Origin of the sequence: Desulfobulbus sp., assembly GCF_031547805.1 — a bacterium.
In the GTDB taxonomy this organism is placed as follows: Bacteria; Desulfobacterota; Desulfobulbia; order Desulfobulbales; family Desulfobulbaceae; genus Desulfobulbus.
The window spans coordinates 1-115,343 of record NZ_JAVBRQ010000013.1 but is presented as its reverse complement, the minus strand read 5'-3'; the positions used below and the strand labels follow the sequence as shown (position 1 = coordinate 115,343).

The following is a 115,343-nucleotide window of genomic DNA, read 5'->3' as shown; positions in this document are numbered from 1 at the left end:
GCAACGGCCGGCCGTACCGGAGCGTCGGCGCCTTCATGGTCAGCAGCGGCCGGATGCAACTGGCCGACGTCACCATGGACAGCCTCCGCCGCTACATCGAGGAGCATCCCGCAGAGCGGGACCGGATCCTCCATCACAACGATTCGTTTATTTTTTTCGAGTGGAGCGAACCGGGGCCGGCCATCGGCAGCCTGGGCCAGCCCCTGACCCCCGGCCGTTCGCTTGCCGCCGATCACCGGTGGTATCCGGCCGGCAGCCTGGTCTTGATCGATAGCCGCCGGCCGGTGATGGACGATGACGGCCAACTCGAACGCTGGCTGCCCCTGCGGCGACTGACCACCGTCCAGGACACCGGCAGCGCCCTCGTCGGACCGAACCGGCTCGACCTCTTCTGGGGCACGGGCGATCGGGCCGGCAAGGAAGCGGGACAGATGAAGGAGCGGGGACGGGCCTGCTTGCTGCTGCTCAAGGAAAACATCGGTCAATAAGCCGCCAAGGTTTTGCCCTATCCATGGCCGCATTCGAGAAACGCCCGCTCTTTCGTGATGAACCAAAGCGAAGGGCAGGATATGGATATCTGTACCTATACAGCGGGGAAAACTTGTGGTACGATTGAAGTTGGTAATATTCGACAATACAACATCTTCACATCTTCAATATGTTCACGCATCATAGAAGTTGATGGATAGCTTTCAACAATGAGGAACTGAGGGTATCGCTGTGGCTTTTTTGCAACAAGGCATTTCCCCGGAGAGACTGAGCCAGGCATTGGCGCACATCACCAAGACTCCGGCGCTGACGGCCGGGATCCTGCGGGCCGCGACCGAGGTCATCGCCAGTGAGGGGTGTCTGGCCCTGAATACGACCCGGGTGGGTATCTGGCGGGTCAATTACGAGAAACAATGCCTGGAAAATATCACCAGTTACAGCCAGGACGACGATCTCCACACCGTGCAGGAGGATTTTCCTTTCCACGAGCGCCTCTACTATATCGATTTACTGACCTCCGAGCGCCTCATCGTCATCAATGATGCCAACACCGACACCGTGCTGCCCAATCTGCGCGAAACCTACGGACCGGACCTGACCTCGCTGCTGGACGCGCCCATTCGCATCGGTGGCGCCCTGGTGGGCGTGGTGTGCATCGAACAAAACCACCGTTTTCGCCGGTGGAGCAGTGAAGAGCAAAACTTCGCCAGCTCCCTGGCGGATTTCACCGCCCTGGCCATGGAGTCGGCCGAACGCTTCCAGGCCATGCAGGCCTTGGCCATCAGCAAGCGGCGCACCGAAACCCTGATGTCCAATCTGCCCGGCATGGTGTACCAGTGCTTGAACGATCCGCCGGACTTCACCTTCACTTTCGTCAGTGAGGGCTGTCTGCCGCTGACCGGTTATGCCCCGGAAGAGTTGATGCATAATAATGCCTTGAAATTCTTCGACATGATCCATCCGGACGATGTGGGTCCCCTGGAAGAGATGAACAAGGTCACGCTTTCCATCGGCCTGCCCCTGGAAACCACCTTCCGAATGATCATGAAGGACGGCACGGTCAAATGGGTGTGGGAGCGAAGCCGGGTGGTGGAATTCAACCAGAATGGTTCTCCCCGCCTGCTGGAAGGTTTTTACACCGATATCACCGAACAGCGGCGCCTGGAAACCGCCGAGCTCGCCAACCGGGCCAAAAGCGAATTCCTGGCCAACATGAGTCACGAGATCCGCACCCCCATGAACGCGATCATGGGTATGGCCGATCTGGCCATCCGCCAGAGCCCGCCGCAGAATATCCTGGAATATCTCAGCAACATAAAGACAGCGGCCACCTCGCTGCTCACCATCATCAACGATATCCTGGACTTTTCCAAGATCGAGGCCCGGGCGGTGACCATCGTGCCGGAACGGTACGAATTGCCCTCGTTCATCAACGATATCGTCACCATGATCGATATCCGCATCGGCGACCGGCCCCTCGATTTTATTGTCGAGGACAGCCCGAACATGCCCCGGGCCCTGATCGGCGACAGCATCCGGGTCAAGCAGATCATGATCAATCTGCTCACCAACGCGGTCAAGTTCACCGAGGCCGGGTACATCCGGCTGGCCATCGCCACCTCGCCCACCGGCGACCCCAATACGGTGCTGCTCAAGGTGACGGTGGAAGACACCGGCCGGGGGATCAAGGCGGAAGACCTGCCCCGCCTGTTCGAGACTTTTTCCCAACTCGACACCAAGAAAAACCGGAACATCGAGGGGACCGGGCTGGGGCTGGCCATCAGCAAGAACCTGCTGGAACTGATGGGCGGTTCCATCGCCGTGACCAGCACCTATGGCCAGGGCTCCTGCTTCTCCTTCGAGGTGGTGCAAAGGGTGGCCGATGCCACGCCCTACCTGCGGAGCAGCGATCTGGAACGGCTACGGGTCGGCATCTGGCTGAACAGCACCGTGAAAGCGAAAAGTCTGGCGGAAAAAGTGGGCAAGCTGGGGGTTGCGGCCGAGATTCTCGCCAACCCGGAACGCCTGGAGAGCTATTCCCATCTGTTCTTCGATTACGCCTTCTATCCCCGCATCGACGCGATGGAGACGCATGGGGCCAAATGTATTGCCCTGTCGCGCAATTACATCGAGGAACCCGCTCTGCCGGGTAACGTCAACACCGTCTACATGCCGCTCACCTCGGCCTTGGTGGCAACTCTTCTCGGTATGAGCGGGGTGGAAACAACGGGCGTGGCGCCCGAAGAAGACAGGCGGGCGCTGAAAATCAGCGACGCCCTCTTGCTGGTGGTCGACGACAACGAGTTCAACCTGACCATCGCGGAAAGCGTGCTGATGGAATACGGCGCCCAAGTGCATACCGCGACCTCGGGCCAGACGGCCCTGGAGATGGTGGCCGGCACCGACTACGATATCGTGTTCATGGATCACATGATGCCGGACATGGATGGGGTGGAAACCGTGGCTCACATCAGAAAAATGCCGGACGACAGGTACCGCTCCCTGCCGGTGGTGGCCCTGACCGCCAACGCGGTGGGCGACGTGCGCACCCTGTTCCTCGAATGCGGCATGAACGATTTTCTCTCCAAACCCATGGACATGCGCGAAATCGAGCGAGTGCTCAAGGAATGGCTGCCACGCCATAAGTGGGACTACGATGCAGTGCCGTGACGGCGACCGGATTCGGAGCTGAATTCCGCCGGTCTTCTCTCCGGGCCGGGCGGCGGCAAGCGCCATCCGGCCCCATTTTTTCGCCTACCTCAAGCATGCCTTGGGCATTCCCTCGCTACCGGCGGCGGCGATGCCGCCACCCATTGCCGCCCGCCCCGCTTTCCCTCACAGCCCGTATTTGCGGTCATACCCCCTGGGAGTGACCATCTTGCCGCGCCAGACAAAGGTCTGGGAGTTGCCGACGATCACCGTGGTCTGCATGCCGATGTCCTCGTCGAGCATCCGTGCCAGGGTGGTCAGGCGCACAGTTTCGTGCGCGCGGGTGGCGCCGGAGACGATGCCCACCGGCGTGTCGGGGGAGCGGTGAGTGAGCATGATCTCCCGGGACCGGACGATCTGGTCGGTGCGTTTCTTGGACTTGGGATTGTAGATCACCACCACGAAATCGGCCGGAGCCACGGCCTCGAGGCGGCGCTCGATCAAATCCCAGGGGGTCATCAGGTCCGACAGGCTGATGGCGGCGAAATCGTGCATCAGGGGCGCGCCCAGAACGGCGGCGCAGGAGTTGAGGGCCGCGATGCCGGGGATGACGTCGATCGGCACAGCGGCGTCCGTTGTCCGGGCCAGTTCGAACACCAGACCGGCCATGGCGTAGATGCCGGGATCGCCGCCGCAGACCAGGGCGACCCGCCTCCCCTGCCCGGCCATCTCCAAGGCGGCGCGGCAACGGTCGATTTCCTGCATCATCGAGGACGAGAGCACCTCGCTGGCCGGGTTGAGGCAATCGCGCACCAAATCGAGATAGGTACGGTAGCCGACCACCACTTCGGCCGCCTCCAGGGCGGCGCGGGCGCGGGGAGCCATGAGGTCGGCGGCGCCGGGCCCGAGCCCGACCACCGCCAGGGAGCCGTTGATGCCATCCTGTGCTGTTGTCATGGTGTGCGTGTTCCTTGGGTTGTCGTTGCGAACGGGTCGGCGATCTCGGCCACCGCGGTGGTGACGTCGGTCCATTTCATCTTGGCCGCCAGCAGCGCGGCCCCCGGTCCGGCCCCGAGCAGGGCCGCCGGTTCGGCCACGGCCCGGGCGCCGGTGGCGCGCTCGACGATTGCCGAGGCGGCGATCCCCTCGACCCGGTTCAATGCGTCCTTGTCGTAAAAATCGATGTCCAGTCCCTGGCTGCGGGCATAGGCCAGCAAGCCCGCTTCGTCCCGCTTGAGGTCGATCGAGGCCAGGCGGGCGATGGCCCGGGGCGCGAGCCCGTGCGTCGCGCAGGTGGATTCGACCGCCGCGGCAATGGCCCCGGCGGCTGTCCCCCGGTTGCAGCCGATGCCGACCACCAAGGACCGGGGATGCAGCACGGCGCCTCGTTCGCCCGGCACCAGGCGGCTGTCGACGACCAACTCGGCCGTTGCCCGGTCGAGGTGCGGGTGCAGATCCGGCGGCAGTTTCGGCAGCGGATAGCGGCTCCAGATTGTGAGCGCACCCTGGTCGACCAGGCGGCCCATGGCGCGGGTGAAGGCGGCCTTGTCGCCGGGGACCAGCCCGAGGTCACGGCACCAGAGATCGAGCGCGGTGCGGCCCAGCACATCGGAGGCGGTGGTGAGCACCGCCTGGCCGCCGGTCGCGACCGCCACCCGCCGGGCCAGTTGGTTGGCACCGCCGAGGTGACCGGAAAGCAGCGAGATGGCGAAAAGGCCCAGCTCGTCGCAGACCACCACCGCCGGGTCCAGGGTCTTGTCGCGTAGCAGCGGGGCCACGGTGCGCACGACGATGCCGGTGGCCATGATGCAGACCATCTCCCGGTAATTGGCCCAGACCTCGGCCATCGTTGGTGCCAACCGCCCCTTGGCGGCGAAAAAATCGCCGCCAAGCGCCTCGGCCAGGTGGCGGCCCAGGACGCAGCCCCCCCTGCTCACCGCCACCACCGCCAAACGGCGGCTGGAGCCGGCCTCAGCGGTATTCGTGGCTGAAGCCGGCATCGTAGAGCTTGGAGACGATCCGGCTGTCTTCGGCCAGGGCCGGCCCGACCACGATCATCGCCGTCTTCCTGATTTGCGAATCCCTGATCTTGCCGGCAATGTCGGCCAGACTGCCCCGAACGATCTGCTGGTCCGGCCAACTGGCCCGCTCGACCACCGCCACCGGGGTGACGGCCGGGTAGCCGCCGGCCAACAGGTCGTCGACCACGGCGGCAATCATCGACACGCTCAGGAAAATGCACATGGTGGCCTGGGCCGTGGCCAGGTGGCGCAGCGATTCGCGCTCCGGTACCGGGGTGCGGCCCGCCTGGCGGGTGAAAATCACCGTTTGGGTGACCTCGGGCACGGTCAGCTCTTTCTTCAGGGCGGCGGCCGCGGCAAAGGCCGAACTCACCCCCGGCACCACTTCGTAGGGGATGCCGACCCGGTCCAGCCACTGCATCTGCTCGCGGATCGCACCGTAAATGGCCGGATCGCCGGTGTGCAGCCGCACCACCCTCAGGCCCTGCCGGTGCCCTTCGGCCAGCAGGTGCATGATCGCCTCCAGGTCGAGCGGGGCGCTGTCGTGACAGACGGCCTCGATCCCGTCGAGCAGGGCGGCGTTGACCAGGCTGCCGGCATAAACCACCACATCCGCCGCATCGAGCAGGCGACGGCCCTTGAGGGTGATCAATTCCGGGTCACCGGGGCCCGCCCCGAGAAACACCACCGGATAAACGGCCGCTTCAGGCTGCATGCTGTTCGGTTCCATTGGACACCCGTACCTTTTTCTTGCGGATCACCATGGTGGAAAAATAATGCAGCTTCCGGCCCCTGGCCTCGCGGATGTCGGTGTAGACCCGCTCGTCCTCCATGCCCGAGCGCTCGGTCAGCACCGCGCAGCCGGTGAGCTCCAGCTCGTCGAGCAAGTCGATCAGGGCGTCGATCCGGCGATGCACTTTCATCAGCACCACCGCGTCGAGGGTGGTGAGGATGGAGCGCAACCGCTCATCCTCGAAAGCGGCGGGCACCACTGCCAGGACATCGTCGCCCAGGGCGAGTGGGCTGGACTGCGAGGCGGCGCAGGCCGCCATGGCGGTGATGCCGGGGATCACGGTCACCGGGGTGAGCGGCCGTTGTTCCTGGATCATGGCCAGGAGATAAAAGGCGGTGGAGTAGAGGGTGGCGTCGCCCAGGGTGGGAAAGGCCACATCCTCGCCGCGGTCGAGATGGCCAATGACCTCGTCGGCCGACCGGCGCCAGGCCGCCAGCAACTGGTCGTCGGCCTCCTGGCCGAGATAGACCTTCTTCATCGGGAAACACAGCGAAAGCACGGTGCGGCCGTTGGCCGGCACCAGCTGTTCGGCGATCTGCCGGGCGCTGCTCTGGCCGCCCTTCCTGGCCGTGGGCACCGCCCAAACCTTGGCCTCGCGCAGGATGCGCACCGCCTTGTAGGTCATCAGTTCCGGATCGCCGGGACCGACCCCGACCAGATAGAGATGGCCGGTCCGCGAGCTGGGATTGTCGCTCATCGTTTATCGCCTGTGATAAGGGTTATGGGGTTGAATGCCCGGATCTCGTCGCCGGGGAGCCGGCGGCTGACGGCCAGGGTGCTGGCCGAAACCCGCATCCCCAGCCGTTCGAGGCAGGTCAGGGCAGCGGTTTCGGTCCGTGCGAGCACGGCATTGATCACCATCCGTCCGTTGTCGGCCAGCCGCGCCGCCGCCGCCTCGATAATCGCCTCCAGCCGCTGGCCACTGCCGCCGATGAAGACGCGGTCGGGAGCGGGCAGCCCGGCCAGGGCCTCGGGCGCCTCGCCGCCGACCAGGCGGATCGAGTAGGCGCCGAAGCGACGGATATTGGCCCGGATGTTGGCCTGTTCCGCTTCTCTCTTCTCGACGATGCGGATGGCCAGATCCGGACAGAGCCGGGAGGCCTCCAGCGAAATCGAGCCGGAACCGCCGCCGATATCCCACAGCACGCCGGTGGCGGGTAGCCGCAGCCGATGCAGGGTGGCGGCCCGGACCTCGTCCTTGGTGATCAGGCCGCGGGAGTGGACGATTTCGTCCTCGCCCAGCCCGAAAGGCGGCGGGGACGGCCAGGACGGCTGCTCGATCAGCATCATGTTCAAGGGGCCGAAAGAGCGGGCGGCAATCTCGGCCAGACTGCCGCCGGTCAAATGCTCGTCCCCCAGCCCCAGATTCTCGGCCACCCGGATGCGGATGGCGGCGATCCGCCCGGTGTCCTCGCAGGCGGCCAGCGCGTCCAGCAATTCGGCCGCCACCCGGTTTGGGCTGTTGCGACCGTCGGTGAACAGCATCGACCGCGGATGGCGGAGAATGCGGCCGGACAGGTTGTCGGCCAGCCGGCCGTGGCAGCTCAACAGGGCCAGGTCGTCCCAGGGGATGCGGAAGCGGGCGCAGGCCAGTTGCAGGGCCGACAGCGCCGGCCTGACCGTCAGCCGTTCCGGACCGAACCGGCCGATCAGGTTGCGGCCGATGCCGTAGAACAGCGGGTCGCCACTGGCCAGGACTGCCACGTCGCCCTCGTCCAAGGCGGTTTCCACCCGGTTGAGCATGGCCTCGACCGGGGCGATATCGATCACCGGCTGGGGGAGATCGGCCACCAACAAGCGATGGCGGTGCGAAGCGACGATGGCGGCGCAGCGACGCAAAAGCGGCCATTGCTCGGCGGCCAGGGCGGTGCCGCTGACCCCGATCAGCTCAATCCTCGACATGGACCACTCCCTCCTCCGCGGTCACCAGATAGACCCGCACCGGCAGCCCCGACCATTGCCGGGCCTGTTCCTGCGCCCGGCGGCAGACCGCGCCGACCAGGTCGTCGCGGCGCATCGCCTTCAGCCGCTCGTATATTTCGCGGGCGGTGTTGGCGTTCCGCAGGCCGGCGGCACTCTCCCGGTCCAGGCCGAGCCGGGCCAGCAGGTCGGCGGCCTGCCGGACCTCCAGGGCGCCGTTGCGGACATGGGTCTGGGGCACGGCCAGGGCCGCCTTGACCAGCTTGGCCCACATCGCTGCCAGATGAAGGCGGGAAAAGCCGTGCCGCCTGGCCGCCTCCAGGGCATAGCGCAGGTAATCGCCCATCATCACCTGGGCCTCCTCAGGCAGACGCAGCAGCCCCTGGACCATGGCCTCGGAGGTTCGGCCGGTGGACAGAATCGCCTCGGTGAGCCCCACGGCCCGGGCCACCTGCATCGAAGCCTCGATAGTGTCGGTCCAGGCCTTGGCCGATACCGGCCGCACGATGCCGGTGGTGCCGAGGATCGACAGGCCGCCGATCACCCCCAGGCGCCGGTTGAGGGTCTTTTCCGCCAGAACCTCGCCGTCGCGCACGAAAATCCGGACCTCCAAGGCATCGGCTTCGCGGCCCGAACCCTCCAGGGCCTCGGCCACCGCGGCCCGGATCATCTGCCGGGGAACCGGGTTGATGGCCGCCTCGCCCATCGGCACCGGCAGGCCGGGCTTGGTGACCAGGCCGACGCCGGGACCGTTGGCGAGGACGATCCGCTCGCCCTGGCCGGCGGCAAGCCAGCGGACTTCGGCCCCGATCTCGGCGCCGTTGGTGACGTCGGGATCGTCGCCGGCATCCTTGACCACGGTGGCCATGGCCGGCTGCCCGCCTGTACGGCACAGGGCGAAGCCATGCCGGGAGCCGTCGGGAAAGGGAATCTCCACCCGCTCCGGACACGTCCTGCCCAGCAGGCACAGGGTGGCCGCCTTGGCCGCCGCCGCCGCGCAGGCCCCGGTGGTGTAGCCGTTGCGCAGCGGTTTTTTTCTGCCCGGTGCAACCATGGCCGGTGAGTCAGGCCGCCAACCTGAGCAGGGCGTTGACCACCGCCACCGCCACCGGGGTGCCGCCCTTGCGGCCCAGGGCGGTGATGTGGGGATACGGCTTTTCCGCCAACAATTCCTTGGATTCGGCCGCGTTGACAAAGCCCACCGGCACGCCGATGACCAGATCCGGGGCAAAGAGCCCCCGGTCGATCAGCTCCATGGTCTTGAGCAGGGCGGTCGGCGCGTTGCCCACGGCCACGATGCCGATGCAATCGTCCACGCTCCGGGCCACGGCGGCGTCGGAACGGGTGGTGCCGTCCGCCTGGGCCAGGGCCGCGGTTTCGGGTTCCGCCACCCGGCAGAGCACCCGGCCGCCGAATCGAGCCAGCAGGCCGCTGGAAATGCCGCTGGCCGCCATGGTGACATCCACCAGGATGTTCTTGCCCGCCCGGATGGCCGCCAGGCCCGCGGCAACGGCCTGGGGATGGAAACGGAAATTTTCGGCAAAGGAGAAATCGCCGGTGGCGTGGATGGCGCGCCGGACCACGGCGAATTCCTCGGTGGAAAACCGGGTGGGACCAAGTTCGCGCTCGATGATCCGGAAGCTCTCGGCCTCGATGTCCTGGGGAGCGATGGGTTGTAAGGTGACCATGATCGTTGCACTCTCCGTTTGCTCAAGCCGGGCCCGCATGAAGCGCGCGGCACCAACTCTCCTGAATAATTAGCTGATTTCTCTCAAAGAAAACTAAACCTTCCCGAGATTGCCGCCCCATGACCGGCACGCGGCCACCAACCGCGCCGCCACTTCCGGGGTGCGGCCCCAATGGAGATGGACATAGCCGGCCAGGGTTGCCGCTTGCGTTTGGAACCCCTCGGGCCGTCCCGCCTCCAATGCATAGGCCGCCGGCACCGGTTCGGCACCGGTTTCGATGGTCGAGTAATGGAATTCGTGGCCGTGGAGCACCGTGCCCGCCGGTCCCAGCAGGCAATCCCGCACGATCCTCGGCCGGCGGTAGCCGAGGCTGCGCAATCGGGTCTGCATCCGGGCGGCGAACGGGTACAGGCCTGCCATGGTAAACACCTCGCCGTCCAGGTCGGCGATCGAGCGGCACAGATACATGAAGCCACCGCACTCGCCGTAGACCGGCCGGCCGCTTTCGGCAAAGGCCCGCACCTGCTCCCGCATGGCGCGGTTGCCGCTCAACCGGCGGGCATGCAATTCCGGATAGCCGCCGCCCAGATAGAGCCCGTCCAGTCCGGGCGGCAGTTGATCGTCGTCCAAGGGGCTGAAAGGAATCAACTCCGCCCCGGCCGTCCGCAGCAGGTCGAGGTTGTCCTCGTAGTAGAAGCAGAAGGCCGCATCCCGGGCCAGGCCGATCCGCACCGGCGCACCGCAGGAAGCCTCGATCGGCGCCGGGGGCTCCGGCACCGCTTCCCCGCCTCGCGGGGCCGACGCGATGTGCAGCAGCCGCTCCAAATCGACATGGGTTTCGATCAGCGCGATCAAGCGTTCCAGCCCCGCGCCGGCCAACGGATGTTCCTCGCCCATGTGCAGGCCGAGATGGCGCGAGGGAATGGTCACCGCCTCGTTGCGGGGCAGGCAACCGAGCACCGGCACCGTGCAGTGCCGACCGACCGCCTCCTCCACCATGGCCCGGTGCTTGTCCGAACCGATGCCGTTGCAGATCACCCCGACCAGCCGGACCCCGGCATCGAGGGTGGCGAACCCGTGCACCACCGCGGCCACGCTTTCGGCCGCCGAACGGACATCGACCACCAGGAGCACCGGCAGGTCGAGGCTCTTGGCCAGGGTCGCGGCCGAGCCCTCGCCGCCGTCGAACAAGCCCATCACCCCCTCGACCACCGCGATCTCCGCCTCCCGGCCATGGCGGGCAAAGGTCCGCCGGACCCAATCGACCCCGCACATGCGGACATCGAGGTTGCGCGACACCTGGCCGGCCACCATCCGGTGCAGGCTGGGATCGATGAAGTCCGGCCCGCACTTGAAGGGTTGGACCGCAAGCCCGCGCTTGGCCAGGGCGGCCATCACCCCCAGGGTGACCGTGGTCTTGCCGCAGCCCGAATGGGTGCCGGCAACGAGCAGGGCTGGACGGCTCATAGCCGCGAAAGACCTTCCTGGCCGTAGTCGGGATAGAGCAGCGAGCGGACAAAGCCGATGCCGTCGAGCAGATTCATGGTCGGCCGCGACACCATTTCCTCGTCCACCAGGAAGACCTGGTTGTCGCGGACCGCCTTGATCACCCCGAATCCCGGCTCCTTGACGATATCGTCCACGCTCACCGGATTCATCCGGCCACTCTGGGCCAGGTACAGGTCGATCCGGTCGGCCTTGGCCAGAATCCGCTCCTTGCCGTAGGCGGCGATGTTGGTTTCGCGCACCTGTTCGGCATCGGTGGCAATGTTGATCCCTCCGGCCGATTCCAGGACGAACATGGCGATGGAGGAAGGCGCGAAGGTCTTCATCTGCCGGTGGATGGCCTCGAAATAGACCCGTTTGCGCTTTTCCTTGGGAATCTTCCGCAACGGTTCGGTGATCGCGGCCATTCTCTTGGTGAAGGTCTCGACCATGACCTTGGCCTGCTGCTCACGGCCGGTCAGCCGGCCCAGGGTCTCCCAGTAGGGAAACAGCTCCGAGGCGGCGGTCGGCTGCAGGGACACCACCCGCACGTTGTTCTTTTCCAGGATGCGCACCAGGTTGGGATAGCCACGGCTGATCATCGGCCGGATCAGGACCAGGTCCGGCTTGAGGGCCAAAAGCCGTTCCGGATCGTCCTGGAATTGAACCACCGGCCGGCCGGACAGCTGGCCGTCGCCGGGGCCGCAGGCAATGATTTCCCTGTTCAGGCCCAGTTCGAGCAGGTTGGTGGTATGGGCCGGATAGAGCGAGATGATCCGCTTGAACGGCTGGGAAAACACCAGGGTGCGCTGCTCGCTGTCGACGATTGAGGCGGCGGCGGCAAGGGTGGCCAACAGGACCACGAGGCAGGGGGCGAACAGGAAAACTTTGATGCGCATGGGACAAACGGATGGGTTGAGGGTTAATGGGAGGCAGGCAGCCTGAAGCTCACCTGCCGGCACTGGGTGAAGGCATTGGCGGTCACCTCCGCCTCGACGCCGTAGACCGCGTTGATGGTCGCGGGCGTCAGCACCTCGTCGGTCGGCCCCTGGCAGATCACCCGCCCTTCCTTGAGGAAGATCAGGTGGTCGCAGAAAAAAGCGGCCAGATTGAGGTCGTGCATCACGGCCACCACCTGCATGTCCTGGCGCTCGAACCGGTCGCGGATCAGATGCAGCAGTTCCAGGCTGTGGTGGATGTCGAGGTTGGAGGTGGCCTCGTCGAGCAGCAGCACCGTCGGCCGCTGCGCCAGGGCGCGGGCCACGGCCACCCGCTGTTTTTCACCGCCGGAGAGCCGGGTGACCGGCCGGTCGGCCAGGGTGGCGATGCCGGTGACGGCCAGGGCCTGGTCGATCAGCGCCCGGTCGGCCTCGCTGGGGGTGGCGAAGCGATGGAGGTGGGGGTGGAGCCCCATTTCGACCACCTCGCGGACCGAAAACCCGAAGCGGACCATGAAATCCTGGGGCACCAGGGCCAGCAGCCGGGCCAGATGCTTCTTCGGCCAGGCCGCCATCGGCCGTCCCTGGAATTCGATGGTGCCGGACTGCGGCGCCTGCAGGCCGGCCAGCAGATCGAGCAAAGTGGTCTTGCCGCTGCCGTTGGGGCCGAGGATGCCGGTGCAGCGGCCGGAGCGCAGCTCCAGGCCGATATCGCGCAGCACCGGCGTGTCGCCGTAGCTGAAATGCACCTCGCGCAAGGACCAGAGCTGGCCGGTGTTCCGTTCAGAAAGCGGTGGCGCCATTCCGTTGCCGTCGTTTGAAGAGGAAACAGAAAAAGGGGCCGCCCAACAGCGCGGTCAGCACCCCGATGGGCACCTCCACCGGCAGCACCGCCCGGGTGAGGGTGTCGGCCACCAGCAGCAGCAGTCCGCCGGTGAAAAAGGAGAGCGGGATCAGCAGGCGGTTGTCCGGGCCGATCAAATGGCGGAGCATGTGGGGCACGATCAGGCCGACAAAGCCGATGATGCCGGATACCGAAACCGCCAGGGCGGTCATCAAGGTGGACACTGCCAGCAGCACCAGCCGCAGGCGGACGGTGTTGACGCCCAGCGAGGTGGCGGCGCGGTCTCCGGTAGCCATGATATTGAGATCGCGGCTGTAATACACGGCCACCAGGGTGCCCAGCAGGGCCGTGGGCGCCAGCAGGAGGATATTGGCCCAGGAGGCGCCGGCCAGGCTGCCCATCAGCCAGAAGATGATCAGGCCCACCTGCTCGTCGGCGAGGAATTTGAGAAAGCCGATGGCGGCCGACAAGATGGCGGCCACGATCACTCCGGCGAGGATCAGGCTGGTGGAGGAAAGCCGCCGGTCGCCGGCGGCGAGAAACAGTACCACCGCCAAGGTGCCCGCGCCGCCGCCGAAAGCGAAGACCGGGATGGTGACGCCGGGCGGCAGGGCAAGGCCGAAAATCTGGAGGACGATCACCAGGGAGGCGCCGAAGGCGGCCCCGGTGGAGATGCCCAGGGTGTAGGAATCGGCCAGGGGATTGAGCAGGATCGCCTGGAAAACCGCGCCGCTGACCCCGAGCAAACCGCCGACCAGCACCGCCGCCAGGATGCGGGGCATGCGCACGTCGGCGACCACGGTGGCGGCCACCGGATCGATGCCCGGGGGCATGTCCAGACCGCGCAGCTTGGCGATGAGGATGGCGAACACATCCGGAATCGACACGTCGAGGTAGCCGAGGGTGGCCGACAGGGCCACCCCGAAGACCAGCACCGCCGCCAACGGCAGCATCCAGACGGCAGCGGCCCGGCGGTTCATCAGCGCAGCTCCACGCCCGCCTCGGCCGCCGCCTGGGCGGCATGGTCGACGAAAATGCGGGCCACGGCCGGATGCTCGCCCAAGCCGCTGGTCACCGGTACTGTCTCGATCCCTTCCCGGGCGAACATCGACTGCCAGGAATCCTCCTGCGGCCCGGCCAGGTCGCGGGTGGCATGCTCGCCGGCCACGATGAGCAGGGGCTTGACCACGACCCGCCGCACCCCGTGCAGCCGCAGGTCGGCCAGCACCTCGGCAAAAGCGGGAAAGCCCTCGACCGTGCCGATCAGGGTCAGGATGTCGGGATACAGTTGGCGCATGCGGGCCGCGAATTCGAGATACAGACCGCCGGAGGGAAAATAGCGGTTGCCGTGCCCCATATACACCAGGGCGGCGTTGTGGCGGTCGGCCAGGGCGGCGTCGTCGGCCAGGGCCTGGGCCAGGATGCGGATGTCGTCGGCGTACGGGCGGTCGGGAGAATAGGCGCCCAGGAGCGGCCGGCCAAGGGCGATGGCCGCAAACGGCCGCCAGCGCGGCTTCATGGTGCGGATCGACAGCAGGCCGCGGACATAGGCGGCGAGATCGTGGAATTCCTCGGCCGGGGCGACATGGGTGGGCTGGACGACCAGGGAGGTGTAGCCCCGGTCCTGGAGGGTGGCGATGGCCGCCAGGATGCCCTCGATTTCAAGGATTTCCCGCGGCAGGCCGGGATGCTCCGCCAGGTAGGCGCCATTGTCGGCGCGGCGGTGCCAGATGCGGCGGACCTGGTTGGAGGTAAAGGCCAGCTTGATCCGGGTGTGCGGAAAAGCGGCGGCCATGGTGTCCCGAATGGCCAGTATCCCGTTCAAGGCGCTTACCACCGTGGTTCCGAACGTGGCCAGCACAATCGCCGTGTTGTCGTGCACCGCTGTCCCCCGGTCGTTCGCGACAGATGCGGCGGGACCCCGCCTTGGTTGCGGCCCGGACAAAAAAAAATCCCGGACCAAAACTGATCCAGGATGTCCCTTTTTTACCGCTGGAGTCTGTCACCGCCCCGTTCGCCTGCGAGGCCGGTGTCCATGGTTCAGGCAGGTCTTCTGACTTCCGGCTCATCCTCCTTCCGCGCCTTCCCATCCCGTGTCGGCATAGTGGCGGTCCTGCGGAATTCGTCCCCGGTTACAGCGGCGGGCCCGTTCCGGCATCGCACCGGATTCCCTTTTCATCCGTTGATACGGACACCTGAACCTCAATGCCGCCCATCCTACATGGGGCATGCGGCGAAGTCAAGCCGCGATTGCGGTCCGCACGGGAAAACGCGTGAAAGCCGCGACAAGCCGGGCAGATGCGTCGTTTAGAAAACGTCCTCGCCGGTCATGGCGCCGGGGGCCGACGCCACCAGTCCCGGCAGCAGGGCCTGCACCTCCGGGACCGTCCACTCCGGATGGCCGGAGAGCGTGGCCACATTGATCTGGTTGAGCCCCCGGGCGATTTCGTCATAGCTTTTTCCCTTTCGCCGCAGCCGTTGGATCGAGGCCGAAAGCTGCTCCCGGCTGAACCGTTTCCGCATCCCGACCGGACCGGGTCGGGCCGGTTCGCCCTTGGCCGGCTCCGGCTGCGACGGTGCGGTCGCAACCGGTTCGGGCTCGGACCGCACCGGTTCCGGACGTGGCGGCACGGGCTCGACGGTCGGCAGCACCACGGCTTCGGCCTCGTAAATATCCGCCTCCGGCTCTTCCGCATGCCCATTCCGGGCCGGCTCCTCGGCCGGGACCGGCTCGGCCACGGCAGGCATGGGCTTGTACTCCAGCTGCAGGCCCACCATCAGTCGCATCAGGTCGTCGATCTGCCGGTCGCGGCGCGCCAGCTGCTCGCGCATGTCCTCCAGCTGTTCACGCAGCAGCTCGATCTGCTGCTTGTAGGCCAACAGCAGATCGTCGAGGAAATCGACCCCGGCGCCAATCGCCGCCGACGCCCCGCCCACGGTCCTGGCCTCGCCGGCTGCGGTTTCCTCACCGTCGCGGGCATAGGTGGCGAGCAGCTGCCGCCCCTCGTCCCATCGATCCAGGTCGGCATAGCGGAAGCGGACCTCCTGCTTGCCGGTCACCGGGTTGAGCACCAGTTTGTAGGGCAGCCCCCGCTTGCGGTATCGACTGATGGATTTGGTCGAGACCTTGAGGAAATCGGCCGCCTCTTTCTGAGTCACCGTATACTCGTTGTCACTCATGTCCGCCTCGCTTGTCGATCATGGCCGACCACTCCTCTCGGCCAGCAGCTCCCGCCCGGTTGCAATAACCGATTGGAAGAAGCGGTCGATCTCGGGTTTGCCGACGTTGATATTGGTGATCAGCAGCCGCAGAACCAACTGGCCGTTGACGTAGCCCGTGCCGACCAGGGCGCGGCCGGAGCGGTGCATCCGTTCCCGTAGCGCCTTGTTGAACGGCTCGGCCGGAATGCCCTCCGGCGGCCGGAACCGGAAACAGACGTTGAAGGATTCCCTGGGCACCACCATCTCCAGCTCGGGCAGGCGGCCCACCTGGTCCTCGGCGTATCGGCACAGCTCCAGGTAGTGTTCCACCCGTTCGGCCAAGCCCTCCCGGCCGTAGAATTTCCAGTCGAGAAACCACTTGAGGCTGTCGACCCGGCGGCCGCATTGCAGGGACAGGGTGCCGAGATCGCGGATCTCGCCGTCCTCGCCCTGGCGGAAGATATAGGACTCGTCGCCGGCGCTGCACACCTCCCGCAAAAACGAGGGTCGGCGGTTGAACAGCAGCACGTTGCACATCAGGGCCGTGCCCAGCATCTTGTGGAAATCGAGGGTAAAGGAATCGGCCTGCTCGAGCGCGGGCAAAAACTGCCGCCGCAGCCGGTCGCTGAAGATCACCGCTCCGCCCCAGGCACCGTCGACATGCAGCCAGAATCGGTAGCGCTCGCGCAGCGCGAGCAGCGGCTCCAGCAGATCGTAGCCCCCCCGCACCGTGGTGCCGGCGGTGGCCACCACGAAAAAGGGTTTACCACCTCCGGCCACCACCTCTGCCAGCCGTTCTTCCAGGGCGTCGATGCGCATGCGGCCATGGCCGTCCACCGGGATCTTGAGCAGGTGGCTCGTGCCCAGGCCGAGAATGTTGGCGGCCCGGTCCATGGAATAGTGGGCGTCGGCGTTGACCAGGGCGAACAGCTTCTGGCCGCCGAACAGTCCCTGTTGCTTGACCTCCGGCCGCAGGCCGTTGCGGGCGGCCATCATGGCGAGCATGTTGGCGTTGCTCGAGCCGGTGGTCATCTGGCCGCAGCCCCCCTGAAAGCCGACCAGGTCGAGCATGGCCTGCAGCAGGTATTTTTCCATCAGGGTCGAAACCGGCGCGGTCTCGAAGGTGCAGGCCGAGGTGTTGGTGACGGCGGCGATCACCTCGCCGACCACCGACGGCAGGTTGGCGCCGGCCCACATGCGGTTGAGATAGGCGGGATTGCTGGTGTTGACGGCATGCGCCAGATAGTGCTCCACCCAGGTGAAGAGCGCATCCCAATCGCCCCGGCCGCGCTCGTCTTCAAGACCGAGTCGCTGGCGAAGGGTTCCGGGATCGAGGTAGTCGACGAACTTTCCCTGGTCCCGGTCATGATAATAGCGGATGACGAGCTGCATCAGCCGCTCGAAGATTTTGTCCTGCTCCATAGATCCCGTGCCTGCTCCCAGATCGATCCAGGCGCCGTCAACCACGGATCAAGCGCGCCTCGCCCAGGGGTTGCGTCCGGCCGGCGCGCATGGTTGGCATGCCTGGCAAAGATATTCCACGGCGAAACGGGCCGGGGCTGTTTTCGCCCTCAAGCATCGTTCCGATCATAGTGGAAAAATGATAGCTCTATACTACAGCAGCGATGGATAATCGAATAGAAAGTAGCCCTGCGGGCACAAGAACGGAGAGGAAAATCGATTGCAACGGCAACGGGCCCGGAGCCGGCCGGGATCAGGCGACGCCGTCCTCCTCGGTCGAGGAGACGTGATCGATATGCACCATGCCTTCGATCAGCAGGCGATCGATCCGGCCATACATTTGAATCTCGTCCGGTGCGGGTTCCTGGCCGGCGTAGAACTTAAAAGAGCCCTCGTTCCAGGAAAGGGCCTCGAAAAAGGCCTCCTTGATCTGGTTCAGCAGCGATTTATCCAGTAGATATGGCTGGGCATAGCCCTTTTCCAGGAGAAACTTGCCAAACCGCTGCCGCGTTCCGGACTGCTTGTACGACTGCAAACATTCCTGCAACTGCTCCTCGGTGATCGCCTGGGCGTCGAGGAGAATCTGGCCGATCTTGCGTTGGTTGGCCTTGAGCAGGCCGTGGATGAGCATTCCCTTGCGGAAGTAGAAAATGCCGCTGTTGTCCTTGACTTGGATCTCGAGCTTGCCGGTCAGGGCGGCGAAATCGAGCAATTGGAAGATGTTCTCGACCGGGATGGCCCCGATGTCTCCCTGGAGCGAGGCGGCCGGACCGGAGGCGGCCGCCGCGCGGGGCTGGACGGTGGGGATGGTTTCCTGTCTGGATTGTGGCTTACGCCCCGTGCGAAAAAAAGGATGCATAACGTCTTGATCGATGGTGATTCACTCGTTGAAAACATGCAAACCGCTACGTTCTAGCGTCTCGCAAAATCGATCCGGAGTCAAGCATATTTCCCGCAAGAGGCGGATCGGCCGTGGCCGGGTCCCCGCTCCTGGCGGAAAGCGGATCGGTTCAAACCCGGATGATGGCCTCCGGGGCGTGGGTCAGCACCTGGGCGCCCTGCGCCCTGAGCACATAGGTGTTTTCGATGCCGATGGCCCCTTCGGCGAACACGAATTTCGGCTCCAGGGCAAAGGTCATGCCCTCGGCCAAGGGCATCTTCACTCCTTTGGCGAAAATCGGATATTCGTCGAGTTCCAGGCCGACCCCGTGGCCGATGAAACGGACCCGGTCGTTGCCGAGCCCCATGAAATGCTCCTGGAGACCCAGGGATTCGGCCAGTTCGACGGACTTGTTGTAGACATCCTCGCAGATCGTGCCCGGCTTGATCATGGCCACCAGTTCGGCCTGGATCTCCAGGGCCGCGGCGTGGGCCCGGCGCAGTTGCTCGGAGACCGAACCGAGCACGAACATCCGGGCTCCGTCGGCGGTGTAGCCGTTGATCACGCAGGTGTAGTCGATGTAGACGATCTCGTTGCGGCCGACGGTTTTCCAGCCCGCGCCGTGCGGATTGTTGGCCGGGGTCAGGCCGCAGCCGCCCACCGGGCCGTCGAAGTAAGTGGGCGCCGCGCCGCTGGCGCCGACGGTCACGTTGCCCAGGAAGAAATCCTGGTTGAAGGCGCGCATCTTGGAACAGCCGCCGTAACCGCGCCGCCGCATGCCGGCCTCGAACAGGCTGGCCAGCTCGATTTCCGTCATGTTCTCGCGGAGCATGGACGGCACCTCGGCGAAGACCTGGTCGAGCACCTGGCAGGCCCCCTGCAAAAGGCCGATCTCATACTCGGACTTGACGGTGCGGATGCGCTTGAGCGCCTCGGAAATATCACTGAAGGTGGTCTCCTTGAAGACCTTGCCGTAAAATTGCCAGGTATTGTAGGGGATGACATCCAGCTCCAGCCCGAGGGTATCGATCGCAAATCCCCGCTCCTTCAGGAGCTCCGGGATCATTTTCAGGCTCTTGACATCCAGGATGTTGTCCAGCGGCGCTTCCCGGCAGGCCCGCTCGAAGCTCTTGCGCACCATCAGCAACGGCGCGCCGGTTCGGGGGATGAAGAGGTGGCTCGACTGCGAGGTGCCGCTGAGGTAGAACAGGTTGGTGTGGTGGATGATCAGGGCACCGTCGAGCCCCATCTGGTCCAGGGTTTTCTGGAACAGCCGGATGCGGGCGTCGACTTCACTTTTGGGCGTATACAGCATGTCTTGCATGGATTCCTCTCTGTTGGCGAGTATGAAAACAACATCCTGTGTCGGCTACTTGTGCGGCGATGCGATGCTCGCCACCCTATTCAAGAAATCGCCATCTGTCAATGACCAGCCACGGGGGCGTTCGGGGCGCGGTTGCGGCCGCGCCCGGTCCGGCTCAGGACAGTCGGGTCTTGAAGTCTTCGTAGCCGAATCGGCGGACCGAAAAAAATCGGTCGTCCTCCGGCCGGTATCGGACGATGGAGGGCAGCTGCACGCCGTTGAAAGTGTTGGTCTTGACCATGGTGTAGATGGCCATGTCGGTGAACACCAGCCGATCGCCGGGGACCAGGGGCCGGTCGAAGGAGTATACACCCGCCACGTCGCCGGCCAGGCAGGAAAGCCCGCCGATCCGGCAGGTCCACGCCTTGTCGCCCGCCTCGCCCGAGCCGACGATGTGCGGCCGGTAGGGCATTTCCAGGACATCGGGCATGTGGGCCGGCACCGAGGCATCGACGATGGCCACCGGCATGTCGGCCCGGACCACGTCCAGGACCGTGGTGACCAGATAGCCGGCGTTGAGGGCCACGGCCTCGCCGGGTTCCAGGTAGACTTGGGTGCGCCAGCGCTCCCGGAAACGGTTGACGATGTCGACCAGCAGATCGAGCCGGTAGCCCGGCCGGGTGATGTGGTGGCCGCCGCCGAAGTTGACGTAGGCCATGCGGGGAAGGATATCGGCAAAGCCGCGCTCCACCGCGGCCACGGTCCGCTCCAGGCAGTCGGCGTCCTGCTCGCAGAGGTTGTGCCAGTGCAGGCCGCCGATGCCATCGAGCAGATCGGTGCGGAAATCGGCCCGCCGGATGCCCAGCCGCGAGCCCGGCGCGCAGGGATCGTAAATTGGGGCCGCCCCTTCCGAATGCTCGGGGTTGATGCGCAGGCCAAAGGCGATGGCGCGCCCGGCCGTCTTGGCCTTTTCCTCGGCCAGGGAGCGGAACCGCTGCCACTGGCCAAAGGAGTTGAACACCAGGTGGTCCGAGGTCGCGGCCAGTTGGGCGATGTCATCGGCCGAATAGGCGGCGGCGAAGCTGTGGACCTCACGGCCGAACTCATCTCGCCCCAGGCGCGCCTCGTGCGGCGAACTGCAGCAGACCCCGTCAAGCGTTTGCCGCAGGAGCGGAAAGACGCTGAACATGGCAAAGCACTTCAGGGCCAGCAGGATCTTGCAACCGGTCCGCTCCTTGACCCCGGCCAGGATGGCCAGGTTGTCGGCCAGCAGGCCCTCGTCGACCACGAAGGCCGGGGTGGCCACCCGCGCCGGATCGAATCGGCAGGCATGCCTGCCGTCATAGCGGGGCTCGCTCACAGCTCGACCACGGTCCAGGGCAGGCCATGGGCGTTGAGATCGGCCATGAACGGATCGGGATCGAATTCCTCCATGTTCCAGACGCCGGCCCGCTGCCACCGTCTCTGCAGCATCATCTTGGCGCCGATCATCGCCGGCACGCCGGTGGTATAGCTGATCGCCTGGGAGCCGACCTCGCGGTAGGCCTCCTCGTGGCTGCAGATGTTGTAGATGTACATCCGCTTGGCCTTGCCGTCCTTAACGCCCGTGAACACGCAGCCGATGCAGGTGCGGCCGCGGGTCAGCGGGCCCAGCGAGGCCGGTTCCGGCAGCACCGCCTTCAAAAACTGGATCGGCACGATCTCGCCGCCCTGGTACTTGACCGGGTCGATGCGGGTCATGCCCACGTTTTCCAGCACCCGCAGGTGGGTGAGGTAGTTCTCGGAAAAGGTCATCCAGAAGCGGGCCCGCTTCAATCCCTTGAGGTTCTGCACCAGGGATTCCAGCTCTTCATGGTACATGAGGTAGCATTTTTTCGGGCCGATGCCCTCGGGGAAGTCGTAGGTCATGGACCAGGAAAGCGGGTCGGTTTCCACCCATTCGCCGTGCTCCCAGTAGCGGCCGCGCTGGGTAATCTCGCGGATGTTGATCTCCGGGTTGAAGTTGGTGGCGAAGTGCTGGCCGTGGTCGCCGGCGTTGCAGTCGATGATGTCCAGCTGGTGGATCTCGTCGAAGTGGTGCTTCTGAGCCCAGGCGCAGTAGACATTGGTGACGCCGGGATCGAAGCCGCTGCCCAACAGGGCCATGATGTTCGCCTTCTCAAACCGCTCCTTGTAGGCCCACTGCCACTTGTACTCGAACTTGGCCACGTCCGGCGGCTCGTAGTTGGCGGTGTCGAGGTAGTCGACCCCGGTTTCCAGGCAGGCGTCCATCAAGGCAAGATCCTGGTAGGGCAAGGCCACATTGAGCAACAGGTCCGGCTTAACGCGCCTGATCAGGGCCACGGTCTCGGCGACCTGGTCGGCATCGAGCTGCTCGACCGCCACCTGCACGCCGGTGCGTCCCTTGACCGAGGCGGCAATGGCCTCGCACTTGGAGACGGTTCGGCTGGCCAGGGTGATTTTCGAGAACACTTCGGGAATCTGGGCGCATTTATGGACGACGACACTGCCGACGCCGCCGGCACCGATGATGAGCACGTGGGACATGGGGGACCTCTTGTGGTGGTAAATGGATGAAGAAATAGTTCAGATGCCTCTATGACATGAAAGAGAGAGATGAATCCGCACCGCAGGATCTTGACATGTTAAGGTGCTGCAATCATCCACCTGCGAATATCCCGGATTGGTTGGGTTTTGCTCTGCCTTGCCAAATGATAACGCGGACAAAATATTCATCATACCATCCTGGCGGGACAAGTGAAATCTTGTAACACAGCATCCCTTGCCAGGGGGAAACGGGCTTTTTTTCAAGATTCACCGGATTCAGAGAGACATTTCACCAAAACTATGTTGAACAACGTATTAAAAAAATTTCTACTCCCGAGAACAGCCTCATGACGCATCTGATTATTCTGGTTGCCATTATTCTTGCAGCCTTGGTTCTATTTATCGGCGGCTGGATTGCCGTTGACGTGACCGGCCTGCTTGTGCTCTCCGCCCTGGCGCTGACGGGGCTGGTGTCATCCACGGAAGCATTGGCCGGCTTCAGCAGTTCGGCGGTCATCACGGTAATGGGCATGTTCATTCTCACCGCCGGACTCACCCGCACCGGCGTGGCGTATCGTTTAGGACAGCCCATTCAGCGTCTTGCCCAAAACAGCGAAGCGGTCATCATTGTTGCCCTGATGGCCGCAGCCGCTATTCTTTCGGCCCTGATCAATACCACAACCGTTGCCTCCATCATGCTACCGACCACCATGGAACTGGCACGGCGTAGCGGCCGGTCCCCGTCCCGATTGCTCTTGCCCATGGCCCTGGGTTGTCTCCTCGGCGGACCTTTTACCGGCATCTCCACCCCCTCGAATATCCTGGCCACCGATGCGCTTGCGGCCGCAGGGTTCCCGCCCTTCAAATTGCTTGATTTCACGCCAATTACCGCGGCTCTCGTGGTTGCCGGCATTCTTTTTGTCATTCTTATAGGCAGACGGATACTTCCCGGCTCCAGCAAGAAAAAAGATGTTGCCTACCAAGGCCCTCTGGAATCCTCCTATCAACTGACCACCCACTTGTTCACTCTCAGGATCCGGCACGGCTCCAAACTTGCCGGCCGCACGTTGATTGAAAGCCGCCTGGGATCAGCCCTTTTCTTGACCGTCTTGGGTCTTAAACGCCGGGGCGAACTGATTCTTGCCCCCCGGCCGCAAGAGAAACTCCAGGAAGGCGACACGATTATTGTTCACGGCCATCCCAATCATCTGCAATATTTCAACGGCCATCAGCATCTTTGCGTCGAAGCGAATCACGAAATGAACGAACAGATGCTCCAAGGTTTGACCATGGCGGAAACCGTCATCATTAAGGATTCCCCCTTCATCGGCACCACGGTGGCTGAAAGCCGGCTGCGGCAAAAATATCGGGTCCATGTGCTTTCGCTGCACACAGCCCAGGGAGAGGCGGTCCAGAATGTGCGGCGGCGCCCTTTTGCCCTTGGCGACCGCCTGCTCCTTCAGGGAGAGCAGCAGGCCCTGGAAAAACTGGTTGCCGACGGTCTTGTTGCCCCGCTCTGTTGTACCCCGGTAAACTCAATCAACCAACTGGTCACAGAGCAAACCTCACTCCTGCCCATGCGCGTCCCTGACGGGTCGATTATGGTGGGGCGAAATCTTGTGGAAAGCCGGTTGGGCAATGCCTTTGGCCTGACCGTCATCGGCATCTTCCGGGAAAAGGCGCTATTATTCATGCCATCCTCCGAGGAAATTATCCAAAAGGATGATTTGCTTATCCTGCAGGGCACGAAATATGACCTTGAAGCGCTTGTAGGCTTGCAGGCCCTGCTCATTGAAAGGCCCTCTTCCGGTCTGATTGCCGAGTTGGAATCCCAGCAGGTCACAGTGACGGAAGTCCTGTTGTCGCCGCGGACAACGCTGGCCGGCCAGACTCTGGCGAACCTGCTCTTCCGCGATCACTACGGGCTCAGTGTGCTGGCTATCTGGAGAAAAGGCCAGGCCCATCGGCTCCATCTCCAAGATATGCCGCTGCAATTCGGCGACGCCCTCCTGGTTTATGGACAACGCCAGAGCCTGGAGGCCGTGGCCCGTGACCCCAACTTCCTTGTGCTTGACAAGGAGGCGACCCAGGCGCCGCTGATGAACAAGGCGCCCTACGCAATAGCCATCATGATCGCAGTCCTGCTCAGCGCCATCCTCGGCTATGTTCACATCTCCATCGCCGCCCTCACAGGCGCCGCCCTGATGGTGCTGTTCGGCTGCCTGACCATCGACGAGGCCTATCGCGCCATCGAGTGGAAGGTCATTTTCCTGGTTGCCACCATGCTGCCGCTGGGCGTAGCGGTCCAAAACACCGGCGCTGCCGAACTGGTGACCAGCCACCTGATCCCCATGGTCGGTGGTCTCGGTCCGCGCTGGGTGGTGGCTGCTCTTTTTCTGGTAACAGTGATTGGCACCCAGGTTATTCCCACCGCCCCCCTGGTGGTTCTCATGTCGCCTATTGCCCTGAGCACCGCGGCATCGCTCAATATTTCACCGCAGCTCCTGATGATGACCATTGCCATCGCCGCCTCGTCAAGCTATGCCAGCCCCCTCTCCCATCCTGCCCATCTGTTGATTATGAGCCCGGGCGGGTATCGCTTTATCGACTACATCAAGATAGGAATTCCCCTGACCCTGGTGATCATGGCCGTTGCGATCTGGCTTCTTCCCATACTGTGGCCGGCCTGAAACGCTTTGCAACCAGGGCGCTGCCTCATTTTTTCCGGTTGCGGACGAACCCGGATGCGGCCGCCTCGCGCCGATCCGCTCCGGGCAAGGTATCACCTCTCAAAATACGTATACCCTCTTAACCCCGCCTCATAGGCATCGACGATCTCGCGTCGTTCCTGGGCGCTGATCCTGCCGGTCCGCACCGCCTGCTCGGCGGTCTCGCGGAAGCGGACGAAGAGCCGCTTGGGGTCGTACTGCACATAGGAGAGCACCTCGGCCACGGTATCGCCTTCCTGCTCGCTGACGAATTCGAACTCGCCCTTGTCCTGGATGCGGATGGTGACCACGTTGGTGTCGCCCAGCAGGTTGTGGAGGTCGCCCAGGGTCTCCTGGTAGGCGCCGACCAGAAAGACGCCGAGGATATATTCCTCGTAGGGCCGCAGTTCGTGCAGGGGCAGGTAGCGCTTGACGCCGCGCTTGTCGATGAACTGGTCGATCTTGCCGTCGCAGTCGCAGGTGATGTCGGCCAGGATGCCCTTGCGGGTCGGCTCCTCGTCGAGCCGGTGGATGGGCGTGATCGGGAAGAGCTGGCCAATGGCCCAGGAGTCGGGCAGCGACTGGAACACGCTGAAATTGCAGTAATAAAAATCCGACAACACCCGGTCGAGGTCGATCAGTTCGGCGCTGGGGTTCTTCAGCTCCTTGGCCAGGCGGTTGATCTCGTTGATCGTGGTCCAGAACAGCTGTTCGGCCAGCGAGCGCTCGCGCAGGCTGATCTGGCCGGTCTGGAACAGCCGCCGGGTCTCATCGCGGTAGAAGATGGCGTCGTTCAGCACCTCCTGGATATTGCGAATGGTCAGGCCCTTGAGCGCCTGGTGCATGTATTCCAGCTGCGACGGGCAGTTTTCCGTCAGCTTGTCCGGCAAGGGATCGGCATGGAACCGGGTGACGTCCAGGATGTTGAACAGCAGGATCGAATAGTAGGCCACCAGGGCTCGGCCCGATTCGGTGACGATGGTCGGGTGGGGGATGCCGTCGTCGGAAAGCGAGGTCATCACCGCCTCGATGATGTCGGTGCAGTATTCCTTGAGGGTGTAGTTGCGGCTGGAAAGGAAGTTGGATTGCGAGCCGTCGTAGTCGACCGCCAGGCCGCCGCCGAGATCGAGGTATTCGACCTGGGCGCCCTCCCTGATCAGGCCGGCGTAGACCCGGCAAGCCTCGTTGACCGCGGTGCGGATCTCGCGGATATTGGAGATCTGCGAACCCAGGTGGTAGTGGACCAGCTTGAGGCAGTCGAGCATGCCGGCGCTGGCCAGCAGGTCCACCGCCTGGATGATCTGGCTGGTGTTGAGTCCGAAGATGGAGCGTTCGCCGCCGGACTCCGACCAGTGGCCGCCGGCCTGGGCCGACAGCTTGATGCGGATACCGAGGATGGGCTTGGCGTTCAGCGCCTTGGACCGCGCGATGATCAGCGGCAGCTCGTCCGGCATCTCCACCACCAGGATGCAGGTATAGCCGATCTTGGTGGCGTAGAGGCCCAGGTCGATGAATTCCTCGTCCTTGTAGCCGTTGCAGATCAGCACCGCCTTCTTGTCGTTCATCATGCCCATGGCGGCGATCAGCTCGGCCTTGGACCCGGCTTCCAGGCCGTGGTGGTAGCGGGAGCCGAACTGGGCGATCTTTTCCACCACCTGCTGCTGCTGGTTGACCTTGATCGGATAGGCGCCCATGAAGGCGCCGGTGTAGCCCAGCTCCTCCATGGCCGAGCGGAAGGTTTCGTTGAGGCTGGTGATCTGGGCGTCGAGGATGTTCTCGATGCGCAGGAGCACCGGCATGTCGAAACCGCGCTCGCGGATGCCCTTGGCAATCTCGGCGATGCTCACCGCCCGTTCCACCGCGCCGGGTGCGGGCATGACCATCATGTCGCCGTTCTCGGCCACGAAAAAATAGCCGCCGCCCCATTCGCTGACGCCGTACAGATCCGCCGACTTATTGATATTCCAACGTTCCATGGTGTAGTTCACCGATCTTGCTCCTCCACAGGCTTCGGGTCTTTTCTGTATACTCAACGGCATGGCGATGCGTCAAGCAAGGCGCGCCATCCTCATTCATCGCCCGCGTGGCGCGCGGTGGCGCCGCAGGCCCGGCGCTTAAGTCAGCAACAAGGGGTCTTCCTGCTCGCCGTCCGTCATGGGCCGCCGCAGGACGATCTTGCGGCCCGCGGCCACCGCCTCCTGGTAGGCGGCCCGGTCCATGCTGCCGCCCTGCTTCCGCATCCGCCGCAGCCGGGGAAAACGGAAGGCCACGAAGGCCTCCAGCCGCTCCTGTTGGCGCAGGGTCGGCAGCTCCCGGTCCTGCCGGCCCTGCTGGCAAATCGGCTGGGGCTCGGCCGGCTCGGTAGCCGGACGCCGGGACCGCTCTAGGGTTTCCCGGAACCCGGCCAACAGGCCGAGGAAATAGCTCTTCCTGGCGATACGGCCGTGGTCGGCAAATTCCCGGCGGTGGCGCTGCCACAAGGTGTGCAGCCGGTTCTCGAGGAAATGGTAGCAGTGTTCGGCAACGGCCACCTCCTCCTCGCGGCCCAGCAGCTCGATGGTCTTGAAGGAGCAATCGGCCTGCGGGTCGTAGAGCGAGGCGCAGATCACCCGCACCCCGAAGCACCCCTCGAGGATGGCGCAGATCGCCTTGCGGTACATGGCCAGGGTCCGGCCGCCGGTGTTGATCGTCCGATGCACCAATTCCTGGTCCTCGGCCAGGCCGTCGAAATCGAGCCGGTGCCGGGCAAGCAGCTCCTCGGCCCGCTGCACGGCCAGGGCCGCCTCGTGCTCGTTGTCGGAGGTGCCCAGGGCCAGCAGCTTGCGTACCTTGGCGATAATCTGCCGCCCCTTTTCGGTGGAGGCCGAGCCTGCGTCCAGGGCGGCGATGCCCTCGGCCAGGTCGCCGCTGGCCCGGTGAAAGGGGGCGTCGAGCCCGAGTTGCAGGCAGCATTCGCGAAACAGCGCGCCATGGCCGGCATCCTCCCGGTCGTGGAGTTCGCTGCACATTTGATGGGCCATCTCGTGCTTGAGCACCTGGAGGGTGACATTCCAGGGGTGGCGGCCGATCAGGACCGGGCTGAGGGCCAGGCGCCGGTCAACGGCCGACCAGCTGCCCAGCTGCCGTTCGCCGCCGCCGATGGCGAGCACCGGCAGGCGTAGGGCGATGCCGTACTGGTAGCAGATGTCGCGGTGTTCCCGCGCCAGCTGGCTCAGCCAGGCGGTATGGAGGCGGCTGTCCACCAGAGCCACGTCAGCGGTCCGGCTGGGCGGCGGTCCGCCGCAAGGCTTCGATCCTGGCCAGGATCGGGGGATGGCTGTAATTGAGCGCCACGTGCAGGGGGTGCGGGGTCAGGTTGCTCAGATTGCTGACGCTCAGCCGCTTGAGCCCGCCGATCAGGTGCTCGCCGCCAACGCCGGCGCCGCCGGTCCGGGCGGCGAACCGGTCGGCCTGGTATTCGTTGCGGCGGGAAAAGGCGTTGAAGCCGATGGCCAGGATGGTCGAGATCGGGGAATAGAGAAAGCCGAAAAAGACCAGGGAGGCGTAAATCGAGACCTGCTCCATGCCAAAGGCGGCGAACAGCCCCGGATTTTCGAGGAAGCGGGAGAGGATGAAGAACATGATCCCCATCTGAGCGACGGAGAGCGCCATCATCGTCGGGATATGCTTGAGTTTGTAGTGCCCCATTTCGTGGGCGAGCACGGCCACGATCTCGTTGGCGGCGAGTTGCTTCATGAGGGTGTCGAAAAAGACGATGCGCCGGAAGCGGCCGAAGCCGGTGAAAAAGGCGTTGGCCCTGGTGGAGCGCTTGGAGCCGTCCATGGTGTAGATGCCTTGGATGGCAAAGCGCTGGGCCGCCGCATAACGGGTGATCGCCTCCTTGAGCTCGCCCTCGGCCAGGGGGGTGAATTTATTGAACAGCGGCATGATCACCACCGGCGCCAGGAACTGGACCACCAGGATGAAGGCCACCGCCGCCACCCAGCAGTAGAGCCAGGCTTGCGGCCCGCTGGTCTCGAAAAACCAGAGGATGGCGGCCAGCAGCGGCCCGCCGAGCAATACGCCGAGCAGCACCCCCTTGACCGTATCCAAAAGAAAGGTGGCCACGGTGGTGGTGTTGAAACCGAACCGCTGCTCGATGACAAAGGTCGAATAGGCGGAAAAGGGCAGGTTGAGCAGGCCGGCGAGCACGGCCAGCATCCCGGTGAACGCAAGGCCGGTGGGAATCGACGAAAAGCCGAAGCTCCGGGCCGCCACATCGACCAGATTGAACCCGCCGGCAAGGATGAAGGTCAGAGTGGCCAGCAGACCCACCGTCGACTGGACCAGGGAGAACCGGGTGTTGACCCGGGTGTATTCCTGGGAGCGGGCGTACTTGTCGCGGTCGTACACCCCGGCGAATTCGTCCGGCAGCACCGGGTTGAGCGAACGGAGGTTGAGCAGGGCCACGGTCAGTTCGAGCAGGTAGCCGAGCAGGAGAATCGCCAGAATAAAAATGAGATAACCGTTCATCGCCGTCAAAAGCCCATGGGAGTGTCGGGGAGCGCTGTTGCTGGAAGTGCGAAGCACATACAGGAGATTGGCCGGCCGTGCAAGGCAATAATTGCCCCCTGTCCGTATCGATTTGTTTTTTTGTCGGTTCCGGGGAAAAATCATCGCCATAAAGGCGGCGTTTGACAGCGGCCCGGAGGTACCGTATAGAGGAGAGGAAACAGAAAAAAATACGTGCCCGGAGGCGACATGGAAAACGATCCCCCGAAAAAAACGTCCGGCCTGTCCGGAGCCAAGGTGGCCGGCATTGTGATCCTGGCCATGCTGGTTACCATGGTGGGCACGGTATTCATTGTCAAGAGCTGGCTCTTTCCCAGCCCATTCGAACCGGTGGTGCTCAGCAAGGCCGAAGAGCAGCAACTGGAACGCAAGCTGGAGCGCTTCGAGCGGCTCGGCGACCGCCAGGTGCGGCACGGCGGGGAGCAACGGCCGCGGGAAATGCCGACGGCCGAGGACCTGACCCCCGAACCCTACAGCGAAAAAGGCGCTTCCCGCGAGATCCGGCTGAGCGAGCGGGAGATCAACGGCATGATCGCCCAAAATACCGATCTGGCCACCCGGCTGGTGGTCGATTTCGCCAACGACCTGGTCAGCGCCAAGCTGCTCATCCCGCTCGATCCGGATTTTCCCGTCATGGGCGGCAGGATTCTTAAGGTCAGGGCCGGAGCCGAACTGGCCTTCCGCAACAGCCGGCCGGTGGTCATCCTCCGCGGCCTGTCGGTGATGGGCGTTCCCCTGCCCAACGCCTGGCTCGGCGGCCTGAAAAACATCGACCTGATCCAGGAATTCGGCACCGACCCCGGTTTCTGGAAGAGTTTTGCCGACGGGGTCGAAACCATCGAAATCCGCGACGGCAGCCTGCGGGTCGTGCTGAAGGAGTAGCGCCCGCCCTTTTTGCGCCGGGGAAACGGGGAATGACGCCCGTTTCGCCCGCCCGGCGTGCCCGGCATCCACTGCCCTCACCCCCACCAGGAGGTCCCTTGATGCTTTCAGCTCCATCCAGCGAAGTGAATGTGGTTCTCGGCGGCGAGGCCGGCCACGGCCTGCAGACCGTCGGCCTGGTCCTGGCACGCGCCGCGGTCGCCGGCGGACTCCACCTCATGGTGGTCAACGAATTCATGTCGCGCATCCGCGGCGGCAGCAATTCGACCTACCTGCGGCTCTCGCCCCAACCGGTGCGCGCCTTTTCCGACCGGGTGGACTGCTGCGTCCTGTTCGACCGGGACGCCCTCGACCGCCTGAGCGGGCGCTGCACCGCCACCACCCTGCTAGTCGGCGACCCGGAGGTGTTCGGCCAACGGCCCGACATCCTCCCCCTGCCCCTGCGCGAACTCGGGGTCCGGGCCGGAGGCGCCCTGTTGGCCAACAGTGTGGTCTGCGGCTTTCTGGTCCGCCTGCTCGGTTGGGAGATGGCACCGCTGCAAACGGCCCTGCGCCGGACCTTCGCCGAGGACGATATCCTGGCCCAAAACCTGGAGGCGGCCCGGAGCGGCTGGGAAGCCGGAGCGGCCGAGCACGGCCGTTTCGCCCTGCCCACCCGGTCCGCGCCCACCGGCCGGCGGCTGCTGCTCGACGGCTCCCAATCCGTGGCCTTGGGGACCCTGGCCGGGGGCTGCACCTTTGTCTCGTCCTACCCGATGTCGCCGGCCACCGGGGTGCTGGTCCATCTGGCCAAACAGGCCGGGGTCCATGGCCTGGTGGTCGAACAGGCGGAAGACGAGATCAGCGCGATCAACATGGGGCTCGGTGCCTGGTATGCCGGCGCCCAGGCCCTGGTCACCACCTCCGGCGGCGGCTTTGACCTGATGGCCGAGGGCATGAGCCTGTGCGGCGCGATCGAGTCGCCCCTGGTCGTCCACCTGGCCCAGCGGCCCGGCCCCGGCACCGGCCTGCCGACCCGCACCGAACAGGGCGACCTGGAAATCGCCCGCTATTCGGGCCACGGCGAATTTCCCCGCGCCATCCTCGCCCCCGGCTCTCCGGAGGAGGCCTTTGCCTGCGCCGCCCACGCCTTTGCCATGGCCGATGCCAGCCAATCGCCGGTCATCGTGCTGACCGACCAATACCTGCTCGATTCGCTCTGCGACCTCGATCCCCCGCCGCTGCCGGCAACGCCGCCAACGGCCCGCATTGTCGCCACCGCTCCGGATTACCGGCGTTACGCCCCCGGCCCGGACGGTATCTCGCCGCGCGGCATTCCGGGCCATGGCGCCGGGCTGGTCTGCGTCGATAGCGACGAGCACGACGAAGAAGGCCGGATCACCGAGGAGTTCGCGGTGCGGACCGCCATGGTCGACAAGCGCCTGGCCAAATTCCGGCCCTTGCGGCACGAGCTGGCCCTGCCGCCTAGCCTGCACGGTCCGGCCGATTACCGACGACTGTTGATCGCCTGGGGCTCCACCGGGCCGGCGATCGTTGAGGCCCTGGCACGCGTTCCGCTAGCACGGACCGCCTTGCTCCACTGTGTGCAGATCTACCCGCTGCCTGCGGTACTGGACCGATATCTGCGACGGGCCGAGCGGATCATCGTCATCGAGAACAACGCCACCGGCCAGTTCGCCCGGCTACTGCGGGGCGAAACCGGCTGCGGTATCGCGGATCAATGGCTCAAGTACAACGGCCTGCCCTTCAGCGTCGAGGAAATCACAGCCCTGCTGCGCAAGGAGGAACAACGATGAGCGCCCATTCCTGGATTCGCCGGGGTTGCGATGTCGCCTGGTGCCCCGGCTGCGGTAACCACGGCATCCTGAAGCTGGTCGGTGAAACCCTGGCCGAACTGGCCCTCGACCCGCAACGGACCGTGCTGGTTTCCGGCATCGGCCAGGCGGCCAAACTGCCGCAATATTGCAATGTCCACTACTTCAACGGACTGCACGGCCGCGCCCTGCCGCCGGCCACCGCCATCAAGACCAGCAATCCCGGCCTGACGGTGATCGCCGAAAGCGGGGACGGCGACATGTACGGCGAAGGCGGCAACCATTTTCTTCACTGCATCCGCCGTAATCCCGACCTGACCAACATTGTCCACAACAACATGGTCTACGGCCTGACCAAAGGCCAGGCCTCGCCAACCAGCCAACGCGGTTTCGTCACCCCGCTGCAGGTCGGCGGGGTGATCCTGGAGCCGTTCAATCCCCTGGCGGTGGCCATCGCCCTGGGCGCCTCGTTCGTCGCCCGCGTCTATGTCGGCCAAGCGGAGCACGCCCGTACCGTCCTGCGGGCGGCGATCCGCCACCACGGCTATGCCCTGGTCGATGTGCTCCAGCCCTGCGTCACCTTCAACAAACACAACACCTACCCATGGTTCGCGGCCCACACCGCTCCTTTGCCGGAGGATCACGATCCCGCCGACCGGATCCAGGCCTTTGCCCGCGCCTGCGAGGAAGAACCGCTGCGCCTCGGCATTTTTTATCGGCAGGAAAAACCGGTCTTCGAAGAACAGCTCGCGGCCTATGCCGGCGATACGCGGCCGCTGTACGAACGCCGGGTCGATCTCGCCAAGCTGGCCGAAACCATGGATGCGATGGGATAAGCCCGCTGGTTCGACACAAAAAAGCCGCGACCGATATTCGGCCGCGGCTTTTTTGTGCGTTGGTTTTCCCGCCGAGGCAGCATCGGCCAAGGCCGGTGCTCTTGCCCTTGGCGATGGGTCAGCAGCAGGCTTCCACCGGCCTCATGCTCCGATACCTGGCATACAGGTCGTGGACGCGCCGACGCAGGTTACTGATCCTCCGGGAATCCTCGTTGGTGAGCCAGCGGGGTTCGCTGATCGAATAGATCATCTTGGTCAATTCGTCGAGGTTGTGTTCGGTGGCCAAGCACCATTCATCGGTGCAGAGGCTTTCCATTTCAACGGTTTCGTCGATGTCGCCCTCCAGCAAACCGATCGAGTGCTCCAAATTGCTCATGAATTCGCGATGGGCCATGGCAAACGACGCCATCATCTCGTTCTGACGCTTCATGATTTCCTCCCACGGCGCGGCCCGGCGCCGTCAACCGATTCATCTCATTATTACAATCGCCGTTGCGGCGAAGAACATCTGGCTTCAAGCCGAAAAGCACGCGAACGCCGTCTGGTTCGCGCCATGCAAATTGGCGGCTTCCCGACACTTCAACTATAGGAACGAAGCGATTGCTTTCAAGTGAGAGCTTTTCTCAAAAAAGGTAAATATAAGCAGAACAACAAGCCGGTCGTGACACCGTCCCGGCTCGGAGAGCTGAGGTGGCGACCGTTTTCGGTCGGCGTTTGCCCGGCTGTTGTGCATCAGGCCAAAAGGTTTCCGACGGCCTCGGCCACCGCGCGCCCCAGTTTGCGATGCTCTTCCTTCTCAAGATGGATTCCGTCCAGCGGGCTGGAGACCACCACCTGGGCGGTGTCCAGAAAGGCGCAGCCCAATTCCTGGGCCAGAAGGCCAAAGTGCGCGGAAAACTTGCGCGATTTTTCCGCCGCGCCCGCAAACATTTCCGCATAGGCGGCCAGCGGTGCCAACGGCGGCGGCGCCAGCAGCAGCACCCGGGGCGGCCGTCCCTGCCGGCCGGTCTGGCTGCCCTGCACCACCCGCACCAACACCCCCGCGCCCTGGGCAACATCGTAGGCCGAAAGGCTGAACCGCTGCTTGAGGTCGTTGGTCCCCAGCAGCAGCACGACCGCATCCAGCGGCCGATGCGATTCCAGGCAGGGAATCAGGTAGTCGCGCCCGTTCTTGTAGCCTTCGATGGGATCGTCCCAGACCGTGGTCCGGCCGCCCAGGCCCTCCTCGATCACCTCCCAGCCCTGCCCCAGCGCCCGTTCCAGCACCCTTGGCCAGCGGGTTGTTTCGTCGAAGCGGTCCATGGTCACCGGATCGTAGCCCCAGGTGTTCGAATCGCCATAGCACAGGATGCGCCGGATCATGTTGTCCTCCTTTTGCGGAATCGAGCCGGGACGCTCCATGGCGGCCGGCCGCCCTGCCCCGTTTCCGGTTCTTCCGGCCACATAAACAGAGCCGGGCCGCAAAAGCAATGCCCTGTTCCTCCTCATCTTTCCCGAAAATTGGCCCTCCCGCCATCGCGGGGCGGAATACCGTTGACGTTGCCAAGCACTTTTGCATAGATTAACCCGATTATCCGGAGCGCATCGCAGCGCCGTGCCGTGCCCCGGCCGGACGGCCTTGCCGATTTGCCGATTGCCGCTGTCCGTTGCTTTCCCTCATGTTCCCCAGGACTGCATGTCGAAAATACTGATCATTGACACCCAGGAATCGTTTGTTGCCGTCCTGGCCAAGGAAATCGTCCACGCCGGCCATCAGGCGGTGACCGCGCGGACCCTGCTTCAGGGCCTGGAACTGGCGACCGCCAGTCCTTTTGACGTCATCTTTCTCAATGCCGAGATGCCGGACGGCAACAGCATGGCCGTCCTGCCCGAGCTGATCGACACCCCTTCCCTGCCCGAGGTGATCATTCTCGCCGATGCGGGCGATGCCGACCAGGCCGAAAATGCCATCAAGATGGGTGCCTGGGATTACGTGGAACGCCCCGGAACCGCCCGGGCCATGACCCTGCCCCTGGTCAGGGCCATGCAATACCGGGCCAAGAAAATCCTCAAGCAGCCCCATACCACCCTCAACGAGGAAACACTCAAGGACATCGTCGGCAACAGCCTCCAGATGAAACGCTGTCTGGACCGGCTCGCCCTGTCCGCGGGCAGCGACGCCAATGTGCTCATCACCGGCGAAACCGGGACCGGCAAGGAACTGTTCGCCTGGGCGATCCACAACAACAGCCGCCGCGCGGGCCAGCGATTCGTGGTGGTCGACTGTGCCGCCCTGCCCGAAACCCTGGTCGAGAGCATCCTGTTCGGATACGAACGGGGGGCCTTCACCGGTGCCGACAAGAGCCAGAGCGGCCTGGTCAAACGGGCCGACGGCGGCACCCTTTTTCTCGACGAAGTGGGGGAATTGCCCCTTTCCGTGCAGAAATCCTTCTTGCGGGTCCTGCAGGAGCACAAATTCCGCCAGGTGGGTGGGGGCACGGTGCTGCGCAGCGATTTCCGCCTGATCGCCGCCACCAACCGCAACCTCGACACCATGGTCCAGCGGCACCGCTTCCGCAAGGATTTGCTGTTTCGTCTGCGGTCCTTTACCATGGAGCTGCCCTCCCTGCGCCATCGCATCGAGGACGTCCCCCTCATCGCCGCCCATCACGTCGACAAGCTCTGCCAGAGCTACGGCTTGAACGGCAAATCGTTCTCCCCCGATTTCTTCGAGGTGCTTGGCCGCTACGAGTGGCCGGGCAATGTACGCGAGCTGGTCAATGCCCTGGAGCGGGCCGTTTCCGCTGCCCGGCACGAACCGGTCCTTTTTCCCAAGCACCTGCCGATCTATATCCGGGTGCATCTGGCCCGGGCTTCGGTCGAGCAGGGCCAGGCCGTCGCCGAACTGCCCCTGGTCCGCGGCGACGGCGTCAACGCCCCGGCCCTGCCCCGGCTGGTCGAAGCGCGGGAGGTCACTATCGCCCAATTCGAGCAACGCTATTTGCGGGAATTGCTGACCCTGGCCGACAACATGGAGGAGGCCTGCGCCATTTCCGGATTATCCCGTTCCCGCCTGTACGCCCTGCTAAAAAAACACAATCTGCCCCCCTCCTTTCGCCTGCCGGCCTGAACCGGCACCGATTCCCCCCAGACAGGACAATTCCTGCCCAAGAAGACAAAGTATTGCAAAACAGGACAACCTCAACCGGCCTCCTGCCCGGTGGCCGGAGAGCTCCCGCATGCGGCACCTTTGTCGCCACGCGCAGCCATTCCCGGCGCCACCGCTCAAAACTAATTGAAATAACGTACCATTATCCCTTGAAGATTTACCGCCCTGCCCCCTGTCGCGGGGAACGGACGCCCGCACAATCCTGACAGCCGCCACCGGGCAAGGACCTGGAACGATTGTTGGAAACATATCTTTCACGGCCGCCAAGGTAACACCGCCGCCTTCCCCTGCGGAAGGGGATGCGTGGGTTGTGCTGGCGGCGGCCGATCTACGCCAGGGACCGTGGCCAAACCATGCCGCCCCTCCCTCTCCAGTCGCGTCAACTCACGATTTTCGTGCATCGTCAACAAGGGACACTCCATGATCAACAGACCGTTTTCCATTTTTTCTACCGGCTTCTTTCTCTCCGCGCTGCTTGTCTGCGGCATCACCTCGGCCGAGGCGAAAAGCATTGCCAAGGACCAGGTCAACATCCGCGAAAAGCCCGACCTGAACAGCGCGATTCTGTATACGGCACCTCTGGGCTATCCGATCGAAATCAAAAAAGAAGAGAAAGGCTGGGTGTATTTCCACGATTGGCTGGACAACAGCGGCTGGGTGCACAAGCCGCTGGTTTCGGATATCGACACTGCGGTGATTCTCGTGGAAAAGGCCAATATCCGCGGGTCGGCCTCGGCGAACGCCAACGTGGTGGCCCGCGCCGAGCAGGGCGAAATCTACACCATCCTCGCCAAGGAAGGCGACTGGGTTAAGCTGGGGTACTACCAGAGCGGCACCGCCGTCGGCTGGATCCGCAACGACCTGGTCTTTGGCGACTGAGCGTCGACCGGTGCCATCGCGAGCGGCACCGTCCGTCTTTTTCCAACCTCCGGAGGCCCACATGGAACTGCCGTTTCTGATCAAGGATTGCACCCTCATCGCCGTCGCCACCGGTGAAGAGGCGCACAATCTGCGCGAATTCAGCGACCGGCTGAAAACCATCCACTCCGGTTGCATCTATTATCATTTCTGGGGCGGCATGCTCCGCCCCCATTTCGACGAACCTGAATATCCCAATGATTTCGCCGCCTGGGCCTGGAGGGGCCTCCATGACAAACGGCTGGCCGAACGGCTGGCGATCGTCGATCCCAGCCAGTACCGCGCAATCGAGGAGTTGCGCCAGGAGCTGGTCGAGGTCATCGAGGAACGGCTGGCGGAAAGCGAATGGATCCCCTGGGCGCGCTCCAACCAGCGTTTCAAGTTCATCCGCTCGCAGATCGTGGTCTTCGACACCGGCAAGCGGATCGTTCACCCACAGGAGATGCCCTCCCAGATCGCCGGCCTCTCGCCGGGCTCGGTGTTCTATCATTTCATCGACGCCCGGCGGCGAACCGCAAGCGGACGCAGCGACTTCGCCGAATGGCTGCACGCAATCGACGCGGAGGAATATGCCGAACTGATCCGCCAACTCAATGCCATCGACCCCTACTTCACCACCCTGCCCGATCTCAGGCGGGAGGTGGCATTGGTCTTTCAGCCCCTGCATGCGGAAGGAGCACCACCATGACGGCCATTCTCGACGGATACACGCCCATTGTCGGCGACGCGGTCATTGACCATCTCCGGCAACTCGCCGCGCCGTTGAAAGGATTGCGGGTTGTGCACGTCAACTCGACCCGGGAGGGTGGCGGCGTGGCCGAGATCCTCAACTGGCTGGTACCCTTCAAACAAGAGCTGGGGCTTGAGGTCAGTTGGGAGGTCATCACCGGGGATGCGGGTTTCTATCAATGTACCAAGGGTTTCCACAACGGCCTGCAGGGCAGTTCCGTGACCATTCCCCCCATGCTGCTGCGGGCCTACGAACAGACCAACGCCGACAACGCCGAACGGTTGAGACCGATGCTGGAGGAGGCGGATTTTGTCTTCATCCACGACCCTCAGCCCGCACCGCTGCTCCGGCTCTGTCCCAACCGCAAGGGAAAATGGATATGGCGTTGCCATATCGACCTCAGCAGGCCGTACCGGGTGGTGTGGAAATATCTGCGGGAATTTGTCGCCGGCTACGATGCCTCCATCTGGTCGCTGGCGGATTTTGTCCAGCCCCTGCCGCATCCGCTCTACCTGATCGCCCCTAGCATCGATCCCCTCAGCCAGAAAAACCGGGAGTTGTATCCCGGCGAGGTCGAGGCCGTCTTCGACCGGTACGGGCTTGATCCCGAACTGCCGCTGATCACCCAGGTTTCCCGGTTCGACCGGTTCAAGGATCCGCTGGGGGTCATCGAGGCCTATCGGCTGGTCAAGAAGTTCACGCCGGTGCAACTGGTGCTGGCCGGCGGCGGAGCGGCCGACGATCCGGAGGGCGAGGAGGTACTGCGCGAAGTGCGGCACGCGGCCGGCGACGACCCGAACATCCACATTCTGCTGCTGCCGGCCGATGCCCATCGGGAAATCAACGCCCTGCAGCGGGCTTCGACCATCTGCCTGCAAAAATCCGTCAAGGAGGGTTTCGGCCTCACCGTGACCGAGGCCCTCTGGAAAGGCAAGCCGGTGATCGGCGGCGACACGGGCGGCATCCGCCTGCAGGTGGTCAACCATCACACCGGTTTTCTGGTCAGCACCCCGGAAGGAGCGGCCCTGCGCATCCGCTACCTGCTCAAGCACCGGGATCAACTGGAAATCATGGGCCGCAAGGCCAGATCGCTGGTGCTCGACAATTTCCTGGTTACCCGGCACCTGCGGGAATACCTCACCCTGATGTTCGCAACCATGCATCCGGGAACGGATCGGATCGAACTATGATCAAAAGCCATGGCAACGACGACTTCGCGTTTGCTGACATTCCGAATTTCTGGCGGCAGGTCCGCAATGCCACCTCTCGATTCCTCGGCCTGGACTACGATGGTACTTTGGCGCCGTTTGCAATCGAGCCCATACACGCACATCCCCTCCCCGGTGTTGCGGACCTGCTCCGGAATCTAGCCGCCTCGGGCACGACCGAAATCGCCATTATTTCCGGCCGGCCGGCGCATGAAGTGGCTGCCTTGCTCGGCGACCCGCCCCTGACCATCGTCGGCAGCCACGGCTTCGAGTGGTGGCCGCCCAATGGCGACAAGCAAACCCACCGCCCCACCCAAATTCAGGAACGCGGTCTCGACACTATCCGCGATGCCTTGATGCGATGCCGCTACGGCCAGAAAGTGGAAACCAAGGTTGCCTCCATCGCCATGCACACCAGGGGAATGGCTCCGAAGTCCGCCTCGGTCCTGGAGCGAGAAACCGTGGCCAAATGGGGATTTTGGGCCATGCAGCACGAACTGGAATGGCGCATGTTCAACGGGGGAGTCGAGGTGCGCTGCCTGGGGTGGAACAAGGGCGATGCGTTCGTCAAACTGCTTGGTTCCCAACCTAAGGATACGCTGGCGGTTTATCTCGGCGACGACGATACCGACGAAGATGCCTTTGCCGTCCTGCGCGACCGCGGCATCGGCATCAAAGTGGGGGATTCCGGCAAGCCGACCGCTGCCCGGGCACATCTTACGGACTGCTCGGCCGTGGTCGATTTTCTGCAAACGTGGCTCAGGGCCACGGCATCCACCTGACACGGATATTTCCATGAAAGCAACGCGCCTGACCGTGGTGTCCAACCGTCTGGCCATTGCGGTCGACCAGCAGCAAAAGGGACAGTGGACCATCAGGCCCGGTTCCGGTGGGCTGGTGACCGCCCTGGGTCCGGTCCTTCGCGACCGTGGCGGCCAATGGATCGGCTGGACGGGCGCCGGCGGGCAAGCCCCGATCGACGCGGCATTCCTGGACGAATTGCTGGCCAACGGATCGCGCGAAACCGGCTACACGTTGCGCCCCGTGCACCTCACCGCCGATGAAGTCCAGAAGTATTACCACGGCTTCTCCAACGAAATCCTCTGGCCCCTGTTTCACGATCTCCCCAGCCGCTGCAATTTCGACCCCACGTACTGGCAGGTCTATGACCGCGTCAACGTCAAGTTCGCCCAGGCGGTCGCGGCCCACACCAATGGCGAGGATTACGTCTGGGTGCACGACTATCACCTGATTCTGGTCGCGCACTACCTGAAAACCATCGGCGTCGAACGGCGGACAGGCTTCTTCCTGCACATTCCGTTTCCGCCCCTTGACGGATTCATCAAGCTGCCGTGGCGTTTCCAGATCCTCCATGCCCTGCTCCGCTATGACTTGGTGGGTTTCCAGACCATGCGCGACCGCCGCAATTTCATGGATTGCGTCCGCATGCTGATGCCACAGGCGCGGATAACCGGCCACCGGCATATTGCCCACTGCCTGACCCCGGAGCAAGAGGTGCTGATAGGCGCTTTCCCTATTTCCATCGATTTCAAGCAGTTCGCGGAAGCCGCCGCATCAGAGGAGGTGCAGGAACATGCCTGGATCATCCATGCCAATCTGCCGGAACGACAATTGGTTCTGGGGGTCGACCGTCTCGACTACACCAAGGGGATCCCGCTTCGATTGCAGGCGTTTGCCAATGCTTTGGAACGGTATCCCGAACTGCGGGGCAAGGTCACCTTGGTCCAGGTGGTGGTGCCCAGCCGCGAGGAGGTACCGGAATATGAGGCGCTCAAACGGGAAATCGAGCGCCTGGTGGGAGAGATCAACGGCCGCTTCAATCAAGTGGAATGGACCCCCATCCACTACATTTACCGATCGCTGAGCCAAAAGGAACTGCTGGCCTACTATCGTACCTGCGAAATAGCCTTGATCACGCCGCTCAAGGACGGCATGAATCTGGTGGCAAAGGAATTTTGCGCCTGCTCCATCGACAACAACGGGGTGCTCATTCTCAGCGAATTCGCCGGGGCGGCGGCCCAACTCCACAGCGGCGCCTTACTGGTCAACCCCTTCGATATCGTTGGGACCGGCGATGCCATTCGGCGCGCCTGCTTCATGGATGAGGGCAGTCGGCGCAACCGGATGGCCAAAATGCGCCGATCCATCCAGCGTCACGATATTTTCCAGTGGGTCAACGCCTTTCTCCGCACCGGCATTCACAAGGATCTCGATCAATTTCCCAGGGCTGAGCTCTTCCTGCCCACGGCCGAGCAGTGCGGATCCCACGGCAAGCTTGAAGATCCGCTGAGCGGTGGTCGGCCGCAGCAGCCGGGCTCTTCCCTGGCCCCCCCCCTCTCCTGACGCCTCATCATTTTTTCGCAAGATCAGAGCCAAATCCGTGTCTCCGCGCTCTGAACACATTGGAGCACAGACAACAGAGCGGAGGCGGGCATCTGTGCCCGCCTCCGACCAGAGAGAAAATATCTTTCCGCATGCCGATCGTTCGAAACTGTCAGGGAAAAGCCGAACTGAAGACTGCGATTCGGGCAAGCGGCAAATGGCCGAGACGACCTTGCTCGCTCGGCCGCGAGAGCGGACGCGCCCCTATTGCTTGATCAGCCGTTTTACATCTATCTCCACGCTGTTCCAATCCTTGTCCACTTCGCCGTCGATCTTGACCGTATCCGCCGGGCCGACGATTTGCCCGTTCCAGATGTCATGATCGATATCCACACGAATGGTTCCGCTGTCATCCTTAAACAGATAGGTGTCGCCGCCAATGTGCTGGATAATATTCCCGCGCAAACTGACAGGCACGTCATCGCGCAAATTCTGCACCTGGTCAACCGTGCTGAGCGCCGGTCCAGGACCGGAGAAACCGCCCGCAACCTGCTTGTTGTTGTCGCTAAAACCACCCTGTTGTCCTGATTGGGCGGCAGATAAAGAATTACTCCCCATCAATAAACCAAAAGCCAATACCACCGAAACAAAGGGCAGCAGTGTTCCCACTCTCGATTCGATTGCTGGCGATTGCGTCTTCATCATAGTTTTTCCTCCAATGGTTGCAGATATGTTTTTGGCCTCTTCTCACCAAGCAACAATCGGACCACTTATCCCGACCGCCCAGCGAACTCCGACAGCATACGACGGCTTGCCGCATGCAAACCGTGCTACGGACCCAAATTGCCATTCCCCGCAGCAGCTCTTGGGCGACACAAGCCATCGGGGCGTAAAAACCTAAACCAGTCGACAGGGGACAAGCATTCAAGGGTAACCGCTCAGATACCATGATCGCCGGCTAAACCCAGAACGCCAGTTTGAGCCCTTGCCTTCCCAGCGCCAGGATTTCCCCGGCAAGCCTGGGAAACAAAAAAACCCGTAATCCTGGCAGGATTACGGGTTTCCTATATGTCGCCGGACAACTCCGGACTTAGAAATGGTGGCGATGCAGGGACTTGAACCCCGGACACTACGGATATGAGCCGTATGCTCTAACCGACTGAGCTACATCGCCAGTATCTAAAAAAGCCGGGTGGCTTGAACGCGGCAATATTCTAGATTTCCCCTTGTTTGTCAACAAGAAAACTCCCTGGCGACAGGCCCGGGTTTCCACGGGACATTCACCAAAAAACAATGCCCTTTCCCGCGAAAAATCCGCGAGAAAGGGCATTCGCACACAACAGGTTTGTTGAGCCGGTGCGGACGGGATCGGCTTACATCATGCCGCCCATGCCGCCCATGCCACCCATACCGCCCGGAGGCATACCGGCGGCGGCGCCCTTGTCTTCGTCGGGCAGCTCGGCGATCATGCACTCGGTGGTCAACAGCAGGCCGGACACGGAAGCCGCGTTCTGCAGGGCGGAACGGGTCACCTTGGCCGGATCGATGACACCAGCTTCAATCAGATCCTCGTATTTCTCGCTGGCGGCGTTGAAGCCCATGGGGCCTTCCAGATTCTTGACATGCTCGACAATCACCGAGCCTTCGCAACCGGCATTGGTGGCAATCTGGCGCACCGGTTCCTCAAGGGCGCGGCGGATGATGTTCCGGCCCAGGGCCTGCTCGCCTTCGAGCTTGATGGCATCCAGGACCTTGAGGCAACGCAGGTAGGCCACGCCGCCGCCGGGAACCACGCCTTCTTCCACTGCGGCGCGGGTGGCGTTCAACGCATCCTCGACCCGGGCCTTCTTCTCCTTCATCTCGACCTCGGTGGCCGCACCGACATTGATCACCGCCACGCCGCCGATCAGCTTGGCCAAACGCTCCTGCAGCTTTTCACGGTCGTAGTCGGAGGTGGTGTCCTCGATCTGGGCGCGGATCTGCTTGACCCGGGCGGCCAGCTTCTCCTTGTCGCCGGCGCCGTCGATGATGGTGGTGTTATCCTTGTCGATCACCACGCGCTTGGCGGTGCCAAGGTCGTTGATGGTGACGTTCTCGAGCTTGATGCCGAGGTCTTCCGTGATCACCTGGCCGCCGGTCAGAATGGCGATGTCTTCGAGCATGGCCTTGCGGCGGTCACCGAAACCCGGCGCCTTGACCGCGGCGACGTTCAGGGTGCCGCGCAGCTTGTTGACCACCAGGGTGGCCAGGGCCTCGCCGTCCACGTCCTCGGCGATGATGCACAGCGGCTTGCCCATCTTGGCTACGGATTCGAGGATCGGCAGCAGATCCTTCATGCTGGAGATCTTCTTCTCGTTGATCAGGATCAGCGGCTCTTCCATGCTGACTTCCATCCGCTCCGGATCGGTGACGAAATAGGGGGAGAGATAGCCGCGATCGAACTGCATGCCTTCGACGACATCAAGGGAGGTCTCCATGGATTTGGCTTCCTCCACGGTGATGACGCCTTCCTTGCCCACCTTGTCCATGGCCTCGGCAATGATGTTGCCGATGGTCTCGTCGTTGTTGGCGGAAATGGTGCCGACCTGAGCGATTTCCTTCTGCTCCTTGGTCGGGCTGGCAATCTTGCCGAGCTCGGCAACCACGGCGGCGACCGAGGCATCGATGCCTCGCTTGATTTCCATCGGGTTGGAACCGGCGGCCACCAGCTTGGCGCCTTCGGTGTAGATGGCCTGGGCCAGAACGGTGGCGGTAGTGGTGCCGTCACCGGCGACGTCCGAGGTCTTGGAAGCGACTTCCTTCACCATCTGGGCGCCCATGTTCTCGAACTTATCCTTCAACTCGATTTCCTTGGCCACGGTGACGCCGTCCTTGGTGATGACGGGTGCGCCAAAGGATTTCTCGATCAACACGTTGCGTCCCTTGGGCCCGAGGGTCACTTTGACAGCGTTTGCCAGGGTGTTGACACCGGTCAACATCTTCTCCCGAGCCTTGGCACCATATTTCAAATCTTTTGCAGCCATTATTTTATCTCCTCAACAATTCGTTTGGATTGATCCTTTCTTACGCCTGCACCACACCAAGGATATCATCCTCGCGCATTATCAGAAAATCCTCTCCGTCCAGCTTCACCTCGGTGCCTCCGTATTTGGAGAACAAGACCCGATCACCGACCGCCAAGTCGATGGCAACGCGCTCGCCGGCATCGTTCCGCTTGCCGGGACCTATGGCGACGATTTCGCCCTCGGCCGGTTTTTCCTTGGCCGAATCGGGGATGATGATGCCGCCGGCGGTTTTCTCTTCTCCTTCCAATCTCTTGACCAGGATACGGTCATTCAATGGACGAATCTTCATGAACATTCCTCCTTCTTCTTTTTTAGATGTAAACACAGAAACGAAACGCTTGAACCGAGAGGGATGGTTTGATGTCCGACGGTCGGTTCAAACCGCGTTGATGGACGAAAACGAAGCTTCGGTCTTCAAACTGCGCAAAATAATAGGTTCGGTTAATGAAAAATCAAGGGAGGGTTGGACGAAAAAAATATATCGTCCAACCCTGTAAAATGACAGGATTTAGCAGAGGGGAAAACAACCGGGAAAGCGCTTCAACCAACCCGAACTCTCCACTTGTGCGGATCTTCGCGCTCTCCGAATTGAATGGCCTGCAACTCGTCGTATAGCCGTTTCGACAGGGAACCGGCAACGCCGCCGTTGATCTGAACCAGCTCTTCCCGATAGCAAAATTCGCCCACCGGACTGATCACCGCCGCGGTGCCGGTGCCGAAACTCTCCTGCAGGCTGCCGTTCTTGCCGGCGGCAATGACCTCGTCGATGGCGATGCGGCGCTCCCTGACCGGGTAGCCCCAGTCGTGCGCCAGCTGCAGGACCGAATCCCTGGTGATGCCGGGCAGAATGGACCCTTCCAGCGGCGGCGTGATCACTTCGCCGTCGATCAAGAAAAAGATATTGGAGGTGCCCACTTCCTCGACATACTTGTGCTCGACCGCATCCAGCCACAGAACCTGGGTGTAGCCCTTGTCATGGGCAAGGTCCTGGGCCTTGAGGCTGGCCGCATAGTTGCCGGCGGTCTTGGCGTTGCCGACTCCGCCGGGAACGGAGCGGGCAAAACTGTCCTCGACGTAGATTTTGGTGGGACTGAAGCCTCCGGAATAGTAGGCGCCGACCGGGCAGCAGATGATGTACAGCAGATATTCCTCGGCCGGCCGCAAGCCCAAGGCCGGTTCGGTGGCTATCATGGTGGGCCGGATGTAGAGGGTCGCGCCCGGGGTTTTGGGCACCCATTCCTGGTCGAGATAGACCATGGCGCGCAGGGCCTGAAGCACCCGATCCTGCGGGAAACGGGGCATGCACATCCGCAGCGCCGATTGATTCATGCGGTCGAAGTTGTCCTGGGGCCGGAAAAGAAAAATCTGGTCGTCCTTGCCGCGGTAGGCCTTCATGCCCTCGAAAATGGCCTGGCCGTAATGAAACACCATGGCGGCCGGATCCATGGCAAAGGTCCGGTAGGGCTCGATGGTGGCTTCGTGCCAGCCTTGCCGCCGATTCCAGCGCATGGTGAACATATGGTCGGTGAAGAACTGGCCGAATCCCAAATTGTTCTGATCCGGTTTCGGTTTCAGCTGATCGGCCGTGGCTTTTTGCAGTGTTACTTCAAGTTCCTGATTGAACATCTTTCCACCCTGCGTACACCGGTTCTGTATCACCGGTCTCCGATTTTCGAGATGATGGGTCGAGACCCGTGCCGGGATGGCCGATGGAATGCGGCCGTCCCAAGCAGAGGCGGCTCCACCCGCAACGGTTCCGGGAGCATAATCGATTGACCTGCGGGAAACAAGCAGTAGTCCGGCCTTGGCAATGAATTTTCTTCGCAGCCGGTCGAGTTGCCACGCAACCGGTCAGGCGGCAAGGGTGCGCAGCAGCCGCAGGTTTTCGACATCCTCGGCCAGGTCGTCCCCCTTGTCGGTCTCCAGGACCATGGGCAGATGAGCCAAGCGGGGATCGGTGAGCAACAAGCGGAAACCTTCCCGGCCGATGCAGCCCTCGCCGATGTGCTCATGCCGGTCGACCCGGCTGCCGCACTCCTTTTGGGAGTCGTTGAGGTGCAGCAGAAGAATGCGGTCCAGGCCGACATGGCGCTCAAGCTGCGCCATGGTGCGGGCGTAGCCCTCGGCGGTACGGAAATCGTAGCCGGCGGCAAAGATATGGCAGGTATCGACGCAGATGCCGAGATGTTCGGGAAAACGGCTTGCGGCCAGCAGCCACCCCAACTCTTCGAAGCTACTGCCCAGCGAGGTGCCTTGGCCGGCGGTGGTTTCCAGCAACACCTTCAGGCCGGTATCGAGCGCCCCCGAGCGCTCCAGGGCCAGATCGAGACGATGCGCCGCCCGTTCCACCCCGGCCTCGACGCCGCCGCCGCCGTAGCTGCCCGGGTGGATCACCACCAGATCGATGCCCAGTTGCAGACAGCGCCGCAACTCCTCGGTAAAGCCGGCCACCGATTGTTCGGCCTTGTCCGCTCCACCGGCCAGATTGATCAGGTAGGAGGCATGAGCGGCCACCGGCATACCCTTGCTTTGGGCCCATCGTTCCCTGAACCGGTCAACAGCTTCCGGCTGGAGCGGGGGCGTTCGCCATTGGCGCTGGTTGGCGGTGAAAATCTGCAGGGCCTCGCCGCCCACTCGCTCGATCCGGTCAAAAGCCAGGTGCAAGCCACCGGCAATGGATTGATGGGCGCCCAGCAAAGGCATCAGCGCACCTCCTGTCGCGGCGCGCACGCGATCACATCTTCCACTGCCGAGCCAGGTACGACAGCCCCTCGTGGTTGGTCAGGTCGAGCTGGATCGGGGTGACCGAGATGTAGCCGTTGCGCACCGCCTCCTCGTCGGTATCGTCGCCGCCGGACCATTGGACGGTGCCGCCGCCGATCCAATAATGCTTGCGGCCCCAGGGGTCGAAGGTTTCCTGGATGGAGTCCTGATACAATCGGCGGCCCTGGCGGGTGAAACGGATGCCCCGGATCGCGCCGGCGGGCAGGGGCGGAAGGTTGATATTGAGCAGGGATCTGGGCGGCAGGTGCATGGTCAGGGCCATGGAAGCCAGCTTCCAGGCCACCGCCGCGGTCACCTCGAAATCGTAGGGTGGATTGCCGCCCAGCGAAAACGCCAGCGAAGGGATGCCGTACATGGTGCCCTCGATGGCCGCCGACACCGTGCCCGAATAGCTGATGTCGTCGCCCAGGTTGGCCCCGGGATTGATTCCCGAGACCAGCAGATCGGGCTTTCTGCGCAAAATCTTGTTGATGGCGATGGTGACGCAGTCGGTGGGCGTGCCGTCGATGGTATGGATGTGGTCCTCCAGTTGCACCACCCGCAGGGGCCGGTTCATAGTCAGGGAATGGCTGACCGCCGAATTGTCCCGCTCGGGCGCGACGATGACCGCCTCGCCCAGCGAACTGACCGCCTCATGCAAGGCGCGGATGCCCGGCGCGTAGACGCCGTCGTCGTTGGTGACCAGAATGAGCGGCTGGGACATGATGGTGCTCCGAAGTTATGGATTGCGGAAGGCAGCGGCAAAGGAGCGAATCCGCTTGGCATTGGCGCCCAAATCGCTGACCCCGGCCCGCGAGGCGGACCGGAGATCGACGCGGCTGCCGTCGCCGGAAACGGCGATGCGGATGGCGATGTCGTCGGTGAAGCCGAACACCGGCGTCCGGTCGACTGCTTCGATCAGCCCCTGGTCGCGGTTCTGTCCCACGATTGTCCAGCCGAGCCGTTCGGCCACGGCCAGGCACCTGGCAAAGGCATCGCCTGGGGCAAGCGCCACCTTGATCGGCACCAGATCGGGATAGGCCTGCCGTTGCAAACCGGCCACCGTCTCGCCGGGGTAGGCAACGGGATTGTCGCCCGGACCGCGAAGCTGCGCTGCGGCGACAAACAGGGGCGGATTGCCGGGGTCGGTGGTGATGTCGTGGATGGGCGGCGCCTGGGCACCGCGCAAACCGGCCAGCAGCAGGCCGACCAAGGCGACCAGACCGATCCCGGCGGCAGGCAGGCAGGCGGCTGGACCGCCCTGACGGCCGGATCGCAGCAGCCAAAACAGCGCCACCAGGCCGATGAAGCCGGTCAGCACCAGGCCGCCAAGCCCCACTGCCACCAGCATGAGCGCCGGCCGCCAGCCCAACAGCGATGCTCGGAACCCGAGCACGCCCGCCAAGGCCAGAACCAGCCAGACCACCTGGCCCAGCAGCAGCCAAGGCCTCCTTCGAATCATTTTCCCCCCTCGCCGGCAGCAAGATCCCGTCGCCTTCCCGGGACCGAATGCCGCCTCATCTCAAAATCCTGAAAATAACGGTCATGTCTTGAACCGGAAAACGCTTCCCCGTATAATTTCTTTTATTGGCAACTGCCACGATCAGCCCTGTTCCATCGACAACGATCAAGATGCTTCCGGCTCATTTCCCACAGACGGCACCCATGCAGACCAGCAAAGGCTTTCTCATCCTGACGGCACTTTCCCCGACCGCCGATGAGCCACAGCTCATCGCCTATCTCGAAAAACGGGCCAAAAGCATCCCGCGCGGCAGAATTCCGGCCCTCTTGCATAATTTGCCGGTGGTACTGAGCCGCAACGTCGCCGAAGGGACCAGCATGCTCGTCATCGACAAACTGAACGAACTGGGGGCCGAGGCCAGGTTCGTTCCCTTGCCCGGCGACGACGAGGCCCCCGACGCGCCTTTGCCGGAGCCGAACGAGCCCGCCGCCCCTGCCGAACGCGGCCGAATCAAGCTGCCCTTTGCCCTGCCCTCGAAGCTGGCCGCCAGGCTCCCCGCGCTGCCTTGGCGCACCGGCTCCCTGACAGATTATTCCCTGAAACAGATCGGCAAAAACCTGCTGATCGTTGTCGCCATGCTGGGGATCGCCTGGACGCTCAACTACGCCATTGCCCCGCAACCCGCGCTTCTAAGCGTTTACACCTTGCCGGCCGTGGCCGCCGCCTATTTCTTCGGCCGGAACTGGGCGCTGTTCGCCGCTTGCGCCGGCATCCTCCTGATCGGGCTCGGGGACGACGGCCCGTGGTTCCATCTCCTTTCCTGGGGATGCGTTCTGTTGGCAACCGCCTTTGCCATGGGCACCCTGTTCGAAAGCAACCAGAGCAAAGCGAGGGAACTCAGGCAAACCTACCAAGGTTTGCTGCTGATCCTGCGCCACGTCACCACCCATGACGTGGAACGGGAAAATCACTGTTTTCGCGTCTCGATCTATGCCACGCGCATTGCCGACTACCTGGGACTCGACAAGAACAGCATCGAGGATATCCGCACGGCCGCCTTGTTGCACCACCTCGGACGGATGCAGCTCAGCCGCTCGATCCTGAGCAAGGCCTCGGCTCACTGGCTCGCTCAGGACGAAGCGTCCGGCAAAAGGACTGCTATCGACGGCGACGCCATCGACGAACGTCTTCTCAGCGGGCCGGTAGGCCGCATCCTGCCGCTCCTGCTCGGCTCCCAGGTCCAAAAAACCGCACAGACGGAGCAAGGGGCGGAACCGGGGGAAACCGTTCCCCTGGGAACCCGCATCCTGGCGGTGGCCGATGCCTACGACAGCCTGACCTTCGGCGATAACGAGCAACAGGCGGTGTCGCCCGCGGTGGCCCGTGACGCCATCGTCGCCAAGGCGGGCACCGAATTCGATCCCGAGGTGGTCAAGGCCTTTGCCACGGCCTTCGAGCGCATGGAAATGGAACTGCCCACCTTCATCCTTTAAGACGAGGCGGGCAAGGATCGCCCGCCTTTCGGCTATTCATCCCACTTCTGCAGCCTGAATCTTTCAATCTGCCCCTGGTAGTAGGCCCTGTTGTCCGGATCGAGGCGAAGGGCCTTGAGCTCGGTGGTCACCGCCTCCTCGACCAAGCCGTTGGCCCAGTACGCCATGGCCAGGGTGTCGAGCACATAGCCGTGTTCTTTCAAAAGCGCGGCGGTGTGGGCTAGGGTCAGGGCCTGCCCCGGGTCGCGCACGCTTTTGTCCTGAGCGGTGATCAGCAGCCAGGCCAGGTTGTTGTTGAGCTCCGCGTTCAACGGCGCCAGCGCCAGCGCCTTTTCATACGCTTCGATCGCCCGCCGCTCCAGCTTGCGGCTTTGCAAAAAGTCCCCCAGATACATCAGCCACAGACTGTTGCCCGGCTCGAGGCGGGCTTTCTGGAGCAACACCGCCTCGGCGTATTTTGTTTCGTAGCCCTCGGACAGTTTGCCGACATCGATCCGTTGCAGGAAGAAGACGCCCAGGGCGATACAAAGGCAGTAGGCGATCAGATGGAGCCGCAGCCTGCGGCTGTGCCGGTCGATCAGGCTGCGGTCGTGCTCGCAGCGCTGGAGAAAGTCGATCCGCTCGCCGATGCCGAAATGGTGCCAGTTTTTTTCCTCCCGGCTGCCGCCGCCGAACAGGACGATTTTCTCAAAGGCATGGATCAGGGGGGCTCCCGTTCCCAGGGCACGAAAAACGTACACATCGGCCTGGCGCTCGAAATTGCGCACAAAATAGCCGAAAATGAAACGAAAATAGACCAGGAGCAGAACCAGCAGCGGCAGGCTCGCCATCACCCCCAGCAGGTTGCCGGGGGTGATCGACAGATGCGAAAGCAGGCGGTAGAAGAAATCGCTGGACAGGATGAAATGGGGCAGGGGTTTGGCCACCGCTCCGGCCAGCAGGCTGAATCCGAGGAACAGCAGGACATACAGCAACAAATGCCGGTGCTTGACATGGCCGATCTCATGGGCCAGGACGCTGTCCAGTTCCTCCTCGTTCAAAGTCTCCAGCAGCGCGGGGGTGACCAACAGATAGCGCAGTTGGGGCACGATACCCATGATGCCCGCGGTCAGCACCTGCCCCTCGAACAGCGGCCAGAGATACATTTTGATGTCGAACTGCTGGGATCGGCAAAAGGCCTGGAGCCGATCCCGCCGCGGCCCCGGCGGCAAGGGGGTGCATCCCCAGAGGGTGCGGACCAGGGGAGGGAAGACCAGGATAAGGAAAAAGAGGAACAGGACAAACAAGACGAGATCGCCCCAGGACGAACGCAGCACGCCCGCCAGTCCGGGAATGGGCAAAAGCAGCAGGCAGTCGAAAACCAGGGACAGGGTCAACCAGGGCAGGACGATAGGCAGATTGGCCTTGATGTTGGTGCGGACAAAGGCGCCGCGGGAATACGAACACTGAAAAAGCCGCTGGTAACTCGGCCTGGCGGCCAGCCACATCATGATCAGGAAAAGAAAAAAGCAAGCCAGCCCGGCGGCATCGGTCAGCACCGGCAGCGTGCCGCCCAAGGACAGCGGTTTCAGATAATATTTGAGGTCAAGCAGATAGATACAGGCAGCAAACACCAACACCGCCAGCAGCGACAGTTTTTTTTCCGCCGAAAAATAGTCGCTCGCCCCGGCTGCCGGCCGGTTGAACAACCGGGCCGCCAAACGGGAAAAGCCCCAATAGACCGCGGCCAGGGCGGCCAGAGTCCACAGGGGCGGCAGAACCGGCCGGGTCGCAGGGGTGTTGGTGGAGAAGACGAAAATCGCCACCAGAAAATAGAGCAGGTTGGTATACAGCATCAAAACACCTCTTGTTGTTTCCCGCCGCACCGCGATACAGCACGGTTCGGTGCGGTCCGGAATGGAACACGGCTTGCGGTCTACCCTACGCACACCGGGCGCAATATGCCAGGAATCGTTTTCCCTGCCCCTGTTTTTCTCCGGCCGCGCCCGGTTTTTTTAGAAAAAAATCAAAAAGGGACTTGACCTTTTTTTTACGATTAGTATTATATCATGTTTACTGTAATACTTGGGCCTATAGCTCAGTTGGCTAGAGCCACCGGCTCATAACCGGTCGGTCCCTGGTTCGAGTCCAGGTGGGCCCACCATCATTTCCGAAGAGCGGAGCGAATGTTCCCGGCCCTCGCCCCTTTAACCCTGACATTGAAGACATTGACCAGTTCCTGGCTGCCAGTGTTGCAACAACGCAGGGCATTACCGCCAATGCCTATGAAGAGGTACATCCCCACAAGGATGTACCTCTTTTTCTTTACAGAGTAACACGTGCCTACCATTCGAGACATCCTGACAATTCTCCAACAGATCGTCCCGGCCGGCCTGGCCGAGGAGTGGGATAACGTCGGCTTGCTGGTCGGCGACCCGAATCAACCGGTTCAACGCGTCCTCCTGGCGCTCGATCCGACGGTCGCTTTGATCGAACAAGCCGCGGCCGAACGCTACGACCTGGTCGTCACCCACCACCCCGCCATCTTCCGCCCCCTGAAAGCCCTGCGAACCGACACCCCCACCGGCCGGTTCGTCGCCTTGGCCGCCCGCAACCAAATCGGCGTTATCGCCTGCCATACCAATCTCGATTCGATCCAGAGCGGGGTCAGCGATCATCTGGCCCAAGCCCTCGGTTTGGTGGACACCCGGCCGCTGGTGCCGGCGCGCGGGGAATGCGCGCTGGGCTGCGGCCTGGGCCGCATCGGCATCTTGCCCACCCCGGTGGACGCCCGCGCCTTTCTCGACCGGCTCCGGCAGGCGTGCTCGCCACCCTGGATCTTGGAGGCCGGAATACGGCCCGAGCGAGTGACGACGGTCGCCGTGTGCGGCGGCTCCTGCTCGGACCTGACGGAAGCGGCCTTCAATATGGGCGCCGAGGTCTTTGTGACCGCCGAGGTCAAGCATTCGGTGGCCCGCTGGGCGGCGGACGCGGGTATCTGGCTGCTCGACGCCGGCCACTTCGCCACCGAGCAGCCCGCCATGCCGATTTTTCGCGACATGCTGCGGCAGCATATCGAGGCGCGCTCCTGGGACATCGCCGTCGACCTCGCGGCCCAGCAACCGCCGTTGCATCTGGCATGAACGTCCACAGCCACCCCATCGCCGTTCGGACCGCCATGCAATGTACCCGGCTTCACCCCACTGGTTTCGTTTCCTTTGCTAACTTCAGACCCACCGACCGAGGAGTTCATCATTGAAAGAGGAAATACTCAAACTCATCAAACTGCAGGCAATCGACAGCGAAATTGCCGGGTTCGACCATGCCATCGCCAAGCATCGGACAGCGGTCGCCAACCGCGAGCAGGCCATCGCCGAGAAACAGGAGGCGATTACCCATTTCCGCAACAAGATTGAATTGCTCAACCAAAAGCAGGCGGAAACCAAGGCCGAGCACGACGACGCGGGAGCACGGGTAAAAGATCGGCAGAACAAAATGATGCAGGTCCAGACCAGCCGGGAGCACCAGGCCCTGCTCAAGGAAATCGAAGAGAACAAGCGACTGGTCAAGGAAACCGAAGACCGCATCCTCCAGTTCATCGAGCAGATCGAACAACTGGAGAACGAGGCCTCCACCTTGGAAAATCTGTGCTCCGGCGAGCAGCAGCTGCTGGCCGAAGAGGTCGAAAAGGTCGACCAGGAAATCCAGCGCATCGAGGAAGCCAAAAAGTCGGTGCTCGGCAAGCGGGAAGCCGAGACTGCGGCCCTGCAGGGGCCCTACCTCAAACGATACACCATGCTGCTGGCCAAACGCGACGGCCTGGCGGTGGTGGCCGTCAACGGCAGCGTTTGCCAGGGCTGCCACATGGCCCTGCCGCCGCAACAGGTGATCGAGGTGCGCAAGGCGGAAAAATTCAACCTCTGTCCGACCTGCCAGCGCATCCTCTATTACCAGGAAGCCGAGGAAACCGAGAGTGGACAGTGAGTTGCCGGCCAGGGAGCACATCCTGCGGCAACTGGCGGACCACCTCGACGACGACACCTTCCGGCGGATTTTTCCGGACCAGCATCCGGATGCCATTCGCGGCCTGCTTCTTGGTCGGCAACCGACGGCAGCGGTAAACCGCGCGACGGCCGCACCGACCGTCCGGAGCACGCCGGCCGGCAAGGCAACGACCGCATGCCGCCTGTTCACCGACGGTGCCTCCCGCGGCAACCCCGGACAGGCCGGGGCCGGTGCGGTTCTCCTGGGCGAGCGAGGCGAGGAATTGGCGGCCTGCTCGGTGTATCTCGGCACATGCACCAACAATGTCGCCGAGTACAAGGCTCTGCTCGTCGGCCTGGAGGAAGCGCAGCGCAAAGGATGCGGCCAGCTGGCCATCTTCTTGGATTCGGAGCTGATCGTTCGCCAGGTCCAGGGACGCTACAAAGTCAAGAATGAAACGCTTCTGCCTCTTTTTCGCCAGGTGCGGGAACGGCTGGACCGGTTCGAGACCTGGTCGATCGCCCATGTGCCCCGCGCCCAGAACGCCCGGGCCGACCAGTTGGCCAATCAAGGCATCGACCGGCGGCACGGCTGACCCAGTCCTTGGCCCCGAGGCTGGCAAGCAGGATTTGGGGGGGTGAATGCATGATCGCTCCGGCGCAGGCCGGGGAGGAAAGTCCGAACACCGAAGGGCGCGGTGGTTCGTAACGCGAACACCGGGAAACCGGGGGAAAGTGCCACAGAAAAAACACCGCCGATGGAACGTGCAAGCGTTTACAGGCAAGGTTGAAATGGCGAGGTAAGAGCTCACCGCCCCCATGGCGACATGGGGGGCAGGGCAAACCCCACCGGGTGCAAGACCAAATAGGGAGGCGTTTGAGGGCGGCCCGTCCAAAGCCTCCGGGTAGGTTGCATGAGATGCCGGGCAACCGGCATCCCAGAGAAATGATCATGGTCCGTCCTCGGACGGGAACAGAATTCGGCTTATAATTCACCCCCCTTTTTTCTTCCGTGAACGGCAATACGTTCCCAATGCCGCCCGCCGGCATCGTCATTCCGGCCGGCGGCTCCGGCTCCCGCTTCGGCCATGCCCAACCCAAGCAGTTTCTGGAGTTGGCCGGCCTTCCCATTCTGGTCCGAACCTGTCAGGCCTTTTTCGCCGTGGAGGCCGTCCAGGCCGTGGTGGTGGCGGCCCCAGCCGATTATCTCCATCACACCGCCGACCTGCTGCACACCCATCTGCCGGCCCGCCATCTCGGCAAACTGCACATCACCGCCGGCGGCACTACCCGCCAGGATTCGGTGCACGCCGGCCTGCTGCGACTGCCCCCCGCAATCGAATTGGTGCTGGTCCACGACGCGGCCCGGCCGTTGGTGGATCCGGCAACCATCCTCCGCTGCCTGGAAGGAGCGGCCCGCCTCGGCGCGGTCATCGCCGCAGTGCCGGTCAAGGATACCTTAAAACGGGTCGAACGCGATGGCACGATCATGGCCACGGTCGACCGCAGCCATCTCTGGCAGGCGCAAACGCCCCAGGCGGCCCGACGACACTTGCTGGAACAGGCCTTTGCCGCCGCGCAGCGCACCGGTTTTGTCGGCACCGACGAGGCCTCGTTGCTGGAGGCGGCCGAGATTCCCGTGCGGGTGGTCGCGGGCAGCGAATGCAATGGCAAGATCACCCATCCGGAAGATCTGCGCGTGGCGGCGGCCCTGGCCGCCGGGGAGGAGAGCATGAAGATTGGCCACGGGTTCGACGCCCATCGGCTGGTGAGCGGCCGCCCCCTGATTCTTGGCGGGGTGAGCATCGAATACGAACTGGGCCTGGAGGGGCATTCCGATGCCGACGTCGTGGCCCACGCCCTGGCCGACGCGCTGCTCGGTGCCTTGGGCGCCGGCGATATCGGCCGCCATTTCCCCGATTCCGATCCGCAATACAAGGGTATCGACAGCCTGCTCTTACTGGGCAGGGTCTACGAATTGGCGACGCAGCGGGGTTTTCGTCTGGGCAACGCGGACATCACCATTGTCTGCCAGAGACCCAGGCTGGCACCCCACCTCGCCACCATGGCGGGCAACCTGGCCCGATGCTGCGCATCGGACCCCGCCGCTGTCAACATCAAGGCAACCACCACGGAAAACATGGGATACACCGGACGAGGCGAGGGCATTGCCGCCCATGCCGTCGTCCTGCTGAGGTCGAATCATGGATGTGCATAGAGAACGGCTGGCCGCCACTTTCACCGAACTGTGCGAAATCGACAGTCCTTCCCGCCGGGAAGGCCGGATCTCGCAACGCCTGCAGCAGATCTTCCGCGAACTGGGAGCCGCGGAAATCGTCGAGGACGATTCCGCCGCCCGCACCGGCTCGGAATGCGGCAACCTGATCGTCCGCTTCCCCGGCACCCTTGAGCTCGCGCCGATCTTCTTCAGCTGCCACATGGACACGGTCCAGCCAGCCGAGGGCGTGCGGGTCAAGCGGAGCGGCGATCTGTTCACCAGCGCCGGCGACACCATCCTGGGCAGCGACGACAAATCCGGCATCGCCGCCTGCGTCGAGGCGATGCGAGTGCTGCGCGAGGGCGGACGGCCGCACCGGCCGGTGGAACTGGTGATCACCACCTGCGAGGAGATCGGACTGGTGGGGGCCAAGGCCCTGGATCCGGCCCTGGTACGCGCCCGCGAGGGCTATGCCCTGGATTCCAGCGGTTTTGCCCGGGTGGTGACCCATGCCCCGGCGGCCAACCGGCTGACCGTGACCGTCAGCGGCGTGGCCGCGCATGCCGGCCTGCACCCGGAATGGGGGGTCAACGCCCTCATCCTTGCCGCCAAGGCCCTGGCTCAGGTGCCCAACGGCCGCATCGACGAGGAAACCACCACCAACTTCGGCACCATCAAGGGCGGGACCGCCGCCAACATCGTACCGGAAAAGGTGGTGATCGAGGGAGAAGTGCGCAGCCACTCCATGGCAAAACTGGAACGAGTGACCGGGGAGATCCGCGAGATATTCACCGCGGCGGTGGCGGACTGGACCGATCCCACCGGCTCGGCCAAGGGAATGCCGGCGGTCGAGATCGAAGTTGAGCAGGATTTTCCGGCAATGCAGTTGCGGCGGGAGGATCCGGTGCTGAGACGGGTGGAAGCGGCGGCCCGGTCCATTGGCATGGAACTGACTTACGAAAGGGCGGGTGGCGGTTCGGATGCCAATATTTTCAACGGCTACGGCCTGGCCACGGCGATCGTCGCCACCGGCATGACCAACGTCCATTCCACCACCGAGCAGGTGGAATTGCAGGACATGGTCGACCTGACCCGGCTGCTCATCGCCCTGATGACCGAATCGTCCTGCTGAGCGGGTCAGGCCAGGTGGATCAGGCCGGGTTCGCCGGGCAACACCTCGCCGATGATCCGGCACTCGGGCAGATAGCCCCGCCGAGCCAATTCGTCCAGCAGCCGCATGGCGGCATCGCGTCCCATGGCCAGCAGCAGACCGCCCGAAGTCTGGGGATCGTAGCCGAGCATTTCCAGGGAGTCCAGCTCGGGCAGATCGGAACGGACCCACTGCCGGTAGTAACTGCGGTTGCGATAGGCACCTTCGGGAAGAATGCCCATGTCGGCAAACCCGAGGACCTCCGGCAAAATGGGCAGTGCTTTCCGGTCGAGACGGATGGAGGCGCCCGAGGCCGCGGCCAGCTCGTGCGCATGGCCGAACAGCCCGAACCCCGTGATGTCGGTACAGCCATGCACCTCGGACCGCAGCCCCTCGTCCGCATCGACGATCTCCATGGGCAGGCGGTTGAGGGTGGCCAGCAGGTCCACCAGTTGCCGCTCCGTTGCCGCCGAAGCCAAGCCGCCCTTGATCGCGGTGGACAGGATACCGGTTCCCAGGGGCTTGGTGAGCACGAGCACATCTCCCGGCCGGCCGCCGCCATTGCGCAGGACCCGTTGCGGGTGGACCAGACCGGTGACCGACAGCCCGTATTTCAGCTCCGCATCCTCGATGGAATGGCCGCCCACCAGCAGTGCCCCGGCCTCCCGGATGACGGCCAACCCGCCTTCGAGCACCCGCCGGAATACCGACGAGTCCATGGATTTGGCCGGGCAGGCCAGGATGTTCATGCACAACAGCGGCCTGCCGCCCATGGCATAGACATCGGACAGGGAATTGGCGGCGGCGATCCGGCCGAAATCATAGGGATCGTCGACGATCGGGGTGAAAAAATCGACGGTCTGGATCAGGGCGGTGTCGTCGTTGAGACGGTACACCCCGGCGTCGTCGCTGGTTTCGGTCCCCACGAGCAGATTGGGATCGGTCGGCAGCTCAAGCCCGCACAATAACCGGCCCAGGTCCCCCGGGCCCAATTTGGCGGCTCAGCCCGCGGCCTTGACGGTGGCGGTCAGTTTGACGGGTACGGTGGTCATGGGTTTTACGCCTCTGGGCATGCTGAAATCGTGGTGTGATTTTATTCACTCAAGCTACCCGATATTTTATTGAAAAAAAACGTGCAATCTGGTTGTAAATAAACTTCTTTGCACAAACCGGATCATCCCGAAACAGGCACAAGGAATCGTTCTTTGTGCCTTTCGATTTTTGGCGCATCCGACATTTTATTACCGGCACATGTTATGAATACCATCGAAACGGACCAGCAATTTTCGGGCAAACCCCGGCATGAGTGCGGAATTTGCGGAGTTTTCGGCCACCAGGATGCGGCCAAACTCGTCTACTTCGGCCTGTACGCCCTCCAACATCGCGGCCAGGAAAGCGCCGGCATCGTCGCCGGCGACGGCAAGAAAGTTTTGATTCACAAGGACATGGGCCTGGTGGCCGATGTCTTCAGCGAACGGACCCTGCAACGGCTCACCGGCCATCTGGCCATCGGCCACGTCCGCTATTCCACCACCGGCCAATCGAATATCATCAATACCCAGCCGTTCATGGCCACCCACAAGGGAATGCCGCTCTGCGTCGCCCACAACGGCAACATGGTCAACTCCATTGCCCTGCGGCAACATTTGGAGCAGCAGGGGTCGATTTTCCAGACCGCCATGGACAGCGAAATCGTCATCCACCTGATGGTCCGCCACCTGGACCGAGGCCTGCAGGAGGCGATCAAGACCACCTTTTCCTGCATCCAGGGCGCCTATTCCCTGCTGCTCATGACCCAAGACACCATGATCGCGGTCCGCGACCCCAACGGTTTCCGGCCGCTCTGTCTCGGGATGCTCGACAACGGCGCCCACGTGGTCGCCTCCGAGACCTGCGCGCTTGACCTGATCGAGGCCGAATACATCCGCGACATCGAGCCGGGCGAGGTGCTGATCATCAACGAGCAGGGGTTGACCTCGCTCTTTCCCTGGCCGCAGGCCCGCAAGAGCTACTGCATTTTCGAACACGTCTATTTTGCCCGGCCGGACAGCAATGTTTTCGGCTTCAACGTCTATGCCGCCCGCAAGCGGATGGGGGAAATCCTGGCCAAGGAAGCCAAAATCGAGGCCGATTTCGTCATGCCCTTTCCGGATTCGGGCAACTACGCGGCCATCGGCTATTCGAACGCCTCGGGCATTCCCTTGGAAATGGGGATGATCCGCAACCACTACGTCGGCCGCACCTTCATCCAGCCGACTCAATCGATGCGCGATTTCTCGGTGCGGGTCAAACTCAATCCGGTTCGGTCGCTGTTACAGGGAAAGCGGGTCATCATCGTCGAGGATTCGATCGTCCGCGGCACCACCGGCCGCAGCCGAGTCAAGTCGCTGCGCAACGCCGGCGCCGCCGAGGTCCACATGGTGGTCAGCTGTCCGCCGACCCGCCACGCCTGCTATTACGGCATCGATTTTCCTTCCAGCGACCAGTTGATTGCCGCCGGCAACACGGTGGAAACCATCCGCGACTATCTCGGCCTCGATTCGCTGCACTATCTGAGCGAGGCGGGATTGGTCGAGGCAACCGGCTTGCCGCACGATCATTTTTGCCTGGCCTGCTTCACCGGCGAATACTCGATCGAACCGGACAAGAATTTCACCAAGGAGGCTTTTTCCGGCTGCGGCTGTTGATTGCCCGTAACGCTGCTGCCGGGGTGCCGCCCGATTGCCTGGATCGGGCGGCGGTGCTTTCAAACAAACCAAGCGACGCGCGACGCGCGAAACTCCTTTTCAGTCCATCCTCCTGCCGGTAGAATGCTTTCCGTGCCCGCCATCCCCTCTTGACGGCCGGCACGAGGCCGTTCGTTCGCTTGCCTCTCGATACGGAGGCACCCGCCATCCAGGAGGCCGCCATGGACCCCGCTGCCCTCATTCCCACCCCGGACGCCATCCCCGTCCACTGGGGGTGGCTGCAGTTATTGCTCCAAACCACCCTGTTTTGCCATATCCTGCTGATGAACATAACGGTGGGGACCGCCTGCATTGCCCTGGTCGGGTACATACGCGACAGGGGCGCGCCCAGCCCCTGCACCGAACTCGTTGTTCGCGCCATGCCCTTCACCATTGCCTTTACCGTCAATTTCGGCGTGGCACCGCTGCTGTTCGGCCAGGTGCTTTACGGCCAATTCCTCTATACCAGCTCCATCCTGATGGCCGTCTTTTGGCTGGCAATCGTCGGCCTGTTGATCGTTGCCTATGCCCTGGCGTATTTCGCCAAGCATCTTCCTGCCGGTTCGGGCAGCGGCCGGCCGGCCGTCGCTGTGCTGACAGCCTTGCTGCTGCTTGCAACCGCCTTTTTCTTTGTCAACAATTTCAGCTTGATGCAAGCCCCCGCCAGCTGGAGCCGCTATTTTGCGCATCCCCGAGGTCTCCTGCTGAATCTGGGCGATCCCACGTTCATCCCCAGATTTCTCCATTTCATCGTGGGTGCGGTGGCGATCGGCGGCCTGGCCATTGCCCTCTGGTTCCGCTGGCGCCGGTCGCAGGGCGAGGATAGCGCCGACCGCTGGATCGGGCACGGCTGCCGCTGGTTCAGCTTTGCCACCCTTGCCAATGCGGGAATCGGCCTCTGGTTTCTCGCCTCCCTGCCGCACGGCCTGATTCCCCCTGCCACATCGACCGGCCGTTTGTTTCTTCTTTGCCTGGCGGGCGGGAGCGTGTTTGCCCTGGCCGCGCTTTTCTTCGGGTTGAGCAACCGGGCCGTACCTGCCCTAGCCTGCATCCTGGTCACCCTGGCCCTGATGCTCGGGGCCCGCAGCCTGCTGCGCGCCACCCTGCTCGCCCCCTGGTTTTCCTTGGAACAATTGCCGCTCGCCCCGGCGACAACGCCGTTTATGCTCTTTGTGCTCATCCTGGCCGCAGGCTTGGCGTTGATTGCATGGATGATGCGCTTCACTCTCCGTGCCATGGATGGCGGAGGGCAGCAGCCATGAATTATCCGGTCTGGCAGCTTGATTTTGCCGGTGGCGGCCTCTTGGTGGCGTTGATCGCCGTCTTCCACGTCTATATTGCCCATTTCGCAGTGGGCGGCGGCCTTTTCCTGGCCCTGGCCGAACGTAAGGCCTGCCGAGAAAACAGCCCGGCGATGCTCGCCTACGTCCGCGCTCACGCCCATTTTTTCCTCATGCTCACCATGGTCGCCGGTGCGATCAGCGGCGTGGGCATCTGGTTTGTTATTTCCCTCCTCAATCCTACCGCCACCTCGATCCTCATCCACACCTTCGTCTTTGTCTGGGCCGCGGAATGGGTCTGCTTTCTGGTCGAAATCGTCTCCCTCTTTCTCTACGTCTACAGCTTCGACCGGCTGCCACCGGGCCGTCACCGGCTACTTGCCTGGATATACGGTGCCGCCGCTTGGCTCTCGCTGTTCCTGATCAACGGCATCATCAGTTTCATGCTCACCCCCGGCGACTGGACCGAAACCAAAAATATCTGGGACGGGTTCTTCAATCCCGGTTTCTGGCCGTCGCTTGCGTTCCGGACTTTTTTCGCCCTGATCATCGCCGGGCTCTTCGGCCTGGTTACCGCCACCTGGATCAAGGATCGTTCTCTGAGGACCATCTGGACCAGGTTCTGCTCCCGTTGGCTTATCCTGCCTTTCCTGTTCTTTTTTGCCGCCGCCATCTGGTACCGCACCGCTCTGCCGCCGGAATTGCAAGAGATCATCTGGACGCGCATGCCTTCGGTGCGCCCGTTCATTGACGGTTTTCTCTTCTGTGCACCTGTGCCCGTCCTGGGCGGCCTGCTGTTGATGATGCGCCTGCCGGCTGGTTTGAGCAGGCTCCTGGCCATCTTGCTCCTGCTGGTCGGACAAATCGTCATGGGCTGTTTCGAATTCGTCCGGGAAGGAGCTCGCCGCCCCTACATTCTTCGCGATTATCTTTACACTACCTCGGTTGCGCGCGGCGATACCGGCCGTCTTCAGTCGGAGGGCATCCTGGCCGTCGCCAAATGGGTCCGGAACCGGCAGATTACCGACGACAATAGGCTGGAGGCAGGGCGAGAGCTGTACAATCTGCTCTGTCTTTCCTGCCATGCCATTGGCGGGCCGATGCGCGATATCAAGAGACTGGCTGCTTCGTACACGCCCAGCGGGCTTGATGCCATGATCAGCGGCATGCACACGTTCCATCCCGTCATGCCGCCCTTCACCGGAACGGCCGAGGAGCGCCGAGCACTCGCTTGGTTCATTGCCCATGGCCTTAATAATCGCAGCGATCCTCCCCCGGCACGGCTTGCCGGAAAACTGGTGGAAATCCCGCCTTTTGATCCGGCCGCCAATCGCTTTGTCCTTGTCGCCTGGAGCACTTTGGGTATGCGGTATGTTGCCGAGGTCGAGGGACTGCTGTCGGTGTTTCCCCCGGGAAACAGCCTGAGGGCGCAATTAATCGAACGCGGGGAAACGCCGACGATCGTCAACCAAAACGTTACCCTTCGCTATCGGGTGGAGCACGGCTTCACCGATTCCGACCGTCATAGCACCCCAACCGGCGACATGCTCCCCGAGGAGGATCTGTTTACTGCAGACGGCATCTTGCTGTTGCCCACTTCCAGGCATGGGTTCGATCCCTATCCGGTGGTCGCCATCGAAGCGAGAGATAACAACGAAAACCTGCTGGCCGCGACCAAGGTGGTGGCTCCGGTTTCCACCGAGATGGGCTGCGCAACCTGCCACGGCGGCCCTGCAGGACCCGAAGAATACACCGGATTGAACCGGGCGACCGCCCTGAACATCCTGGAAGCCCATGACCGCTTGAGCGGCACCACCCTCCTGGCCTCGGCGCAATCGGGTGCGATGATTCGCTGCCAATCGTGCCATGCAGATCTCATGGTCCGAGCCAGGGGCGAGGCGGACCGGCTCAACCTGTCAACGGCCATCCATGGATTTCACGCCCACTATCTCAGGGGTCGCGAGGCCGATGCATGCGCTTTTTGCCACCCGGCCTCGCCCACTGGCGCAACTCGCAGTCTGCGCGATATCCACGCTTCTCTGGGCCTCACCTGCACCAACTGCCACGGTACCATGGAAAATCATGCCTTGGGTTTGTTGCAGCAAGAGCGGACGGCTGGCAAGCAGCAGGCCGCTCGCTTGATGGCACCTTTGATGCCCAGAGCTGTGGTCGACGACAATGCGATCGTACCGCGCAATCCCTGGATCAACCAGCCCGATTGCCTGCACTGTCATGTCGATTATCAACCGCCGGCGACCGACACCACCAGCAATACCTGGACAGCGGGAGAGCAAGAGCTTTACCGCAACCGGACCGACGAAAGCGGTCGCCTGTTCTGCGCCGCCTGTCACTCCAGCCCCCATGCGCTCTATCCGGCCGACAACCCTCACGGCGAACGGCTCGATGTGCTGCAACCTTTGCAATACCAGGGAAATCGACTTCCCTTGGGCGCTAATCGCAGCTGCTCGGTGTGCCATACCCTGGACATGAATGACGAACTGCACCATGACAACAGCTTGCGGACATTTCGCAACGAATGACGAAGGAACAGCAAGGAAATCGTTTTTGCAAGCTCACTGAAAACAATGGCGTAGGATGGTTGCCGTGGACAAGGAGAGACGATGCGGCTCTGGCTGATCATCTTGTGGCTGGCGTGGTGCACGGCACACAGCCTGCTGATCTGCCGCGCTGCTTATGAGTGGCTCGAGCGGAAGGGCGGTGCCTGGCACGCACTACATCGGATCGGCTATGTCTGCTTTGCAGTGGCCAGCCTGCTGCCGCTGCTTTGGCTGACGGAGGTGGCGCCGCACCGCCCCCTGACCTTGCCCACATGGCTTGTTCCCGTCCAGGTGGCAGCTGGTCTCTATGCTGTGGTCATGTTTGTTGGTGGATTACGCGCTTACGACCTGAAAAGCTTTCTCGGCCTGCGCCAGTGGTACGATTATAGGCAGGGGCAGGCGGCTCCCGCACCCTTTTTGCAGCAAACAGGCATCCTGCAGGTGGTGCGGCATCCTTGGTACAGCGGCGGCATTGCCCTGCTCTGGTCTCTGCCGGAACTCACCGATGTCAGCCTGCTTGTCAGAATACTGCTGACGTTCTATTTGGTCGTTGGCACGTGGCTCGAAGAGCGTAAACTACACCGTATTTTTGGCTCCCGATACCGGTCCTACTGCCAAGAGGTCCCGATGTTGATTCCGTGGAAATTGTTTCGGCAATAATAGGACATGGCTGCACCGACCAACGGGTCAAAACGACATGATGACCCCAAAAGTTAGTGCGTGGGCGCCTCCGTCGGTGAAGCGGCCATCTATTCCCGATAGATTGGCATCGGCGGCGTCCACAGATCGGCTGCGTGTCCGGTAATACATGTACGAAAGGCCGAATTCCGTGCTCGGCGAATAGCGATAACGTGCCCCCGCGCAATACACCATAGCGTCCGCATCCGGCAATTCATATCCAAGAGTGTGGGCGGGCACCGGGGTTCGGTCATAGGTGAAGCCTAGGGTTGTGGTCCAGCGGTCGTTCCAATCGTAGGTAAGCCCGATGCGATAGGCATCGGAATCATCCCAATTTTTCACACTCACCGCATCGAAAGGCGCAAACGGCGAATTAAGGAAATTCATGGGGTACGAAAAATCCAATTCACGAAATGACGACCAGTAGGTCCGGTCCCAGGCGAGTTCCACGGTCAGTCGATCAAATGAAAGCGCCGTGGCCAGACTCAACACAGCGGGTAGGTTGAGAGACACCGATCCATCCCCGGAATAAGTCGCCACGGAGTAAGGACCTGCCATGGCCTGCATATCGGTGTGCCCATCCAAGTCGAGCTTGACCTCCGAGCGGTAGGTGGCGGCCATGGTCCAGCGCTCGTTGGGACGAATCGACACCGCCAGATTGTAGCCCAGCTGTGTGTCGGTTCCATCCGAGGCTCGCGACAAAGTAGCCATGGGTGATAGAGGTGCACCGATTTCATTGTCAACTTCACCTTTGGCGTAAATTAGACGAACACCTCCGCCGATGCTCAGCCAATCGGTGATGGAACAGGCAACCGTTGGGTTTGCTTCCACTGTGAGCAAGGAAAATTTTTCAGCAAAAGCCTTGGGATAGGGCTGATCCCACTGCTTAGCCAGGCCAAAAGGATAGGTCAGCGAAAATCCGTAGCGCATGCGCCCGTATTGCGGGGAAGTCACATGCAGCAATGGCATCCAGAAAAGTTCCTCATCAGACGAGCCATTGAACATCGGTGATCGGTGATCGGTGTATTCTACTGTTGGCAACTGTAAAATCGTCAGCGAGGTCTCCATAAGCCAATGGTCAGGCAAAAAACTCATGTTGGCCGGATTGTAGTAACTTGCATCGGGGCCGGGTGTATAGGCAGTACGCGCCCCCGACAGTCCTATGGCACCGAGAGATTGATTGGCAATGCGAAAACCGGATGCATCTGCCTGCTGGGTTAAAACGATCGGAGCAAGAAGCAAACCCACTACAAAAAAAAATACTTTTCGGCCGTCGAGTTTCATATCATCACAATAAATGCTATTTTAAATATAGGAGGGGAGCGTATTCTCACCCTTCACACAGAAGCCAAAGCAAGAAATATTGCTTGGAATTATTATGCAATACATTTCAATTCCAGTGAATGCCCCCGTCATCTTCCTGCCAGCTACATGACTGCATCAAGGAGTCACAAAAAAGTTAAAAAAATAGGCAAGACTGCGTGTGCAGTCTTGCCTATTTGCGAGGCTAATACGAGGATCAACGCTTAGCCCTAGTTACCGGTGCCGGTGGCGGAACATTGTAAACCACCTGTGCAAAATTATCAATTAAAGTTCCAATGGCTTTTTCCGTAGCCTTTTCAAAAAGAGCATCATACTGGTAATCGGCCAAGACGGATTCAGGTGAAACCTGGACATTGACGCGATTGGTCCACACCACATTGCCGGTGGAGGCGTCCTGTACCCAAATGCGGAGTTGCACAACAGCTTGCGGAATCTTACCTGAGTGATGGGCCATGTTTCCTAAAAACGCTCCGGCTGCCCCCCAGGCTATGGCATGATTCAAATCACCATCCGTAACACCTGAAATGAAGGCAGCATCGGCTCCACCAGCAACAGTAGTGTTCAATTCATCGTATAGTTCTGATTCAGCATGACCAAAAGCTATCTTGCTGGTTACCCCACTGACAAACGTCAACAATCCTTTCTTAGCGGGATTCCACGAAGGATCTTGTCTTTCTTTGTACTGTATGATCCGCCCGCGAACGATATAATCCGATGAAAAATGCCGGCCAATCTTAACAATCTCTTGCTGTGTCAAACCACGTGAAGCCGACGCCTCATCACTCAAACCTTGTTGCTGTGCTTTGTTAGCCAGATCGATATAACGTTGCAGCTCGCTCTTCATTGACGGCGACCATTCGTCTTTCAGTTCCTGCTCCAGGGTATCTGTCTTTGCTCTGGCGTAGGACTGAGCCTTAATTATCCTCTGGTCAGCCAGATAAGTGAAAACATCATCTTGAACCGGGACATTAAACCCGTAATTGACAAATTGGTCCGTTATGTTTTCACTCACAAAAAGTTGACGGCGATACGCACGTTCCAAATTATCAGCCTCAGAATAATCAGCAAACGGCAAAATGACGACCGTCCTGCCCGAACCTATTGAGACCTTGCTCCCTTGCTGGACCTTCAGTGATTCATGAACGGTTGTACCGCAACCACCAAGAAAAAGTATTGACAAGCCTGCAAGAAGAAGGCGACTGTATTTCATATGGATCTCCTATGCGTACAAATTCGTCAATAATCTTAAATAATTTTTGGCGAGAGAAGAATAACGAGCTCCCGCTTCACCAATCTTTTTTCTTCTACCCCAAACAAATATTTAACTACAGGTATACTGCCTAAACCAGGAATGAAATCTGCGTTCTTAACTTCGACGCTATCAATCAGTCCTCCAATAACGAGCATCTCTCCATTTTGAACCTCAACCATGGTTGACATTTCACGGACCTTGACCTGGGGCAAACCTAGCTCTATTGCACCCTCCGCCAATGTTGTCATGGCAATACTGCCATCAGGCATCAAATTTTCAATGTCCGTTGTAATGGGAGTTAAATGCAAAACAACTTTATTGTTATCGACTATTGATGCCATAACGCCAAGTGCTATTCCCTGTACAACATTTCCGACTTCAGCTGTAAAAGTAACTCTGGGACTGCCTCCAGTACTTTCCGTCTCATCGCGCGTTATAGACTTGACGTAAGCAACATCTTTACCAACACTGATGAGCGCAGGCTGCCCATTTAATACGGTGAGTTTCGGATTAGCCAAGACATGAGAATCGCCTTGTTCGTTTAAAGCATTAAGCAAAACTGTGAAATTAAAGGAACTCAAAGTAATACGACTGACAAAACCTCCAGGGGTATCAGGATAGACCTGGCCAGCAGTACCGAAGTGAACAGTACCCGAAAGGGGGCTATCTTTAAAAACCGAACTCCAGTCAATACCAATCTTTGAATTGTCCTGCAGGAAAACCTCAACAATCTTGGCTTCAATATTTATCTGTCTAAACAAGTGATTTTTCAAATTATCGAGGTATTTTTCGACAGTATCCAATAATGCGGGCTTAGCGGTTACTGTTATCAAGCCAACGCTTCTATCGATCACGAATGAAGGTTCATCTTTTGCAGAATAGCGGGCAGCAGGGCGCTCCACAGTAAATTCGGTATCTGACACCACAGCAGCGGGCTCTTTCGCCGGTGCATTCTTACTCGATTCAGCATTTTTCTTACCATCGGGTGAAGCAGAAGATCCAGTCACATCTTTCCGTTCAACAGAAGAAGTTTGCAGAATACTTCTCAAATTGGTTTCAATGTTTTCCCACACATTGAATTTGTTATCAGCACTAGCAATCTTGACTGACCCTTCAGTACCCGATGCAGCATCCTTATTTGCAAGGAAATTACCACCAACCGACGAAGTGTATCCACCTTGCATGAATGGAACTGCCATCTTGAAAACTTTTGTCGTTTTGTTGCGGATGACAATGTTTTTCTCATTTACTTCGTGGAAATAATCCGCTTGTCGCAGCAAATTGGTAATTGCATCGAAGAAATTGTCAGTTGCAGAAATGTCAACATCAACCAAAGCATTTTGATCGACATCGCTTGCCCAGCTTACCGTCATGCCTTTCAGGTTAGCTAAACGTTTCATAACGTCCCAAAGAGGAAGAGGTCCGTTTGTCGAACGAATTGTCGCCCCCACCTTGATCTGAAATTCACCTGAAGTATCGCTAACAGTCAAGGATGTATCCAGCTTATCTTTGGGCAAAACATACCCGGCAGACTGATAACGGATGGGGAGCTGCGCCGGCGTAGTTGGTGAAGGAGTTGCAAAAGAACCAGCCTTATCAAAGGTATCTTGTGTTTTGGATTGCTCTCTCGATTTGTTGTTCTGGGCACACCCGACCATGCCGCAAATCAAACAAACCGATACAGCGAAACATACAAATAATTTAGTAAATTTCATCATGAACGCCTCGGTAAGTACAATCTATTAAAGGCTCATCAGTTAATAGCCACACGACTTTTTATATATCTCTCTAAATCTGGAGGCACTTGGAATCCGGAAGAAAGTAATTGATTGTATTTTTCTACAGCCTTTTGCCCTTGACCCATTTTGTCATAAATTCTTGCGGCACTAATCATCGAGTCCAAATCTTCTCCGTAAAGTGAATTATATCGCGTTAGATTCTCTAAAGCGCAATTATAATCCTGACCGCCTTCACAAAACGAAGAATAACTCATCAGTGCTTCTTTAATAGGCTTTTTTACACTTGTACATTTCGCAAAATAATGCGCAGCTTTATCCTTGTCTTGCATATTAGCAGCTGAAATAGCTGCCAATAGCATAGCCTCATTATTATCCCTATCATGCTTCAATGTCATGCTTGAATAATAAAGAGATTTAGCATATTGTCGTAAATATACCAAATAAATTGAAGCGAGCTTATTGGTCAACTGGGTATTGGATGGCCATTTTTCGTACGCTCGTTCATAATGAGTAACTGCCAGATCATAGTTTTCATTTTTTTCAGCTTCACTTCCAAGGTTAATTTGCTGTCTAGCTTCCGGATTTTCAATTGTTTGCCGGCTCTGCTGCCGGATCGTCAGAGATTCTCGAGCGACCACTTTTGAATCCGCCTGAAAGCTGAGATTATTTTGACTTTTATCCGGCCATTTAAATTCCTTTTTCTTAGGGTAAATGACCAAGGTGTTATAGCGCTCTTCCTTTTCCAAGTCTTTGAGATTCAAAATGATATCAAGAGCAAAATCCCATGGTACGTCATCGAGCACCAAGGTAAGTGCACCCTGCACCGATTCATCAACAACAATGTTTACCCCGCTCACCTGCCTGAGAAAATTAAACACGTTGTGAAGATCCATTTTCTGGAATTCAACAGTTATTCTTTCTTTATTGTATCCAGAGAAATTAAAGGAATCTTCCATTTGTTGAGCTTTGGCCTTGGACGAATGTTTGGCTTCAAGCGGATTAATGTCAGGAAGTTGGCTATCAATGCTTTTAGTAGTCCCGATCACAGAGCCAATTTTATCGCCTGGACGTTGACTTTTCAGTGCAGATGCTTCTTTTGTACCTTCTATTACCGGATTGGCAACATTATTTTGCGACGCAACGCTCACATCGTTGGCGGTAGCACCAGCCAGCTTAAGAGTTAACTTGAGCTCGTTATCATTTTTTTGTGTCTGAAAATCTGCTTTCCCAGGCAAGGTGAATTCGAGCCGAAGAACTGCCGGCTTGCTATCTGTTAAATGCTTGGTCTGCAGTGATATACCAGTAACGTCGATTTTGCTTACAAAATTGCTTGCTAAAACAGCATCGGCGAGATCAACGACAATCCTGTCAGGATTAGGCAACTCATATACGGTCGACGCAACAGTATTTGCACCAGAAATCTTAACCTCAATGGATTCGCCTACGCGAATAACATCAACCGTTTTTACCTGAACCGTATCATCTGCTAAAAGATAATTCGCAGAAACAATTAGCGAGTATCCAATAAAAATCGATAAAAATGAAATGATATATTTCTTTTGATCTGAGATAATTTGCAACATCATCATTTATCTCCCTCTCGCTTTATCTTCATCGTCACCGTTTCTTTCATTTCCTGTCCACCACGTGTACGGGCAGTTTCCGTTATTATAACTTCGTGTTCGTTGATCAAGGAAACCACACCTCTTTTCCCTATGAGATCTCCGGTTTTTAGCATATAGCCCTTTTTGGTTTGGTCCTCAACCATCGCTATAAAACCACGTGAAGTTGCCATGATACCAACAAGATTAAGTTGACCTGGCTCGAATAATTGCATACCCGAGTATTCAATATTTTCATCAACAATTTCATTGGGATCTGGTGAAGCCGATGAAGTTTTCGGCGAAATAAAGGGCTTGAAAGGATCGGAACGTCCTTCTGATTTATATGCATATTGATCTTCGCTCAAAGCCTGCGTAGATAAACTATCTACGGATGGGCTTTCATCACCAGCAAAGCAGCTCAGGGACGAAAAGCATAAAATTATCAAGCATAATGTTATTTTTCTTCCTGCTTTATTCATTCTCTATCTGCACGATAATAATTAATTTAAGAAGACATTACGGTTTATTTTTTCTTCTGCTCGAGCTTAACGTTTGTAAATCGATACGTTATCAGCCTACAACTTGAGCTTAATAAAATCTCGTTTTTATCCAAATCAACCTTTTCTGTCTTTATATTATTAACCGTAACAATTCTTTCCAGCTTGCTTACTTTATCAAGAAAAAGCCCAAGGTTATGGTAAGGCCCCCTGATTTTTATATCGATAGGAATTTCAGCATAAAAATCTTTGGGAATCTCTTGGCCAGGAGTAAAAGAAATAAAATCTAACCCTGAATTCCTTCCTAAGTCGGAAATATTTCTGAGCAAGTTCGGAATTTCCTGGCTTTTGGGAAGCAACGTCGATGTCGTCTCGAATTGCAACCGAACCTCTTCCAGTTCTTTTTTATGTCTTGGCAAATCCTGAGCAGCCTTTTTCACCTTGCGCAATTCTTCGCTCGCCGCCGATGCCTGCTGAGCCAGCCTGTCTATCTCCTCTTGATTGGGCTGATAGAAGACAAAAAAGAAAAGCCCTACCACCAAAACGGCGAATAAACCGATCCCCAGCAGTTTATTACGGTCGCTGACTTTAGCATACTGCTCATCAAGGAAAATATCGACTTTGCTCTTTTTTGGGCTATAGATCATACCGTTAATCCAACGCAGTAAATATCGGTTGCTTTCTCACTTTTTTGGCATGTCAACATTCGCTGTAATCGAAAAAGCTTTTAAACTCCTTTCCGCATATGTCTCCAGCGAGGAACCAGCCAGGCGGACATTTTGGATGTAAGCTGACGCCTCCAAGTCATCCATGTATCGCGCTATCGTTTGATCATCAAGCGCCATGCCCTTCAATTCAAGTTGAGCTCCGTTCTGAGACAAACTTTTGAGCCACATCCTATTTGCAGGCGTAAGATTGGCTATTTCGTCCAAAGCGTGTACAGTTAGGGAAGACGACTGTTTTAATTGCTTTATAACTTCAATTTTTGTCGTTAAAACCTTCTTCTCTTCTTCTATTTTTTTAATTTCAGTCAAAATTTTAGTATACTTTGCCTTCTCAGCGTCAATACTTGCTACTTCTTCCTTACTTTTATTAATAGAAGTCAACTGAAACACCTCTATGAGTATCAGTACACCTATAACGCATCCCGCACCAACCAAGATGGCAATTATCTGTCTTAAAAACTTCTGGCGGCGGACAATATCGCGAACTGGTAAAAGGTTAATTCGTATCATGATTAAAATGATGCAGATCTAATTGCAAGACCGGCCGCAATAGCCATCTCAGGGGCAATATTGGAAACATAGTGGCTGTCTATTTTTTTTCTATCATAGTTCATCGTATCAAAGGGGTTAAATGCCACAACTTCGAGCCCCGTTTCGTTGACCAAATACTCCTTAAATCCGTTCACTTTCGAACCGCCTCCGCTCAAGGCTATGGATTGCAAAGGCCTATCCGGATTGTTCGCCTGGTACAGATCGATGGCTTTCTTTATCTCAAGCACCCATTGGGTACACACTCTATTGAAAATGTTTTCAACAAGTTCCTGATTCTCTCCAGGTGGAAGGATACCCAGCTTAATATTTTCAGCGTCCGTATATTCGACCCCGATTGAACTCATAATTTTGTCGGTTAACTGCTCACTCCCAGCCGCAACATCTCGCGCCAGCACCGAGACACCGCCAGAAATAATATTGATGTTCATTTTCGAGGCCCCGACATCGACCAAAGCCACATTTTCAGATCGGTTTGAAACCGTTTCCCATATATTCTCCAAGGCGAAACCATCCACATCGACCAGCACCGTGTTCAGTTTCAAGCCATTGAGCATTTCCAAATAATCGTTGACGACTTCCTTTTTTGCGGCAACGAGCATCACATCGCACCGATCAACGTTATCCTTTTTGGGAGGCAATTTTTGGAAGTCGATGTAAACATCATCAATATCAAAAGGAATATATTGCTCTGCTTCCGATTTGATATACTCGGCCAGTTCATCGTCTGTCATCTGTTCAAGATTGATCTTTTTGACTATGACCGAGTGCCCCGATATGGATATCCCTATTTTGGTGTTTTTTATTTTGAGATTTTTGATCAGTCCCGAGAGAACCTTGCTTACTTCCAATGGTTCATGCAAGATTCCATCTTCAACCGCTCCAGCGGGCAAGGCCGCTGACCCAAGCGATTCGATCTTGTAATTGTCGCCTACTCGTTTGAGCTGGCATACTTTTACAGCGTATGAACCGATATCTATCCCGGTAATCAGCTTTTCTTGTTTGGCAATTTTATTCAATTTCATAATCAGCTATCAACTCAAATTCTCTTTGCCGGCGATCATCTGCAAAACCTAATCTATTAAATTAGAAAATGGCGCATTTTACCATCAAATTTCATATGGAAGCATCTTACATCGTGATGTTTCTACTTATTTTGGCCCAGGGGATGCGCCGACAAATCAACAGACCCGCTCTCCCACTCGGATTTTTCTTTCAGTTTTGTACCCGAGCTGGCTAGCCTCAAGATTTCAATGACTTTTTTTTATATGATATTAAGCACACAAAAAACTTTCTTTGTCAAGTTGAGAACTTATTTTTTTATTTTTTTCACCGCTGCTCAATTGGTTCAGTTTCCGACATTCCTTGTTTTCCCGTTTTGAATTTCTTTCTGCAGACATCAGATTATTTACCTAGTCACACTCTTGACACACAAGTGTTTCATGCCTGATTTTTTGTTCTTTTCCTTTATTGTTAAAGAGTTGCCTCACCTCGCTCCATTATCGAGGAACAGACGCCCTGCGCGCGCCGGCGGCTTTTCAATGACGTCGCGCTTGACATCCTTTTTTAGCTTCGATTACCTCTAGCCACATGCACCCATCGGCTGCTCGAGGCCGTGACGTAGCCGATCTCATCAACTTTATCAGTTCAGGTTATATTGCATGAAATTGCGATTCGTATTTTTGGTTTTACTCACGCTGCACCTTGCTTCTCCTCTGAGCTCGGCAATGACGCAGGACGACGGAGCTTCCCTCTACGCCCGCACCTTGCTTGAACAAATCAACCTGTACCGCCACAGCAATGGGTTGGGACCGCTTCGCTTTGACGCCAATCTCAACCGGCTTGCCAAGCACCACAGCTTTGAGATGTTCCGGCAAAAAATGATGAGTCATCGCAATTTCGATCAGCGTTTCGAACGCTCGGGTAGCCGGATGTGCGTTGAAAATGTCGGTTGGAACTTCACAACCCCCCTTAAGCAATTCGACTCCTGGCGTCAGTCGAGCGCCCACGACCAGAACATGCTCAAGGAAGGCTTGACCAAGGCGGGCATAGCAGAAATCGGCAGATATGTCACTTTTTTTGCCTGCAAGTAATCTCTGTCCCTTCGACCGGGCACGGCAACACGCCGGTCGTAACTTGCCTCTATCTTTTTTGATGCGGATTCGCTATAACAGCGTACGGTCGAATCGCTCCGCGAACTTTTTTCTGCGTAAACTCGGCATGTTACCCAAACCAATCCGGCGTATAGCAAAGCTTGGCCTTTATGCGCAAGCGACTGAGCCAAGCGATCTTCTTTCGAGTAAGGTGAAGGCATGGGCCGTATTCTTCTAGTCACCGGCGGCGCCAGGAGCGGCAAGAGTAGTTTTGCCGAGCGGCTCGTTGCCGGCCTCGGCCCTGATATCGCGTATATTGCCACCGCCCGAGCCCTTGACGAAGAAATGGTCGAGCGGATTGCACAACACCGGCTTCAGCGTCCTGCTGCCTGGCACACCCATGAAGCGCCCGATTTTCCTTCGCAAGTGATTGCCGGTCAAGGCCAGCGTTGCGACGGATTATTGCTCGATTGCCTCACCGTCCTGACCACCAACAAGATGCTTGCCCAAGCCGTTGATTGGGACCATCCTGCCATGGCCCGGCTCAAGGAGGTTGAAGCGGCGGTGATGGTTGAAATCGAGGCGATCGTGGCTGCCGCTGCAGCAAGCCGGGCGGACCTGGTGGCGGTGACCAACGAGGTCGGCTGCGGCATTGTGCCGGGGTCGAGCATGGCCCGCTTTTTTCGCGACTGCGCCGGCAGGGTCAACCAACGCATGGCCGCAGCCGCCGCCGAGGTCTACCTGGTGGTTTCCGGTATTCCGGTCCGCATCAAGGGATGAAAGGGGACGGCATGCGGGCGTTGATCCTCATGATCCAATTCATGACCCGTTATCCGGTCCCGATTGCCGTCGATTTCACGGCCGACCACTTTGTCCGGGGCATGAAATGGATGCCTCTGGTCGGGTTGCTGGTGGCGGTACCCGCCGCCGCCGGGATGATGCTGGCCGACGGCCTGCTTGGCCGCGACATGGCCGCACTGATCGCGGTGATCCTGCTGATCGGCATCACCGGCGGCCTGCATCTCGATGGGCTGGCCGATACCGCCGACGGGTTGTTCAGTTACCGCTCGCGCGAACGAATGCTGGAGATCATGCGCGATTCGACCCTGGGCGTCAACGGGGTGATTGCGGTGGTGCTGGCCATACTGGTAAAATACGCTCTTTTGCGTGCCATCGCGCCGGCCGGGGCTACCCCGGCCGTACTCGTTGCGCCGGTTTTGGGCCGAATGGCCCTGGTCTGGCATGCGGCCACGGCCCGCTACGCCCGGGAAGAACGCGGCATTGGCGATTTTGTCAATCAGACCGGGCGGACACAGGCCGCTCTGGCCACCTTGTCTTCCCTGGTTCTGGTCGGCGGCATCCTCGTTTTGTGGGGAATTCCGTTCAGCACGGTCCCCTGGCTGACCCTGGTCTTCCATCTGCCGCCCATCGCGCTGGCAGTTGGTTTTGCCGCCTATGCCAGAAAACGGCTGGGCGGCATCACCGGCGACACCATCGGGGCTTCCATCGAACTGTCCGAGCTGCTCTCCTTTTTTATCGCTCTTCTTGTCTGGAAATATTGGCTTGCATGAACACGACCAAACTCTATCTCATCCGTCACGGCGAAACCGAACAAAACAAAACCGGGGTGCTCATGGGCAGCACCGACACCCCGCTCAACGACCATGGCCGTCTGCAGGCCCTGGCCCTGCGCGAACGGATCAACGCCCTTGAAGTCGATTCCATCTTTGCCAGTCCCCTGACCAGAACGGTGGAAACAGCCACGCTGGTGTTCGGCGACCAGGCCCGAATCGTCACCGATTCCAGTCTGCAGGAATTCCATTTCGGCGAATGGGAAGGCATGCATTTCTCGGCGATCGCCCGACAATATCCGGAGATTTGGCAGACGTGGCTCACCGACTGGGAAAGAACCCACATCCCCGGCGCCGAGGCCTTTGCCGCCTTCAAGTACCGGGTGATCAGCGTGGTCGAGGAAATCGTCCGCAGCCATCCCGGCAAAAAGGTGGCGGTGGTGTCGCACGGCGGCTGCATCCGCTCGCTGCTCGCCCATTTTTTCTGCGAATCGGTGGCCAAGGGGTATTGGCAGTTCAAGGTCGACAACGCCACCTTGAGTGAAATCGAATTCATGGGCGAATTGCCCATTCTCATCCGTTTCAACTATCGATAGGATTCGCATGCAGCTGCTCAAACAAACCCTGGACGCCATCCAGCCCGCCGACCGGGTGGCCATGGCCGCGGCCCAGCGGGAGATCGATTACTGCCTCAAGCCGCCGGGCAGCCTTGGCAAGCTGGAAAGCATCGCCCGGCAGATCGCCGGTATCACCGGCCAGGTGCACAACGCGATCAAGCAAAAGGCCATCGTGGTGATGATGGCCGACAACGGCGTCTATGGCGAAGGGGTCGCCATGTATCCCCAGGACGTTACCCGTATCGGCGCCGATTTCGTCACCTCCGGCCGAATGGGAGTCAACTTCCTGGCCCGCGCCGCCAAGGCCGACATTCTGGCCGTGGATATCGGCATCCAGGTCGATGTCGACCTGCCCAAGGTGATCAAGCGCAAAATCCGCCACGGTACCGCCAATTTCCTCCGTGAACCCGCCATGAGCCGCGAGGAAGCAATCCGCGCGATCGAGGTGGGGATCGAGGTCACCCTTGCCGCCATCGACCAGGGCTACGACCTGATCGGCACCGGCGAGATCGGCATCGGCAACACCACCGCCAGCAGCGCGGTGCTCTACGCCTTCACCGGCGCTTCCATCGATCGGGTGGTCGGCCGGGGCGCCGGCCTGACCGACGAGGCCCTGGAACGAAAAAAAAACGTGATCAAACAAGCGGTGCAACTGCACCGGCCCGATCCGGACGATCCCATCGATGTGTTGAGCAAGGTGGGCGGCCTCGACATTGCCGGCCTCGCCGGCACCTATCTGGCCTGCGCCGCCCGGCGGGTGCCGGTGGTCACCGACGGCCTGATCTCCAACGTCGCCGCCCTGACAGCCATGCGCCTGAAGCCCACGGCCGTGGAATACATGATTCCCTCGCACCTCTCCTTCGAGCCGGGAGCCAAGCTGCTGCGGGAGATCACCGGCCTGGAGCCGATGCTCGACATGGACATGCGCCTGGGCGAAGGCACCGGTTGCGCCCTCATGTTTCCCATCATCGAGGCCGCGCTCCGCATGATCGAGGAAATGGGAACCTTTGCCATTCTTGGGAAATCGCGCGATGAAATTGGGGACCACGTCATGGCTTATCGGGGAAAATTTCCTCGATAACGCCCGTTTGGTGGAGGGGAAGGTCGATTTCGTCGAACTTCTGGTCTACACCTGGGATGCGTCGATGCGGGCCAAGGTGGCATCCTGGCTCGACGGCTTGGCCGCGCTGAACCTGGAATACACCCTCCACCTCCCCACCGACCGGACCGAAAACGCGCTGGCCGCCGCCGAGTTTTTCGCCACCTGCGGTTTGCCCCTGCTGAACATGACCCTCCACCCCCTGCCCGGATGGCGGGAGGTGGCCTGGCCCGATCTGATGGCCTTGGAAAACCTGATCGATCGGGCCGAATTCCATCACCGCTACACCTTCGACCTCACCCACAGCCTTCTGGGCGCCCCGCTGCCCGCCCATTATCACCCCCACATTGTCGAACTGCATCTCTCCGGCACGGACGGACGCATCGATCACCTCCCCCTGGACGACGCCACCCTGCAGGCGGCCATCCCTTTCCTGCGCCAGGAGATGCTGGTTTGTTTCGAGATCTTCGACCCGGACGACGCCTTGGCGGCAGTCGAACGGGCGCGAGCCCTGGCGGCCAAATCAGGAGGCAGCGGCCTCGGCTGACAGCTGCTCGCGAAGAAAAGCCGGTGCCAGCCGGTCGATCAGGCAGTCGGTCCGCCAGGGAAATCGCCCCTCGACAAACCCGACATGGCCGCCGTGCTCCTGAATGGCCAGGCGCACTCCCGGCCCGACCTGGTCGGCCCTGGGGACATTGTGCGGATACATGAACGGGTCGTCGACGCTATGAAGGACCAAGGTCGGGGTGGTGATGCCGGCAAGGTAGCCCATGGAACTGCATTGGGCATAATAATCCTCGGCGCCGGCAAAGCCGTTGAGCGGCGCGGTGATGTGCTCATCGTACTCCCACAAGGTGCGAATCCGGCCGAGATCGACCCGCAACGGCGAGGGAATTACGTGGAATTTGCGTCGATAGGATCGCTTCAGCCGGCCAAGCAGGTAGCGCTGATAGAGACGGGAGCCGCCCCGTTCCAGGCGCCGGCCGGCATCGGCCAGGACAAAGGGGACGGAGACGGCCACCGCCGCCCGCAAACGGGAGGCAGCGCCGGTCATCCCCAGATAGCGGAGCAGGAGATTGCCCCCCAGAGAAACCCCGATGGCCGCCGCCACCGGCCGGCCGCTGGCCCCCAGCAGAGCCAGCACTTCCGCCAGATCCTCGACCGCGCCGCTGTGGTAGGAGCGGACCAGTCGATTGGGCTCGCCGCTGCAACCGCGCAGATGCATGAACACCGGCCGCAGACCGGAGCGGAGCAGCGCCGCCATCAGCGGCAGGGCATAGTGCGAACGCAGATCCCCCTCCAGGCCGGGCAGCATCAGCACCACCGGCCCGCGTCCATTTGCCGCCCAGGCCAGATCGATAAAATCGGAATCCGCCAGTTCCAGGCGCTCCCGTTCCAGTGCCAGGGTGGGCCGCCGGCGGAACAATTTGGGCCACAGGGTCTGCAAATGGGGATTGCGCAGCCACGGGGGCGGCAGAAAGGTGAAGCCAGGCATGCAGCACTCCACAAAGCGAACGCGACAACAACCGGCGAAACCGCCGGCCGTCGGGCAAAGAACGCGCCGCTGCCGGTTATTCGCTGAACAGGTGGTAGAAAATATCGGACATGTAGATCACCCCGACCAGTTTTCCCCCGTCCACCACCGAAATCCGCCGGATGCGGTTTTTGATCATCCGGTCGAGCACGGCCATGACCGATTCGTCAGGCTGCACGTACAAGACGTTGTCGTTCATGATCTGCGCCACTTTCTTCTTCTTGACCTCGCGGACAAAACCGTCGATTTCCCCTTGCCAGTTCAGGTCGTTGCCGTTGATGCCGTAATTCAGGTAGGACGGACGGAGGTGGTAAAGGATGTAGTACATGCTGATGGTTCCCACCAGCGCGTGCGCATCGTCGACCACCATCAGGCTCACGGTCTTGTGGCCCGTGGGCCGGACCTTGGCGTTGAGAATTTTCGTGATCGCCTTTTCCACCGAGTCGTCCCGGTGGATGGTATCGAAATTTCTGGCCATGATGTCTCTGGCGAACAGCTGCATGCCTCCTCCTTGTCAGGCTTGATGGACAGGATCGCTCCCGGCGCGGAAGCGATCCACCATCTTTACTCTTGGGCCAATTCGTCGGGATAAGCAAGGAATTTGAATACGAAAACTCATCGCAATTCCGCAACACCCCCTCCGCCGCGGCCAGACACAACACACCCGCGGTTCCTGGAATCGACCCTTTTCGCAAAGAAAAAAATAGGCTTCCGCTGGAGGTTTCGACCGGCAAGGAATCCTCATTCTGCCAGCAACCATTTGACATGAGCGGAAATTAGTGTATGTAAACATGCATTCCTGGTCAGAAGTATCATTCGCCCGCCGCCCATCGGGTTTCAGAATAATATTGTCGCTGCAAGGAGGTCATATTGATTGGATTCGAAGCTATCACCCACCACAATGGCTGGGTTACCGCCGCCACCGGGGCCTGCATCGTTTTTTCAGGACTGGCCACCCTGTCCCTGATTATTTCCCAACTGCATAAATTCGTTGCCCTGCTGGACCGGCCGCCGAAAGCCCAGGTGGTCGTTGCCCTCGCCCCCCAGCCCCCACCCCGTCCGGAATGCCCCCTGGATCACGCTGTTGCCGTTGAGCGACTTCAACCCCTGATTGAGGAACTGGAGCTGGAATTCGACCTTGCCGAGCTTTACGCCCTGGCAAAGAAATACCATCTCCCCCATCCCCACCTGTCCATTCGCTGCCTCCTGAATGCCGGCACGCTCCAGCCCCTTGGCGACGGAGTCTTCCGGTTTGTGAAAGCAGCAAAAGACATCTGATCACAAGGGGGAACCAATGGATCTGTTTCTGCAATTTTTGAGCAATACCGGTTTCGGGCAGGCCGACTACCGCAACCTGATCATGATCGTCGTCGGTATCGGCTTTGTCTTTCTGGCCATCGGCAAAAATTACGAGCCGCTGTTGCTCCTGCCGATCGGCTTCGGCGTCATCCTGGGCAACATCCCCTTTTTCAAGGGGTTCGGCATCGGCATCTACGAGGCCAACAGCGTGCTCCACTATCTCTATTTCGGGGTCACCAGCGGTCTCTATCCCTCGATCGTCTTCCTCGGCCTGGGCGCGATGACCGATTTCTCCTTCCTGCTGGCCAACCCCAAGCTGATGCTCTTGGGCGCGGCCGCGCAGATGGGCATCTTCTGCACCTATCTCAGTGCCCTGGCGCTGGGATTTTCGCCGCAGGAGGCATCGTCCATCGGCATTATCGGCGGGGCCGACGGCCCCACATCGATCTTCCTCACCGCCAAACTGGCGCCGCACCTGGTCGGCCCGGTTGCCATCGCCGCCTACTCCTACATGGCCCTGATCCCGATTATCCAGCCACCGATCATGAAATTGTTGATCAGCAAAAAGGAAATGCTGATCAAAATGCCGGAGTTGCGCCAGGTCTCCCGGAAGGAACTGGTGATTTTCCCCGTGGTCGGGCTGATTCTCTGCACCTTCCTCGCCCCGGCCTCGATTCCGCTGCTCGGTCCCTTTTTCTTCGGCAACCTGATGAAGGAAAGCGGCGTGGTCGACCGGCTGGCCAATACGGCCCGCAACGCCATCATCGACACCGCCACCATTTTCCTCGGCCTGACCGTCGGTGCCTCGACCCAGGGTGACGTGTTCCTCAACGCCAAGTCCGTGGGCATCTTTTTCCTGGGCGCCATCGCCTTCAGCATCGCCACCGCATCCGGCCTGCTTTTCGCCAAATTCATGAACCTGTTTCTCAAGGAAAAGATCAACCCCCTTCTCGGGGCGGCCGGAGTCTCCGCCGTGCCCGGTTCGGCAAGGGAGGTACACGTGATGGGCCAGAAGGCCGACCCGACCAATTTCCTGCTCATGCATGCCATGGCCTGCAACTCCTCGGGCGTCATCGGCTCGGCGGTCTGCGCCGGTGTCCTGTGGAGCTTTCTCATGGGATAATCGTCCGGGCGGCGCAAGACGGTCCGACAACGGAAAAAGGCGGCCGGGACACCTTGTTCCCGACCGCCTTTTTCCGTTGTCAAATTAATGATGAAAATGAGTTTTTCTGATTTGTCAACACGGCGTCCCTCAAGTATTATTGCACCTTCCACCAAGACTCGTCCGGCCTGAACAGTGTGTCCCCCCTCCGGCACCGATCGACCGTCCATAAGCGTACGAGCCGACCGGCTGCAAGAGGACCATTTATCATCGTGAACCCGCGCCCGCCCTTGTCTGGGAACGCGCCGGTTCCACAATCAGGTAATGCCATGGATACCCAATACAACACAACCCTTGAAACCCTGGAACGATTACGGGCGGAATCCAGAGCCGCCGGTGGCGAGGAAAAAAAAGTCGACCAGCACCGCAAGGGTAAACTGACGGCGCGCGAACGGCTCGAACTGCTCTTGGACAGCGGCTCGTTCGAGGAATTCGACATCCTCAAGCTGGGCCGCGGCAGCAGCCTGGGCGAGGAAAAAAGCTACCTCGGCGACGGGGTCATCACCGGCCATGGGTCCATCGACGGCCGCGAAGTCTTCGTGTTCAGCCAAGACTTCACCGTGCTCGGCGGCTCGCTGGGCGAGGCCCATGCCCAGAAAATCTGCAAGGTCATGGACCTGGCGGTCAAGGTGGGCGCGCCGATCATCGGCCTCAACGATTCCGGCGGCGCGCGTATCCAGGAGGGCGTCGACGCCCTGGCGGCCTACGGCGAGATCTTCCATCGCAACGTCCGGGCCAGCGGGGTGGTCCCCCAGATCTCCTGCATCATGGGGCCCTGTGCCGGCGGCGCGGTCTATAGCCCCTCGATCACCGATTTCGTCTTCATGGTCGAGGATTCCTCCTACATGTTCGTCACCGGCCCCAGCGTGGTGAAGACCGTCACCCACCAGGACATCACCTCCGAGGCCCTGGGCGGCGCCAAGGTGCATGCCAGCAGGAGTGGCGTGGCCCATTTCACCGTGCACAACGATGTGCTCGCCCTGCGCGAGGTGCGGCGACTGATCAGCTACCTCCCCTCCAACAACCGCCTGCGGGCGCCGATCCTCGATCTCAGCGATGCCCCGGACCGGACCGATCCGGCCTTGGACTTTCTCATTCCGAGCAACTCCAACCAGACCTACGACATGAACGTGCTGATCCACTCGATCCTGGACGGCGCCGAGTTCATGGAGGTCCACGCCGGTTTCGCCCGCAACATCATCTGCGGTTTCGGCCGGCTGGGCGGCCAGACCGTGGGCCTGGTTGCCAACCAGCCGGCGGTACTGGCCGGCGTGCTCGACAACGACGCCTCGTTCAAGGCCGGCCGTTTTGTCCGCTTCTGCGACGCCTTCAATATCCCGCTGATCTCCCTGGTCGACGTGCCCGGCTTCATGCCCGGTCCGGATCAGGAGCACGGCGGCATCATCCGCCATGGCGCCAAGCTGCTCTATGCCTTCACCGAAGCCACGGTGCCGCGCATCTCGGTGATCATCCGCAAGGCCTACGGCGGCGCCTATCTGGTGATGAACTCCAAGCACATCCATTGCGATGTCAACTATGCCTGGCCGACCGCCGAAATCGCGGTCATGGGCCCCAAGGGCGCGGCCGAAGTCATCCACCGCAAGGAAATCTATTCAGCCGAGGACCCCGAGGCCGTGCTCAACGAAAAGATGGAGGAATACCGCCGCACCTTCGCCAACCCCTTTCTTGCCGCGCAGCGGGGCTACATCGACGACGTCATCTTCCCGCGCGATACCCGCTCGCACCTCATCCGCACCCTGCAGATGCTCGACAGCAAGAAGACCAAGGGCCCGGATCGCAAACACGGAAATATTCCCCTGTGAGGCACGCCATGTTCAATAAAATTCTCATTGCCAACCGCGGTGAAATTGCCATCCGCATCATTCGTACCTGCAACCGGCTGGGCATCGGCACCGTGGCCGTTTATTCCGACGCCGACAGCCGCAGCCTGCACCGACACCTGGCCGACGAAGCGGTGCACATCGGCGAGTCGCCGTCGCAGAAATCCTATCTCGACATCGCCAAGATCGTCGCGGCGGCCAAGGCCACCGGCGCCCAGGCCATCCACCCCGGCTACGGTTTCCTCTCCGAAAAGGCCGATTTTGCCAAGGCGATCCAGGAAGCCGGACTGGTACTCATCGGCCCGCCGGCCGAGGTCATCGACGTCATGGGCGACAAGATCACCTCCAAGGAACTGGCCAAGAATGCCGGCGTGCCGGTCATCCCCGGCACCATCGAGGCGATTAAGGACGAAAAGGAAGCCATTGCCATCGCGGCCGAGATCGGCTACCCGATACTGCTCAAACCGGCGGCGGGCGGCGGCGGCAAGGGCATGCGCATCGTCCGCAAACCCGAGGACATGAAGGACGCCCTGGCGGCCAGCCGCAAGGAAACCCTCAAGGCCTTCAACGACACCCGGGTCTTTGTCGAGCGCTACATCGAGCAGCCGCGCCACATCGAAATCCAGGTTCTGGCCGACAGCCAAGGGCATGTGGTGCACCTGGGCGAGCGCGAATGCTCCATCCAGCGGCGCTATCAAAAGGTGATCGAGGAATCGCCCTCGCCGGCGGTTTCACCCGAACTGCGCGAACGGATGGGCCGGGCGGCCTGCGACCTGGCCCGTCAGGCCAAGTACGTCAACGCCGGCACGGTCGAGTTCGTCATGGATGCCCAGCACAATTTCTATTTCCTGGAGATGAACACCCGCCTCCAGGTGGAGCATCCGGTCACCGAGATGGTCACCGGGCTCGACCTGGTCGAGCTGCAGCTCCGGATCGCCGCCGGTGAGCCGCTGCCCTTCGACCAGAGCGGCGTCACCTTCAACGGCTGGGCCATCGAGGCCCGGATCTGCGCCGAGGACCCCACCCGCGGCTTCATTCCCTCCACCGGCATGATCACCCGCTACGCCGCCCCGCGCGGCAAGGGCATTCGGGTGGATTCCGGCGTCAACATCGGCGGCAAGATCGACGTCTACTACGACTCGATGCTGGCCAAGCTGATCTGCCACGGCAAGACCAGGGAAGATGCCCGTCGCATGTTGATTGAGGCGCTGAACGGCTACCACATCGAAGGGGTCTCCACCAATATCGACTTTGTCACCAGCGTGCTCTGCCTGCCCGAATTCGCCGAAGGCGCGCTGACCACCGGCTTCATCGACCAGCACTTCGACGGCGGCGTGTCGAAACGCTCGCCCTCGCTGCAATACCTGCAGCTTGCGGCCCTGGCGGCCACCCTCATTTACCACACCCGCACGGTGGCGGTCCGCGAATCCCTGCTCCACATGGTTTCCGACATCGGCGGCAAGCGCGATCTGGGCCGGATGCATCAGTACAAGGTGCGGTGCCAGGAAGATCTGTTCGAAGTGGCCCTGGAAGGTACGCCGGTCAGCGGCGAAACCTGCACCATCAGGATAGACGGCTCCACCCATCGGGTCGAGATCCCCACCTTCGAATTCTTCCGTCGCCGGCTGAAACTGAACATCAACGGCCAGAACTACCGGTTCCGGATCCGCTTCGAGGAATCGTTCATCTTCATGAGCTTCAACGGCATTTCCCGGCTGTTCGAAGTTTATACCCCGAAGGAATGGGAGATGATGCGGTTCATGCCCGAGAAGGCCGACCAATCGCTCAACAACATTCTGCTTTGCCCGATGCCGGGCCTGGTGGTGGATGTGCTGGCCCAGAAGGGCGAGCGCGTCTTCCGCGGCCAGAACCTGGTAATCCTGGAGTCGATGAAAATGGAGAGCGGCGTGGCCTCGCCGGTGGACGGCGTCATTGCCGAGGTCCTGGTGGACAAGGGTCAGGCGGTGGAGGCCGACGAGGTCCTGATCAAATTCGAGCTGGAGAAATAAGCCGTCTGACGCCGACTGCCCGGGGAGACGGGCGGCAACGGCTTCTTAGTGGCGACAACCGGCATGGCCTGCAAACCGACCGTTTTGTCCGTGGTCCTCCACGGCCGCAACGGTCGGTGCCCTTCGCAGCCGGCGCCATGCCTCAAGCCCTTGCCCAGGCCCGTGCCATGATCAAGCTCACCAAGCTCAACAATTCGGAATTCTACCTCAATCCCGACCTGATCAAGAGCATGGAGGAGACGCCCGACACCATCGTGGTGCTGATCAATGGCGATCACATCATCGTTCGGGAAAAGCCCGAGGAGATCATCGATAAAATCATGGTCTACCGTGTTCGGCTCCTCCAGCTGTCGCGCCAGCAGCTCGACCTCGGCGACGCCGCGGCTGCGGCGCCCGAACCGCCGCCGACCTGACCGGAACGGGTCAGACAAGGGGGCGACGGGACGGGCCTTGCCCGGTACACAGGGAATGGAGGACGGGCCTGCCGGTTCGTTTTTTTCTTTTGTATCGCCGCTGCTTCTCATACAATGGGCATATCGTAGTCTTTCCGAGACAATCGGCGGGCAACGACTCGCTTGCCCCTTACAATCGGTACACGCAGCAACGCTATGGATATTGCAACCATCATCGGCTTTGTCCTGGGCTTTGGCGCCGTCGTCGGCGGCGCCGCCCTGGAAGGCCTGCATCTCACCGCTCTCGTGCAGCCCACTGCCGCCTTGATCGTTCTGGGCGGCACCTTTGGCGCGGCCTTCGTCAGTTTCCCGATGGAGGTCGCGATCAACGCCCTCAAGGATGTCAAGAAGCTGATCGGCAACTCGCCCAAAAACGACGAACTCATTACCGAAATCTGCGGCTATGCAAGCAAGGCGAGGAAAAACGGCATCATCGCCCTGGAGCAGGATGCCCAAAACCACAAGGACCGGTTCATGAAAAAAGCCATCTCCCTTTCGGTTGATGGCGTCGAACCCAAGGATATCAGGGAGCTGATGGAAATCGATCTGTCCGCGTCCGAAGAGCACGCCAAGATGAGCGCCGAATTTTACGAAGCGGCCGGCGGCTATGCGCCGACCATCGGCATCATCGGCGCGGTGCTTGGCCTGATCCACGTCATGAGCAACCTGGAGGATACCTCCAAACTGGGCGCCGGTATCGCCGTTGCCTTCGTTGCCACCATTTACGGCCTGATCACGGCCAACATCGTCTGCCTGCCCGCCGCCACCAAGATCAAACATCGCATCAAGGATGAATCGGTCCGCAAGGAGATCATCATCGCCGGCATTGTCGCCATTCAAAACGGGGAAAATCCGCGATTTATCGAGGAGCGTTTGAAATCATACTTGGGCGGCCACGGCGGCAAGGCACCCGCCGACGAGGAAGGAGGCAAGAAATAACGTGGCCCGCAAGAAAGAGCCGGAAAAACCGGCCAACCACGAGCGCTGGCTGGTCTCCTACGGCGACTTCATCACCTTGCTGTTCGCGGTGTTCGTCACCCTCTACGCCATGTCCCAAACCGACAAGAAGAAGGTGGACCAGGTCGCCGCTTCCTATCGGACCGCGTTCGGCGTCACCACCGGCACCACCTCGGGCAAGCCGCAGATCATGAATAAAACCGACATGATGCCCATTCCATCGATGCGGGTGCAGCCGAAAAATATCGAGAAGCAGAGACCCAAGGGCGACACCACGACCAAGACGCAGGCCACCAAGAAGGATTTCAGGGAGATGCTGGTCACGCTGGAAAAATTCGTGGTCGAGAAGAATGCCCAGGACAAGGTCAATGTCGAGCTTACCAAGCGGGGTCTGGTGATCAGCATGAAAGAAACCGGGTTTTTCGATTCGGGCAGCGCCACCATCAAGCCCTCTTCCTACGAGCTGCTGGCCAAGATGGCCGAGACTCTGTCGCCCTACAGCAACGAGATCAGCTTCGAGGGACACACCGACAACATCCCCATGCATTCGGCCGCGTTCCTGTCGAACTGGGAGTTGTCGACCGGGCGCGCCACCAGCATTGCCCGCTACTTCATGGACCGGCACGGCTTGAACCCGGAAAAAGTAGCGATCACCGGCTTCGGCGAATACCGCCCGGTTGCCGACAACAGCACCGAGGAGGGACGGAAGCAGAACCGGCGGGTCGACCTGGTCCTGCTGGGTGCTGCCACCGCCACCGGCGGCAGTGAGCCGGAGGAGCAGGAACCCACGATCACGACCCCGCCGCCGCGGTTCCCCAAAATCCCTTTCTGAGCAGGCGGCCCGCCTGTTGCCAATCAAGGCCGATTCCTCTGGGGATCGGCCTTTTTTCTTTCGAGTCCGCCGGCCGCAAAGTGCTGTGCCGGCGCCTCGTCAACCGCCTTCTTTCCGCAAGCTCGGGCCGCCGACGGGACGATCACTCGCCGGTCTGACTCGTTCGGCGGCCCTGCGAGTGATCCTTGGCCACCAGCATGTAAATCGAGGGGATCACGAACAGGGTGAACAGCGAGCCGATGGCCATGCCGCCCACCAGCACCAGGCCGATCGAGTTGCGCGCCGCCGCGCCCGCCCCGGTGACCAGGGTGAGGGGAAAATGGCCGGCAATGGTGGCGCCGGTGGTCATCAAGATCGGCCGCAGACGGGTCATGGCCGCCTCCAACACCGCCGCCTGCTTGCTCAAACCCTGCTCCTGGAGTTTATTGGCGAACTCGACGATCAGGATGCCGTTCTTCGACACCAGCCCCACCAGGGTCACCAAGCCCACCTGGGAGTAGATATTGAGGGTGGTGGTCCACCCGTTGGTCCAGAATGGGACGTTGGGATCGGGCATCTTGAGAAAGGTGAAAATCAGGGCGCCGAACATGGCCAGGGGGACTGAGCCGGCCAGGATCACGAAGGGATCGCGAAAACTGTTGAACTGGGCGGCCAACACCAGGAAAATCAGGATGATGGCCAAAGCGAAGGCAACCAGGAAGGTGTTGCCCTCCACCCGCAGCTGGCGGGACTCGCCGGTGTAGTCGAGCGAATAGCCTTGGGGCAGGACCTTGGCGGCCTCGTCCTCGAGGAAGCGCAGGGCCTCGTCCAAGGGCCGGACCGGATAGGCGCTGAGGGTGACCGCGTTCAACTGCTGGAAACGGTTCAAGGAGCGCGCCTCGGTGGTGTTTTTGAGGGTAGCCACGGTGGAGAGCGGCACCAAGGTTCCGTCTGGTCCGGTGACATGGATATTGTGCAGCTGGTCCGGGTTGAGCCGGTCGGTGCGCACGATCTGGGGCACCACCTTGTAGCTCCGGCCGGCAATATTGAAACGGTTGACGTAATTGCCGCCCATCATGCCGGCGAGATCGACGCCCATCTGCTGGAGATTGAGGCCGAGCGCCGCCACCTTGTCGCGGTCGATCACAATCTCCGCCTGGGGCTGGTCGATCTTGACGTCCATCAGGGGAGGGAAGGCGAACATCTGGCTTTCGGTGGCAGCGAGCTGGATTTTCTTGGCGAATTCGAGGATTTGGTCGAGCTCGGCAGTGGAGGCGATGACGAATTCCACCGGGAACTGGCCGCCGCCGGGCAGGGCCGGAGGGCTCACCGGCAGGACGCGGACCCCGGTGATCCCGTGCAGCTTCTGCGCCACCTCGGGCATGATCTCGAAGATGGTTCGCTGGCGCGCCTGCCAGGGCTTGGTCACCATGCCGCTGAAGCCGGAGCTGGGCTCGGTGACCTGAAACACGAAATCGGTTTCGGCAATCCCCATGAACACCTTGTTGACGGCATCGGTATACAACTGATTCTGGTCCAGGGTGGAGTTGGCCGCCGACTCGACAATGCCGAAGATGACGCCCTGGTCCTCGGTCGGGGCCAGTTCCTTGGCCGACATCTGGAACATCGGCACCGCCAGCAACCCGAGTGCGATCCAGACCAGGTACACCGCCGGCCGGTTCCGGAGCGTTACGCCCAACCAACGGCCGTAGGTTGCTCGGATCCGCTTGAAATCGCGCTCGATCTTGCCGGCCAGACCCTGTTCGGTCATCCCGGCCTTGAGCAGCCTGGAAGACATCATCGGCGACAGGGTCAGCGCCACCACCCCCGAGATGACCACCGCTCCGGCCAGGGTGAAGGCGAATTCCCGAAATAGCGAGCCGGTCAGACCGCCCTGAAGGCCGATGGGCGCGTAGACCGCGGCCAAGGTGATGGTCATGGAAATCAGGGGGCTGACCAGTTCGCGGCCGCTGAGCATGGCCGCCTCCATCGGCGTCCTGCCCTCGGCGAGGTGGCGCTCGACGTTTTCCACCACCACGATGGCATCGTCGACCACCAATCCCACCGACAGGACGATGGCCAGCAGGGTCAGCAGGTTGATGGTGAAGCCGAAGACCTGCATCAGGAACATCGCCCCGATCAGCGACAGGGGAATGGTGACCACCGGGATGATGGCCGCGCGCATCGAGCCGAGGAAGAGAAAGATGATGACGATGACGATCAACAGGGTCTCGCCCAGAGTCTTGACCACTTCCTTGATGGCGTTTTCTATGTAGTCGGTGCCATCGTAGGCCATCCGGGCGGACAGGCCGTTGGGCAGTTGCTTGTCGATCTCGCCCATTTCGGCGCGCACCCGCTTGATCACGTCGAGCGAGTTGGCGTTGGGCAGCGGCCAAATCCCCATGAACACCGCGGTCTGGCCGGAAAATCGTACCTCGGTGTCGTAATCCTCGGCCCCCAGCACCACCTGGCCGATGTCCTCGATGCGGACAATGGCCCCCTGGTCTTCGCGGATCACCAGCCGCTTGAAATCCTCCACGGTCCGCATGTCGGTGTTGGCGGTCAGGTTGACCTGCACCAGCGCCCCCTTGGTCGTTCCCACCGCAGCCAGAAAGTTGTTGTTGGCCAGGGCCTGCCGTACCTGCACCGGGCTGACGTTGAAGGCCGCCATCCGGGCCGGGTCGAGCCAGATCCGCATGGCAAAGGTCCGCGCGCCGAGGACATCGGCCCGCTGCACCCCGGCCAGCGCCGAAAGCCGGGGCTGCACCACCCGCACCAGGTAATCGGTGATCTCGTTCTGCCGCAGCACGTCCGAGGTGAAGCTCAGATAGGCCGAGGCGAACTCGGAATCCGCCGATTCGACGTTGATCATCGGAATTTCGGCTTCCGGCGGCAGGTCGCGGCGCACCTGGTCGACCTTGGAGCTGATCTCGGACAGGGCCTTGATCGGATCGTAGTTAAGCCGCAGCCGGGCATTGATGATCGATTTTCCCTGGCTGGATTGGGACTGGAGGTAATCGATGCCGTCTGCGGCGGCAATGGCCCGCTCCAGGGGTGTGGTAATGAAGCCGCGCACCAAGTCGGCGTTGGCGCCGGTGTAAATGGTGGTCACCGTGACCACGGCGTTGTCGCTGCGCGGATACTGCCGGACGTTGAGCGAACCGATCGCCTGCAGGCCGGCAATGATGATCAGCAGGCTGGTGACGATCGCCAGCACCGGCCGCTGGACGAAAAGATCGGTGAATTTCATATTCAATCGTCCTTGGGTTGCGGCGCCAGTTCGAATTTCGGCAACAGGCTGTTGTCGACGGCCACGGCCTGGCCGTTGCGCAGCTTGAACACCCCGGTGGCGACCACGGTCTGCTCCGGCGTCAGCCCCGAGGCAATGGCCACGAAATCGCCGCGCTTCCCGCCCAGGCGGACGAACTGCTGCCGGACCACCTGGCCGTTGGCCGGATCGCCCTCCCCGGCCTTGGTCTGCTCGACGACGAACACCGAATCCGAGTACGGGGCGTACAGCACGGCCGTGGCTGGAATCGCCAGCACCGAGCTGGACTGCGGCTGCACCACCGCGACATTGACAAACATCCCGGGCCGCAAGAGCTCGCCCTGGTTGGCCACCGTGGCCTGGACCCGGAGATTGCGGCTGGCAGTGTCGACCTCGGGATTGACCGCGGTGATCGCGCCGGTGACCACCTGGCCCGCCGGCAGTCCGTCGGAGGTGATTCGCACCGGGAAGCCTGGGCGCACCTGGGCCAACTGCTGCTGGGGAACAAGGAAATTGACAAAGATCGGATCAAGCGCCTGCAGAGAGACGATCGGCGTGCCCTCCTTGATGATCTGGCCGATATGCACCTGACGGATGCCCAGCCGGCCGCTGAAAGGGGCGCGGATGGTCTTCTTGGCGATGATCGCCCGGATGGTGTCGGCCTGGGCCAGGCTCTGCTTGAGCTGGGCCTCGGCGTTATCGTAGTTGGCCTCGGCCACCACCTTGGTTTCCAGCATCTTTTTCGCCCGCTCAAAGGTCACCCGCGCCAGGGCCGCGGCCGCTTCCGCCGCCCGCAGCTGGGCGGTTTCCTGGGTAATGTCCTGCTGGACCAGCAGGTCGCCCGTCTTGACCTGGGCACCGGGCTCCAAGGCGATGGCGACCACCTTGCCGGTCAGCTCGGCGGCAACGGTCACGCCCTGGACCGCTTCCAACGAGCCGACCGCAGTCACCAGCGACTCCCAGGTCTGTTGCTGGACCCGGCTGGTGGCCACTACCTCGGGCGGAATCTTGGTCTCCTTGCCCTTTTTGATGAGGGTGCCGATCTGCAGGGCCTTGGCGCCGGCCAACAGGCCGACCACCACCACGATGCCTCCGATGCCGAGCAGCAGGGGCTTGATCTTCATCTCCGTATCTCCACGCAAGAAAAGCGGCCCTCTCACCGAGGAGGCCGCTGGAATTCGACATCTTCTGTCTAGGATTGCCAGCCCGCCGTCCGCCCGGAACCGGCACTCGGCCGGCATCGGCGGCTACGGCCGGGAACGGTTATTCGACCACGGCAAAACCCTTGGCGGCAATGGCCTGCCGCACCGCCGCGCCATCGAGCGTGCCCTCGAACCGGGCTTCACCCTTGTCCAGATCGATGACGACCTCGGTGGCACCCAGGTCTTCCAAGGCCTTTTTGGCCGTGGCCGCGCAATGCTGACACTTCATTCCTTGAATTCGAACCGTTGTCATGACCAACCCTCCTGGCTGCATTTCTAGATGGAATCACAAATAGATCACAAGGATGCCTTGATTCGGTCGATCAGGCCGGTGGTCGAGCAATCATGCTCGAAGGCGATCCGCACCACCCGGCCGCCGGCGGCCTTGACCTCCGGCGCGCCAACGATCCGCTCCTCGCTATAGTCCGCGCCCTTGACCAGGACGTCGGGCATCAGGGCGGTGATCAGCCGAATCGGGGTGGGCTCGGCAAAAAGCACGACAAAATCCACGCAACCCAAGGCTGCCAGGACCCGTGACCGGTCGGCCTCGGTGTTCATCGGCCGGCCCGGTCCCTTCAGCCCGCGCACCGAATCGTCGGTGTTCAGCCCCACCACCAGGCAGTCGGCGGTGCGGCGCGCCGCTTCCAGATAGCTGACATGGCCGGCGTGGAGGATATCGAAACAGCCGTTGGTAAAGGCGACGCGGCTGCCCTGGTGGCGGATGAAGGCCAAGTCGGCGCGCAGGGCCTCAAGCGAACGGATCTTGCCGCAATCGGGGGTAGTCCACGATTGGTCGCCGGCCGCATAGAAACGGCGCCGCTGTTCGTCGATCAAGCTGTTGTCGAGCGGACAGCCGATCACCGCGGGCTCGGTGCCGGCCGCCCGCATCACCGTGCCGTCGGGCGCCACGATCATCGAATGGCCGGCCATCTCCATGGTCCCGGTCCGGCCGCAGCCGTTGGCAGCGGCCACGAAGACCTGGTTCTCGATGGCCCGGGCGCGCACCAGGGTCTGCCAGTGATCGACCCGGCTCAGCGGCCACTCGGCCGATACCGCCAGCAGGCGGCTGCCGGCGAAGACCTGCCGCCGGGCCACCTCGGGAAAGCGGAGGTCGTAGCAGACCAGCCCGGCCAGCGGACCGTGCGGCGTCCGAATCGGGGCCACGGCGTCGCCGCCCCGGTAGTGACGGTCCTCCTGCCAATGGGCGAACAGGTGCTGCTTGGCCGTGCGGCCGATCACCCCCTGCGGCCCGACCACGGCCAGGGTGTTGGCCGGCAGGCCGCCGTCGTCGGCCGGATCGGTCAAGGTACCGGCCACATGGACGTCGTGGCGAACGGCGATCCGCTGCATCGCGGCCAGGATTTCCGGGGCTCGTTGTCCCAACTCCGCCGTCCGTTCGTAGTCGAAGCCGGTGGCCCACATCTCGGGCAGCACCAGCAGGGTGCCGGGCGCGGGCCCGAATCGATCGATCAGCCGCTCCGCCTCTTTGAGGTTGTGCTCCACCGCCCCGAGGGTGATGGCGAACTGCACGCAGGCGACAGCGGGAAAAAGGGGGGGGGCGGTCATGAAGGCATCGACTCCAAGGCGGCTTGGGCCAGGGCGCCGACCGTGGTCGCATCGAACCGGCCGTCCCGGTACAGGGTCAAGGGCGCCGGATCGTGCGCCAAGGTCCGCAGCACCGCTCCGGAGGCGGTCAGCCGAAGGAGGCCGGCCGCCTGGGCGGCGAGCCCGCGCACGATGGCGTCCTCGGCACCCAAGTAGGGGGGGATATGCTCTCCGGCGCCCTTGTCGAGCAGAAGCCGGGGCCGGCAGCCGCTCAACCGGGCCACGCCCCAGAACAGACCGCGCTGCAGCAAGGGATGCTCGATATAGTTGCCGTCCTGGCAGATTTCCGGACCGTCTTCGCGCATATAGGAAATGAGCATGTGGACATATTCCTCGGCCAGGCCGGCATGGCGGCACATGGCATCGGCCATGGCTTCCGGGGCGCCCCAGCCGATGCCGCCGGATTCGTCGTTGAGGCTCCAGAGAAAGCGGCGCATCACGATCCGCGCCGCCTCCATGTCCGTCTCCGCCAGCCGGGCCACGGCCTCGCCCATGCAACTGACCGCATGCCACCGCAGCTGTTGCTCGTCCCGACAGATCAGGGCGAACAGGGCGTTGACCGCTTCCTTGGCCGGATAACGGCGCATCGCCTCCATGATGGCGGCAAGGTCCCGGCCCTGCAGCAGCGCGGCGACCTCGTGCTTGATTTTCCGGCTGCTCAAGCCGAAAGACCCGGTTTAGGCGGTGGGCGCGGGCATGGTAAAGACCCGTTTGCCCAGTTCGGCGTCAACCATGAACAGGCCCGAGGTATCGCCCTTGATCAGCTTGAGTTTCTCGACGATTTCGCCGGCGCTGGCTTCCTCTTCCACCTGCTCGGAGACGAACCATTGGAGGAAATTGTTGGTGGCGTGGTCCTTTTCGCCGATCGCCAGATCGACCAGGTCGTTGATCAGGCTGGTGACATGCTCCTCGTGCTTGAGAACCGCCTCGAAAACGGCCAGCGGCGAGTTCCAGGAGGTTTCCGGCTTGGCAATGGCCTCCAAGGTCACCTTGCCGCCGCGCTCGTTGACGAAATCGTAGAACTTCATGCCGTGCATCAATTCCTCCTGCACTTGCACCCGCATCCAGGCGGCAAAGCCCTTGAGGCTAATCGACTGAAAATAGGCCTCCATGGCCAGATACAGGTAGGAGGAATACATTTCCGCATTGATCTGATCGTTCAGCGCCTTGAGTATCTTCTTTTTCAGCATGGTGGCCTCCTTGGAAACCGGTTGAACAAATTGACGGGATGTTTCCGATGACAACGATGTTTCCAACTATAAACACAACCATGAGAGATTCCAGACTTTTCTGGAAAGAGGTTGTTTTTTGCAGGCAAACCTGGTTCCCTATGGACTTTGGAAAAACCGCATTAACTGGAGTAAATCATGCAGAAAACCGTTTGTATCACCGGAGCGACCTCCGGTTTTGGCAGGGCCTGCGCCGAGCGGTTTGCCGCCGAAGGCTGGCGGCTCGTCGTTACCGGCCGCCGGGTCGAGCGACTTGAGGAATTGCGCGGGCAATACGGCGCCGTTCCGATCCACGCCGTCGGCCTCGACATCCGCGACCTAGGCGCGGTGGAGGCCATGGTCCGGGACCTGCCCGAAGGATTCCGCGACATCGACGTCCTGGTCAACAACGCCGGCCTGGCGCTCGGCCTGGAAGGCGCCCACCGGGCCAGCCTCGCCGACTGGGAAAGCATGATCGACACCAACATCAAGGGACTGTGCTACCTCACCCGCTGCCTGCTGCCGGCCATGGTGGCCCGCAATCGCGGCCACATCGTCAACATGGGCTCGATCGCCGGCACCTACCCCTATCCGGGCGGCAACGTCTACGGCGCCACCAAGGCATTTGTCAAGCAATTCTCCCGCAACCTGCTCACCGATCTGATCCACACCAAGATCCGGGTGACCAACATCGAGCCGGGGCTCTCGGAAAGCGAGTTTTCCATTGTCCGCTTCCACGGCGACAAGGACAAGGCCGACTCGGTCTACAAGGGCACCCAGCCGCTGCGGCCGGTCGATATCGCCGAGATCGTCCACTGGGTGACCACGGTGCCGCCGCATGTCAACATCTGTACGGTCGAGGTCATGCCGGTCTGCCAGAGCTGCGGCCCATTGGCCGTGCACCGGGAATCCGGAAGCGGAGAATGAGATGCGACGAGTAGCAATCACCGGCATGGGCATCGTCTCGCCCCTGGGCGACTCCACCGCCGAAGTCCTGGCCTCCTTGCGGGAGAGCCGTTCGGGCATCCACGCCTATCCCTCCTACCGCGACATGGGGCTGCGCTCCCAGATCGGCGGCTTCACCAAAGTGGATTTGAAGGAACAGATCGACAAGAAAAATCTGCGCTTCATGGGCAATGCCGCCGCCTATGCCTCCATCGCCCTGCAGCAGGCCATCACCGATGCCGGTTTGGGCGAGGACGAGGTCTCCCACCCCCGCACCGGCCTGATCATCGGCTCCGGCGGCACCTCGGCCGAAAACGTGGTGACCACAGCCGACATCATGCGGGAAAAAGGATTGAAGCGGCTTTCGCCCTTCATGGTGCCCCGGACCATGAGCAGCACGGTTTCCGCCTGCCTGACCAGCACCCACCGGATCAAGGGCCTGTGCTATTCGATTTCCTCGGCCTGCGCCACCGGGTCGCACTGCATCGGCGCGGCCATGGAACAGATCCAACTGGGCAAGCAGGACGTGGTTTTTGCCGGCGGCGCCGACGAGGAACACTGGACCCAGACCGCCATGTTCGATGCCATGGGCGCCCTGTCCACCCGGTTCAACGACACCCCGGAACGGGCCTCCCGCCCCTACGACCGCGACCGCGACGGCTTTGTCGTTGCCAACGGCGCCGGCCTGGTGGTGCTGGAGGAGTACGAGCGGGCCAAGAAACGCGGGGCGAACATCTACGCCGAGGTGGTGGGCTACGGCGCCACGGCCGACGGCTCGGAAATGGTGCAGCCCTCGGGCGAGGGCGCGGTGCGCTGCATCCTCCTGGCCCTGGCGACTGCATCCGGCCCCATCGACTACATCAATGCCCACGGCACCTCCACCCCCATCGGCGACCTGGTGGAACTGCGGGCCATCCGCGAGGTGTTCGGCACGGACAACCCGCCGATCAGCTCGACCAAGTCCCTCTCCGGCCACAGCCTGGGCGCGGCCGGGGTGCACGAGGCCATCTACAGTCTGCTGATGCTGAACCACGGCTTCATCTGCGGTTCGGCCAACATTGAGGCGCTGGATCCGGAAGCGGAGGACCACAACATCGTCATTGCCAACCGCGACGCCCGCCTCGCCACGGTGATGAGCAACAGCTACGGTTTCGGCGGCACCAACGCCTGCCTGATTTTCAAGAAGGCGTGACCGGCAGGGGCGAATCGTTCATCTTAAATTTTCAAAAAAAAAAAACTCGCACCAAGACTTTTCCCAACAAGGTTGATCAAAAGCAAGGGCAGGCTTCACTTCTTGGCCGGCACCTGATCAAGGGCGATGTAGCCTGCGGTTTCGGCGGCATGTTTGGTTTCGTTGCTCGCAGCCTGCTCAACCTTGACCTGGAATCCCGTTGCGGCCTGCTCCTGCACCCGCAGGGCAGCGGGACTGGCATCATTGGTGGTTTGCATGTCGGCCAGAAGCAAAGGCGGTTGGGGAAACACACTCTTATAGTGTTCGCTATACCAGGCGTCGGTCACCGAGTTGACTGTCTTGCCTACCGCATACTGCAACGTGCCGAGCATGCCGCTACCCGGTTCCCAAGCGATGTAATGGACGGTTTCGTCCAAGTGATTGTTGAGGTCCCATTCCCGTTCCTGGTACGAGTACGCGAAACCGGATGGCGAGATGTACCTGAGTCGACCGCTTACGGTTGTCGCATCATTCACTGTGGCAACAGTGGTGAGCACCACCGGACTCTTGGCAAAGAAGGATTTGAAAGCCATGAGTTTGAACTTGGCGGCGCCCGTAAAACTGCCGGCTTCGACGGCCGCGCCATCGGGCAGAATATAGTGACCTTGCTCCATCACCAGGTAGCTGACTGTTTCTGGCGAATGGGTGCCATCCAGGGTGTTCCATTCGGTCAGCCTGATGTCAAAACCGGTTGGATCGACATTGCGGATACGGACCGTGCAAGGCTCGGCATCGTTGAAGCTCGGCGGGCCGGCGACCACGATCGGGTTGGTGAACGGTGTGGCCAAAGGAACACGCACCCATTCGTTGCCAACCGCAACCTCACCGGCTTCTATTGTAACGCCCGCCGACGTAACGCCCACCGACCGCTGTTCGTCATTTGCGACAATGGTGATACTGGCGGTACTGATCGCTCCTCGATCGTCCGCTACCTGCAAAGTGGCAATGAATGAGCCGGCCGTGGTGTAGGTATGGGTGACCGATTGACCGGTGGCCGTCTCACCATTGTCGCCAAAATCCCACACGTAATTGACGATCCTGCCGTCGCTGTCGGTCGAACCGCCTCCGTCGAAGGTGACCGCGAGCGACACCGGCCCGTCCGTCGGCGTAGCGCTGATCACCGCCTGAGGCGGTTCGTTGCTCCTCTCTGGTGCGGTGACGGTCACAGGAGTCAGGGCCCAATTGCCGCGCCCCTTGCTATCAATAACAAACAAAACAACAAAGTAGGTACCTGCCGTGGTGTAGGTATGGGAGACGGTGGCACCGGTTCCCGCGGCGCCGTCCCCGAAACCCCAGGTATAGAGGGAAAGGGTGGCGTTGGTGGCGCTCGAGCCTGATCCATCGAAACTGACGGTGAGCGGCGCGGGTCCCGCTGCCACCGAGGACGAGATAACAGCGGTCGGAAGGGTGGGCGCCACAACAGGATTGAAAGCCGTGATGGCGACGGTTGCCGTGTCGGTGACGCCGCTACTGTCGGCAACCGTTAATTTGGCCAGGTACGTGCCTGCTCTGGCGTAGGTATGGCTGGCGATGGCGGCTGTCGAGGTCGAGCCATCGCCAAAATCCCACAGATAGCGCGTCACGCTGCCGGTTGACGCGGAGGCGTCAAAGCTAACCGGCAGCGGCACCGGTCCGGTGACGGTGTTGGCGGCGATCATAGCCTTGAGTTTTTTGGTGCCGGTGTCGGTGCTGATGCTGCCCGCATAAACGATGGAGTTGGAAAAACTGGTCTCGGTGTGGTCGGCATTGATCGCGGTCAGAGTGTAACTCGCCGGAATGGTCACGAGGTCGGCGGTGCAGGTCAGTTGCCGCGCGCTCGGGTCGTTGGTTTGGCAGAGCAGGTTTGAGTTCTGATAAATGCGGAATCCTTCGACAGTGGCCGTCTGATTGTATTCCCAGGAGAAGCTGAGCTGTTTGCCGACGGTTGCCCCTTGCCCTGCCGGAAGACCTTGCATAGCCAAGGTGTCAACGGACGACGCAAAAGGAAAGGGTGTGGAGCGCGGACTTTCAGTACCGTCGTCGAAGATGGCGGTCAAGGTGAAGTCGGTGGCGGAGCCCGCAGGCAGCTCCACCATGCAGTCCATTGAGGTCGCCTTGGCATTCGCGGTTGTGCAAACAGCACCGCTCACCCCCTCTTGATACAGCTTGAATCCGGTCACGGCCGGCGAAATGGGCGGGATATATCCCCATTCAACATGGATTGTTTGGGTGGTCGCCGCCAAGACCAACCCAGGCAGGAAACAACTGAGCAGGAAAAAAAGGCGGATGATTTTGATATGCATCCTTAACCGTATGAAAAAATCAAAATTGTGAGGTCACTTTGGTGCCGGGCAAAACGAATGCACGATGTGTGCCATACGTTTTGCCTCTCACTGGACAACCGGCGGATGTGCACCGCTTTGCTTCGATCGCGAGAATTTCGCGGTTGACCTCCGGCTCGCGGTTGCGCTCCATGCCTCCTTCCCGCAATCAATCGCCCCCAAGCAGGTGCGCTTCATTGCACCCGCAGGAGTACCCCCACCCATGTTGGACGCTCCCAAGAAAAACGGCGGACACGCGTTTTGCGCTTGTCCGCCGTTTTTCTTTTGTGCTGCGGAGGAACCGGGTGCCATCCGCCCCGGTTCAAATCGCCATCAAACAGTCAGATCGATCGCGGCACCGTCGAGCGCCTCACGCGTCCTGCTGCCGCTGGGCATTGTCGTAGAGGGCGATGAAGTTGATCGGCTCCATCAAGAACGGCATGAAGCCGCCGTCCACCGCGGCCTGACAGACGACCTGGCGGGTGAAGGGGAAGAGCATCAGGGGACAGTCGACCGCCAGCACCCGGTCGTGGTGCTCCTGGGGAATGTTCTTCATCAGGAAAACAGCGGCATGCTCGATCTCGACGATGAACATCACCGAATCGTCGTTGTTCTTGTCCAGCACCTTGGCGGTGATGGCGATGGAGACCTCGCTGTGGTCGTCATCGATCTTCTGGTTTTTCAATTGCAGGTTGAAATCCACCTTGGGATCCTGATTGCGCACCAGAAACACCTTCGGGGCATTGGGGCTCTCAAAGGAAAAATCCTTGATGTACATCTTCTGCATGCGGAAAATCGGGATTTCCTGCTGGTTGGGGGTCTGCTCGGCCATGGGTTGTCCTTGTGGTGGAAGTCATTCAAAGCCGGTGGGTTACGGAACACCGGCGGGTTATTCGGTCCGGGGCATCCTACCAGGGGAAGCAACGGAAAGACAATGAAAAAACCGTTCCCGTTCAATCACCGTTGAGGAACTGCTTGAGGAACATGCCGGTATAGGACTGGGGAACGCCGGCGATCGCCTCGGGGCTACCGGTGGCGACCACCTGCCCGCCTCCGCTGCCGCCTTCCGGGCCGATGTCGATCACATGGTCGGCGGTCTTGATCACGTCGAGATTGTGCTCGATCACCACCACGGTGTTACCACCGTCGACCAGCCGCCCCAGCACCCGGAGCAGGTGCTGGATATCGGCCGGATGCAGGCCGGTGGTGGGTTCGTCGAGGATATAAAGGGTCTGGCCGGTGGACCGGCGGCTCAGCTCCTTGGCCAGTTTGACCCGCTGGGCCTCGCCGCCGGAGAGCGTCACCGAGCTTTGCCCCAGGGAGAGATACCCCAGGCCGACATCGACGATGGTCTGCAGCCGGCCCGCGATCGGCGGCACGTTCTGGAAAAAGGCCAGGGCCTCCTCCACGGTCATTCGCAAAATTTCGGCGATGTTCTTGCCCTTGTAGCGGATATCCAGGGTCTCCTGGTTGTAGCGCCTGCCCTGGCAGCGCTCGCAGGTGACGTAAATGTCGGGCAAGAAATGCATGGCGATACGGATGACGCCGTCGCCCTCGCAGGTCTCGCAGCGGCCGCCCTTGATGTTGAAGCTGAACCGGCCCGGCTGGTAGCCCCGGGCGCGCGATTCCGGCAGGCGGGCGAGCAGCTCGCGGATGGGCGTCATCACCCCGGTGTAGGTGGCCGGGTTGGAGCGCGGCGTGCGGCCGATGGGGCTCTGGTCGATGTCGATCACCTTGTCGAGCTGCTCCATGCCGTACAGCAGGTGCTTTCCCTTGAGATAGCCCTTCTTGTCCGCGACATACCGCTCGGCCTCGCGGAACAGGGTCTCGATCACCAGGGAACTCTTGCCCGAACCGGAGACCCCGGTGACGCAGGTCATCACTCCCAGCGGAAAGCGCACGGTGAGATCGCGCAGGTTGTTGACGGAGGCGCCCCGCACCTCGATGGCCCGGTCGCCGGCCGGACGACGGGTCGCCGGCACCTCGATCTTCAGCCGGCCCGCCAGGTAGCCGCCGGTCTGGGAGGCCTCGCAGTCGAGCAGGCCGGGCACCGGGCCGGAATAGATGATCTCGCCGCCGTGCACGCCCGCACCCGGGCCGATGTCGAGCACGTGGTCGGCATGGGCGATGGTGTCCGAATCGTGCTCGACCACGATCACCGTGTTGCCCAGGTCGCGGAGGTTGACCAGGGTCTTGATCAGCTTGTTGTTGTCGCGCTGGTGCAGGCCGATGCTCGGCTCGTCGAGGATGTACAAGACCCCGGCCAGGCCGGAGCCGATCTGCGAGGCCAGGCGGATGCGCTGGGCCTCGCCGCCGGAAAGGGTGCCCGCCTTGCGGTCGAGCGACAGGTAACCCAGCCCCACCCCCCGCAGGAAAAAGAGTCGCTCGCGGATCTCCTTGAGAATGGGCTTGGCGATGATCGCCTGCCGCGGCTCGAAGTCCAGCTTGTCCGACTCCTCGATCAGCTGCTCGATGGCCATCCGGCACAACTCGATGATCGACCAGCCGCCGACCCGCACCGCCAGGGCCTCGGGCTTGAGCCGGGCGCCCTGGCAGGCCGGGCAGCCCTGCTCGTTCATGAACCCTTCCACTTCCTCGCGCAGACGGGCGGAGGTGGTCTCGCGGAACAACCGATTGAGGCGGGGCACGATGCCCTCGAAGGCGATCTGCGAGGCCAGGGTGCGCTTGCCCCGGCTGTGCACGAACTCGAGCTTTTCCCGGCCGGTGCCGTGCAAAAGCCCCTCCCGGGCCTTGGCCGGCAGATCGGCGAAGGGGGTGTTCGGATCGAAGCGGTAATGGCGGGCAAAGGCCTCGATCCATTGATCGGCCTGGGTGGAAAGCCGCCGCCGGGTCCAGGGCACGATGGCGCCGTCCACCAGCGAGAGCGATGGGTCGGGCACGAGCAGCTGCTCGTCGATGAACTGGTTGACGCCCAGACCGCCGCACACCGGGCAGGCGCCCTGGGGATTGTTGAAGGAAAACAGCTGGGTGGAGAGCTCGGGCATCGAAATGCCGCACTGATGGCAGGCGGCCGATTCGCTGAACAGTGTCTCTTCGCCGGTGTCGGGAAAGTGGGCCAACATGGCGCCGCCGCCCAAGGCCACGGCGGTGCTCACCGACTCGTCCAGCCGCCGTCGGATCGAAGCCTTGATCACCAGGCGGTCGATCACCGCCTCGATGGTGTGCCGTTTGTTCTTGTCGAGGACGATCTCCTCGCCCAGCTGGCGCACCTCGCCGTTGATCCGCACCCGGACGAAACCTTCCTTGCGCAGCCGTTGCAGCACCTGCTCGTGCTGGCCTTTTTTCCGGGTCACCAACGGCGCCAGCAAGATCACCTTCTCGCCCTCCTGGCGGGCCAGCAGGGATTCGAGCATGTCGTGCACCGACTGGGAACGGATCGCCTGGCCGCATTGGGGGCAGTGGGGCTGGCCGGCCCGGGCGAACAGCAGACGGAGATGGTCGTAGATCTCGGTCACCGTGCCCACGGTCGAGCGCGGATTCTTGCTGGTGGTTTTCTGTTCGATGGAGACCGCCGGCGACAATCCCTCCAGCAGATCGACGTCGGGTTTGTCCATCTGGCCGAGAAACTGGCGGGCATAGGTGGAGAGCGATTCGACGTAGCGCCGCTGGCCTTCCGCGTACAGGGTGTCGAAGGCCAGGGTCGACTTGCCGCTCCCGGACAGGCCGGTGAAGACGATCAGCCGGTTGCGCGGCAGATCGACGGAAATATTTTTCAGGTTGTGCATCCGCGCCCCGCGAATGCGAAGAAATTGTGGTTCCATTGTGCCTTGCCCTTCTTGGGGACCGCCTCGCCCCCTGCCCCGCACGTCGCCGGATCCCGGCCGTGGCCGCACACGCCGCCGTCCGACAATTTCGTTTACCGAGGCCCTGTCCTGTGGTAGATTGCCGCATACTTGTAGCCACGATCCCGGAACAATCAATACTGGAAAGATTGCACCATGTACTTTCAGGACATCATCGCCACCTTGAACAGCTATTGGGCATCCGCGGGCTGTGTTGTCATGCAGCCTTACGACATGGAAGTCGGCGCCGGCACCTTCCATCCGGCCACCCTGCTCCGGGCCCTGGGACCCGAACCGTGGAAGGCCGCCTACGTCCAGCCGTCGCGGCGGCCGACCGACGGCCGCTACGGCGAGAACCCCAACCGGCTGCAGCACTATTACCAGTATCAGGTGGTGATCAAGCCCTCGCCCAAGGACGTTCAGGCCATGTACCTGGAGAGCCTGAAACGGTTCGGCCTCAACCTGTTGGAGCACGACATCCGCTTTGTCGAGGACGACTGGGAATCGCCCACCCTGGGAGCCTGGGGATTGGGCTGGGAGGTCTGGCTGGACGGCATGGAGATCACCCAGTTCACCTATTTCCAGCAGGCCGGTTCCATCGATCTCAAGCCGGTCACCGCCGAAATCACCTACGGCCTGGAACGGATCGCCATGTATCTCCAGAAGGTGGATTCGGTGTACGACATCGCCTGGAACAAGGAGGTGACCTACGGCGAGATCTTCCACCAGGCCGAGAAGGAATTTTCCGCCTTCAATTTCGAGGAGGCCAATGTCGCCGAGCTGTTCCACGCCTTCGACACCTACGAACGCGAGGCCCTGAAATTAGTCGAGAAGAACCTGATCCTGCCCGGCTACGACTACTGCCTCAAGTGTTCCCACACCTTCAACCTGCTCGACGCCCGCAAGGCCATCAGCGTGGCCGAACGCACCCGCTACATCGGCCGCATCCGCCACATTGCCCGCCAGGTGGCGCAACGCTACGTCGAGCAACGGGAAGCGATGGGATTCCCCCTGCTCAAGGAAACCGCGGCGGCCTGATTCGCCGCGTCCGGGCGGGCAGGGGAAAAACCGGACAAGCAAAAAAAACTCTGGCATTTCAAGGGAGTTTGCGGTAGAAAAATTCCTAATTGCTCATACGTACAATACGTTTTATTCCTCACTCAGGCAGAACTGTTCGAATATCTGTGGTAGATCGTACTTGTTCCCCGTCCCTGTTGACTCCATTTGCCGCCGAACATCTTCCTTTTGCCTGCTGCACCGATATTTCCCTGCGCGTCTCCACTGAATGAACGACATCCCCCCTTTCGGTCTTCTTGTGCCCCATGCCTCTAAGCGGCCGTCTTGTCCGGCCTGCCCCGCATGGCGTTGCCGCGATTTCGGCCGCGCACGACACGAGAAAGCGTGTAAGGATATGGACGGAAACCGGCCAGGGAAAGGTACGATTTTCCAGGGGATATACCTTACAGGTACCGGGTTGGGCGCCTTGACGGCGTCGGGTTCGGCTATCTGGTGTATAAACCCGCATCCCAAAGATGGCCTGCACCCCAGGTCAGAGTAAAGTCGTTGACACAAGGAGGAACGGCGATGGCAGAAGGAACGGTGAAATGGTTCAATGATTCCAAGGGATTCGGCTTTATCCAGCAGGATGGCGGCAAAGATGTCTTTGTCCACTATTCCGCGGTTCAGGGCCAAGGATTCAAATCCCTGAAGGAGGGTGACCGGGTGAAATTCGAGGTCGTCAGCGGTGCCAAGGGTCCGGCTGCCGAAAACGTGGTCAAGCTGTAGTCAACGCCTGCTTTCGTCCACGCACGCGCCCGACCAGGCCGTGCGTGGAACAATCTTTTCCGGGGCCGCGGTCCCCACCTCTTATCTTTCCAGCCCGTTGCCGCCCTCCGTACCGCCAGTTTCAATGGCGGGTGACGCAGCCTTCGCCCTGCACAGATCCTGCAACGCGGCAATGATCCGCACCCTGTTGGCCATCCACGGCTGCCGCTGCCGTTTTTTCCGATCCGTCCTCTTGCCCGACGCCTGAACGGCACCACCACCTTGACGCGCGTTGCCCGCCTCGGTGCCAAAAACAAAGGGGGATCGGCCACGCGTTGGCGAACGATCCCCCGATGGTGCCCATGTGCCGCCAAGGCGGCGACGGACCGGTCAGATGTCGAGCAGCCGGACCGCGCCCTGGTCGGCGGAAGCGGCGAAACGGGCATACACCTGCAATGCTTTCGATACCTTGCGATCCCGCTTGGGAGTGAAGGCCAGGGTTCCGCGCCCCTCCTCCTCACGGCGGCGGGCGGCCAATTCCTGGTCGTCGATCAGCAGCGTAATGGTCCGCTGCGGGATATCGATATCAATACGGTCGCCCTGGCGAACCAGGCCGATGGCACCGCCGCTGGCCGCCTCGGGCGAGACATGGCCGATCGACAGCCCGGAGGTACCGCCGGAAAAACGGCCGTCGGTCACCAGGGCACAGGCAGCCCCCAGGTGCCGCGATTTGAGATAGGAGGTGGGGTAGAGCATCTCCTGCATCCCCGGCCCGCCCTTGGGCCCCTCGTACAGGATGAAAACCACGTCGCCGGCCTGGACAGCGCCGTCCAGGATGGCATCGCACGCCTCTTCCTGGGAATGGTAGACCTTGGCCACGCCGGTGAAATGGAGAATCGAGGCGTCGACCCCGGCCGTCTTGACGATGCACCCCTTCTCGGCGATGTTGCCGTACAGGACCGCCAGGCCGCCGTCCCGGGAATAGGCGTGGGCGATGTCGCGGATGCAGCCCGCACTCCGGTCGGTGTCCAGCTCGGGAAAAAGGGTCTGCTGCGACCCCATGACCAGGTTGCGCTTGCCGGCCGGGGCGCTGCGATACAGACTTTTCGCCGCCTCGGTGGCCTCGGGCCGCGTGATATCGTACTGTGCCAGGGTCTGGGCCAGAGTCAGGCCGTCGACCCGACGCACGCTGGCGTCCAGCAGCTGGCCGCGGTCCAATTCGGCCAGAATGCCGAGAATGCCACCGGCCCGGTTGACATCCTCCACGTGGTAGGAGGAGCTGGGCGCCACCTTGCACAGGTTGGGCACCCGCCGGGACAGGGCGTCGATGTCGGCCATGGTGAAATCGACCCCGGCCTCGTGGGCGACGGCCAGGATGTGCAGCACGGTGTTGGTCGAGCCGCCCATGGCGATGTCGAGCGCCATGGCATTCTCGAAGGCGGACTTGGTGGCGATGGAGCGGGGCAGCACCGAGGCGTCGCCCCGGCCGTACCAGGCCTCGCACATGGCGACGATGCGCTCCGCCGCCCGATCGAACAGGGCCAGCCGGGCCGCATGGGTGGCGACCACCGTGCCGTTACCCGGCAGGGCCAGCCCCAGGGCCTCGTTGAGGCAGTTCATCGAGTTGGCGGTGAACATGCCCGAACAGGAGCCGCAGGTGGGGCAGGCGGAGCGCTCGACTTCAGCCACCTCGGCGTCGCTCACCGTCTCGTCGCCGGCCATGATCATGGCATCGATCAGGTCCAGGGCCTTGTTGCCGGCCCGTCCGGCCTCCATCGGCCCGCCGGAGACGAAAATCGCCGGAATGTTGAGCCGCATCGCCGCCATCAGCATGCCGGGGGTGATCTTGTCGCAGTTGGAGATGCAGACCATGGCGTCGGCCTTGTGGGCGTTGCACATGTACTCCACCGAATCGGCGATCAGCTCTCGTGAGGGCAGCGAGTACAGCATGCCGTCGTGGCCCATGGCAATGCCGTCGTCAATGGCGATGGTGTTGAACTCGGCGGCGAAACAACCCAGCGCCTCGATTTTCTCCTTGACCCGCTGGCCGATTTGATGGAGATGCACATGCCCGGGAACGAATTGAGTGAACGAGTTGACCACCGCGATCACCGGCCGGCCGATCTGTTCCTCCCGCATGCCGTTGGCCCGCCACAGGGCCCGCGCCCCCGCCATTCTTCTTCCTTCCGTCGTCACCGCGCTCCGCAGGGGGTTGGCCATGTTACACCTCAATGTAATTGAATTTTTTTCTTGTCTTTTCTCGCCCGGAAGCGATAGAAACTAACAGAGATATTTCCGCCAATTCTATAACGGGATGCCGCATGAAACAACAGGAGATTAACTATTGGATCACCGCCATGCTCAACAAGCACGAGCGGGTTTCCGATCTCAACGTCACCGTGGGCAAGACCCTGCAGGTGGAAAGCGACGGCGTGCTGGTGCCGGTCGACGTCAGCCCGCCGGTTACCGAGCTGACCCCTTTTCAGGCCGAGGTCTTCGCCCTCAACCTGATCGGCGGCAACCGCCGCCTGATCCGGGACCTGATCACCAAAGGCTCCTGCGACCTTTCCTATGCCCTCGACGAAAAGCACCGCTTCCGGGTCAATGTATTTTCCCAAAAAGGTAATTATTCGACCGTGCTGCGAAAACTGGAGACCAAGATCCCCTCGATCCAGGACTACCATTTTCCCGACGCCTTCAAAAAGATGGCCCGCGAGCTCAACGGCCTGATCCTGTTCACCGGCGCCACCGGCACCGGCAAGACCACCTCCATGGCCGCGATCCTCAACAAGATCAACGAGGAGCGTCCGGTGCACATTGTCACCCTGGAAGACCCGATCGAATATGTCCATCCCCACAAGAAGGCCACCTTCAACCAGCGGGAGATGGGCGACGACTTCGACACCTTTGCCAACGGCCTCCGGGCCGCCCTGCGCCAGGCGCCCAAGGTCATTCTGGTCGGCGAGATCCGCGACCGGGAAACCTTGGAAATCGCCCTGACCGCCGCGGAGACGGGCCACTTGGTCTTCTCCACCTTGCACACCATTGATACCGGCCAGACCATCAACCGCGTGCTCGGCATGTTCGAGCAGGACGAGCAGCCCCAGGTCCGCAACCGGCTGGCTGACACCATCCGATGGGTGGTCAGCCAGCGCCTGCCGCCCAAAGTCGGTGGCGGCCGGGTCGCCGCCCTGGAAATCCTCTGCACCAGCATGCGAATCCGCGACCTGATCATCAATGGCGAAACCGAGGAAAAGACCTTCTACAACGTCATCCGGGACGGCTCGGCGCGCGACATGCGCACCTTCGACCAGCACCTGCTGGAACTTTTCGAATCCGGCCTGATCACCGAGGAAGCGGCCGCGCTCTACGCCTCCCACCGCAGCGAGATCAAACGGGGCATGGACACGGTCAAGGCCGCCCGGGGCGAACGGACCTCCAACATCGACGGCCTGCGCATGGAGCAGCAGGAGCCGGACGACCCCTACAGGCGGTGACGGCGCCGGCCCGACCGAACCTTTGCCAACGACAATCCAACAAAACGGACACCACTTCCCGTTCCCACTGCCCGAGGCTTCGCCATCATGCTGACCCATTGCCCCTCCTGCAAAAAACCGCTTCAGCTCACCCCCGACCAGACCGCCCGCCTGGAGCAGGCCCTGGCCCAACTGGCCCCCGGCAAATTACTGACCATCAAGTGCCCCATGTGCCGCGGCGCCATTTCCCTGGATAAAAATGCAGCCGCCAATGCAGCCGCGCCCCCCAGCCAGCCCCGCCAGGTGCAGCCGCCACCGCCGCCGAAACTGGACTGGCTGGAATTGGGGCTTTATCAGGATGCGGACAAGGTGGAGGATGTGCCCACGGCCCTGGTGCTCCATCAGGAAAACGACCAGCGCAAAAGCATCGAAGAGGCCCTGGAATCGGTGGGCTATCAGGTGGTCATGGCCGATTCGGTGGCCGATGCGCTGGACGGGATGCAATTCGTCAATTTCGCCTGCATCGTCTTTCAAGCCAACCTGGAAGGGGCGCTGGAGCAGTCCTTGTTTCACGCCCACATGCGCAAGCTGACCATGGACCGGCGGCGCTACGTTTTCTACATCCTGATCGGCGACCAGTTCCACACCCTGTACAATCTCGAGGCCCTGGCCCACAGCGCCAATCTCACCGTCAACAACAACGACCTGCGCCATCTCGACGTCATCCTGCGCAAGGGCATTCCGGCCTACGAGGAATTGTTCGGCCCGGTCCTCGAGGAATTGGGCGTTTACGGCAAACGCTGAGCAAGACGCAGCCACTCCCGCCCAGTCGTCCGTCCTTGGGGCGGCCCGCCAAGAAATACCTTTTTTCAACAGGAAACAGTTGTTTTCCGCGAAATTTTCTGTTAAATAGACTTGTTTTATCCATCGCAAGGGAAAGCCCACCTTTTCCCCACCATCAACCACTTACCAAAGACCGCCATCGGTCATCACAGGGAATTCCATGACAAAAAACGGAACTCAACCCGCTTTTGCGGCAGCTGACCCCAGCAACGAAGAAATGAGCTTTGCGGAACTGTTCGAACAGGAAGACAACAACACGGTCATCAACGTCGGCGAGGTTGCCATTGGCACCGTTGTCGGGTTGAGCAGCGACGCTGTCCTGATCGATGTCGGCGACAAGGCGGAAAGCTACATTCCGCTTGCCGAATTCCGCCATGAGGACCCGGACCGGGTCATCAAGATCGGCGACCAATTCGAAGTGTTCATCGAAAAACGCAAGGAAGAAGGCGGCTTGCTGCTTTCCCGCGAAAAGGCCATCGCCATCAAAGTCTGGGAGCAGATTGCCAAGATCCAGGAAGAAGACGGGACCATCGAGGGCCGTATCGACAACCGGGTCAAGGGTGGCATGTCCGTCGATATCGGCGTTCCCGCCTTCCTGCCCTACTCGCAGATCGACCTGCGGCCGGTCAAGGATCTCGACGCCCTCATCGGCCAGACCTTTGAGTTCAAGATTCTCAAGTTCAACCGCAAACGCAACAACGTGGTCATCAGCCGGCGGGCCATCCTGGAAAATCAGCGGACCGCCCTGCGCGAGCAGATGCGCACTTCCCTGGAAGAAGGCCAGATCATCCGTGGCGCCATTACCAATATCACCGACTACGGTCTGTTCATCGACCTGGGCGGCATGGACGGTCTCTGCCACATCACCGACCTTTCCTGGGGCCGGGTTTCGCATCCGTCCAAGCTGTACAACGTCGGCGAGGAAATCGAGGTCAAGATTCTCAAGTACGACAAGAACTCCGACCGCGTTTCCCTGGGCGTCAAGCAGCTCAAGACCGACCCGTGGGAGCGGGTTCCCTCCCAGTATCCTCCAGGGTCAAGGGTCAAGGGCAAAGTGGTCTCGATCACCGATTACGGCGTGTTCGTCGAACTGGAAGAGGGGGTCGAGGGCCTGGTGCACATCTCCGAGATGAGCTGGTCGAAAAAACCGCGCCATCCGTCCAAGATTGTCGGCGTCGGCGAGGAGATCGAGGTGCAGGTGCTCAAGGTCGAGGCCGAGACCAAGCGCATTTCCCTGGGTATGAAGCAGCTGCAGCCCAATCCCTGGGATGTGGTCGAAGAGAGCTACCCGGTTGGTTCGGTCATTGAAGGCAAGATTAAAAACATCACCGATTTCGGCATCTTCATCGGTATCGAAGAAGGCATCGACGGTTTGATCCACGTCTCCGACCTTTCCTGGACCGAGCGGATCAAGCATCCGTCCGAGAAATATGCCAAGGGTGAGACCATTCAGGCGGTCGTGCTGAAGATCGACAAGGAAAACGAGCGGTTCTCCCTGGGGGTCAAGCAACTGGAGCCCGATCCGTGGCAGGCCGCGGCCAGCAACTATCCGATCGGTTCCACCGTTGAGGGCACCATCACCAACGTCACCGACTTCGGCGTCTTCGTCCAGCTGGAGGAAGGAATCGAAGGTTTGGTGCACGTGTCCGAAATTTCCAAGGACAAGGTCAAGACCCCGGTGGGCATGTTCAACGTCAACGAGACCTTGAAGGCCATGGTCATCAACGTGTCCGCCGACGACCGCAAGATCGGCCTGTCGGTGAAGGCCCTGCAGGAAAAGGAAGACAACAATGGCGCCATTCCGGAGGAATACCTCCAGAAGGCTCAGAGCGCTGCGCCCTCCACCTTCGGCGACCTCCTGAAGGCGGCCGCCGGTGAGGACAACAACAAATAAGCGCGGAAGCGTTTCTTCGATGAAACCACCCGGGGTGCGGCCCCGCCCGTGTCTCCGGCACGGGCGGGGCCGACACTCCCCCACTCATCTTTCCGCGTTCGGCCGGGCCCAAGTCCGGCAGGCGCGGTTGGTCAAGAAAGGATACAGATCATGCTCAAGCGTGAATTGATCAATCAAGTTTCCGAGCAACTTGGTGACTATTACAAGCAGGACATAGCACAGGCAGTTGACATTATTCTCGAAGAAATCTCCCAGGCCCTGGCCGAGGAACGGCGGGTGGAGATCCGGGGCTTCGGCAGTTTTTCCGTGCGGACCCGCAGACCGCGGACCACGAAGAATCCGAAGACCGGCAAGATGATGAACATCCCGGCGCGCAAGACGCTCCACTTCACCATGAGCAAGTCATTGAAGGAAGTCCTGATCGACGAAGAAGCGGAATAAGCTCCGCTCCCCATGCAGGTGCAAGACCGGACCCCCTCGGGCCCGGTCTTTTTTATTTCGCGCTTTTTTCGGAAACGGACGAGACGCTAGGCGAACGGCTCGATGTCCCCTTTGCCGGCGCGGAGGATTTCGGGTTGCTCGGTCAGCAGCGAAATAACCGTGGAAGGGGCGGGAACGATCTCGCCGCCGTCGATGATCAGGTCCACCTGCCGACCGAAAATCCGGTCGACATCGTGGCAGGTGCACACCGGTTCTTCCTCTTCCCCGAGCGAGGCGGAAGTGTTGAGCAGGGGATTGTCCAGGGACTCGAGCAGTGCCAGGCAAATCGGGTGGTCGGGCACCCGGATGCCCACGGTTTTCTGCCGGGTCAGCATGATCTTGGGCACCAGCTTGGTTCCGGAGAGGACAAAGGTATAGGGCCCGGGGAGGTTTTTCCGCATCAGCCGATAGGCGGTGTTGCCGACATGGCCGTACTGGCTGATATTGGTCAGAGAGGCGCACATGAAGCTGAAGGGCTTGTCCTTGGGGCGCCTTTTGATCTGGTAGACCCGCTTGACCGCTTTTTGATTGAAAATATCGCAGCCGATACCGTACATGGTGTCGGTGGGATAGCAGATGACCCCGCCGTGCTGGAGAATTTCCACGGCCTGGCTGATCAGCCGGGACTGCGGGTTGGAAGGATTGATCGCTACAATTTTGGCCATCGAACAACAAGCGGCAGAGGAAGGGGCAACACACTGTGCCGGCCGATGCCCGGCGCGGGCCGGCCTGTGGCGCCGAAGTGAAAAGCAGATCACTAAAGCAGGAACGCTTGGAAAAATCCAGTTATTTCTCCGCGCCATCTCCGGCGTCTTCACGGCGGATACGCCCGCCGCGCATTACCCGGCCCTCGGAGGGCGGGATGAAGCCGCCGCGCGTCGAGCCGACTTTTCTTTTTAACCGGAACATGCTACTTTATGCTGACCGAAGCCGACCAGAATCCAGCCGGAGCTCGATCGCGACAACCACATACAATTCCGTGAAAATTCCCCCAAGAGCAGGGCGACCTTCCGCCTTTTTTCGGAACCGGACGGCAACCGGCGGTTCGTTCCCCGCCCCCTGCTCCGCACCGTGGGACCGTACCAACGAATCGCAACGGGCTGGCTGAAGCAACAGACGGCCCCGTTTTCACTCCAGTCAACAAGGAGACCCTATGTTTCAGCAAGACATCCCCCTGGCCCTTACCTTTGACGATGTCCTTCTGGTCCCGGGCGCTTCCGAGGTTCTGCCGTCGGAGGTATCGCTCAAGACCCGGCTCACCGACACCATCGAGCTGCAATCGCCGCTGCTCAGCGCCGCGATGGACACGGTCACCGAGCACCAGACCGCCATTGCCATGGCCCGGGAGGGCGGCATCGGCATCATCCACAAGAACATGAGCGTCGAGATGCAGGCCAAGGAAGTGGAACGGGTGAAGAAATCGGAATCCGGCATGATCGCCGACCCGATCACCGTTTCCCCCTACCAGAGCGTGGCCGAGGTGCAGCAGATCATGCGCACCTACCGCATTTCCGGCCTGCCGGTGATCGATAGCGGCAAGCTGGTGGGCATCGTCACCAATCGCGACCTCCGCTTCGTGTCCGACGACGGCCTCCGGGTCAACGACGTCATGACCAGCAAGAACCTGGTCACCGCGCCGGTCGGCATCGACCTGCCCCACTGCAAGGCCCTGCTCCACGAGCACCGGATCGAGAAGCTGCTGATCGTCGACGACACCGGCCGGCTCAAGGGCCTGATCACCATCAAGGACATCGAGAAGATCAAGCAGTATCCCAACGCGGCCAAGGATTCCATGGGGAGGCTGCTGGCCGGCGCCGCTCTCGGGGTCGGGCCCGATCTGCTGCCGCGTACCGAGGCCCTGGTCAAGGCCAAGGTCGACGTGGTGGTGCTCGACTCGGCCCACGGCCATTCCGCCGGCATCCTCTCCGCCCTGCGGGAGATCAAGGCCCACTTCCCCGAGCTGCAGGTTATCGCCGGCAATGTGGCCACCGGCGAGGCCACCGAGGCCTTGATCAAGGCCGGCGCCACCGGCGTCAAGGTCGGGGTCGGGCCGGGCTCGATCTGCACCACCCGGATCGTGGCCGGGGTCGGCGTGCCGCAGCTGACCGCCCTGCGCAACTGCGTCGAGGCCGCCTCCAAACACAATGTCCCGGTGATCGCCGACGGCGGCATCAAGTTCTCGGGCGATATCTGCAAGGCCATCGGCATCGGGGCCCACTCGGTGATGATCGGTTCGCTCTTTGCCGGAACCGACGAGACGCCGGGGGACACCTTCCTCTATCAGGGGCGGAAATACAAGGGCTACCGGGGCATGGGCTCCATCGGCGCCATGAAGGACGGCTCCGGCGACCGCTATTTCCAGGACAGCCAAAGCAGCAAGCTGGTGCCCGAGGGTATTGAAGGCAAGGTGCCCTACCGCGGCCCGATTTCGGAGATGATCTACCAACTGCTCGGCGGCCTGCGCTCGGGCATGGGCTACACCGGCGCGGCCACCATCGAGGAGCTGCACCAGAAGGCCCGCTTTGTCCAGATCTCCTCGGCCGGCTTGCGCGAGTCGCACGTCCACGACGTCATCATCACCAAAGAAGCCCCGAACTACCGGACGGAAGGACTGTAACCCCCGTTTCCCAGCTTTCAACCCGAGAAAGGCAACCTATGTCCACCCATACGCAAAAGATCGTCATCCTCGATTTCGGCTCGCAGACCACCCAACTGATCGCCCGCCGCATCCGTGAACAAAAAGTCTACAGCGAGATCCACCCCTACACCCTGCCCCTCGACAAACTGGCGGCCATGCGGCCCACCGGCATCGTGCTGTCGGGCGGCCCGGCCAGCGTCTACGATGACGACGCCCCGATCAGCGATCCCGGCATCTATCAGCTCGGCGTGCCGGTGCTGGGCATCTGCTACGGCGCCCAGCTCATGGCTCTGTCGCTCGGCGGCGAAGTCGGGCCCTCGGGGGTGCGCGAGTACGGGCGCTCGGTGGCCACCGTCATCGCCAAGGCGCCCCTCCTGGAGGGGCTGCCGAAGAAATTCGACGTCCTGATGAGCCACGGCGACCGGGTGACCGAGCTTCCCCCCGACTGCGTCGACATCCTGGCCACCGAGGACTGTCCGCACGCCGGCTTCTACCTGCCGGGGCGGAACTTCTACGGCCTGCAATTCCACCCCGAGGTCCACCACACCCCGCTGGGCGGCGAGATCCTCGAAAACTTCCTCTACAAGGTTTGCGGCTGCCGGGGCGACTGGCTGATGGCGGACTTCGCCGCCACCGCCATCAAGGGAGCCAAGGAGCGGGTGGGCGACGCCAAGGCGGTCATGGGCATTTCCGGCGGCGTCGATTCGACGGTGACCGCGGTCCTCCTCTCCGAGGCGCTCGGCGACCGGCTGACCTGCGTCTTCGTCGACACCGGCCTTCTCCGCAAGGGCGAGTTCGAACGCGTCGTCTCCCGCTACGGCAACCGCTTCAAGATCATCG

At 61.1% G+C, this 115,343-nt stretch carries 100 protein-coding genes, 2 tRNA genes, 1 other RNA gene and 1 riboswitch (1 of these 104 running past the window's edge); of the genes, 49 read left to right on the top strand and 54 right to left on the bottom strand.

Translation table 11 applies throughout. From position 1 onward, the window contains the following. Together RMR13_RS05080 and RMR13_RS05075 are read left to right on the top strand one after the other, a co-directional pair. Window positions 1-488 carry the 3' end of an MltA domain-containing protein gene (locus tag RMR13_RS05080; protein WP_310599554.1) on the top strand. Its footprint begins 688 nt before the window's first position, so only the last 488 of its 1,176 coding nucleotides appear in the window; its start codon lies off the left edge, out of view; the stop codon is at window positions 486-488. Between the two features lie 232 nt (window positions 489-720). Next, entirely contained in the window at window positions 721-3,159 is a 2,439-nt protein-coding gene (locus RMR13_RS05075) for an ATP-binding protein (protein ID WP_310599553.1), read from the top strand. Between the two features lie 165 nt (window positions 3,160-3,324). Here the strand turns inward: RMR13_RS05075 and cobJ are convergent, their stop codons facing one another. The 18 genes from cobJ to RMR13_RS04985 form a co-directional block, all read right to left on the bottom strand. Next, window positions 3,325-4,095 carry a precorrin-3B C(17)-methyltransferase gene (cobJ, locus tag RMR13_RS05070; protein WP_310599552.1) on the bottom strand — a complete coding sequence of 257 codons (771 nt, stop codon included), beginning with the start codon at window positions 4,093-4,095 and terminating at the stop codon, window positions 3,325-3,327. After that, window positions 4,092-5,138: a cobalamin biosynthesis protein gene (locus tag RMR13_RS05065; RefSeq protein ID WP_310599551.1), complete on the bottom strand. Its 1,047-nt coding sequence runs from the start codon at window positions 5,136-5,138 to the stop codon at window positions 4,092-4,094. The genes cobJ and RMR13_RS05065 overlap by 4 nt, the downstream gene beginning before the upstream one ends. Next, window positions 5,110-5,874: a precorrin-4 C(11)-methyltransferase gene (gene cobM / locus RMR13_RS05060; RefSeq protein ID WP_310599550.1), complete on the bottom strand. Its 765-nt coding sequence runs from the start codon at window positions 5,872-5,874 to the stop codon at window positions 5,110-5,112. The genes RMR13_RS05065 and cobM overlap by 29 nt, the downstream gene beginning before the upstream one ends. Further along, on the bottom strand, window positions 5,864-6,649 hold the full coding sequence (cobI, locus tag RMR13_RS05055; protein WP_310599549.1) for a precorrin-2 C(20)-methyltransferase: 786 nt from the start codon (window positions 6,647-6,649) through the stop codon (window positions 5,864-5,866). Before cobI ends, cobM begins: the two co-directional genes overlap by 11 nt. Then, window positions 6,646-7,854 (bottom strand): precorrin-6y C5,15-methyltransferase (decarboxylating) subunit CbiE, encoded by a 1,209-nt coding sequence (cbiE, locus tag RMR13_RS05050; RefSeq protein WP_310599548.1) that lies wholly within the window; start codon window positions 7,852-7,854, stop codon window positions 6,646-6,648. The genes cobI and cbiE overlap by 4 nt, the downstream gene beginning before the upstream one ends. Continuing rightward, entirely contained in the window at window positions 7,841-8,926 is a 1,086-nt protein-coding gene (locus tag RMR13_RS05045) for a cobalt-precorrin-5B (C(1))-methyltransferase (RefSeq protein ID WP_310599547.1), read from the bottom strand. The genes cbiE and RMR13_RS05045 overlap by 14 nt, the downstream gene beginning before the upstream one ends. Before the next feature lie 10 nt (window positions 8,927-8,936). Further along, on the bottom strand, window positions 8,937-9,560 hold the full coding sequence (locus RMR13_RS05040; protein ID WP_310599546.1) for a precorrin-8X methylmutase: 624 nt from the start codon (window positions 9,558-9,560) through the stop codon (window positions 8,937-8,939). A 93-nt stretch (window positions 9,561-9,653) separates the two neighbouring features. Continuing rightward, window positions 9,654-11,027, bottom strand: a complete 1,374-nt coding sequence (locus tag RMR13_RS05035; RefSeq protein ID WP_310599545.1) for a cobyrinate a,c-diamide synthase — start codon at window positions 11,025-11,027, stop codon at window positions 9,654-9,656. Then, window positions 11,024-11,944 (bottom strand): ABC transporter substrate-binding protein, encoded by a 921-nt coding sequence (locus tag RMR13_RS05030; RefSeq protein ID WP_310599544.1) that lies wholly within the window; start codon window positions 11,942-11,944, stop codon window positions 11,024-11,026. The genes RMR13_RS05035 and RMR13_RS05030 overlap by 4 nt, the downstream gene beginning before the upstream one ends. A 23-nt stretch (window positions 11,945-11,967) precedes the next feature. Beyond that, window positions 11,968-12,786, bottom strand: a complete 819-nt coding sequence (locus RMR13_RS05025; RefSeq protein ID WP_310599543.1) for a heme ABC transporter ATP-binding protein — start codon at window positions 12,784-12,786, stop codon at window positions 11,968-11,970. Then, window positions 12,767-13,807, bottom strand: coding sequence for an iron ABC transporter permease (locus tag RMR13_RS05020; RefSeq protein WP_310599542.1), 1,041 nt, complete (start codon window positions 13,805-13,807; stop codon window positions 12,767-12,769). Before RMR13_RS05020 ends, RMR13_RS05025 begins: the two co-directional genes overlap by 20 nt. Beyond that, window positions 13,807-14,709 carry a sirohydrochlorin cobaltochelatase gene (locus tag RMR13_RS05015; protein WP_310599541.1) on the bottom strand — a complete coding sequence of 301 codons (903 nt, stop codon included), beginning with the start codon at window positions 14,707-14,709 and terminating at the stop codon, window positions 13,807-13,809. The genes RMR13_RS05020 and RMR13_RS05015 overlap by 1 nt, the downstream gene beginning before the upstream one ends. Window positions 14,710-14,852: 143 nt before the next feature. Further along, window positions 14,853-15,041: riboswitch (cobalamin riboswitch) on the bottom strand. Window positions 15,042-15,134: 93 nt separating this feature from the next. Continuing rightward, the gene (locus tag RMR13_RS05010; protein ID WP_310599540.1) at window positions 15,135-16,007 is read right to left on the bottom strand and encodes a hypothetical protein; all 873 of its coding nucleotides are present in this window, start codon (window positions 16,005-16,007) and stop codon (window positions 15,135-15,137) included. Between the two features lie 18 nt (window positions 16,008-16,025). Continuing rightward, window positions 16,026-17,450, bottom strand: coding sequence for a pyridoxal-dependent decarboxylase (locus RMR13_RS05005; protein WP_310599539.1), 1,425 nt, complete (start codon window positions 17,448-17,450; stop codon window positions 16,026-16,028). Between the two features lie 292 nt (window positions 17,451-17,742). Continuing rightward, window positions 17,743-18,348, bottom strand: a complete 606-nt coding sequence (locus RMR13_RS05000) for a DUF4388 domain-containing protein (RefSeq protein WP_310599538.1) — start codon at window positions 18,346-18,348, stop codon at window positions 17,743-17,745. Between the two features lie 151 nt (window positions 18,349-18,499). Further along, window positions 18,500-19,693 carry a Xaa-Pro peptidase family protein gene (locus tag RMR13_RS04995; protein WP_310599537.1) on the bottom strand — a complete coding sequence of 398 codons (1,194 nt, stop codon included), beginning with the start codon at window positions 19,691-19,693 and terminating at the stop codon, window positions 18,500-18,502. 154 nt (window positions 19,694-19,847) lie between these two features. Then, a complete protein-coding gene (nspC, locus tag RMR13_RS04990) occupies window positions 19,848-21,032 on the bottom strand; it encodes a carboxynorspermidine decarboxylase (RefSeq protein WP_310599536.1) in 1,185 nt (394 codons plus the stop codon). Next, on the bottom strand, window positions 21,029-22,219 hold the full coding sequence (locus tag RMR13_RS04985; RefSeq protein ID WP_310599535.1) for a saccharopine dehydrogenase family protein: 1,191 nt from the start codon (window positions 22,217-22,219) through the stop codon (window positions 21,029-21,031). The genes nspC and RMR13_RS04985 overlap by 4 nt, the downstream gene beginning before the upstream one ends. Before the next feature lie 347 nt (window positions 22,220-22,566). On the opposite strand from RMR13_RS04985, the gene RMR13_RS04980 reads away from it, so the two are divergent. Beyond that, window positions 22,567-24,909: an SLC13 family permease gene (locus tag RMR13_RS04980; protein ID WP_310599534.1), complete on the top strand. Its 2,343-nt coding sequence runs from the start codon at window positions 22,567-22,569 to the stop codon at window positions 24,907-24,909. Between the two features lie 92 nt (window positions 24,910-25,001). Here the strand turns inward: RMR13_RS04980 and speA are convergent, their stop codons facing one another. From speA to RMR13_RS04965, 3 genes are all read right to left on the bottom strand, one after another. Next, complete coding sequence (gene speA, locus RMR13_RS04975; RefSeq protein ID WP_409070261.1) at window positions 25,002-26,903, bottom strand: biosynthetic arginine decarboxylase; 1,902 nt, start codon at window positions 26,901-26,903, stop codon at window positions 25,002-25,004. 138 nt (window positions 26,904-27,041) lie between these two features. Then, window positions 27,042-28,178, bottom strand: coding sequence for a DUF2786 domain-containing protein (locus RMR13_RS04970; RefSeq protein WP_310599532.1), 1,137 nt, complete (start codon window positions 28,176-28,178; stop codon window positions 27,042-27,044). A 1-nt stretch (window position 28,179) separates the two neighbouring features. Continuing rightward, complete coding sequence (locus RMR13_RS04965; protein WP_310599531.1) at window positions 28,180-29,439, bottom strand: M48 family metallopeptidase; 1,260 nt, start codon at window positions 29,437-29,439, stop codon at window positions 28,180-28,182. A gap of 228 nt (window positions 29,440-29,667) precedes the next feature. Between RMR13_RS04965 and RMR13_RS04960 the strand changes: the two genes are divergently transcribed. The 3 genes from RMR13_RS04960 (at window position 29,668) to RMR13_RS04950 (ending at window position 33,010) form a co-directional block, all read left to right on the top strand. Then, window positions 29,668-30,360 (top strand): arginine N-succinyltransferase, encoded by a 693-nt coding sequence (locus tag RMR13_RS04960; RefSeq protein WP_310599530.1) that lies wholly within the window; start codon window positions 29,668-29,670, stop codon window positions 30,358-30,360. A 101-nt stretch (window positions 30,361-30,461) separates the two neighbouring features. Then, window positions 30,462-32,156 (top strand): 2-oxoacid:acceptor oxidoreductase subunit alpha, encoded by a 1,695-nt coding sequence (locus RMR13_RS04955; RefSeq protein WP_310599579.1) that lies wholly within the window; start codon window positions 30,462-30,464, stop codon window positions 32,154-32,156. Then, on the top strand, window positions 32,153-33,010 hold the full coding sequence (locus tag RMR13_RS04950) for a thiamine pyrophosphate-dependent enzyme (protein WP_310599529.1): 858 nt from the start codon (window positions 32,153-32,155) through the stop codon (window positions 33,008-33,010). Before RMR13_RS04955 ends, RMR13_RS04950 begins: the two co-directional genes overlap by 4 nt. A gap of 118 nt (window positions 33,011-33,128) precedes the next feature. On the opposite strand, the gene RMR13_RS04945 is transcribed toward RMR13_RS04950, so the two are convergent. Together RMR13_RS04945 and RMR13_RS04940 are read right to left on the bottom strand one after the other, a co-directional pair. Then, the gene (locus RMR13_RS04945; protein WP_310599528.1) at window positions 33,129-33,440 is read right to left on the bottom strand and encodes a hypothetical protein; all 312 of its coding nucleotides are present in this window, start codon (window positions 33,438-33,440) and stop codon (window positions 33,129-33,131) included. A 302-nt stretch (window positions 33,441-33,742) separates the two neighbouring features. Further along, entirely contained in the window at window positions 33,743-34,372 is a 630-nt protein-coding gene (locus RMR13_RS04940) for an SGNH/GDSL hydrolase family protein (RefSeq protein ID WP_310599527.1), read from the bottom strand. A 313-nt stretch (window positions 34,373-34,685) separates the two neighbouring features. Between RMR13_RS04940 and RMR13_RS04935 the strand changes: the two genes are divergently transcribed. The 6 genes from RMR13_RS04935 to RMR13_RS04910 all read left to right on the top strand — a co-directional run bounded on the left by RMR13_RS04935 (window position 34,686) and on the right by RMR13_RS04910 (window position 41,378). Then, window positions 34,686-36,119 (top strand): sigma-54 dependent transcriptional regulator, encoded by a 1,434-nt coding sequence (locus tag RMR13_RS04935; RefSeq protein ID WP_310599526.1) that lies wholly within the window; start codon window positions 34,686-34,688, stop codon window positions 36,117-36,119. A gap of 459 nt (window positions 36,120-36,578) precedes the next feature. Next, window positions 36,579-37,037 (top strand): SH3 domain-containing protein, encoded by a 459-nt coding sequence (locus RMR13_RS04930; protein WP_310599525.1) that lies wholly within the window; start codon window positions 36,579-36,581, stop codon window positions 37,035-37,037. Between the two features lie 61 nt (window positions 37,038-37,098). Continuing rightward, window positions 37,099-37,764: a DUF5752 family protein gene (locus tag RMR13_RS04925; protein WP_310599524.1), complete on the top strand. Its 666-nt coding sequence runs from the start codon at window positions 37,099-37,101 to the stop codon at window positions 37,762-37,764. Continuing rightward, complete coding sequence (locus RMR13_RS04920) at window positions 37,761-38,996, top strand: glycosyltransferase (RefSeq protein ID WP_310599523.1); 1,236 nt, start codon at window positions 37,761-37,763, stop codon at window positions 38,994-38,996. The genes RMR13_RS04925 and RMR13_RS04920 overlap by 4 nt, the downstream gene beginning before the upstream one ends. Beyond that, entirely contained in the window at window positions 38,993-39,796 is an 804-nt protein-coding gene (otsB, locus tag RMR13_RS04915; protein WP_310599522.1) for a trehalose-phosphatase, read from the top strand. Before RMR13_RS04920 ends, otsB begins: the two co-directional genes overlap by 4 nt. A gap of 13 nt (window positions 39,797-39,809) precedes the next feature. Beyond that, window positions 39,810-41,378 (top strand): trehalose-6-phosphate synthase, encoded by a 1,569-nt coding sequence (locus RMR13_RS04910; protein WP_310599521.1) that lies wholly within the window; start codon window positions 39,810-39,812, stop codon window positions 41,376-41,378. Window positions 41,379-41,621: 243 nt separating this feature from the next. Here RMR13_RS04910 and RMR13_RS04905 read toward each other — a convergent pair whose 3' ends face one another. The 4 genes from RMR13_RS04905 to groES all read right to left on the bottom strand — a co-directional run bounded on the left by RMR13_RS04905 (window position 41,622) and on the right by groES (window position 44,711). Then, window positions 41,622-42,014: a YgiW/YdeI family stress tolerance OB fold protein gene (locus tag RMR13_RS04905; protein WP_409070260.1), complete on the bottom strand. Its 393-nt coding sequence runs from the start codon at window positions 42,012-42,014 to the stop codon at window positions 41,622-41,624. Window positions 42,015-42,454: 440 nt separating this feature from the next. Next, window positions 42,455-42,531: transfer RNA gene (locus tag RMR13_RS04900), tRNA-Met, on the bottom strand. Between the two features lie 199 nt (window positions 42,532-42,730). Next, the gene (gene groL / locus RMR13_RS04895; protein WP_310599519.1) at window positions 42,731-44,380 is read right to left on the bottom strand and encodes a chaperonin GroEL; all 1,650 of its coding nucleotides are present in this window, start codon (window positions 44,378-44,380) and stop codon (window positions 42,731-42,733) included. Between the two features lie 40 nt (window positions 44,381-44,420). Further along, entirely contained in the window at window positions 44,421-44,711 is a 291-nt protein-coding gene (gene groES / locus RMR13_RS04890; protein ID WP_028317833.1) for a co-chaperone GroES, read from the bottom strand. On the opposite strand from groES, the gene RMR13_RS04885 reads away from it, so the two are divergent. Next, the gene (locus tag RMR13_RS04885; RefSeq protein WP_310599518.1) at window positions 44,710-44,919 is read left to right on the top strand and encodes a hypothetical protein; all 210 of its coding nucleotides are present in this window, start codon (window positions 44,710-44,712) and stop codon (window positions 44,917-44,919) included. The two genes, groES and RMR13_RS04885, sit on opposite strands and share 2 nt — an antisense overlap. Before the next feature lie 43 nt (window positions 44,920-44,962). Here the strand turns inward: RMR13_RS04885 and RMR13_RS04880 are convergent, their stop codons facing one another. The 4 genes from RMR13_RS04880 to RMR13_RS04865 form a co-directional block, all read right to left on the bottom strand. Next, window positions 44,963-46,048, bottom strand: a complete 1,086-nt coding sequence (locus RMR13_RS04880; RefSeq protein WP_310599517.1) for a branched-chain amino acid aminotransferase — start codon at window positions 46,046-46,048, stop codon at window positions 44,963-44,965. Between the two features lie 225 nt (window positions 46,049-46,273). After that, complete coding sequence (locus tag RMR13_RS04875) at window positions 46,274-47,125, bottom strand: deoxyribonuclease IV (protein ID WP_310599516.1); 852 nt, start codon at window positions 47,123-47,125, stop codon at window positions 46,274-46,276. A 31-nt stretch (window positions 47,126-47,156) separates the two neighbouring features. Beyond that, entirely contained in the window at window positions 47,157-47,909 is a 753-nt protein-coding gene (gene surE / locus RMR13_RS04870; protein WP_310599515.1) for a 5'/3'-nucleotidase SurE, read from the bottom strand. A gap of 15 nt (window positions 47,910-47,924) precedes the next feature. Continuing rightward, window positions 47,925-48,647, bottom strand: a complete 723-nt coding sequence (locus tag RMR13_RS04865) for a DUF1499 domain-containing protein (protein ID WP_310599514.1) — start codon at window positions 48,645-48,647, stop codon at window positions 47,925-47,927. Between the two features lie 203 nt (window positions 48,648-48,850). Between RMR13_RS04865 and RMR13_RS04860 the strand changes: the two genes are divergently transcribed. Continuing rightward, the gene (locus RMR13_RS04860) at window positions 48,851-50,140 is read left to right on the top strand and encodes an HD domain-containing phosphohydrolase (protein ID WP_310599513.1); all 1,290 of its coding nucleotides are present in this window, start codon (window positions 48,851-48,853) and stop codon (window positions 50,138-50,140) included. Window positions 50,141-50,172: 32 nt separating this feature from the next. Here RMR13_RS04860 and RMR13_RS04855 read toward each other — a convergent pair whose 3' ends face one another. Further along, entirely contained in the window at window positions 50,173-51,975 is a 1,803-nt protein-coding gene (locus RMR13_RS04855; RefSeq protein ID WP_310599512.1) for a M48 family metalloprotease, read from the bottom strand. A gap of 231 nt (window positions 51,976-52,206) precedes the next feature. On the opposite strand from RMR13_RS04855, the gene RMR13_RS04850 reads away from it, so the two are divergent. From RMR13_RS04850 to RMR13_RS04820, 7 genes are all read left to right on the top strand, one after another. After that, a tRNA-Ile gene (locus RMR13_RS04850) sits at window positions 52,207-52,283 on the top strand. 175 nt (window positions 52,284-52,458) lie between these two features. After that, entirely contained in the window at window positions 52,459-53,262 is an 804-nt protein-coding gene (locus RMR13_RS04845) for a Nif3-like dinuclear metal center hexameric protein (RefSeq protein ID WP_310599511.1), read from the top strand. 112 nt (window positions 53,263-53,374) lie between these two features. Then, a complete protein-coding gene (locus tag RMR13_RS04840; RefSeq protein ID WP_310599510.1) occupies window positions 53,375-54,103 on the top strand; it encodes a C4-type zinc ribbon domain-containing protein in 729 nt (242 codons plus the stop codon). Then, on the top strand, window positions 54,093-54,698 hold the full coding sequence (locus RMR13_RS04835; protein ID WP_310599509.1) for a ribonuclease HI family protein: 606 nt from the start codon (window positions 54,093-54,095) through the stop codon (window positions 54,696-54,698). Before RMR13_RS04840 ends, RMR13_RS04835 begins: the two co-directional genes overlap by 11 nt. A 38-nt stretch (window positions 54,699-54,736) precedes the next feature. After that, window positions 54,737-55,106: RNase P RNA component class A (gene rnpB / locus RMR13_RS04830), an RNA gene on the top strand. 29 nt (window positions 55,107-55,135) lie between these two features. Next, window positions 55,136-56,320, top strand: a complete 1,185-nt coding sequence (gene ispD / locus RMR13_RS04825; protein ID WP_310599508.1) for a 2-C-methyl-D-erythritol 4-phosphate cytidylyltransferase — start codon at window positions 55,136-55,138, stop codon at window positions 56,318-56,320. Next, window positions 56,307-57,452, top strand: coding sequence for a M20/M25/M40 family metallo-hydrolase (locus RMR13_RS04820; RefSeq protein ID WP_310599507.1), 1,146 nt, complete (start codon window positions 56,307-56,309; stop codon window positions 57,450-57,452). Before ispD ends, RMR13_RS04820 begins: the two co-directional genes overlap by 14 nt. A gap of 5 nt (window positions 57,453-57,457) precedes the next feature. Here RMR13_RS04820 and selD read toward each other — a convergent pair whose 3' ends face one another. Next, window positions 57,458-58,522, bottom strand: coding sequence for a selenide, water dikinase SelD (gene selD / locus RMR13_RS04815; protein WP_310599506.1), 1,065 nt, complete (start codon window positions 58,520-58,522; stop codon window positions 57,458-57,460). A gap of 204 nt (window positions 58,523-58,726) precedes the next feature. On the opposite strand from selD, the gene purF reads away from it, so the two are divergent. The 4 genes from purF to RMR13_RS04795 all read left to right on the top strand — a co-directional run bounded on the left by purF (window position 58,727) and on the right by RMR13_RS04795 (window position 64,694). Further along, window positions 58,727-60,157 (top strand): amidophosphoribosyltransferase, encoded by a 1,431-nt coding sequence (gene purF / locus RMR13_RS04810; protein ID WP_310599505.1) that lies wholly within the window; start codon window positions 58,727-58,729, stop codon window positions 60,155-60,157. 221 nt (window positions 60,158-60,378) lie between these two features. Then, window positions 60,379-61,458, top strand: coding sequence for a hypothetical protein (locus RMR13_RS04805; protein ID WP_310599504.1), 1,080 nt, complete (start codon window positions 60,379-60,381; stop codon window positions 61,456-61,458). Next, window positions 61,455-64,016, top strand: coding sequence for a cytochrome ubiquinol oxidase subunit I (locus RMR13_RS04800; RefSeq protein WP_310599503.1), 2,562 nt, complete (start codon window positions 61,455-61,457; stop codon window positions 64,014-64,016). The genes RMR13_RS04805 and RMR13_RS04800 overlap by 4 nt, the downstream gene beginning before the upstream one ends. Before the next feature lie 81 nt (window positions 64,017-64,097). Then, window positions 64,098-64,694: a hypothetical protein gene (locus RMR13_RS04795; RefSeq protein WP_310599502.1), complete on the top strand. Its 597-nt coding sequence runs from the start codon at window positions 64,098-64,100 to the stop codon at window positions 64,692-64,694. Between the two features lie 27 nt (window positions 64,695-64,721). Here the strand turns inward: RMR13_RS04795 and RMR13_RS04790 are convergent, their stop codons facing one another. The 8 genes from RMR13_RS04790 to pilM form a co-directional block, all read right to left on the bottom strand. Beyond that, window positions 64,722-65,996: an outer membrane protein transport protein gene (locus RMR13_RS04790; RefSeq protein WP_310599501.1), complete on the bottom strand. Its 1,275-nt coding sequence runs from the start codon at window positions 65,994-65,996 to the stop codon at window positions 64,722-64,724. Between the two features lie 235 nt (window positions 65,997-66,231). After that, the gene (locus RMR13_RS04785; protein WP_310599500.1) at window positions 66,232-67,245 is read right to left on the bottom strand and encodes a hypothetical protein; all 1,014 of its coding nucleotides are present in this window, start codon (window positions 67,243-67,245) and stop codon (window positions 66,232-66,234) included. 35 nt (window positions 67,246-67,280) lie between these two features. Next, window positions 67,281-69,005 (bottom strand): pilus (MSHA type) biogenesis protein MshL, encoded by a 1,725-nt coding sequence (mshL, locus tag RMR13_RS04780; protein ID WP_310599499.1) that lies wholly within the window; start codon window positions 69,003-69,005, stop codon window positions 67,281-67,283. A gap of 35 nt (window positions 69,006-69,040) precedes the next feature. Beyond that, a complete protein-coding gene (locus RMR13_RS04775; protein ID WP_310599498.1) occupies window positions 69,041-70,615 on the bottom strand; it encodes an AMIN domain-containing protein in 1,575 nt (524 codons plus the stop codon). Beyond that, the gene (locus RMR13_RS04770; protein ID WP_310599497.1) at window positions 70,612-71,109 is read right to left on the bottom strand and encodes a pilus assembly protein PilP; all 498 of its coding nucleotides are present in this window, start codon (window positions 71,107-71,109) and stop codon (window positions 70,612-70,614) included. The genes RMR13_RS04775 and RMR13_RS04770 overlap by 4 nt, the downstream gene beginning before the upstream one ends. A 44-nt stretch (window positions 71,110-71,153) precedes the next feature. Then, a complete protein-coding gene (locus RMR13_RS04765) occupies window positions 71,154-71,774 on the bottom strand; it encodes a type 4a pilus biogenesis protein PilO (RefSeq protein ID WP_310599496.1) in 621 nt (206 codons plus the stop codon). 36 nt (window positions 71,775-71,810) lie between these two features. After that, window positions 71,811-72,362 carry a PilN domain-containing protein gene (locus tag RMR13_RS04760; protein ID WP_310599495.1) on the bottom strand — a complete coding sequence of 184 codons (552 nt, stop codon included), beginning with the start codon at window positions 72,360-72,362 and terminating at the stop codon, window positions 71,811-71,813. Between the two features lie 2 nt (window positions 72,363-72,364). Further along, a complete protein-coding gene (gene pilM / locus RMR13_RS04755; RefSeq protein WP_310599494.1) occupies window positions 72,365-73,426 on the bottom strand; it encodes a type IV pilus assembly protein PilM in 1,062 nt (353 codons plus the stop codon). Window positions 73,427-74,062: 636 nt separating this feature from the next. Here pilM and RMR13_RS04750 point away from each other — a divergent pair. The 6 genes from RMR13_RS04750 to RMR13_RS04725 all read left to right on the top strand — a co-directional run bounded on the left by RMR13_RS04750 (window position 74,063) and on the right by RMR13_RS04725 (window position 78,328). Further along, window positions 74,063-74,494, top strand: a complete 432-nt coding sequence (locus RMR13_RS04750) for a CAP domain-containing protein (RefSeq protein ID WP_310599493.1) — start codon at window positions 74,063-74,065, stop codon at window positions 74,492-74,494. A 219-nt stretch (window positions 74,495-74,713) separates the two neighbouring features. Then, on the top strand, window positions 74,714-75,274 hold the full coding sequence (gene cobU / locus RMR13_RS04745; RefSeq protein ID WP_310599492.1) for a bifunctional adenosylcobinamide kinase/adenosylcobinamide-phosphate guanylyltransferase: 561 nt from the start codon (window positions 74,714-74,716) through the stop codon (window positions 75,272-75,274). A gap of 11 nt (window positions 75,275-75,285) precedes the next feature. After that, window positions 75,286-76,065, top strand: coding sequence for an adenosylcobinamide-GDP ribazoletransferase (cobS, locus tag RMR13_RS04740; protein ID WP_310599491.1), 780 nt, complete (start codon window positions 75,286-75,288; stop codon window positions 76,063-76,065). After that, the gene (locus RMR13_RS04735) at window positions 76,062-76,661 is read left to right on the top strand and encodes a histidine phosphatase family protein (RefSeq protein ID WP_310599490.1); all 600 of its coding nucleotides are present in this window, start codon (window positions 76,062-76,064) and stop codon (window positions 76,659-76,661) included. Before cobS ends, RMR13_RS04735 begins: the two co-directional genes overlap by 4 nt. Before the next feature lie 7 nt (window positions 76,662-76,668). Continuing rightward, window positions 76,669-77,763: a nicotinate-nucleotide--dimethylbenzimidazole phosphoribosyltransferase gene (gene cobT / locus RMR13_RS04730; RefSeq protein WP_310599489.1), complete on the top strand. Its 1,095-nt coding sequence runs from the start codon at window positions 76,669-76,671 to the stop codon at window positions 77,761-77,763. After that, a complete protein-coding gene (locus RMR13_RS04725; protein ID WP_310599488.1) occupies window positions 77,714-78,328 on the top strand; it encodes a hypothetical protein in 615 nt (204 codons plus the stop codon). Before cobT ends, RMR13_RS04725 begins: the two co-directional genes overlap by 50 nt. On the opposite strand, the gene RMR13_RS04720 is transcribed toward RMR13_RS04725, so the two are convergent. Together RMR13_RS04720 and RMR13_RS04715 are read right to left on the bottom strand one after the other, a co-directional pair. Next, on the bottom strand, window positions 78,305-79,276 hold the full coding sequence (locus tag RMR13_RS04720; RefSeq protein WP_310599487.1) for a hydrolase: 972 nt from the start codon (window positions 79,274-79,276) through the stop codon (window positions 78,305-78,307). The genes RMR13_RS04725 and RMR13_RS04720 overlap by 24 nt on opposite strands. Before the next feature lie 76 nt (window positions 79,277-79,352). Then, window positions 79,353-79,817 carry a CBS domain-containing protein gene (locus RMR13_RS04715; RefSeq protein ID WP_310599486.1) on the bottom strand — a complete coding sequence of 155 codons (465 nt, stop codon included), beginning with the start codon at window positions 79,815-79,817 and terminating at the stop codon, window positions 79,353-79,355. 368 nt (window positions 79,818-80,185) lie between these two features. Between RMR13_RS04715 and RMR13_RS04710 the strand changes: the two genes are divergently transcribed. The 7 genes from RMR13_RS04710 (at window position 80,186) to RMR13_RS04680 (ending at window position 87,867) form a co-directional block, all read left to right on the top strand. Then, the gene (locus RMR13_RS04710; RefSeq protein ID WP_310599485.1) at window positions 80,186-80,593 is read left to right on the top strand and encodes an OadG family transporter subunit; all 408 of its coding nucleotides are present in this window, start codon (window positions 80,186-80,188) and stop codon (window positions 80,591-80,593) included. A 16-nt stretch (window positions 80,594-80,609) separates the two neighbouring features. Then, a complete protein-coding gene (locus RMR13_RS04705; protein WP_310599484.1) occupies window positions 80,610-81,737 on the top strand; it encodes a sodium ion-translocating decarboxylase subunit beta in 1,128 nt (375 codons plus the stop codon). A gap of 308 nt (window positions 81,738-82,045) precedes the next feature. Further along, a complete protein-coding gene (locus RMR13_RS04700; protein ID WP_309411594.1) occupies window positions 82,046-83,599 on the top strand; it encodes an acyl-CoA carboxylase subunit beta in 1,554 nt (517 codons plus the stop codon). A gap of 8 nt (window positions 83,600-83,607) precedes the next feature. Continuing rightward, the gene (locus RMR13_RS04695) at window positions 83,608-85,626 is read left to right on the top strand and encodes an acetyl-CoA carboxylase biotin carboxylase subunit (protein WP_310599483.1); all 2,019 of its coding nucleotides are present in this window, start codon (window positions 83,608-83,610) and stop codon (window positions 85,624-85,626) included. Between the two features lie 137 nt (window positions 85,627-85,763). Next, window positions 85,764-86,039, top strand: coding sequence for a flagellar FlbD family protein (locus tag RMR13_RS04690; protein WP_310599482.1), 276 nt, complete (start codon window positions 85,764-85,766; stop codon window positions 86,037-86,039). Between the two features lie 195 nt (window positions 86,040-86,234). Continuing rightward, complete coding sequence (locus RMR13_RS04685; RefSeq protein WP_310599481.1) at window positions 86,235-87,017, top strand: flagellar motor protein; 783 nt, start codon at window positions 86,235-86,237, stop codon at window positions 87,015-87,017. Between the two features lies 1 nt (window position 87,018). After that, a complete protein-coding gene (locus RMR13_RS04680) occupies window positions 87,019-87,867 on the top strand; it encodes an OmpA family protein (protein ID WP_310599480.1) in 849 nt (282 codons plus the stop codon). Between the two features lie 142 nt (window positions 87,868-88,009). Here RMR13_RS04680 and RMR13_RS04675 read toward each other — a convergent pair whose 3' ends face one another. The 6 genes from RMR13_RS04675 to RMR13_RS04650 form a co-directional block, all read right to left on the bottom strand. Continuing rightward, complete coding sequence (locus RMR13_RS04675) at window positions 88,010-91,096, bottom strand: efflux RND transporter permease subunit (protein ID WP_310599479.1); 3,087 nt, start codon at window positions 91,094-91,096, stop codon at window positions 88,010-88,012. 2 nt (window positions 91,097-91,098) lie between these two features. Beyond that, window positions 91,099-92,238, bottom strand: coding sequence for an efflux RND transporter periplasmic adaptor subunit (locus RMR13_RS04670; RefSeq protein WP_310599478.1), 1,140 nt, complete (start codon window positions 92,236-92,238; stop codon window positions 91,099-91,101). Window positions 92,239-92,377: 139 nt separating this feature from the next. Then, window positions 92,378-92,569: a heavy metal-associated domain-containing protein gene (locus RMR13_RS04665; RefSeq protein WP_310599477.1), complete on the bottom strand. Its 192-nt coding sequence runs from the start codon at window positions 92,567-92,569 to the stop codon at window positions 92,378-92,380. Between the two features lie 44 nt (window positions 92,570-92,613). Beyond that, entirely contained in the window at window positions 92,614-93,882 is a 1,269-nt protein-coding gene (gene rfaE2 / locus RMR13_RS04660) for a D-glycero-beta-D-manno-heptose 1-phosphate adenylyltransferase (protein WP_310599476.1), read from the bottom strand. Continuing rightward, on the bottom strand, window positions 93,879-94,583 hold the full coding sequence (locus RMR13_RS04655; RefSeq protein WP_310599475.1) for a DVU0298 family protein: 705 nt from the start codon (window positions 94,581-94,583) through the stop codon (window positions 93,879-93,881). Before RMR13_RS04655 ends, rfaE2 begins: the two co-directional genes overlap by 4 nt. Window positions 94,584-94,598: 15 nt before the next feature. Then, window positions 94,599-95,111 (bottom strand): ferritin, encoded by a 513-nt coding sequence (locus RMR13_RS04650; RefSeq protein WP_310599474.1) that lies wholly within the window; start codon window positions 95,109-95,111, stop codon window positions 94,599-94,601. Between the two features lie 177 nt (window positions 95,112-95,288). Between RMR13_RS04650 and RMR13_RS04645 the strand changes: the two genes are divergently transcribed. Both RMR13_RS04645 and fabB read left to right on the top strand, forming a co-directional pair. After that, window positions 95,289-96,056 carry an SDR family oxidoreductase gene (locus RMR13_RS04645; protein WP_310599473.1) on the top strand — a complete coding sequence of 256 codons (768 nt, stop codon included), beginning with the start codon at window positions 95,289-95,291 and terminating at the stop codon, window positions 96,054-96,056. 1 nt (window position 96,057) lies between these two features. Beyond that, window positions 96,058-97,266 carry a beta-ketoacyl-ACP synthase I gene (fabB, locus tag RMR13_RS04640; protein WP_310599472.1) on the top strand — a complete coding sequence of 403 codons (1,209 nt, stop codon included), beginning with the start codon at window positions 96,058-96,060 and terminating at the stop codon, window positions 97,264-97,266. A 95-nt stretch (window positions 97,267-97,361) separates the two neighbouring features. Here the strand turns inward: fabB and RMR13_RS04635 are convergent, their stop codons facing one another. The 3 genes from RMR13_RS04635 to uvrA form a co-directional block, all read right to left on the bottom strand. After that, window positions 97,362-99,587 (bottom strand): PKD domain-containing protein, encoded by a 2,226-nt coding sequence (locus RMR13_RS04635; RefSeq protein WP_310599471.1) that lies wholly within the window; start codon window positions 99,585-99,587, stop codon window positions 97,362-97,364. Between the two features lie 388 nt (window positions 99,588-99,975). Next, on the bottom strand, window positions 99,976-100,437 hold the full coding sequence (gene secB, locus RMR13_RS04630) for a protein-export chaperone SecB (protein ID WP_310599470.1): 462 nt from the start codon (window positions 100,435-100,437) through the stop codon (window positions 99,976-99,978). Window positions 100,438-100,558: 121 nt separating this feature from the next. Beyond that, window positions 100,559-103,387: an excinuclease ABC subunit UvrA gene (gene uvrA / locus RMR13_RS04625; RefSeq protein WP_310599469.1), complete on the bottom strand. Its 2,829-nt coding sequence runs from the start codon at window positions 103,385-103,387 to the stop codon at window positions 100,559-100,561. 177 nt (window positions 103,388-103,564) lie between these two features. On the opposite strand from uvrA, the gene glyQ reads away from it, so the two are divergent. Beyond that, entirely contained in the window at window positions 103,565-104,446 is an 882-nt protein-coding gene (gene glyQ, locus RMR13_RS04620) for a glycine--tRNA ligase subunit alpha (protein ID WP_310599468.1), read from the top strand. A gap of 546 nt (window positions 104,447-104,992) precedes the next feature. Further along, entirely contained in the window at window positions 104,993-105,193 is a 201-nt protein-coding gene (locus tag RMR13_RS04615; RefSeq protein ID WP_309411576.1) for a cold-shock protein, read from the top strand. A 369-nt stretch (window positions 105,194-105,562) separates the two neighbouring features. On the opposite strand, the gene ilvD is transcribed toward RMR13_RS04615, so the two are convergent. Then, window positions 105,563-107,392, bottom strand: a complete 1,830-nt coding sequence (ilvD, locus tag RMR13_RS04610) for a dihydroxy-acid dehydratase (protein ID WP_310599467.1) — start codon at window positions 107,390-107,392, stop codon at window positions 105,563-105,565. A gap of 101 nt (window positions 107,393-107,493) precedes the next feature. Between ilvD and RMR13_RS04605 the strand changes: the two genes are divergently transcribed. The 4 genes from RMR13_RS04605 to RMR13_RS04590 all read left to right on the top strand — a co-directional run bounded on the left by RMR13_RS04605 (window position 107,494) and on the right by RMR13_RS04590 (window position 111,826). After that, a complete protein-coding gene (locus RMR13_RS04605) occupies window positions 107,494-108,669 on the top strand; it encodes a PilT/PilU family type 4a pilus ATPase (RefSeq protein ID WP_310599466.1) in 1,176 nt (391 codons plus the stop codon). Between the two features lie 87 nt (window positions 108,670-108,756). Further along, a complete protein-coding gene (locus tag RMR13_RS04600; protein ID WP_310599465.1) occupies window positions 108,757-109,452 on the top strand; it encodes a hypothetical protein in 696 nt (231 codons plus the stop codon). 199 nt (window positions 109,453-109,651) lie between these two features. Continuing rightward, complete coding sequence (locus RMR13_RS04595; protein WP_310599464.1) at window positions 109,652-111,385, top strand: 30S ribosomal protein S1; 1,734 nt, start codon at window positions 109,652-109,654, stop codon at window positions 111,383-111,385. 150 nt (window positions 111,386-111,535) lie between these two features. Beyond that, complete coding sequence (locus tag RMR13_RS04590; RefSeq protein ID WP_028317781.1) at window positions 111,536-111,826, top strand: HU family DNA-binding protein; 291 nt, start codon at window positions 111,536-111,538, stop codon at window positions 111,824-111,826. A gap of 86 nt (window positions 111,827-111,912) precedes the next feature. Here the strand turns inward: RMR13_RS04590 and RMR13_RS04585 are convergent, their stop codons facing one another. Beyond that, the gene (locus RMR13_RS04585) at window positions 111,913-112,530 is read right to left on the bottom strand and encodes an L-threonylcarbamoyladenylate synthase (RefSeq protein WP_310599463.1); all 618 of its coding nucleotides are present in this window, start codon (window positions 112,528-112,530) and stop codon (window positions 111,913-111,915) included. On the opposite strand from RMR13_RS04585, the gene RMR13_RS04580 reads away from it, so the two are divergent. The 3 genes from RMR13_RS04580 to guaA form a co-directional block, all read left to right on the top strand. Further along, complete coding sequence (locus RMR13_RS04580; RefSeq protein WP_310599462.1) at window positions 112,523-112,765, top strand: hypothetical protein; 243 nt, start codon at window positions 112,523-112,525, stop codon at window positions 112,763-112,765. The genes RMR13_RS04585 and RMR13_RS04580 overlap by 8 nt on opposite strands. A gap of 253 nt (window positions 112,766-113,018) precedes the next feature. Next, the gene (gene guaB, locus RMR13_RS04575; protein ID WP_310599461.1) at window positions 113,019-114,482 is read left to right on the top strand and encodes an IMP dehydrogenase; all 1,464 of its coding nucleotides are present in this window, start codon (window positions 113,019-113,021) and stop codon (window positions 114,480-114,482) included. 38 nt (window positions 114,483-114,520) lie between these two features. Then, window positions 114,521-115,343: glutamine-hydrolyzing GMP synthase (gene guaA, locus RMR13_RS04570; RefSeq protein ID WP_310599460.1), on the top strand; the 823-nt coding region annotated here is incomplete at its 3' end.

What these genes read in the sequence shown, in the direction of transcription:
- cobJ (WP_310599552.1), bottom strand. Translation starts at nt 4,095, where the DNA reads ATGACAACAGCACAGGATGGCATCAACGGCTCCCTGGCGGTGGTCGGG.
- RMR13_RS05065 (WP_310599551.1), bottom strand. Translation starts at nt 5,138, where the DNA reads ATGCCGGCTTCAGCCACGAATACCGCTGAGGCCGGCTCCAGCCGCCGT.
- cobM (WP_310599550.1), bottom strand. Translation starts at nt 5,874, where the DNA reads ATGCAGCCTGAAGCGGCCGTTTATCCGGTGGTGTTTCTCGGGGCGGGC.
- cobI (WP_310599549.1), bottom strand. Translation starts at nt 6,649, where the DNA reads ATGAGCGACAATCCCAGCTCGCGGACCGGCCATCTCTATCTGGTCGGG.
- cbiE (WP_310599548.1), bottom strand. Translation starts at nt 7,854, where the DNA reads ATGTCGAGGATTGAGCTGATCGGGGTCAGCGGCACCGCCCTGGCCGCC.
- RMR13_RS05045 (WP_310599547.1), bottom strand. Translation starts at nt 8,926, where the DNA reads ATGGTTGCACCGGGCAGAAAAAAACCGCTGCGCAACGGCTACACCACC.
- RMR13_RS05040 (WP_310599546.1), bottom strand. Translation starts at nt 9,560, where the DNA reads ATGGTCACCTTACAACCCATCGCTCCCCAGGACATCGAGGCCGAGAGC.
- RMR13_RS05035 (WP_310599545.1), bottom strand. Translation starts at nt 11,027, where the DNA reads ATGAGCCGTCCAGCCCTGCTCGTTGCCGGCACCCATTCGGGCTGCGGC.
- RMR13_RS05030 (WP_310599544.1), bottom strand. Translation starts at nt 11,944, where the DNA reads ATGCGCATCAAAGTTTTCCTGTTCGCCCCCTGCCTCGTGGTCCTGTTG.
- RMR13_RS05025 (WP_310599543.1), bottom strand. Translation starts at nt 12,786, where the DNA reads ATGGCGCCACCGCTTTCTGAACGGAACACCGGCCAGCTCTGGTCCTTG.
- RMR13_RS05020 (WP_310599542.1), bottom strand. Translation starts at nt 13,807, where the DNA reads ATGAACCGCCGGGCCGCTGCCGTCTGGATGCTGCCGTTGGCGGCGGTG.
- RMR13_RS05010 (WP_310599540.1), bottom strand. Translation starts at nt 16,007, where the DNA reads ATGAGTGACAACGAGTATACGGTGACTCAGAAAGAGGCGGCCGATTTC.
- RMR13_RS05005 (WP_310599539.1), bottom strand. Translation starts at nt 17,450, where the DNA reads ATGGAGCAGGACAAAATCTTCGAGCGGCTGATGCAGCTCGTCATCCGC.
- RMR13_RS05000 (WP_310599538.1), bottom strand. Translation starts at nt 18,348, where the DNA reads ATGCATCCTTTTTTTCGCACGGGGCGTAAGCCACAATCCAGACAGGAA.
- RMR13_RS04995 (WP_310599537.1), bottom strand. Translation starts at nt 19,693, where the DNA reads ATGCAAGACATGCTGTATACGCCCAAAAGTGAAGTCGACGCCCGCATC.
- RMR13_RS04985 (WP_310599535.1), bottom strand. Translation starts at nt 22,219, where the DNA reads ATGTCCCACGTGCTCATCATCGGTGCCGGCGGCGTCGGCAGTGTCGTC.
- RMR13_RS04980 (WP_310599534.1), top strand. Translation starts at nt 22,567, where the DNA reads ATGACGCATCTGATTATTCTGGTTGCCATTATTCTTGCAGCCTTGGTT.
- speA (WP_409070261.1), bottom strand. Translation starts at nt 26,903, where the DNA reads ATGGAACGTTGGAATATCAATAAGTCGGCGGATCTGTACGGCGTCAGC.
- RMR13_RS04965 (WP_310599531.1), bottom strand. Translation starts at nt 29,439, where the DNA reads ATGAACGGTTATCTCATTTTTATTCTGGCGATTCTCCTGCTCGGCTAC.
- RMR13_RS04960 (WP_310599530.1), top strand. Translation starts at nt 29,668, where the DNA reads ATGGAAAACGATCCCCCGAAAAAAACGTCCGGCCTGTCCGGAGCCAAG.
- RMR13_RS04955 (WP_310599579.1), top strand. Translation starts at nt 30,462, where the DNA reads ATGCTTTCAGCTCCATCCAGCGAAGTGAATGTGGTTCTCGGCGGCGAG.
- RMR13_RS04950 (WP_310599529.1), top strand. Translation starts at nt 32,153, where the DNA reads ATGAGCGCCCATTCCTGGATTCGCCGGGGTTGCGATGTCGCCTGGTGC.
- RMR13_RS04945 (WP_310599528.1), bottom strand. Translation starts at nt 33,440, where the DNA reads ATGAAGCGTCAGAACGAGATGATGGCGTCGTTTGCCATGGCCCATCGC.
- RMR13_RS04940 (WP_310599527.1), bottom strand. Translation starts at nt 34,372, where the DNA reads ATGATCCGGCGCATCCTGTGCTATGGCGATTCGAACACCTGGGGCTAC.
- RMR13_RS04935 (WP_310599526.1), top strand. Translation starts at nt 34,686, where the DNA reads ATGTCGAAAATACTGATCATTGACACCCAGGAATCGTTTGTTGCCGTC.
- RMR13_RS04930 (WP_310599525.1), top strand. Translation starts at nt 36,579, where the DNA reads ATGATCAACAGACCGTTTTCCATTTTTTCTACCGGCTTCTTTCTCTCC.
- RMR13_RS04925 (WP_310599524.1), top strand. Translation starts at nt 37,099, where the DNA reads ATGGAACTGCCGTTTCTGATCAAGGATTGCACCCTCATCGCCGTCGCC.
- RMR13_RS04920 (WP_310599523.1), top strand. Translation starts at nt 37,761, where the DNA reads ATGACGGCCATTCTCGACGGATACACGCCCATTGTCGGCGACGCGGTC.
- otsB (WP_310599522.1), top strand. Translation starts at nt 38,993, where the DNA reads ATGATCAAAAGCCATGGCAACGACGACTTCGCGTTTGCTGACATTCCG.
- RMR13_RS04910 (WP_310599521.1), top strand. Translation starts at nt 39,810, where the DNA reads ATGAAAGCAACGCGCCTGACCGTGGTGTCCAACCGTCTGGCCATTGCG.
- groL (WP_310599519.1), bottom strand. Translation starts at nt 44,380, where the DNA reads ATGGCTGCAAAAGATTTGAAATATGGTGCCAAGGCTCGGGAGAAGATG.
- RMR13_RS04885 (WP_310599518.1), top strand. Translation starts at nt 44,710, where the DNA reads ATGAACATTCCTCCTTCTTCTTTTTTAGATGTAAACACAGAAACGAAA.
- groES (WP_028317833.1), bottom strand. Translation starts at nt 44,711, where the DNA reads ATGAAGATTCGTCCATTGAATGACCGTATCCTGGTCAAGAGATTGGAA.
- RMR13_RS04880 (WP_310599517.1), bottom strand. Translation starts at nt 46,048, where the DNA reads ATGTTCAATCAGGAACTTGAAGTAACACTGCAAAAAGCCACGGCCGAT.
- RMR13_RS04875 (WP_310599516.1), bottom strand. Translation starts at nt 47,125, where the DNA reads ATGCCTTTGCTGGGCGCCCATCAATCCATTGCCGGTGGCTTGCACCTG.
- surE (WP_310599515.1), bottom strand. Translation starts at nt 47,909, where the DNA reads ATGTCCCAGCCGCTCATTCTGGTCACCAACGACGACGGCGTCTACGCG.
- RMR13_RS04865 (WP_310599514.1), bottom strand. Translation starts at nt 48,647, where the DNA reads ATGATTCGAAGGAGGCCTTGGCTGCTGCTGGGCCAGGTGGTCTGGCTG.
- RMR13_RS04860 (WP_310599513.1), top strand. Translation starts at nt 48,851, where the DNA reads ATGCAGACCAGCAAAGGCTTTCTCATCCTGACGGCACTTTCCCCGACC.
- RMR13_RS04855 (WP_310599512.1), bottom strand. Translation starts at nt 51,975, where the DNA reads ATGCTGTATACCAACCTGCTCTATTTTCTGGTGGCGATTTTCGTCTTC.
- ispD (WP_310599508.1), top strand. Translation starts at nt 55,136, where the DNA reads ATGCCGCCCGCCGGCATCGTCATTCCGGCCGGCGGCTCCGGCTCCCGC.
- RMR13_RS04820 (WP_310599507.1), top strand. Translation starts at nt 56,307, where the DNA reads ATGGATGTGCATAGAGAACGGCTGGCCGCCACTTTCACCGAACTGTGC.
- purF (WP_310599505.1), top strand. Translation starts at nt 58,727, where the DNA reads ATGAATACCATCGAAACGGACCAGCAATTTTCGGGCAAACCCCGGCAT.
- RMR13_RS04805 (WP_310599504.1), top strand. Translation starts at nt 60,379, where the DNA reads ATGGACCCCGCTGCCCTCATTCCCACCCCGGACGCCATCCCCGTCCAC.
- RMR13_RS04800 (WP_310599503.1), top strand. Translation starts at nt 61,455, where the DNA reads ATGAATTATCCGGTCTGGCAGCTTGATTTTGCCGGTGGCGGCCTCTTG.
- RMR13_RS04795 (WP_310599502.1), top strand. Translation starts at nt 64,098, where the DNA reads ATGCGGCTCTGGCTGATCATCTTGTGGCTGGCGTGGTGCACGGCACAC.
- RMR13_RS04790 (WP_310599501.1), bottom strand. Translation starts at nt 65,996, where the DNA reads ATGAAACTCGACGGCCGAAAAGTATTTTTTTTTGTAGTGGGTTTGCTT.
- RMR13_RS04785 (WP_310599500.1), bottom strand. Translation starts at nt 67,245, where the DNA reads ATGAAATACAGTCGCCTTCTTCTTGCAGGCTTGTCAATACTTTTTCTT.
- mshL (WP_310599499.1), bottom strand. Translation starts at nt 69,005, where the DNA reads ATGATGAAATTTACTAAATTATTTGTATGTTTCGCTGTATCGGTTTGT.
- RMR13_RS04775 (WP_310599498.1), bottom strand. Translation starts at nt 70,615, where the DNA reads ATGATGATGTTGCAAATTATCTCAGATCAAAAGAAATATATCATTTCA.
- RMR13_RS04770 (WP_310599497.1), bottom strand. Translation starts at nt 71,109, where the DNA reads ATGAATAAAGCAGGAAGAAAAATAACATTATGCTTGATAATTTTATGC.
- RMR13_RS04765 (WP_310599496.1), bottom strand. Translation starts at nt 71,774, where the DNA reads ATGATCTATAGCCCAAAAAAGAGCAAAGTCGATATTTTCCTTGATGAG.
- RMR13_RS04760 (WP_310599495.1), bottom strand. Translation starts at nt 72,362, where the DNA reads ATGATACGAATTAACCTTTTACCAGTTCGCGATATTGTCCGCCGCCAG.
- pilM (WP_310599494.1), bottom strand. Translation starts at nt 73,426, where the DNA reads ATGAAATTGAATAAAATTGCCAAACAAGAAAAGCTGATTACCGGGATA.
- RMR13_RS04750 (WP_310599493.1), top strand. Translation starts at nt 74,063, where the DNA reads ATGAAATTGCGATTCGTATTTTTGGTTTTACTCACGCTGCACCTTGCT.
- cobU (WP_310599492.1), top strand. Translation starts at nt 74,714, where the DNA reads ATGGGCCGTATTCTTCTAGTCACCGGCGGCGCCAGGAGCGGCAAGAGT.
- cobS (WP_310599491.1), top strand. Translation starts at nt 75,286, where the DNA reads ATGCGGGCGTTGATCCTCATGATCCAATTCATGACCCGTTATCCGGTC.
- RMR13_RS04735 (WP_310599490.1), top strand. Translation starts at nt 76,062, where the DNA reads ATGAACACGACCAAACTCTATCTCATCCGTCACGGCGAAACCGAACAA.
- cobT (WP_310599489.1), top strand. Translation starts at nt 76,669, where the DNA reads ATGCAGCTGCTCAAACAAACCCTGGACGCCATCCAGCCCGCCGACCGG.
- RMR13_RS04725 (WP_310599488.1), top strand. Translation starts at nt 77,714, where the DNA reads ATGAAATTGGGGACCACGTCATGGCTTATCGGGGAAAATTTCCTCGAT.
- RMR13_RS04720 (WP_310599487.1), bottom strand. Translation starts at nt 79,276, where the DNA reads ATGCCTGGCTTCACCTTTCTGCCGCCCCCGTGGCTGCGCAATCCCCAT.
- RMR13_RS04715 (WP_310599486.1), bottom strand. Translation starts at nt 79,817, where the DNA reads ATGCAGCTGTTCGCCAGAGACATCATGGCCAGAAATTTCGATACCATC.
- RMR13_RS04705 (WP_310599484.1), top strand. Translation starts at nt 80,610, where the DNA reads ATGGATCTGTTTCTGCAATTTTTGAGCAATACCGGTTTCGGGCAGGCC.
- RMR13_RS04700 (WP_309411594.1), top strand. Translation starts at nt 82,046, where the DNA reads ATGGATACCCAATACAACACAACCCTTGAAACCCTGGAACGATTACGG.
- RMR13_RS04695 (WP_310599483.1), top strand. Translation starts at nt 83,608, where the DNA reads ATGTTCAATAAAATTCTCATTGCCAACCGCGGTGAAATTGCCATCCGC.
- RMR13_RS04690 (WP_310599482.1), top strand. Translation starts at nt 85,764, where the DNA reads ATGCCTCAAGCCCTTGCCCAGGCCCGTGCCATGATCAAGCTCACCAAG.
- RMR13_RS04685 (WP_310599481.1), top strand. Translation starts at nt 86,235, where the DNA reads ATGGATATTGCAACCATCATCGGCTTTGTCCTGGGCTTTGGCGCCGTC.
- RMR13_RS04675 (WP_310599479.1), bottom strand. Translation starts at nt 91,096, where the DNA reads ATGAAATTCACCGATCTTTTCGTCCAGCGGCCGGTGCTGGCGATCGTC.
- RMR13_RS04670 (WP_310599478.1), bottom strand. Translation starts at nt 92,238, where the DNA reads ATGAAGATCAAGCCCCTGCTGCTCGGCATCGGAGGCATCGTGGTGGTG.
- RMR13_RS04665 (WP_310599477.1), bottom strand. Translation starts at nt 92,569, where the DNA reads ATGACAACGGTTCGAATTCAAGGAATGAAGTGTCAGCATTGCGCGGCC.
- rfaE2 (WP_310599476.1), bottom strand. Translation starts at nt 93,882, where the DNA reads ATGACCGCCCCCCCCCTTTTTCCCGCTGTCGCCTGCGTGCAGTTCGCC.
- RMR13_RS04650 (WP_310599474.1), bottom strand. Translation starts at nt 95,111, where the DNA reads ATGCTGAAAAAGAAGATACTCAAGGCGCTGAACGATCAGATCAATGCG.
- RMR13_RS04645 (WP_310599473.1), top strand. Translation starts at nt 95,289, where the DNA reads ATGCAGAAAACCGTTTGTATCACCGGAGCGACCTCCGGTTTTGGCAGG.
- fabB (WP_310599472.1), top strand. Translation starts at nt 96,058, where the DNA reads ATGCGACGAGTAGCAATCACCGGCATGGGCATCGTCTCGCCCCTGGGC.
- RMR13_RS04635 (WP_310599471.1), bottom strand. Translation starts at nt 99,587, where the DNA reads ATGCATATCAAAATCATCCGCCTTTTTTTCCTGCTCAGTTGTTTCCTG.
- secB (WP_310599470.1), bottom strand. Translation starts at nt 100,437, where the DNA reads ATGGCCGAGCAGACCCCCAACCAGCAGGAAATCCCGATTTTCCGCATG.
- uvrA (WP_310599469.1), bottom strand. Translation starts at nt 103,387, where the DNA reads ATGGAACCACAATTTCTTCGCATTCGCGGGGCGCGGATGCACAACCTG.
- glyQ (WP_310599468.1), top strand. Translation starts at nt 103,565, where the DNA reads ATGTACTTTCAGGACATCATCGCCACCTTGAACAGCTATTGGGCATCC.
- RMR13_RS04615 (WP_309411576.1), top strand. Translation starts at nt 104,993, where the DNA reads ATGGCAGAAGGAACGGTGAAATGGTTCAATGATTCCAAGGGATTCGGC.
- ilvD (WP_310599467.1), bottom strand. Translation starts at nt 107,392, where the DNA reads ATGGCCAACCCCCTGCGGAGCGCGGTGACGACGGAAGGAAGAAGAATG.
- RMR13_RS04605 (WP_310599466.1), top strand. Translation starts at nt 107,494, where the DNA reads ATGAAACAACAGGAGATTAACTATTGGATCACCGCCATGCTCAACAAG.
- RMR13_RS04600 (WP_310599465.1), top strand. Translation starts at nt 108,757, where the DNA reads ATGCTGACCCATTGCCCCTCCTGCAAAAAACCGCTTCAGCTCACCCCC.
- RMR13_RS04595 (WP_310599464.1), top strand. Translation starts at nt 109,652, where the DNA reads ATGACAAAAAACGGAACTCAACCCGCTTTTGCGGCAGCTGACCCCAGC.
- RMR13_RS04590 (WP_028317781.1), top strand. Translation starts at nt 111,536, where the DNA reads ATGCTCAAGCGTGAATTGATCAATCAAGTTTCCGAGCAACTTGGTGAC.
- RMR13_RS04585 (WP_310599463.1), bottom strand. Translation starts at nt 112,530, where the DNA reads ATGGCCAAAATTGTAGCGATCAATCCTTCCAACCCGCAGTCCCGGCTG.
- guaB (WP_310599461.1), top strand. Translation starts at nt 113,019, where the DNA reads ATGTTTCAGCAAGACATCCCCCTGGCCCTTACCTTTGACGATGTCCTT.